Consider the following 115343-nt stretch of genomic DNA (forward strand, 5'->3'; position numbering starts at 1 on the left):
GGCTTGCCGTTTCCCTAAACATTAGGGGAGAAGAATTTTTGGATTTCGAAGAAGAAATTGTTTCTTGGAAAAGCGTATTTGTGCGATCGGCAGCAGCATTGCCTCCTTTCTGTAATTTTTCGACTGTAAAGCGGAAAGCTGCGAAAGCAGAAATCCCAAAGCTAAAAATCCCTGCGGCGATTGCAGCGATGATCGCGATTCCTTGCTGCCATTTTTCAAGTTTGTAGAAATCCTTTGAAATTTTGCGGAATTCTTGGCTTAAAGGATTGGAATAGTTTAAAAAACAATAAATCGTCTGCATGCTTAATGATTCTTAAATTAGAAAGAAACTATGATGAATGATTAATATTAAAAAAATATAAAGACCAAAAAAAGAGGCGTACCGAATTTTTTTAACAGGCGGGTGTGGGAAATGATTGCCGCGAAGAAGCTCGCTTGTTCATGATAAGGAAGTCCGAACTCTTCAGCTGTTTTTTTGACAATTGGCGAGAGTTTGAAGTAGTGGATATGGGAGATATTCGGCATGAGATGATGTTCGATCTGAAAATTCAATCCTCCAAAAAGATGGGTAACAAGGAGGCTCTTCGCGGCGAAATTAGAGGTTGTGCGCATTTCATGCGCTCCCCAGTTTTCCTGGAGCACTCCGTTCTCATCAGGCAGAGGAAATTCCACGTTTTCCACTACATGCGCTAATTGAAAGATGATCGATACGGTTAGGCCGCCGGCGCATTGCATGCAGAGATAGCCAATCAACACCTGTTGCCACGTCATTTGACTGAAAAAGAGTGGAAAAAGGATGACTAGTGAGAAGTTGACTGCTTTGAAAAAGAAAAAGAAGATCAGCTCTTTAAGAGAGGTTTTTTTGCGCATCTCCCATACAAACAGGTAATCGGAAATCAAGACCCAATTCAAACCGACCAGAGAGTAAAGCAGCCAGATATACCAATGTTGGAAACGGTGTGCGCTGTAGAGAGGGTCATGCGGGGAGAGGCGCAGCAGGCCAGGTTTATTAATATCCGGGTCATGCCCCGCAATGTTTGTATAGATATGGTGTCCTTGGTTGTGGGTGAATTTCCAGACAAGGGAGCTTAAGCCCACCAAGTCGTAGGAAAAATAACCTAGCCAGCGATTGATCCTTTGCGAGGAAGAGTAGGATCCATGCAGTGCGTCATGACCGACATTCATTGCAAGAAGACCTTGATTGATTCCAAAAACCATCCATAAAAACGGGCGGGGAATGGAAGGGAGCCAGCCCGCCATTAGGGAAGACCAAAAGAATGCGGCGCTGCAAAAAAGAAGCAGTCCTTTAAGGTGTAAAACCAGATTGGCATGTCCGGATTGGCCAGTCTTGGAAAAAGACTCTTCGACTCGCCGGCGCACTTCCGCCAAAAAATTATCCTTTGATTTCCCCTTGAACTGCACTTTTTTCATAAGTGTTGTCATCTTTGCGATTTATCACTGTTCTTTTTCCAAGAATGTTGTAAAATATTTCTCAATAAAATTGATAGAGTATTTTTCAAAGGATTTTCTATATGTTGAAAATGCATAAGCAGGAAAGAGGTGTGGCAGCTTCTCCGAATTTTTCCCTTGGAGGCAATAAAATTTCCTTTATTAGCCTTGGATGTCCCCGTAATTTGGTTGATAGCGAGGTGATGCTGGGCATTTTGCTGAAGGCAGGGTACGAACCTTCGCAAACGCTTGAAGAAGCTGATCATATTGTGATCAATACATGCGGGTTTTTAAAAGCGTCGCGCGACGAATCGCTTCAAACGATCAATGATGCTCTGAAACAGCGCAAAGAGGGAGCTAAAGTGATTGTTACAGGGTGCATGGTTCAAAGCCATAAAGAGATGATTACTAGCCCCGTTGATTATTTTTTGGGTTCTGGTGATGTCGAGGGGATTTTAGATGCTGTGCGGTCCGGAGAAAAAGGGGAACAGGTGACAAGTGCAAAAAGCTATCTGGAGGCAGGAGAAGTTCCACGAACTATTTCCACGCCGAATCATTATGCCTACTTGAAGATCGCTGAAGGGTGCCGCAAACAGTGCGCCTACTGCATTATCCCGACGATCAAAGGGCGTTTGAAGAGCAAGCCCGCCGCACAAGTTCTCAAGGAGTTCCGCGTTCTTTTGAACCAGGGAGCCAAAGAGGTGATCTTGATTGCGCAGGATTTAGGCGACTGGGGAAAGGATATCGGATTCAAGCGCACGGACGGGCTGATCCATTTATTAAAGGAATTGTTGAAAGTGGAAGGAGATTACTGGCTGCGTTTGATGTATCTTTATCCCGACGAGATTACAGGTGAGTTGATCCAATTGATGAAAGAAGAGCCCCGTATCTGCCCCTATGTCGATATGCCTATCCAGCATGTGAATGACAACATGTTGAAAAGCATGCACCGCGCAACTCATCGAGCGCAGATTATCGGGACAATTGAAACCATGCGAAAGCAGATTCCGGACATCTCTATCCGCACCAGCTTGATTGTCGGATTTCCTGGAGAAACTGAAGAGCAGTTTCTGGAATTGGCTCAGTTTTTAGAAGAGCAGCGTTTGGATAACGTGGGAGTGTTTCAATTCTCCCGAGAGCCCGGCAGCCATGCCTACGGTCTTCCAGAACAGATTGCTGAGGAAGTGAAGCAGGATCGATACGATCGGTTAATGCAGATCCAGCAACATGTCGTTGAACAAGAGATGAGGAAGTGGGTCGGGCGTGTCCTAGATGTAGTCATTGAAGGCTACCATCCCGAGACACGTGTTTTGATGGTAGGCCGCCACCGCGGGCAGTGTCCAGAAATTGATGGACAGGTGCTGATCAATGATTCCAGAGGCGTCGATGCTTTTGGAAAGCGGTATCGAGTGGAAATCACAGACATTTCCGGCTACGATCTTGTTGGCAGGGTAATTTAAATTTTACTTCAATAAGATTTTCATTCATGTTACACTCTTAACGGTTGTGGCCAAGAGAGTCAGAGCGTGTAGGCAATTTAAATGTGAACATTTTGCATCTCATTAAAATCGCCTACACGCTCTCATGTATACCCGCCTCTCTTTTTGTTTTTTATACTGAAATGAACTCAAAATTTGGCCTCAGTATAACGGGAAAGTATTGTGAATGCGGCATCATTTTAGAGAAAATCAGGCGTTTTGGGGAGATGTGGTCAGGTTTTGCATTGCGGGGGCTTTGTCTGTCTCAATGCAGTATTTCGTTCTGGTCACTCTCGTAGAAGTGTTCCACTTAAACCCTACTTTTTCCTCTGCAACTGGGTTTATTTCCGGCTGCGTGGTCAATTATCTTCTTCTGTATTTTTGGGCATTTATGTCTAGTGCACGCCACCATGTTGCTCTGATTCGTTATCTAATGGTCATGAGCGGCTCGATGACGATTAATGTCGTGATTTTCTGGGCTCTGACGGAAAGAATTGGGATGTGGTATCCGATATCACAGTTCTTTGCCACTTGTTCATCTTCTTGCTTCAGTTTCCTGGCCAACCGTCATTTCACATTTGCAGATAGATCAGGCCGTTAATCGCCTACACGCTCTTAGGAACTCTCACAGACAATGTACCGCTTGATTTTAGGGAAAGCTGCGGCTGTTTTTTCAACCTCTTCATGCCACCATTTTGGAGGTTCAATGATGCAGTGGGCGTTTTCGCCTGATTGCAATGTTTTTCTTGCAGGAAAACAGGAGATAGCAAGATACACCAATCTGTTCGCCTTGGAAAAAATTTCTTGCAAAATCCATTCTAGGTCTTCTCGGGGAACATGCTCGAGAACATCAATGCAAATGACTGCGTCAAAGGTTCCTTTGGGCATTTTTTCAAAAGGCGGATATGCGGGGTCATAACAGGCGATGGATTTCAATCTCCAGTAGTCTTTAAGAGTAGATAATTCATCAGGTTTTTCAGAAGAGCGGAAAATTTTTTGGTATTGCTGTCCTTTGCCGCAGCCGTAGTTAAGCAGCGTCAGACAGGGAGTTTCTATCAGGCAGCGGCGGATTTTTTCAGCAGCCTTAAACGTCGACATGCCGGCAAAAATGCTCTTTTTTGGGATTGGAGGTGTTTCACTTCCTTTGAGATGAAGAGAGCGGTATTCCTTGATAAGACGAAGGTATTCAGGGCTGGGGCTTTCTCTGCTATAAGGCATTGTTGCTTCCAATCACAACCATTCCATAAGCAGGCAGCGTGAAGATCACTGATTGCCCCTTTATGATGGCATCAAGCGTTTCAATGGTAACAGCTTCACTTTTTTCATTGTTGTCGAATGGCGATTGAAATTGAAGGCTGTTGGTGATTGTTGGAATGGTTTTGCCGTCTTGAGGGAAATCGACTTTGATCGTCCGCGGCTGATCGGATTCGGAAACGGCGGCCAGGCTCCAGGAATTGGAACCGCGGAATGCAGCTATGGTGATCCCTTGAGAAAAATTTGAATGATTTTCAACCGGCTCGAGCCGGTACATGCTTCCTTGAATCACCTGATTGAGCAGCTTAACAGCCAGCCCAGTCGGACGAAATCTAATAGGAGGGCCAAAATCCCTGACAATGCCCCATAGATAGACAAAGTCTTCAACTTCCCATGTTGTTGTGTCGTATTGGGCCAGGTTATAGACCATGATTGGACGAGCTCCCGTAAATAAGAAATGGATCAGGTGTTTGCCTAAAGCTGATCCTGCAGCAGCTCCGGAAATGAGCCGGTTTCTTTCATACCCGCGTGCATCGCCTAGGACTGTATTAAAATTCGCTTCGTAAAGCGCCAACTCTTTGTCTACAGCATAAACTTCTCGAGCGATTTCATGTAGTTGAGAAAAATTTTGACGGTATAGCAGCTGTAAAGCCTGTTTATCAGGAATGGCGCGATCAAGCGAGGGAAGAAGAGAAGGGGTGACCGCCAATCCGTCTGCAGTCTGTGCCATGTTGAGGAATTGTATCGATTCTCCAGGAACGGAGTACTGGCCATTGACCAGCTTGATCAGATTCACTTTTTTTCCCGCCGCTTTGGAAATGAGGCCGAAGAGATGGTTGGCAAGGATTCCGTGTTCGCGGTAATAAGGGATGGCTGTTGGGCGGAACAGCCAGTTCCAGTTTTCGTGTCCGAATTCCAGAATTACCTCTGAAAAATCCGAAGCGTATTCTTGTAAAAAATACCCCATCTGCTGGCACTCGTAATTGGATAGAGTGGGAGGAACGATGATCCATGGATTTGCTTTCACTTCTTTGCAAAGAAAGATCAATTCTGGAAGCGAGTAGCTATAGATCGCTTCGTTTCTTCCTCCGGCTAAACGTTTCAGCCAGGTTTTCCTCTTTTGGGGAGAAGCCACGCGGTTTTCCCATGAATCTCCCAAAGAGGGAAATTCTCGAATAAACGATGGGGACAGCTCGTTGATCGCATTGACAATCTCTTTTCGAAAAGGAACGTCTTCTTGGTCGAGTTTTCCTAAATAGAGATCGTCGAGCCATACAGTGTTGAAGGGTTGATAGGCTGTGAGTGTCAGCGTTAATGGTTTGGGTGGGCCGGAGTCGTGTCCGGTGAAATCAATCACATATTCCTGCCACTCCGTGGTCAACTCAAGAGTCGATTTAAAGAAAGGAGAGGCACTATTTTGCCTTGTGAAAACAACTGTCAGTTCTCCATTGGGCTTTTCCCCTTTTGCCCAAACCCTGAATCTCCACTTTCCTTCGATTTGCAGCCCTTTTCCGGCTCTTTCTGCGATTGCATCTGCGACGTAGGTGATTTCAGCTCTCAAAGTCGATGTTGGAACAAGTTTCAGGGATTGAGAGCCGGCAGATTGAGGACGCGATATCGCAGGATCGATTTCAGCGGTCTTTGAAAAATGGGTTTCCCAGAGATCCAAAGGATCGGGCCTTTTTACTCGAGTCAGCACAATGAGATCATTGGGTTCAATATACGGAAGGGGAGAGTAGGAAAAATATTGGGGAAATCCATTGTCTCCCGAATTCACTGATCGTTTGATGCGGCCTCTTTTTCCGGCTGATTGTCCCGTACGGATCTGGAATTCCGCCTCGTTCCACTCTCCATTTGGATACCCCCATCCAGCCTCATCGGAGAAACTGTCTTGATTCGCCTGCGAGACAATCACAAGAATGCGGTCGATTTGCCCTTCAAGCCCGGGATTTTGCAAAAGATTATTGAGAAATTGAGAAGTCCCGTAAGAGGTTGTTTGGCCAAGATTGATGCCGATCCGTTCTGTTTTGAGGATTGTGGGGGTATTGTTAATGGTATAGGTGATGTCTGGTTTTGGGGGTTGAGCGCTTTTGCGCTTTTCTGTTCCAAGGAGGTGGATGATCATTGTCACCGATAAAGTCAATGAGAAAGCAAGGATGAGTTTTCTCATTGAGCGATTATCTGTTTGTTGGTGATCCTGCTGATGCCATAGATGCTTAGCAGGCCTAATGAAAATCCCGGGATTGTCGCCGGTAGCTGATACGCAAATAGATAAGGGTTGATGAACGGCCAGAGAGAGCCGAAAAGAGCGCCGACGATGATGCCGCAAACGGCGCCGTACTTGTTCGCTTTAGAATCATAGAGAGACATCAGAACCAGAGGACCGAATGCACTTCCAAGCCCGGCCCAGGCATAAAATACAGCTTCAATGATTGTTTTTTGACGGTCGTAAGCAATGATGAGAGCAAAAAGCGCTATGATGATGACGCCGCATCTAGAGGCGCGCACTAAAGCTTGCGGCGAGAGCTCTTTTTTTGCAATCCGTTTAAAGAGATCTTCCCCTATGACAGAGGCGCATACGAGAATTTGGGAATCCATTGTTGAAAGGTTGGCCGCCAGCACTCCGCAAAGAACGAACCCGGCAAAGAAAGGATGGAAGAGCAATTTAACCATTTCTACATAGACCAATTCCGGGTTGGAAAGAGTCCCTTGATAATGAGCAAATCCGATAACTCCAACGGCGATCGAAGCTGTTAGGGCAAGGAACTGCCAGGTCATCCCAACGTTTCTTGATTTCTTCATTTCGTCTGCGTTTTTAATTCCCAGAAATTTTGTGATCACGTGCGGCATTCCGAAATAACCAAGCCCCCATGCCAATGCGGCAAAAGCAGAGGAGATGACGGAGCCGATCGACATGTCGCCCATCAAGCTCAAATAATTGGGTTCCAGTAGATCCAGTTGCTTGATTGTTGTCCAAATGTCGGGAAATTTCAGCAGCATGAGGATAGGGACTATGGAAATCATGAATAGCAAAAATAGACCTTGGAAAAAGTCTGTCCAGGCGATGGTGATGAAGCCTCCGCCGAAGGTATAGGCAACGACGACGCATAGGGCAAATGTCAGTCCCCACCAATAGTCGATGTTGAAAAGAGATTCGATAAGGAGGCCCATGGCGGTTAATCCTGCACCGATATAGAAAGTCAGAAAGAAAAGCAGGATGATTGCCGTCAATATGCGCAAGGTGCCGGACGTGTCTTCAAACCGCTTTTCAAAGAACGTTGACAGTGTGTAGCTGTTGTATTTTTCGGTGGACACGCGCAGTTTTTTAGCAATCAGTTGCCAAGTAAGGAACATGCCGATGAGCAGCCCGATTCCTATCCAGCTTCCGGATAGTCCTTGAAAGTAGATGGCCATGGGAAGTCCCATGAATAGCCAGGCGCTCATGTCGCTAGCGTGGGCGGATAATGCGGTGACCCAAAAATTAAGGGAGCGGTTTCCGACGATGAATTCTGCGTTGGATGTTTGTTTTCGGTGTGAAATGTAGCCAATGCCTAAAAGGATGGTGAAGTAGGTAATAAAAGAGAGAAGATATTGCGTTTTCATTGGGCAAATTTATAACCAACATTTGGAGCACTTGTCAAGCAGGCTCTGCAGTAATTGCATGAAAGTTGATTCGGTATAAAAGAGGGAGGGTCTATTCATGACGACACGCTCTAAGAAAAAATGTAGCTGGAAAATCACAAAGATGGTTATACCGATCATTATTGGAAAATGTATTTGATGTTTAACCGGAGTCATAGATGTCTTCTTCCAAAATCCATCCGACTGCAATTGTGGAAGAAAAAGTTCAAATTGGGGATGAAACAGTCATTTGGGATCATGTGCATGTACGCAAGCACGCGCGGATTGGACATCATTCAATCATCGGTGAAAAAAGTTATCTTGGCTATTATGTTGACATAGGGAACTACGTAAAAGTCAATGCAATGGTTTATATCCCCTATGGCGTGATCATTGAAGACCAGTGCATGATCTCGTCAGGAGTTGTTTTTTCGAACGAAACCTATCCACGGTCGATGAATATCGAACTGACTGAACTTCAACCTTCCGGCCCAACAGCCGAAACGATGATGACTCGCGTGTGTCAAGGAGCAACGATCGGAGCTAACGCATCGATCGGGCCGGGGATCACGATTTCTCCCTATTCTTTGATCGGCATGGGATCAGTTGTTACACGCAATGTTCCCCGTCAAGGGTTGATGGTGGGCAATCCTGCTCGGCTAATCGGTTATGTCTGTATCTGCGGAATCAAGATTGTGGATTTTGATTCACCTCCCGAAGATCACATGAACTGCCCTAGATGTTCCCGAAGTTATACCTGGGATGAAGATCAACTCGTTTGTTTCTCGTAAAATCGCCTACACGCTCTAAGACGCAGATTGCTAATGAATTGAAGAATCCTTTCCTATTTTTTGCTTCTCTCTGATTTTTTTCAAATTTTCCTGCAAGGTAGGGTTTTCCGGATAGTCAATAATTAACTGTTCGGTAAGTGCGCGTGCACGCTCCCAGTTCTGTTCTTGAAATGCTTTGCGTGCAAGGTATGATCTGGCTTCCGGCGATTTTTTTTCGATAGATTTGTAAATTCTGTTAGCCAGGTACTGGTCGCCTTCCAAGTGAGCAATTCGCGCAAGCGTTTCTTGCCCTAAAACGTCGTTGACGAGCCTTGGCTGCGAACCGATAATCGTGCGCGCTTTTTCGTACTCCTGCTTTTCAATGTCAATCAGGCTTGCTAACCAAGCGGCGCGGTATCCAGTATCGCTATCCTCTTTCGCAAGCGGAAGCAGTTCTTTCAATGCTGCTTCTTTGTCTCCGCCCGCGATTGTGATTTCTGCCAGCAAGAGCTGCAGTTTCGGCGTTTTTTTCTGTAGAGCGGCAAACTCTCTTGCTTCAAGACCTGAGCGGTTATGGTAAAGCGCTTGCGTAATCGCGAAAGCCAGCCAATCAGGGTAATCGTTTGGAATTATAGGGAGAACATGCAGCGCAAGTCCTGCCTCTAGCCAGCCTGCAGCAAGAAAGACTGCTGTATAAGCTTCTTTGCCCATCAGAAGATGATGCAAAGGCTGAGGAACTTCTTTTCCGGATTCTGCCAGCTGTTCAAGCTCTTCAAAAAATTTAGGGTAGGCAGTTTCTGGAAACCTTTGAGGAAGTTCGTTATGAGGCATTTGCGAGGCCTCTAATTTCAAGGTCTTATTTTTTCGATAGTTCGCAACTCTTTTCAAGGCCACCTCCAGATGAGGATGCCAAGAGGTTATCGTGAATGGATTGTAGCGTAAGAGTTTATAGGCTTCTACTTCGTTTTTGTCCCTAAGTTCCTGAAGCACACGCAGCCAAAAGGTTTCCTGGCAGGTTTTTAAAAAATCATTGCCGTTTGCAACGCGCGTATACACTTTCTGATCCCAGAATTGATCTTGATCAAGACTGATGAGATAGCGGATTAAAGTGTTCATGTTTCCATCTGGTATTGGAGCGTCTGTCCAGTCAAAGTCCAGTGGGGTAGTGATTTTACTCCAGAAAAGAGTTTTTACCCATAGGCTGTCAAGGGATGGCGGTGCAAGGTTTGCCTGCATGAGCTCGAGAGCCATTGCGTATTGCTGATGCCTAAGATAAAAATCCGCTAGCTGATCTTTTAAGAAAAGATTAGATGGGCTGATTTGAGAGGCGGCTTGATACTCTTTTTGAGCCAATGAATGTTTTCCGACAGATTCCAATAGTTTGGCACGGTAGGATCTTACGTCGGGATTAAAGGGGTCTTTTCCATAGGCTTCAGCTAGATAAAACCACGCTTTTTTCGGGTCTTCGCCGCCTTCGAGAAGAGCGAGACGTACGAGACGGCCGACGTCTGCTTTGTTGTTAAATGTCCTGGACTTTAACTTTCCGATCGCTTCCGGTCTTTTCCCTTCCAAAAGAGTAAGGTCTACATCCAGAAGAAACCAAGACGCAGCCTTAGTTTCCCTGTCGGTCCAGAGAGAGCGGATTTTTTTGTAATTTTTCGTATTGTTAGTGTTAAGATAAGCATCAGCGACAAGTAAGGAAGCGTCTTCGTGCTCTTTGAAAATTTCGGGAAAAAATTCATAAAGGATGACAAGCTGCTTAACATCTTTGATATCGACAGATCCCTGGATAAAAAGTTCGATCCATTTTAAGCCTTGGGGAGACAGCGATTCCATTTCCGTTTTGTACCTGTGAATGATTTCAAGAGCTTCTTCAGGTTCTTGATTCTCCAGAAATTCTTGAGCTGTTTTGTAATCTTTTGCTTGTTTTCCGCTATCGATATGGGGATTTTGCTGGATCTTTTCCGGCTTAGGAGTTGTCTTTATGCTCGAAGTCATTGCGATCACCGCAATTGAGATTCCAATAATCAATGTGAGTTGGCGCATATATCCTCCCGTAACGGATCAGGCTGTCGATTCAGGCATCACAAGAAAGTGCCTTTTTACAAAGAAAAATACCGTTTTAACCCATAAGTGATTTTTTTGAAAAGTTCTCATGTTGTAAAAGATAATTTTTAGATTTTGTAAACATGCTCTTATGACAACCAAAAACATATTTGATTTTTTACTGTTTTTTTTGATAGAATAACTAAATAATAAAAAGGTTAGAGTTTACTTATCAAATTGTGCTTCAGATTATACCGAATCAATCTAAAGAATCTGTTTTTGAAGTTGGTTCGGTATGCCTGAAGGAAAAGAGGGATAAATGAAATTAGATTTTTCAAATTTTTTTACGCACTTAATTTTTCATCCTTTTGACGCCGATACAAAAAATGAGCGAAAATTTGCGCTGGTTTCATCGATTGCATTGGGAATCTTTTCTCTCTTTACCGTCCACTTAGGTTGTTTGATTTACGGCTTTTTTGCCCGTAAAGTCGATCATCCTTCTCCATCTGATGAATCCGTTAGCAAGGTTGCAAAAGAGCATGGGATTGGAACTCAGAAGCCTCAAGCTCAAAAATTTGAACCGGTGCTTTTAGCTGAAAAAACGTTTGGCTCGGCTCGATTGCAAATTTATCAAGGGGATCTGCTTGAGCAAAAGGTGGATGCTATTGTGAATCCTGCTAACACAAAATTAAGAGGTGGTGGCGGAGTTGACGGGATCATAGGAAGAGCGGCAGGGAAGTCGATCTATGATGAATGTGTTGAGCAGTTGAAAGCAAAAAAGTTAGATTCTTGCAATATCGGTGATGCTTACATTACCGGTTCGGGTAAATTAAATGAAAAAGGGATCAAACATGTCATTCATGCGGTTGGTCCTACAGGATCGACTCCTGGTGGAGACCAGCTTCTTAAAGCCGCTTACATGAACAGCTTGTTGAAAGCGGATGAGAAGGGTTTAGAAAGTATCGCTTTTCCAGCGATCAGCATCGGAATTTTCAATTTTAATCCCAAACATGCCGCCGAGCTCGCTTTTGAAGCAGTCAGAGATTTTTTCAGCGAGCATCCCGACACTTCCATCAAAGAAGTTCGCTTGTGTTATTGGACTAGCAGTAAGGATGTTGCTTCTAAGAACAGAATGCTTGAGTTGCTTTCTTGATTGGGAGATTAAAAAATCTATTGAAAAAATCCAAAAAACTGTTAAAATTCTGGCGCTTAACTACATAATATTAGGATAAATCTGCATGCACCAGTCGGACAAAATACGGAATATTGCAATCATCGCACATATCGACCATGGGAAAACAACTTTGATGGACGGTCTGCTGAAGCAGTCGTGCAATTTCAGAGAAAATCAGGATGTTCCTGAGCGGGTCATGGATTCCTATGACCAGGAACAGGAAAGAGGAATCACGATTTTTGCCAAACATACCTCTATTCCCTATGAAGACTACAAAATCAATCTGATCGATACTCCGGGGCACGCTGATTTCTCGGGAGAAGTTGAGCGGATTCTCGGAATGGTGAACTCGGTGCTGTTGATTGTCGATGCGCAGGAAGGACCGATGCCGCAGACCCGTTTCGTCTTGTCAAAGTCTTTGAAAATGGGGCTTAAGCCGATTGTTTTTCTAAATAAGATCGACCGTCCGCATGCTGATCCGGAGCGTGTTCTTAACGAGACATTTGATCTGTTTGTGGAGTTGGGGGCAAATGATGAGCAATTGGATTTTGCTTATTGCTACGGTTCCGGCATTCAGGGATATGCCGTGCAGGAATTAGGCGATGAAAAAAAAGATTTTATCCCATTGATGGATCTCATCGTCAGGCGCACGCCTGTTCCTAGTGGAGAGATCGAGGAACCTTTCCTATTGCAGGCAGTGACGATCGGTTATGACGATTATGTCGGCCGTCAGGCGTGCGGGAGAATTTTGCGCGGGAAGATTAAAAAAGGGGATCAGGTTGTCCATATTAATCGCGAAGGCGCTCAATCAAGGCATCAAATCACGAAGATTGAAGGGCACAGCGGGCTTGAAAAAGTGGAGATGCCCGAAGCCGGAGTTGGGGACATTGTTTTGCTTTCCGGGGTGCCTGAGGTCACAATAGGTGAAACTTTATGCTCTCCGGAAAAGGTGGAGCCGTTGCCGCTTATTGCGATTGAGGAGCCGACTGTATCGATCGATATTCTGGTCAATAACGGCCCCTTTGTCGGCAAAAGCGGAAAGCATGTCACAATGAATAAGATCAGAGACCGCTTGCAGCGGGAGAAAAGGTCTAACATTTCCTACCAGATCACAGAACCTGCTGATGATCAAAAGAGAGTGACTGTTTCTGGAAGAGGGGAATTGCACCTGGCTGTTCTTCTTGAAGCGATGCGGCGAGAAGGGTATGAGTTTTGTGTTTCGAAGCCGCGAGTGATCATTAAAGAGGTAGATGGCGCTCGGCATGAGCCGATCGACAATGTTCACATTGAAGTGCCGGAGGAGTATTCCGGAGCGGTGATCGAACAGCTTTCTAAGAGAAAGGGAGAGATGCAGCATCTGCACACAAACGAGCACGGGATCACGCATATGGACTTCCTCATTCCGACTAGAGGTTTGATGGGATACCGCAACGATTTCTTGACGACGACGCGCGGCCTTGGCATTTTGACTGCGATTTATGATCGGTACGCACCTTGGAAAGGTGAAATGGAGAGTAGGAAAAACGGTTCCCTTGTTTCCATGCTCCCGGGAAAAGCCAATGCTTACGCTTGTTTCAATCTTGAAAGCAGAGGGATTCTCTTTGTCGCTCCTGGCGATGAGGTTTACGAAGGGATGATCGTTGGGGAGAATGCCCGTGAAAACGATCTGGTTGTGAATATGATCAAAGGGAAGCAATTGACAAACGTGCGTGCTTCCGGGTCGGATGAAAACATCATTTTGACTCCTCCGAGGAAGATGACTTTGGAAAACGCTATCGGCTACATTAATAGCGATGAGCTTATCGAAGTCACCCCCGATACGATACGGTTGCGCAAGGTTTATTTGACCGAAAACGAAAGAAAGCGGAACAAGTTATAGTTCGTATAGATCCATGTAGCTTGGAATGGTCACCCTCCAGCCGAAAGTGTCGATAATTTTATCCTTCAAAGCGCCCAAGGCTGCAGGTTCTCCATGGTTGAGAAATACCTGACGCGGAGGTTTGACAAATCCTTTCAGCCAGCTAAGAGTTTCCTGATAATCTGCGTGGCTTGACAGCGTTTCCAGAAGTTCGATCTTGGCGCGAACGGGAACCATGTTCCCATGAATTTTAATTTCTCTTGCCCCTTGAAGGATTCGGTCGCCTCGCGTCATCGGAGCCTGGAAGCCGACAAACACAATGGAATTGTGATGGTCCGGGGCGTATTTTTTCAAATGGTGCAACACTCTTCCCCCTTCAGCCATTCCGCTGGCAGAGATAATGATCATGGGATAATGTTTGCCATGCAGCTGCTTTGAATCTTGCGCGCTTTGCACATATTGGGCAGTTGAGCAGACCTTTCGGCAGAGATCGGGGCTCAACGTATGCTCATTGCTGTAGTTTAGCATGATGTCGGTTGCGTCCTGAGCCATTGGACTGTCCAAAAAAATAGGAATATCAGGGATCTGTTTTTTTGCTTTAAGTTGATGAATGAGATAGAGGACAATTTGTGTTCTCCCCACGGCGAATGCGGGAATCAAGACAACGCCGCCTCTTTTTGCTGTCTTTCGGATGATTTCTCCCAATTTTTGTTCGTCGTCTTCATCGGGATGCAGACGGTTGCCATAGGTTGATTCTAAAATGAGGTCGTCTGCAACCTGAATTTGTGCTGGAGGAGGCATGATTGCGCTTTTAGAACGGCCTAAATCTCCGCTGAAGACAAGCGTTTCTTCGTTGGTGCGGAATGTCAGCATTGCCGAACCGAGGATATGGCCTGCCCGGCTGGCGTGGACGATTAGGGAGCGGCTTAAGGGAGTGTCGATTCCAAGGTCAAGGGACTTGAATTGCCTGAGACAACGGATTGCGTCTTCTTCAGTGTAGAGAGGCAAGGCAGGTTTATGTTTGGAGTATCCATATTTATTAGCGCGGCGTGCGTCCTCTTCATGAATTCTGGCACTGTCCCTGAGCAGGATTTCGCATAAATCGCGCGTGGCAGGAGTCGCGTAGATGTCTCCTTTGAAGCCGTCTCGGACAAGAATGGGCAGATAGCCGCTGTGGTCGATATGGGCATGAGTAAGAATGACGGAATGGATCTTTTCTATCGAAACTGGAAATCCGCTCCAGTTTTTTCCTCTGAGTTCTTTGTATCCCTGAAAAAGTCCGCAGTCGACAAGGATCGCGCAGTCGTTAGTTTCGATAAGTGTTTTTGATCCTGTGACAGTACCTGCTGCTCCTAAAAAACGTAGCTTCACAATTGAGTCTTTTGTATGATGTTTTTTCCAATTTTATCTTGAGACTGAAATGAACTCAAAATTTATTTTCCTGCAAACGATTCCAAGGAAGTTTTATGAATCAGACACACATTGCCAAGATTTCATCCGAGCTTAATCTTTCCATCGGCCGCGTCGGCGCTGCCTTGAAATTACTGGAAGAGGGGAATACGATTCCGTTCATTGCGCGTTATCGAAAAGAGATGACGGACAGCTTGGATGAGGTTCAAGTGCGCGAAATTAAAGAGCGTTCGGAATATTTAAAGGGGCTTGATGATCGGCGTTTGGCGATATTGGAATCGATCGAGTCTCAAGGAAAATTAACAGAAGAGCTTAGATCAAAAATTGAGGCGTGCGAGACAAAAAGCGCGCTTGAAGACCTCTATCTCCCTTACAAGCCTAAGAGAAGGACAAAAGCAACGATTGCCAGGGAAAAGGGGTTGGAGCCACTGGCAGCGCTTATCATTGCGCAAGGCGTGGATGGAAACCCTGAAGAAGATGCTGCTGCCTTCATCAATGCAGAAAAGGGCGTAGAAAGCGCTGAACAGGCGCTCGAAGGCGCTCGCCACATTGTAGCTGAATGGATTTCAGAAGATGCTGAAAACCGTGCATTCTTGCGGGAAGCGTATCAGCAGGATGCGCTGCTTGTTTCTCAGGCAAAAGAAGAGTGGAAGGAGAAAGACTCAAAGTTTAAACAGTATTACGACTTTTCCGAATTGGTTAGAAAAATTCCTTCTCATCGCTATCTTGCCATTCGCAGAGGGGAGCAAGAGATGGTGCTTTCCGTACGCCTGGAAGTTGAGGAGGAGCCGATTTTACGCGAACTGGAAAAAAGGGCTAGAGTTAGCAGCAGCTCTCCTTATTCGAAGCAATTGAAAATGGCTGTCGAAGATAGTTATCGACGGCTGTTGTCAACAAGTATCGAGTCTGATGTACGGGTTGATCTTAAGATGAGTTCGGACCGCGATGCGGTTGAAATATTTGAGCAGAATTTGCGTCATTTGTTGCTGTCGCCTCCGATGGGCAACCGTTCGGTGATCGGCATCGATCCCGGATTGCGTACAGGATGCAAATGTGCTGCCGTTTCTACCACGGGAAAATATCTCGATTCTACCACATTTTATTTGACAAAAGGGGAAAAAGGGCTTGATCAGGCACGCAATGATTTTTATCGCTTTGTAAAAAAACACACCCCTTTTGCCATTGCGATCGGAAATGGGACGGGGAACCGTGAAACGGAGACATTTGTCAAAAATCTCCTTAGTCAGTCAGAGATGAAAGAGATCATTGTTGTTCAAGTGAGCGAGTGCGGGGCAAGCGTTTACAGCGCCTCTGATGTGGCTAGAGAAGAGTTCCCCGATCTTGACTTGACCATCAGAGGGGCGGTTTCGATTGCGCGTCGTTTGCAGGATCCATTGGCTGAGCTTGTCAAAGTGGAGCCCAAATCCCTAGGAGTGGGGCAGTATCAGCACGATGTGTATCAAGCTTTATTGGAAAAAAAGTTGCATGATGTTGTCGAGAGTTGTGTGAACCAGGTGGGAGTGAATTTGAATACCGCCAGCCCCTCTCTTTTGTCCTATGTTGTGGGAATCGGTCCATCGCTTTCAAAAAAAATTGTGCAGTTTCGTGAGGAGAGAGGCGAGTTTAAATCGCGTCAGCAGTTAATGGAGGTCTCAGGTTTAGGTGCGCGTGCATTTGAACAGTCGGCTGGCTTTCTCCGTATACAAGGAGGTGAAAATCCTTTGGACAGCTCTGCCGTTCATCCCGAAAGGTATGAACTCGTGAAGCAGATGGCAAAGGACTTGGGAGTTACCGTTGAAGAGCTTGTTGGCGATCCAAAAAGAGCGGAAGCGATCGACCTTGGCCGCTATCAATCGGGCGAAGTGGGTTTCGAAACCCTGAAAGATATTTTAGACGAGCTGAAGAAGCCTGGTCGCGACCCCAGAAAATCGTTTGAACCGCCAAAATTTCGAGATGATGTTACTAAAATCGAGGATTTGAAAGCAGGCATGGAACTGGAAGGGGTTGTAACGAATGTAACCGCATTTGGTGCGTTTGTCGATATTGGAGTGCATCAGGATGGTTTAGTGCATATCTCTGAGTTGTCAGATCAATTTATTAAAGAGCCCAGCGATGTGGTTAAAGCGGGAGACAGGCTTAAAGTCAGAGTGCTCGATGTCGATCAGAAGTTAAAGCGGATCTCTTTGAGTGCGAAATCAAAAAGCAAGGGAACGGCTCCAATAGCGAAGAAAAAAAGGGAGCAGGCTCCAAATCAGAAAAAGGGGGCGTTTTCGCATCATCCTTTTAGTTCTTTATAGAAGCATTTTTCTCTTGCCAATAGGTGAGGATTTATGAAATAAGAGAGAATAGGAGCAGGACTGCTTTTGGAGGGGGTTCATGAATCCTATATCCTTGAATTTCAATTTAAAGCAAACGCAAAATGTGAAGCAGCTTCAGCGGTTGATGGTGTCGCCGCAGATGCAGCAGGCTCTCAATTTTATGCAGATGCCCATTCAGGAGATGATCGAAGCGATCGAGCAGGAAATGGAGTTAAATCCTGTAATCGAACTGATGGAAGAGGAGCCGGCAGAGCAAGAAACTGTAAAAGAAGAGGATGTTTCGGCCGAAAAAGAGCTCGATTTCAATGGCGACGACTTTGAGATCATGAAGCGGCTTGATGAGGATTTTAGAGATCATTTCGCCCAAAGCGAAAACTATTCGCTTTATCGAACACAGGAAGAGGAAAAACTCAAAACATTTTTAGAGCAATCGATACCGGTTAAAGAGACACTGTATGAGCATTTAGTCAAGCAAGCGCGTGAGAGTCTGGACTCTTTGGAAGAGATTGCGATTGCGGAGTTGTTGATCGGGTATTTTGATGAGGACGGATTTTTCACGAATTCCATCGAGGAAGCCTCTCAATTAAGCGGTTATTCTGTCGAAGCTTTGAAAAAGGTGCTGACTGAGATCCAGACGTTTGAGCCGTTCGGCGTGGGAGCAACTTCTCTTCAGCACTCCTTACTCATTCAATTGGAGAGAAAAAATTTAAAGAATTCTCTCTCCTATCGCATTGTTCAGGAACACTACAGCGATCTGCTTCACAACCGCATTCCGGAAATTAAAAAACAGCTGGGACGCTCTCTTCAGGAGGTCAATGAGGCTGTGCAGAAAACAATTGTCCGTCTTGATTTCCACCCTGGGAGAAGATATGTTGAAAATGTTGTGCAGCATATTGTTCCGGATGTTTCTTTGAAAGAAGAGGGGGAAGAACTGGTTGTTGCCGTCAACGATGATTATGTTCCCACACTGCGCTTGAACAGGCGTTATTTGCGCATGATGGAGGATCCTTCAGTTTCCAGAGAGACGAAAGAATTTATCAAAGGAAAGCTGCTTTCGGCCAAATGGCTGCTTAAAAATATCGATCAAAGGAATGAGACGATATTCCGCATTGTAACCTACTTGGCTAAAGTGCAAAAAGGGTATTTTATCAACCCTGAAGGATCTCTTACTCCGTTGACGATGAAGCAGGTTGCCGATGAATTGGGCGTTCATGAATCCACTGTCGCTCGAGCCGTATCGCAAAAATATTTAGATTCTCCTCGCGGAATTGTCTCCTTGAAATCTTTGTTTACAAATGCTTATCGGACTGATATGGGGGAAGATATCTCTTCTCGAACCGTTAAGGAAGCGTTGGCTAAGCTGATCGATGAGGAAAATAAACAATGTCCTTTTTCCGATGAAAAGCTATCAAAGCTCTTGGAGAGGAGGGGCATCCACTGCGCAAGGCGCACAGTGGCCAAATACCGCTCTCAGCTGCAAATCGGCAATGCTTTTCAGCGGCGAGAATATCTGTCCTAAAAAAATATTCCTTGCAAGACAAGCAAATTTTTTTTTATAAAGTTTGCATTTTCAAAATCGGACTAGATGAAAATGCGCAAACTCTCTTTTTTACTCCTCCTCTTCCTTTCCACCCTCTATGCATCCGACAACGAGATCCCCGGGCGTCTGTCAGCCGACCAGCAGCCGCAGGCAGTCGTTGCCGGCTGCGTCAACACCGTCTCCGGCAGCTTTTTCTTTTCCGAAACCGACCTTCCGGCAGCAGGCCTTGGCACCCTTCAGCTCGTGCGCAGCTATGACAGCGGCAATAGCGGCAAAGGCTTTTTCGGCAAAGGAATGTCCCACACCTTTCCCACCAACCTCTGGATCAGAGAAAAAAAAGATCAAATCAAAGCCGCCCTTTCGACAAGCGAATCCTCAGAGATCCCCTATGAAGGGAAAGCTGGCGGCACCTTCTCTATCCCTTTCGATTTTAGGGAAGAATCCGGCTACACCGGCTCGATCAATCCCTTAAACCGCTTAGAGCCGCACCTAGGGCACATCCACATCAGCGGAGGCCAAGGCAAATGGAGAGCCCGGCTCTCCAACGGAGCCTTAAGACACTTTATACATAAAAAAGATCGCGACAACCGCCTCACACTAGAAGAGCTCCCTAACGGACAAACCTTTCACTATCTCTATCCCTCTGATTCCATGTCCGTTTTTCAAAAAGATGCCGACGGCAGCCGCTTGTCCTCTTTATTCATCCTAAACGGAGACACGAAATACGCCAGCCTCGATAAACAAAAATACTGCACCTACCACTTCGATTCCAGAAAACGCCTAAAGGCAGTCGAAGCCGGCCACCTTCCCGCCCAAGGCTACGAATACAACAGAGCCGGCAAACTCTGCAAACTCTGGAAAGGAGGATCCGAGCAGCTCAAAATCGAGTACTTCAAAACAGACAAGCACCACAAAGGGAAAGTCAAAAACATCCAGCGTCCCAAAAAGTACGGCGGCCATGAAAAACTCTACACCTTTTCCTATAAAAAAGATCAAACCATCGTCACCTGTCCCCTTGGAAATGCGCAGATTTTCAACTACCACAACCGCAGAATCACCCAATTTGAAGACTGCGCAGCCAACAGATGCTGGAAATACCGCTACACCCCCCTTGCCGACATCCGAAGCCTTGCACTATTTGAAACCTCCACAAACACCTGCCTCCACTACATCAGCTACACCTACGATAAAAACGGAAACCCCTTAAGCAAAAAAACATACGGACAGATCACAGGCAATCAGGACAGCGCCGTCGCATTTCCCAACCAGGATCAGCCCCATCAAGAAACCGCATTCGAGTACTCGGAAGAGAACCGCTTAACCAAAGAGATCAAGCCAAACGGCACAGAAATCCACTACACCTACCATCCCGGCACCTCGCTTGTCCAATCCAAACAAATCATCAGCCAAGGCGTCTGCCAGCTCAGAGAGTTTTACACCTATAACAGCGCAGGATTTACAACAGAGATCATCGAAGACGACGGCAGCGGATCAGAGGCTGACGACCTTACGAACGCCACCTATCGCCTCAAAACCGTCAACACCTACGAAAAACTCCTGCCCCTCTCCACCTCTAAGCTTTACCAGGACCCCCAAACAAAAGAGTGGATCCTTCTTTCCCGCAAAGAAAACCACTACGACCACCTCAACCGGCCCATCGAACAAAGAACCTACGACGCCGGGGGAAGCCATGCCTACTCCACCCATACAGAATACGACGCCCACAACAACATCACCTCCCAGATCAACCCCTTAGGCGAACTCACCCTCTATACCTACGACCACCTCGACAGAAAAACCTCCGAAGAGCACTTCGGCACAGGAAAAATCACCCGTTTCCACTACAACAGATACAACCAGCTCATCAAAGAAACAGAAGAACATGCAGATGGCGAAACCCTTATCACCACCCACACCTATGATTTAGCCGGCAACCGCAAAAGAACAACCGACCCTTACGGCAACAAAACCATCTTTATCTATGACCAAAGCAGTCGCCTGATCTCCACCATCGACCCCTCAGGCAATCAAGAGACAACCACCTACGACATCTTCAATCATCCCATCATCGCCACAGATAAAAACGGCCATCAGACCCATAGAAGCTATAACATCTTCGGCCAGGTGCTCACCACCGCCCACCCCGACGGCACCTTTACCTGCAACCAGTACCGCCTCGATAGCACCCTCCATATCAAAACAGAAGCAGACGGATCCTATACCGAATACACCTACGACTATTTAGACCGCGTCATCAAAGAAGAGATCTTCAGCCCCGAGGGGAAAAGCCTTGCCGTTTCCACCAAGCATTATAAAGGAAAAAACCTCATTTTCGAAATCGATGCCCGAGGCATCAAAACCACATACACCCATGACCCCGCCGGCCGAAAAACCTCCATGCAAAGAGGCAGCCGCCTCGAAGAATACAGCTACGATTCCTTAGGCAGACTCTATTGCACCAAAACCCAAGACCGCATCGAGATCAAAGAGTTTGACAATTTAGACCGCGTCATCGAAGAAAGAGTCGAAGACCGTCAAAAGCTCCTGCGCAAGAAAACCCTTGCCTATGACCGCTTTGGCAACATCTGCCTGGAGCGTCAATACACCTCTTTAACAGAGTATTCAGAAATCCGCACCCTTTATAACTCCCATAACCTCATCGCATCCACTATCGATCCCCAAGGAAACGAAACCACCTATCACTACCTCTTTGATGACCAATTCACAAAAATACGGATAGACCCCTTAGGGCAAGAGCAGTGGGAGACATTCGACTGGAGCGGCAACTGCATCCGCAAAGAGATCCGCTTCTTTGGCAACGTATACGCCGGCCAGCGCAACCACTACGACCCCGTCGGCAACCTCATCAAGCAGATCCACGACATTTACATCGATACCGAGAAAACCGGCGAATACGTCATCGAGTGGCAATACAATGAAGTCGGACAGGTCGTCAAAGAAACCGAGCAGAACCTAAAAACCACCGAGACCTTTTATGCGCTAGGGAAAAAAACATGCGAAATCAAACCCGGAGGCGCCTCTCTTTGCTACGCCTACGATCATTTTGGCAGAGTGTCCGAGCTCTTTTCCTCCGACAGCACCATCCATTATCAATACCGCTACGACCCCGTCGGCAACCTCATTTCCTCAGAAGACCTCGTCAACCAAACCCTGCTTGAAAGAGAGTATGACGAGAACAACAACATCACCAAAGAGCGCCTGCCCAACGGGTATGAAAGCCGCTTTGACTACGACAGCCAAAACAGGCTCACTAAAATCATCCTTCCCGATCTCTCCGAAGTGCACTACATCTGGAATGCAGCCGATTTAATCGCCGTTAAGCGAGGAGATCAAGAGCATCGCTATACACTCGACTTAGCCGGCAACATCATCCAAGAAACCGGTTTTCACGGAGAGGTCGTTGACTACACCTACGATCCTAACCAGCGGATCGCCTCCATTGTCTCAAAAAACTTTAAGCAGCACCTCGCCTTTGACGCCGTCGGCAATCTTGTCGAAGACAACGAGGAAGCGTACACCTACGATTTCCTCTATCAGCTCACCTCCGATCAAAACACCCATTACAAGTACGATTCGCTGAACAACCGCCTAGAGAAAGACAGCCTCTCCTATTCGCACACCCCCCTGCAGCAGGTGGCCTTCGACGGGGAGTCTGAGTATGCCTACGATGGCGACGGCAACCGCATCGTCAAGGGAAGCACTTGCTATCAGTATGACGCTTTAAACCGTCTGATTGAAGCAGACGGCATCCGCTACAGCTACGACTCCTTCGGCCGTTTAATGAGCCGTAACAACGAGTGCTTTTTTTACTACAAGAACTACGACCTCGGAAATCCCGATGCCTTAAGGTTGATCGGCAGGTCGACAATCGGGATCGAGACCTCTCAAGGACTTTTTTCCGCCCTTTGCGATTATCGGGGAAGTGTGTGCGTCATTTTGGATGAGGCGTTGAACAAAAGTGCAGAGTATCGCTACTCAGCTTTTGGCGAAACCGAAGCAACAGGAGATTTTCACTCTCCCTGGCAGTTTTATTCGCAGCGTGCAGATGCCGAGACAGGGTTTTTGCATTTTTACAAAAGAGTTTACGACCCTGCCATCGGTCAATGGCTGACTCCCGATCCTCTAGGCTTTGCAGACGGCCCCAATCTCTATGCCTATGTGCACAGCAACCCCTTAAGGTTTTGCGATCCATACGGTTTATCGATGAAGGAATTTTTCAAGGGATTTGCAGCATCGGCAGCTCAAGTAGGGGCGGCGTGTGTGGCCAAGTGGGCAATTGTCGGGGCTGTAACATTTGCTTGTCCTCCGGCAGGAGCTGCCGTGTCGTCTGCAATGACGGCGTACTCAGTGGGGATGACAGCATACAGCGTAGGGAAATGTGCGTATGACAACTACGATACGTTGCAGGAGATAGGAGACGCTGCACTCGCGGGCGACTTGGGACAGATTGCAGCATGGGGGATCGATGCGGTTTGCAGCATGTCTTACGAGCAGCTGGGAAGCTTGGCTTTCGATGCGGTGTCGATCGCAGCTCCTATGGCTCGGGTGAAAGGTGCGAAGGCTGTGGCAGATGCCAAGGCTGCATCTGTAGCGGAGAAAGTTGAGAAGGCAGCTAAGAGTACGCCGGTTGTTAATAAATTTAATAAAGTGGATGCTGTTATTCATGAAACCATGAGCAACAAGGGGAATATTGCCAGTAGGTTTAGGCTGTCTGTTGATGAAGCTTTGGATGCGGGGCAAAAATTTTTAGGTTCTGGATATAGAGAGATGGGGCAATCTGGTAGTGGTGTGTTTAGAAGTGCGGATGGATTGAGGCAATTTCGCATGGATACAAGCTCATTGTTAGGAAAGCATTCTCCAGGCTACCCTCATGTTTACTTAGAACTTTTTAAATATGGCACAAGAGAACCGTATATTAACAACCATATTATTTTTTATGAATAGAGAGATTAAACTAGATCAAACGGGTAAAATCCTTTCAGGAAAGTCAAAAGGTTGGTTTCTTCGAGTAGAAGAAACTGATAAAAACTCTGGAAATTTTTTAATATTAGTTTCTAAGGATAGCAAATTTTCAAGATATGCTGAAGGATATGATTACTGGGCAGAAAACTTTGACGAGCTCCAAGAAATTTTCAAAGAGACGAGTTGGATTGTATCATGGAAAATTTGAAAGAGGATTGAGACGAGCTGGAAGGGTTTTGGATAAACACGGGAATAGGTCTGGAAGTGTTTTTCCTAGAGTTTTTGGTAATTATGAAGACTTGATTGCTGATATTAGGATATGACAATCAATTAGCAGCTCTTCCTAACTCAAGAAGAAGGTTATGATAACATGAAACTCGTCATTTATCCTCCAGTTAATAGCGAAATCTGGGAGTTTTCTCTCAAAGAATTTAAGCAGGTTATCCATACTATTTAGAGCGTGTAGGCAATTTAAATGAGAACATCTTGCGCCATCTTTTTTCCATAGAGAATGCTTTCAGACTCAGCAACTGATACCAGTTTACTTCGTCTTCCAAGCAATTCTCCTAGAGAAAAATCTACCGCAATCTGCATCTCATTTAAATTGCCTACACGCTCTTAAGCAAAGGTTGTGAGAATTAAGGAAATTACCTGAAGAATGAATTGGAATGTCATGATTAAATTGAGCACTCCCCCTGGCAGTTTTATTCGCAGCGCGCAGACAGCAAGACAGGATTTTTGCGCTTTTACAAAAGGGTTTATGACCCTGCAATTGGTCAATGGCTGACTCCCGATCCTCTAGGCTTTGCAGACGGCCCCAATCTCTATGCCTATGTGCACAGCAACCCCTTAAGGTTTTGCGATCCGTACGGTTTGTCGATGAAGGAATTTTTCAAGGGGTTTGCAGCATCGGCAGCTCAAGTAGGGGCGGCGTGTGTGGCCAAGTGGGCAGTTGTCGGGGCAGTGTCATTTTTTTGTCCTCCGTTAGGGGCTGCCGTGTCGTCTGCAATGACAGCGTACTCGGTGGGGATGACGGCATACAGCGTAGGGAAATGTGCGTATGACAACTACGATACGTTGCAGGAGATAGGAGACGCTGCACTCGCAGGCGATCTAGGACAGATTGCAGCATGGGGGATCGATGCGGTTTGCAGCATGTCTTACGAGCAGCTGGGAAGCTTGGCTTTTGATGCCGTGTCGATAGCAGCTCCTATGGCTCGGGTGAAAGGTGCGAAGGCTGTGGCAGATGCCAAGGCTGCATCTGTAGCAGCGAGTGCTGAGAAGGCAGCTAAGAAAAAATGTGGAGCTACTCAATACAATGCTTTAAGCTCAAAAGCCGGAGCCAATTTACAAAGACATCTGAGGTATTGTGAAGAATACGGTATGTCAAACGTAAAATATCTTGAAAATGGTCGAATAAGATATTATGGCGATTTGAAACTAGCAAGGACTCCAGGGGAAATGATTGGTCAAAGATATGTTCATGAATTTAATCCTGATATGGGAAGTTCTCGAGGTTGGTTTGAGACCTTGGATGTTAATTTAAATATACGTCAGGTTAGGCCTCAATTGTATTCAAATATAAAAATTCATTATATGTTTGATGAATGTGGGAATTTAGAGAATATTTGGTGATATGAAGCTTAATGAATATTTGCTAAAAGAGAAATTTTTAGAAATACTTAATGAAAGTATTACCTTTGAAGAAGGGGCTTTTTGGGCATCTGAAATGATGGCAAAAAATGAAATTGGGGAATTGGAATATGATTCTAGCGATGATATATCAAAATTATTTTCGGCATTAACTTTTTTAGCAGGGCTTAGTACTGAAATTTCTCCAAGAACTTACCTTTATACAATAGAAGATGTAAAAATTGAATATGATCAATTATTTAGTCGCTCCTGAAAAAGTCCTGCCTATGACCGCTTTGGCAACATATACGCCAGCCAGCACAACTACTATGACCCCGTCGGCAACTGCATCAAGCAGATCCACGACATTTACATCGATTCCGAGAAAACCGGCGAATACGTCATCGAGTGGCAATACAATGAAGTCGGACAGGTCGTCAAAGAAACCGAGCAGAACCTAAAAACCACCGAGACCTACTACTTCCTTGGGAAAAAAACATGTGAAATCAAGCCCGGAGGCGTCTCTCTTTGCTACAGCTACGATCATTTCGGCAGAGTGTCCGAGCTCTTTTCCTCCGACAGCACCGTCCATTATCAATACCGCTACGACCCCGTCGGCAACCTCATTTCCTCAGAAGACCTCGTCAACCAAACCCTGCTTGAAAGAGAGTATGACGAGAACAACAACATCACCAAAGAGCGTCTGCCCAACGGGTATGAAAGTCACTTTGACTACGACAGCCAAAACAGGCGGACTAACTATTAATGAAATAATGTTTGGGTCTAATCCTATAATGGATCCTTGCGGGATACCTGGAGCGCTACGATGGGATACGCCTGGTTCATTTAGAAATAAAATAGGAACGTGGGAGCTTGTATTGCATCCGGAAGAAAAAATTATTTATCATTATAATTTTGTGAGTGATTAATATGGAGTTTGAGATTTTATATAAAAAAACAAATAAAAAATTCGATTTAATATATCGTTTAGATGAGTATTCATTTGATGTTGAACCTAATCAAGAACCAGGAACGTATTCTTTGATGATAAACGATTTGTTTCTTGAATTAGATGAGGAAAAAAAAATAATGTATGTCTGGGGCTTATGTCCTTTAGAAAAGGTAAAAATTATTCGATTATGTCCTAAGAAAATTCAAAATTATTGTTTACGAGTGATGAATTGCGAAAATCTTAACGCGGGTATTCCTTACAAAATTAATAATGCTGGCAGATGGGACGTAAGTCTGAATTCGGAGAAAGGTTGGGTATGTATTGGCAATCCTGGCGATAATGTATCGTTCATTCAATTCGCTCCGGGATCAGTTTTAGCATTAGAGAAGGAGAAAATAGTAGCTTTATGGTTATTGCCGAGGCTCTATTAAGTTGAATGGCAAGGAAATACTTCCGATGGCAACAGTAGGTGTCGAATAAGGAGCAAAACAGGGTTTTTGCATTTTTACAAAAGGGTTTACGACCCTGCCATCGGTCAATGGCTGACTCCCGATCCTCTAGGCTTTGCAGACGGCCCCAATCTCTATGTCTATGTAGCACAGTAACCCCTTAAGGTTTTGCGATCCGTACGGTTTGTCGATGAAGGAATTTTTCAAGGGGTTTACAGCATCGGCAGCTCAAGTAGGGGCAGCGTGTGTGGCCAAGTAGGCGGTTGTCGGGGCAGTGTCATTTTTTTGTCCTCCGTTAGGGGCTGCCGTGTCGTCTGCAATGACGGCGTACTCGGTGGGGATGACGGCATACAGCGTAGAGAACTGTGCGTATGACAACTACGATACGTTGAAGGAGATAGGAGACGTTGCATTCGCGGGCGATCTAGGGCAGATTGCAGCATGTCTTACGAGCAGCTGGGAAGCTTGGCTTTCGATGCCGTGTCGATCGCAGCTCCTGTAGCCAGGGCAAAAGGTGCGAAGGCTGTGGCAGATGCCAAGGCTGCATCTGTAGCGGAGAAAGTTGAAAAGGCAGCTAAGAGTACGCCGGTTGTTAATAAATTTAATAAAGTGGATGCTGTTATTCACGAAACCATGAGCAACAAGGGGAATATTGCCAGTAGGTTTAGGCTGTCTGTTGATGAAGCTTTGGATGCGGGGCAAAAATTTTTAGGTTCTGGATATAGAGAGATGGGGCAATCTGGTAGTGGTGTGTTTAGAAGTGCGAATGGATTGAGGCAATTTCGCATGGATAAAAGCTCATTGTTAGGAAGTCATAATCCATACCTACCCCACGTGCATTTTGAAACTTTCAAATTTTCTACCGATAAAAGATTTTATACAAATAACCATGTACCTTTTTATGATTAAATGAGAATTTTTAGTGAATATTAAAATAAATAGAATAGGACTAATTAAAGAAGGGTTGGATAAAGGGTGGTATGTGCGCATATTAGATGATTTTGAAAACTCCGGAGGATATTTGATAGTCATATTCAATTCTCTTGATTCTAGAAATAAAAAGTTTCAGACGTTTGATAGTTGGGTAGAAAATTTTGAAGATTTATGTGAATATTTTAAAGAGTCATCCTGGGATATCCAATGGTATAATGATAGTTCATCTTGAATGCCGGAAGGATTTCCAAAAACTATGTTTAAACCGGATTTAACGCGAATACAGCCAAAATATTCGACACCACTGGATCATAAGTATTCATAACTATCGGGTTTGTGGTCTTTTTCAAGGAGATGATTATTTTACTTGGGGAAAAGATGGTAGCAGTCCTTCCTTTGATATTTGTCTTTGCTGTGGTGCTGAGTTTGGTTTCGATGATTGTTTTCGAGAAGCTATTAAAGAATTTAGAGAGGAGTGGTTAAAAAATGGAGGACGTTGGTGTTTTCCTAAATTTAAACCTGATAATTGGTCTTTAGAAGATCAACTTAAAAATATCCCTGATGAGTTCAAGTAATCGCATATACTGCTCCCCGTTAAGACATAAAAGGAGCTAAGAGAGTAAAATAACTATCTAAACTATAGGGTTTTACTCATGAAACGAAGAAAATGGACTCCTGAATTAAAAACAAAAATTATATTGGAAGGATTAAGGGGTCGTCCCCTTGCCGAAATTTGCACTGAATACGAAATAAGTCAGGCTCAGTTCTACCAATGGAAGGACTGTTTTCTAAACAATGCGAGCCGAGCGTTTGAAAAAGGAAAATCAGACCAAAAGGAAGCACGTCTTCAGAAGCAAAACAATCGTTTGAAACAAGTGGTTGCAGATCTTACTCTCGAGTTAAAAAAAAACGACGAGGAGTGGTATCTGTGAAGAGAAAACGTCCTGAGATAAGAAGAAAAATCGATGATGTCCTCGCCGAAAGAATTGCTCAGATAAAAATGGAGCACCCCTTTTGGGGTTACAGGCGAGTATGGGCAAGTTTGCGTTATAGAGATGGAATACCGTGCAATTTGAAACGCATTTATCGAATTATGAAAGAGCGAAATCTTCTTTGCGCCAAAAAAATGAGGCCTAAAACTGCTGATAGACATCATCGACCGAAGCCCAAGGCGGAAAAACCTAATCAGATATGGGGAACAGACATGACAAAAGTTTTTGTCGAAGGCGATGGCTGGACTTACATAACAGTTGTACTTGACTGGTACACGAAAAAAATTGTGGGGTTGAAGTCTGGAAGGCGCTCTAAGTCAATAGACTGGCTAGAAGCATTAGACCGGGCGCTTAACACGCAATTTCCAGAAGGGGCCCGTGGCAAAGGACTAAAACTTGTCTCAGATAACGGATGTCAGCCCACTTCAGAGGCTTATATGCGTTACTGCTCAAAAGTAGATGTAGAGCAAATTTACACAAGCTACAACAATCCAAAGGGAAATGCAGAGACCGAGCGATTCATGCGCACCATGAAAGAGGAGCTTTTATGGCTAAAAGAATGGAGGTCTTCAGAAGAACTCTCAAAAGAATTGCAAAGTTGGGTTCTGAAATACAATTCCGATTACCTGCACTCTACTTTGAAATACCGATCTCCAAATGAAATGGAAAAACATTATTATAAATGTGAGGCTGCTTAATGCGAGCGCCCCTGATAGGAAGCATTGAAGGAGAAATCAGATTGCGGTCAATGCCGAGCGTTAGCGAGCTGAAAGGCAGCATTTACTGCAATATGAGAGCTTCGAAAATTCCTGTATCAGGGGGGCGAAAACTCTCTTAGTTTTTGCTTGATTAACGGGTAGCACTACAATCAATTGGGAGGGACATTAAAGGATATCAGCTTTAATACATATGCTCCATTGGCTGGAGGGTTTTCTGAATCTCAAGTTTTTATCACTTGGGAACTCTTTGATACGCTAAACCAAAATGTTATTTTCGAATTTTCAACTTATGGTTATGCAAAATGCGATGGTGTGGGGGGTCAAGCAATCTTTAATGCATTCAAACATGCTCTCCGAGAATTAATGGCAAATGATGAATTTGTCAAATTAACAACTGATAAGAGTTCTGAAAAATCGGATGAATTTCAATACAAACATTCTCAATTAATCAATATTGAAGCTGAACATCAGTCCTTTAAGCTTCCGGAAGAACTTGAAAAAGTTTTGGATGCGGTTGTGTTGATAAAAGCAGGACAGACACATGGTACAGGCTTTGCTATATCCAAAGACGGGTATCTTTTAACTGCAGCACACGTTGTCTCTGGTCTGGATAAAGTACACATTGTAAATAAATTGGGGCAAACCTGCGAGGCCGAAGTACTGAAGCTGGACAAAATCAATGATGTGGCTTTGATTAAAACTCAAGATTGTATTTTTAATCCTTTAGAGCTTGAACTAGAAAATCGCACCTCTATAGGTGCTGAGATATTCGCGATAGGAACACCCCTTAACGAAAATTTGTCTTGGTCAACAACTAAGGGAGTTTTAAGCGGGTATCGGAATATAGACGGCAAAAGATGTATTCAAACTGATACCAGCTTGAATCCGGGGAGTAGTGGAGGGCCTTTGCTCAATAAAGAAGGGAAGGTTGTTGGAGTTGTCAGTTGGAAAATCTCAGGAACAGAAGTGGAAGGCATTTCCTTTGGAATAGATATTGAAGCTGTCCCTTATGTTTTGGGGCTTTCTTTCAATTGAGATGCTTCATTCCTGCTTTCGGTATAGTCAAGATTGAATCGGTTTGTTGTCACTGCTTTTGAGTTTTGCTTGCATTTCGAGATGAACTGCTTGACGCTCCGGTTTCGACTGGCTTAAATTCAAGGCTACTCTTTGCCAACATTCCGATTCTTGAAGTTGGTTCGGTATAAAATAATTAGCAATAAATTGTCGTTTTTTTATAAAATTTTCCTTTTTTTAGAAAAAAAAGAGGAAAAAATGAAGAATAAAGTTTTTTTATTAATATTAACAACAGTGATGATGCTTTTAACTGGCTGTGCAACGATGATGCACGGGACCACGCAAAAGATTGGTATCTCAAGCAATCCGAGCTGTGCAGGAGTTTGGATCGACAATCATTTTGTCGGTGATACGCCGCTGTGTGTGGATTTAAAACGCCGGTGCGATCATGTGATTCGTATCGAACTTGAAGGGTATTATCCCTATGAAATTCAATGTTCGAGAACGCTTAGCGGCTGGGTCTTTGGAAATTTAGCTTTTGGCGGTGTATTAGGGTTCTGTGTAGATATAGTCAGCGGCGGGATCTACTGTTTGACTCCGGATCAAGTGAACGCCTGCTTAAAGGAAGATAACATGATGTATTCCAGAAATGAGAATAGCTCCTACATTGGAATTGTCATGCAACCCGATCCTTCCTGGAATAAGGTGGGGCAATTGAAGAAAATGATTCAAAATTAAAGAGTCGGCCGCAGGTTGAAAAATTGACATTCTCTTCTTCCTTCAGGGAGGGGAGGATGTCAATAGATATCGCTGAAATACCTTTTTACAAGGACGCGCCAGCGCAATGCGCTTGCCTCCATTTCCTTGATGTAGCTGATTAAAGACTGCTTATCCATCGATCCGAAAGAAATAATCTCCTGATCCGTCAATCGATAAAGAACCTGTTTGACAGTACACGGATTAGAGATAAGTCTAGAAAGAGTGTTCGAACACTTTTTAAACTGCCAATGCCGAACCACTAGCCGCACAACTCCGATGAATGCCAGAACTAAAGGGATGGTCTTCAGCCACATCCAGTTTTGATAGCTGCCATAGTCTCCATGCCAAAAAAGGAACAAATCGAACAAAAAGATCACAAAAAGGAGAAAAACGAACAGCATGCTCTCCCATGTTGATTGTACAAGAGGCCCCAGATATCTCCTCCATACAGCCGAAGAGGATTGGTAAGCTAAAAACTCCTCGAATTTCGGCTCTTCAAAACACATCCGCCCGACATGCGCCAATTCATGAGCCACCACCTCCTCCTTTCGCAGCACCTTTAGATACTGATCCGAAAAAAAGAAAGATTTCCTGAGTTGCAGGAATGCAGCTGTCGGGCTTGATTCGTCCATCTGAAAAATCCAGGCGCATCCTCCATGCCAAGGAGTAAGCCGGGTATTGCTGAAGAAAACAGGGACCCAGTCAGGCCTGATCCCATACTGCTTGTCAACTCTCTCCATGTCCTGTTCAGAAAGATCAAGAGGAGCTTCTTTGGAGTCGAAAGGGATCTTGCCTTCCAATGTACTTTTTAAAAAGTCTTTGAGGCTTAAGCAATAAGCTGCCCGCTTCGCAAACGCCTCTTCCGATTCGCCAGGCCCGGGGATTAAGCCTCTTTTGTCCAATTCAATAAATTTTTTAATCTCCATCCCGCTGATTATATTGGATGAATTGAAATTTTATAAACATAAATATTTTTTTTATGTTGAAGAGAGACCTTCTTTTGTGGCACTCTGGTTTCCATTGCAAATGTGTGGAATACAAAATTTAGGTTGATCATGCTACTTGAGGATTACGAAGATTTTACAGAAAGCCAGAGAAAGGTTTTGGAAAAGTACGTCACCAATACCAGCAGCCACGTTTTTGCGCTTCGCAATTTGCCGGAGGTGATTAAGGGGGCTTTGTTTTCCCGCTACTCCCGCTCCAGCCTTGGTTTGCGGTCTCTCTTGCTAAAAGAATTCGTCTCAAATACCGATGAGAGCGGTTTCAATACAATTGTTTCCGGAGCCGGTTCCTCCGAAGATAGCGATGCCCAGGTGCTTGCAATTAAACGTGCGCAAAATTTTTACGATAGAATTTTGGATGGATATGGTGATGATTCGATTGGAGAGCTGGGAGGTGCCCATCTTGCCATTGAAAATATCTCCATGTTGGCGGCAAAAGTTCTGGAGGATAGCCGAATCGGCGGATCGCCCCTTGAAAAATCCACCCGTTACATCTATTTTGATCAGAAAGTGAAAGGCGAGTATCTTTTCTATCGCGAACCGATCATCATGACCTCTGCTTATCGCGATGTTTACATCAATACGTGCAATTTGCTCTTCGAAACCTACAGTAAAATGATCCCTCCTTTGACGGCCCGTCTGGAAGAACAAACGCCGCATGATCCAAACACTTCGAAGGTTGCCTACGCAGCCTCTCTGAGAGCTAAAGTGCTCGATTGTCTCAGAGGCCTGCTTCCGGCCGGAACGTTGACGAATATGGGACTGTTTGGAAACGGTCGTTTTTATGAGCAGCTGATCCATAAGCTGCATTGCAGCAATCTGGCAGAGCTCCAGGAAATTGGACGCAGCTCCTTTGATGAGTTGAACAAAGTGATCCCTTCGTTTATCAGGCGCTCTGATCTTAGCCATCATACGCATCAAAACTATGCGCAATATTACGAAGCGATGCAAATGGAAGTTGCCATGGTTACGGCAAAAAATATGATCTTCTCTGAGAGATCGATGGATCGTGGAGTGCGGTTGATTGCCCATGACAAGGATTCCGTGATTAAGGTGGCGGCTGCGATGCTCTATGCAAATAGCGATCGCGGATTGGAAGACTTGTATCTTTATTGCCAACAACTTCCGATGGAAGATCTTGAGCGGATCCTGGATGCAGGCTGCAGCTCTAGGGAAAACCGCCGGCATAAATCTCCAAGAGCGCTCGAGCACGCTGTGTTCACTTTTGAAATCTTGGCCGATTTTGGCGTCTATCGCGATCTTCAGCGGCATCGAATATTGACCCAGGAACGACAGCTTCTCTCCTGCGATTATGGCTACTTCACTCCACCGGAAATTTCCGGAATGGAATTCGAATCCGATTATCATGCTGCTATGCAGAAGGCAAAAGAAACATTTGATACAATCGCAACCGAACTGCCGGAAGAGGCTCAGTATGTTGTTCCCATGGCGTACAATATCCGTTGGTATTACACCATGAATTTGCGTGCGTTGCAGTGGCTTTGCGAACTGCGCTCCCAGCCTGCCGGTCATCCAAATTACCGTTATGTTGCTCAAGAGATGGCAAAAGAGGTGATCCGCGCTTTTCCGGCGTTTGAAAGGTTCTTAAAATTTGTGGATTATGACGGCCATGATCTTGGACGCCTGAGTCAGGAACAGAAAAAAATTGACAAACAAATATTCAGCTCGCTCTAAAAGAACGGCTTGATTATAATGGATGCTTATGGATAAGCATCCTTGTTGTCACATTCATTTTTTCTTTCGATTTTGGTGGCTTGCGGGCCATTAATTCTATTTTAATTCAGCTATTTATTAACTAAATTTTAGAGAGAGAAAAAAATGAATTCTGTGCAATCCAATTACCGTGTATTCGGGGCGACTTTATTAGTCGCTGGTTGCTGCATTGGCGCAGGGATGCTTGGCCTTCCTGTCCTTACAGCGCTCGGCGGATTCCTTCCGACTTGCCTCCTATTTTTCTTCTGTTGGTTGTTCATGGCTGCCACAGGTCTGCTGCTGCTGGAAGTCAATTTGTGGTTTAAGGAAGAGGTGAACGTCGTTACGATGGCCTCCCGTACGCTTGGTCCAATCGGAGCTTTTATGGCGTGGTTTTTGTTTGCGTTTCTTTTTTATTCGTTGATGGTCGCTTATATTTCAGCCAGTGGGCAGCTCATCGCCGATCGTTTGCAAACATTGACAGGAGTCATTGTTGCGGAGTGGGCAGGCAGCTTGTTTTTAACCCTTCTTTTTTCTGTGTTTCTTTATCTGGGCACAACGATGGTGGATCGCGTCAATCGGCTTTTAATGTTGGGTCTGGCCGCTTCTTATTTGATTCTTGTCTGCGTAGGAAGCCGCCACGTGAGGATCGACCTGCTTTCCCATGTCGACTGGAGCGCATCTGCTTATGCGATACCGGCGATGATCGTCTCTTTCGGCTTTCATAATTTGGTGCCGAGCTTGGCAACCTATCTGGACCGCGACGTTAAAAAATTGCGTTTTTCCATAGTAGCCGGAAGCGCTATTCCATTGGTCATCTATCTCATGTGGGAGTGGTTGATCCTCGGGTTAATTCCCCTGGATGGCGAAAATGGATTTCGGCAGGCACTGGGTCAAGGCGATATGGCGACTCGAGCGCTGCGCAATATTGTGGGAAGTGCGTGGGTCGTTGATTTGGCGGAGGCGTTTGCCTTCTTTGCAATCATCACGTCGTTTTTAAGCGTGTCGTTGAGCTTTGTCGATTTTTTAGCTGATGGATTGCATATCAGAAAAACCGGTTCAGGCAAAGTTAAGCTGTGTGTGCTATCGCTTACTCCTCCGTTTCTTTTTGCTCTTTTCTATCCTGGAATTTTTCTGAAGGCGTTGAGTTATGCCGGCGCATTTGGAGCAGTTATTCTGTTTGGAGTTATGCCGGCAGCCATGGCTTATCAAGGCCGTTACAGAAAAAATCTTCAGGGGCCGCTTTTAATTCCGGGAGGAAAAGGGGTGTTGGCTCTGATCTTTATTGTATCAATTGCAATTGTTTGCTTGGAAATGGTAACGACGAGATGATCATAAAAAATAAAGTTTTAGGGGGAATCCTCCTCGTATCGGGAACAACGATTGGAGCAGGGATGCTTGCCTTGCCGGTTGTGACAGGCCTTGCCGGATTTGGACCTACCTTGTTCCTGTTTCTTTTGTATTGGATCTACATGACCTATACAGCTTTCCTTTTGCTGGAAGTGAATCTTTGGCTGGGTGAAAACATCAATATGATCACTATGGCTAAGAGAACAGTCGGAAGAGTTGGGGAGCTTGTCAGCTGGGCAGCTTATCTATTTCTGCTTTATTTGTTGACGACGGCTTATCTGGCTGGAGGAGCCCCTGTGATTGTCAACTGCGTGAAAATGGCCGTAGGAGTGAGAATTCCCGACTGGGTGGGGGCGCTTCCACTGCTTTTGATTTTTGGGTTTTTCGTCTATGAAGGGACAAAATATGTTGATGTCATCAACCGCATTCTGATGTTCGGCTTAGTGATTGCCTATTCGGTCATGACCCTTTTCATGGTGCCGCATGTCGATTACCGCCTTCTTTCCTATGCCGACTGGGGGAATTTCTGGCTCGCTGTTTCTGTTGCAGCGACGTCATTCGGGTTTCATATCATCATTCCTACGCTGACAACCTATTTACACCACAATCCTGTGCAGCTGAAAAAAGTGATTTTGGTCGGCAGCGTCATTCCCTTGGTCGTCTATATTCTTTGGGAGATGATCACGCTTGGAGTTGTTCCGATCGAAGGGGTGTCCGGTATTCGGGAAGGGCTTCGCGAAGGGGTAAATGGAGCAGCCCTTCTCTCCGAACAGCTGGGAAGTTCATTTGTTTCTGCGGTTGCCCAGATGTTCTCTTTTTTTGCCATCGTGACCTCTTTCCTCGGAGTGACATTAAGCCTCTCTGACTTTTTAGCCGATGGTTTGCACATCAAAAAAACGCATGCGGGTCGATTTTTTCTTGTGGCTTTAACATTTGTTCCCCCATTATTTTTCATCTTACTGTCGCCGCGGGCGTTCTTGAGCGCTTTGGAGTACGCAGGTGCTTTTGGCGTTGTGATTCTTTTAGGTTTGATGCCGCCGTTGATGGTTTGGGCAGGGCGCTACCGAAAGGGATTGAAAGGAAGCTTTACCGTTCCCGGAGGGAAACCGGCGCTGGCAGCCGTCATTGTGGTTTCGCTTATCGTTATCATTGGAGAGGCAGCCAATAAACTTGGAGTGTTTGGAGGATAAAATGGCAGAAAAAAAACGGATATTGACCGGAGACAGGCCGACGGGAAAATTGCATTTGGGCCACTATGTCGGTTCGTTAAAGAACCGTGTAGCTCTGCAGGATAAGTACGATTGCTATTTCATCATCGCCGATTTGCATACACTGACAACAAAACCTGAGAAAGAGCACATCATGGAGATGCGCGGCAATATTCGGGAAATGGTCCTGGATTACCTTGCTTGCGGCATCGATCCGTCTAAGTCGACGATCTATCTTCAATCGGCAACCTCGGCAGTCTATCAGATGAATCTCTACTTTGAGATGATGATTTCTTTCAATAGATTGACAGGGCTTCCCAGCCTTAAGGAGATGGCTCGGAACGCTCATATCGATGCGGAAAGCATCCCTTTTGGGTTGATCGGCTACCCTGTGCTGCAGACGGCCGATATCCTTATGCCGCGTGCGCATTTGGTTCCGGTCGGCAAAGATAACGAGGCGCATATTGAGCTGTCCCGCGGAATTGCCCGCAAGTTCAATCAATACTATGGCGAGGTGTTTCCTCTTCCTGAGGTGCTTTTAAGCGATGTCCCTACCTTGATCGGGACAGATGGGAAGGGGAAAATGAGCAAATCAGCCGGCAACGCTATTTTTCTTTCCGATGATCCGAAGAGCGTGGAAAAAAAAGTGAAGGGAATGTTTACCGATCCCAATCGTATCAGTGCAGATGTTCCCGGGACTGTTGAAGGCAATCCTGTTTTTATTTATCACGAGATCTTTAATCCCGATAAAGAGGAAGTAGAGGCGTTAAAAACGCGTTACCGGGCAGGAACTGTCGGCGATGTGGAAGTCAAGCAAAAGCTTGCTGCTGCGTTGAACGTTTTCCTGGACCCAATCAGAGAAAAGCGGGAACAATTTGCTCAGGACAAAGGGTTCGTTGAACAGGTGATTTACGAAGGGACTCAGAAGATGATCGAGGTTTCCAATCAGACGGTCAAAGAGATGACGAGTGCGATGGGAATGAGCGGCGCCTGGAAAAAGATTTCAAAAATGGCAAAAGAGCGCAAGTGAGGTTTAAGCTACATACAGACTACCAGCCGAGAGGAGACCAGCCGCAAGCCATCGAGAAGCTTGCTGCAGGAATCGAAGAAGGCAGGAAATCGCAAGTTTTATTGGGGATCACAGGTTCCGGTAAAACGTTTACGATGGCCAACGTGATTCAAAAAGTGCAGCGCCCTACATTGGTGATGGCGCACAACAAAACGCTTGCAGCTCAGCTCTATCAGGAGTTCAAAGCTTTTTTCCCGGAAAATGCCGTTGAATATTTTGTCTCCTATTATGACTACTACCAGCCGGAAGCCTATATTCCGCGCACCGATACTTTCATTGAAAAAGATATGTCGATCAATGATCGGATCGACAAGATGCGCTTGAGCGCTACCCGATCGCTTCTCGAAAGGGAAGATGTCTTGATTGTCGCATCTGTTTCCTGCATTTACGGATTAGGCTCTCCTGAGTACTACCGCGGGATGAATCTGCACATCAAAACAGGAGTTGAATACCGGCGCGATGATCTTCTTTTGCACTTGGTTGAGATGCAGTATAAGCGCAACGATTATGACTTTTTCCGTGCGACTTTCCGTGTGCGCGGAGAGATCATTGATATCTTTCCTGCCTATGAGGAGGATTTGGCGCTGCGTCTGGAATTTTTTGGAGATGAATTGGAGAGGTTGACCGAGATTGATCCTTTAACCGGAAAGATGATCCGCTTAATCGATGAGGCGACTATTTATCCAAGCTCCCACCACGTCACTCCTGAAGAGATCCGCTTGCAGGCGATCGAAACGATTAAGGCAGAGCTTGAAGAGCGAATGGCCTATTTTGACAGGGAAAAGAAACTGATCGAGCTGCAGCGTATTCAGGAACGCACCCGTTATGACTTAGAGATGATCAAAGAGGTGGGGTTTTGCAAAGGGATTGAGAATTATTCGCGCCATTTTGGTAGAAGAGAAGAGGGACAGGCGCCTTCGTGTCTTCTCGACTATTTTCCTAGCAACTATTTGTTGATTGTTGATGAGTCGCATCAAACGATTCCTCAGTTGCATGCGATGTTTAACGGGGATAGAGCGCGTAAGCAGTCGCTGGTCGATTTTGGATTCCGGCTCCCTTCCGCCTATGACAACCGCCCTTTAAGATTTGAGGAAACCTACAGCCGTATTAATCAGGTGGTCTATGTTTCCGCGACACCGGGAGAGTGGGAAATTAAGGAGGCTGCAGGCCTTTTAGTGGAACAGGTGATTCGACCGACAGGATTGCTCGATCCGATTATTGAGACACGGCCAGCTGTTGGACAGGTGGATGATGCGCTGGACGAGATCCGTCGAGAAACCCTGAAAGGGAACCGAGTATTGGTCACCACCCTGACGAAGCGGTTAGCCGAGGAGTTGACCAATTATCTTGTCGATTTGAATATCAAGGCCAAGTACTTGCACTCAGATATTGATACGATTGAACGCGTGCAGATCATTCAGGATTTGCGGTTAGGTCTATTTGACGTTCTGGTAGGGATCAATCTCCTTCGAGAGGGGCTGGATATCCCGGAAGTATCCTTGGTGACCATTCTTGATGCTGACAAGGAGGGATTTTTGCGCAGCGAAACTTCTCTCATTCAAACGTGCGGCCGCGCTGCCCGAAACGAAAATGGAAGAGTGATCATGTATTGCGACAAATTGACAAAATCGATTTGCCGCACCATTGAAATTACGGAAAAACGGCGCGCCAATCAGGAAGCTTTCAACCGCGAGCATGGGATTACGCCTCATACAGTCAAAAGAGAGATCTCTTCTTTGGCTGTGCCTGGAGCTGAAGCAAATGTCTCTTATCCGATGCCGCAAAAGGAATTGATGGCAGCTGAAGAGCCCCACCCTTATTTGACTTTGGAGGAGGTAAGAAAGAAGGTTGCGGAATATGAAGGGAAAATGAAGAAAGCTGCTAAAGAGATGCAGTTTGAAGATGCTGCGCGTTATCGAGATCAGCTGTTTAAGTACCAGAAGTTGGAAATGTCACTTTCTTAATTGAAAGATCTTTATAATTGCTTAATTATTTTGTATTAATCTTAAAAAATGAGGTTTTATTATGAATGAGAATAATATTCGTTTAGGAAGAGAGTATCTTTATCAACAATATAACAACGGCCAATACGAAAGTCATGTAAAGCCTGCAATTGATAGATATAGAAACTTAAGTGATCTTTTTAGCCAAAATATGGATTTATGCAGGAATGGGGCGGGGCGCTTTTATGATTCTAAGAGTCATAAATTTTTTCAAGGATTCGGGAATTATTCTGTTCAGAATGAATCTGTGTGGGGAAGAGATCACATTCTATATAGGATTCGTGAGTTTTCTGCTGCTCTTTTCGGATCGGATGCAGAGAAGCAAGAATGTGTAAAAGCTTATCTCTATCATAAATTGGGAGTGCAATCGGAGCAAGATTACGTCGATCTTGGGAAAGTCAATGATGATAAAATATGGAAATTATTTGGTAAGCTCGAAAAAAAACAGTTCTTGACATGCGAGGAAAAAGAGAGGAAGCAAGCGTATTTAGCTTCCGATGAGTATAAAATTGAAATGTTGACGGAAGAGCTTGAGGAAATTCAGAAGGGAATCCAAAAAAAGGAGGAATATTTTTTCCAAACTCTCATAAATGAGGAGATGCTGAATGGAATCATTGAGCGGATCGAAGAAAGGTTGAAAAAAAATATTTCTCCAAATGGTCGAGAATCTTTGCAAAATGTTCTTCAAGCGATAAAAGAGATTAGAAAAGGAAGAGAGAATAACACTTCGTTGTCGGAGATTAAATTTCAAATGCTATTTAAAAATGGAAATAGTTATCGCAATTGCTTGGGTCAGTCTGGTGATATTGATAGAATCTATGAATGTCTTGAAGAATTGGATGAAAAATTTTTAATAAGAAGAGATCAAATCATTCGTCAATTAAATGATCTTCAAGAGAAACCTGTTGTGATTGATGATCTTCAACCTATTCCAAATGAGGCCCAAAAGGTTGAAAAAAACGAGCAAACGTCATGGTTGAGTGGAGTGATCAATGCAATTTTAGGATTTTTCCGATCCGCTTGGAACTGGTTTCTGAATTTATTTTTTCGAAACGGATAGCGATCAGATAAGTTTCTTGCATTCCTCATAGCCACTGTCGAAATCGTCTTTTGGTAGAAGATAGACTGAAGTGACTTCGTTGATGATTGCACCTGCTTCTTTGAATGTGTATTCCAACAGCTCTTTACAGGTTTTTCCATCGTTTGTTTGGATGGATAAATCTCCTCCGTTTTTAAGCAGTGCTTCAATCATCGGGGCGTCGCGGCGAATGCAGGCTAGATGAAGAGCTGTGTATCCATTTTTATTTCGCAGATTTGGATCAGCGCCTTTATCGACCAATTTCTGGACGAGTTGAAGATTGGAAATCGTTAGGGGTTTTCCATCTCTCGTGCGGTTTTTATATCCCTTGGCGATCGCCAGATGCAGTGCGGAGTTTCCCAAGCCTTTAAGGTCTAGATTTTGAGGGTAGTTAAGGATTTCTGAAGCCATACTGTTATTTCCATTTGCGATTGCCCAGATAAGCGCAGTATTGTCCCATCTGTCCTGAATATTAAAATCGATTCCGTTATCGGCAAAAATAGCGACGAATTCGCTCGGCTCCCCAAATTTTGCTAAATCGTGCAAAATCGTTCCTTTGAACCATAAATCAGCTCTTGTATTGATGTTGGGCCCTATTTTCACAATTGCGCTAAGTTCATCGTTCATTTCAGGTCTATAGTGGTGCCTGCCTTTGCGGATCAAAAGAGAAATTCCATGTCTCCACTTTGCCTCGTCGAAAGAGTCTTGCGCTTCCGGAAATTTTTCAATTCCAGCAGCAGTTGAAATCAGTGCACTGAGTTCGTTTTTTGTGCTTTCAATGATGAATTGGCGCAGCTCAGGCTCTTCCATACATTCGGTGATCAGTTGAGAGGAATTATCAAAAATTTGTTGGCATAATTTTTTGAAATCATCCAGTCGATTACAATCTGTAACCTGATCTTCAAGGGTTCTTAATGTTGCTTCCAATTCGCGTTGAATGATTTTGATATCTCTTTGATCTGCCGATGAGATGCGGCGATGTAAAGGAGGAGAATGGTTAGGTTCTTTGTTCTCATTCTGCACATGGGTAGGGTCTTTAATACGCCGGGATGCCCAGTTGTAAATGATCATGCCAAGATGGATAAGTCCTGCTGTCAGTAATCCTAGACAAAGTGATGCAATAAAGCAGATTTTGCGGTCTGTTGCACTGATTTTCTCAGAAAAAGGATCCAGCATAAAGTCTGTAAAAAAATTTCTAGGTGTGACTTGCATAATTTTCCATAAATATATTGTTGAATTACTTATCTTATGCTTTTTCTGTTAATTTAACATTAAGTTTTTATAAATATTTTATTTGTTAAATTTTTATAAATAGGAATGTTTTTCCATTAATTAGGAGGGTTTTTCGAAAAATATTTTTTGAAAAAATATTTTATATAAAATAAGCATGACCGAGAATTTTTTAAATAGAGTTTATGGATATGACTATAAAAGTAAAAGAACGTATTGCATTTTATGAATCTTTAAAAGGTGCTTCGGAGAAGAAGGCTGGGAAAAGCATTCATCATCTTCAATCAAGTGGTAAGAGCAAGAAAGTAAATTTAGAAACGATAGATAAAGTTGATGAATATGCTAAAGAGGTGATTGGAGAATATCGTGTGTATCATAGAGAAGATTCAAATAAAACATATCTTATACATTCAAGAGTGGTAGAGAGAGATCCGTTAGTATCGGAAGTCATACGAAAAGCGAAGAGGGTTTCCCAAAAGCAAAAGATAGAGCCTGATGAGAGGAAGAGAAAGATTGATGAGATGCTCAGGGAGATTACAAAGAGGCTCGTCATTAAAGATGGGAGGTTGATGCGTCCCTATTTCGAGTCAGGGGCAACAAAATATTATGATACAGGGATGACGCCAAAGAGTTTGTCAGTTCTACTTGAACAGGTTTGCAGGGTTGAAGATGTGGAGACGAGGGTTTTCCATCTTATAGGCGAAGAAAGTGAAGTGAAAGGAAAATTTTTATCAATTTCTAGAAATGAGAGCTCTAAAGATCGATGCATTGTCCACATAGGGGTGCAAATTGGCCGAGGAGGTGCGGGCAAGATACACAAAGTGTGGAACTTGAACAATAATCGAGTATTAGTGCTTAAAAAGTCTTTTGGTCAAGATCTTCAGAAGATCTTAGAAAGGAAAACTTCTCTCGATATAGAGGCGAGTCATTTGAAAAAAATCAATCCGAAAGGTAGATGTAATGGGCTCCAAAGAGCTCCGTATTTAGTTTTTCGAATGAGTTCGCGGTCAAGCTCTTTTGTGGGGCTTTTGAGCGCCCGGTATGATTCTGATTTGTCGGCGGCTTTAAGTCCTGTCGATATGGAGGGAAATGAAAATAAAAATAAAAGAGAGTTGAATTTGGAGCAGATGATTGACGGTGCCCACCAGATTTTTTCAGGCATCATTCACTTGAATAGGTCTAAAATTCTCAATGCAGATATTAAGTCTTCCAATATTTTCATTAGGCAGCGTTCTAATGGAAAGCTCAAGTTTCACATTTCTGATTTTGATCAAGCGGTTTTCTTAAATGACGATTTATATCGATCGGAGCATTTTGCAAGAGACCCTGTCGGAGGGTTTTCAGTTGATTCTCTTAAAATTAATCACCAAAGATGGGCTGAAAAAACTGCCAAGGCGATTGTTTTAAGACTGGAAGCCCTTCAAATGTCTTCTAAGCAGAGAGCAAAGGTTAGAAAGAAGTTAAAAAAGAATAAAGTTAAGAGCAAACTGGAAAAAGAGAAGATTGAAGTTTATAAAGCTAAGACAAAAGTTCTTGAGGAGGAGCTTATTGAATTAAAAAGGTCATTTAGCGAGATTGCCTTTGACATCCACACGGTTTCCGGAGGACATATTCTTTTTCAAATGCTTTCATCGGAGCTGAGCTATGATATTGATGATATCGATTTTGCTAAATTGGAGCGCAAAGTGAACTTTTCCGACAAGGAGCGAGATCTGTATAGGCAATTAGTGGATTTGTGCGTTCGATGTTTACCAGAGATAGAAGAAGCTCCGGAAGTTGTCAATTTAGAACATTTTTATCATCCCATTGGGATTTCAGTTGATGAATGCCTGAACACGCTAGAGGAGATTAGCGGTTTAAGATAAGGTTTGAAAGCTGCTTTCCGGCTGATTTGAAATAAAACCAGGCGATTTCTGCCTGTTTTTCTTCTATTGACAGGTCGCCCGGAGAAGCTAAAAGTTTTCTTTTTTCAGTGACGGCATGGTGAAGGGTGATTGCGGCGGCGACAGAGAGGTTGAAGCTTTCGCAAAATCCGTACATAGGGATGGTAAAATGGCTGGTGCAGATGTTCAAGGCGGCATCTGTCAGCCCATTTTTTTCATTCCCAAACAAAAAACAGCAGGGACGATCCAGAGAAAGCGCGTGCAGAGGGGTATTGCCATGAGGTGTTGCTCCATAAATCACGAATCCTTTCATTGATTTTTGAAATGTGTCGAGTGATGAATGCGAGTGAAGGTTCATCCAGCGGTCGGAGCCACGCATTGTTTGCCTTCCTCTTCCTTTTCTTGGTTTTCCAATGAGATGCGCATCAGTGAGACCTAAAGCTTCGGCGGTGCGAACCATAGCAAGCGCGTTATGGATATCGGAGGGAGCTTCGGCAGCGGTTTGGATTGACTGGATCCTGTATTTGACGACAGGATCGATTTTCCGCTTTCTCTCGTCTGTCAGATAGGGGGAGAGTTTTTCGATGATTGTTTTTGCTCCTAAAGAGTGTAGGTGTCGAATGAAATCTGGACTTTTTGACATGAAAATAGCATATTACGGGAAGGTATATGATGTCTATTTGGAAGAGCCCAATCACAATTGAGTCGATCTCCGCGATCAGAGAGAAAACGATGACCGAGCATGTCGGTATTGAATTTACTGAGGTTGGAGAAAATTTTCTTAAAGGGAAAATGCCGGTCGATGATCGCACAAAGCAGCCGTTTGGCATTATGCATGGGGGAGCTTCATGTGTTTTGGCGGAGACTCTGGGCAGTGTCGCTGCTTGCCATTGCGTGGAGATAGACAAACAGGTTTGTGTAGGGCTTTCGCTTAATATTAATCACATCAGAATGGCGAGAAGCGGCTGGGTTTACGGGATTGCGAGACCTGTGCATATCGGTGGCAAAACCCAAGTTTGGGACATTGCAATTGAAAATGAAGAAGGGGATCTTGTCTCTTCGACCCGGTTGACGCTTGCTGTTTTAGATCGTCGGTAATTAAAGATTTCAGGAATCTCCATACTGATTTTTCTTGTTGTACGAACCGCACTGGGGACAAGAGGTCACCTCTTTGCCAATCTGATCGAGATAAGCAAAATGGCAGTACTCGCAAACCAGCAATTCCTGTTCCACGATGATCACTTTCTGCTTCCGCGATTTTAAGTGATAACGCGCCCAAATTCCCAGAAGAGTCGCCAAAGTGATGCAAAGGTAAAGCATCAAAGCTGTGATGGGAGTCAGTTCAATCATTTGATACTCCCAGTAGTTCGATCTGTCCTTCTGTAACAAATCCGTTTGCCAAAGGCTCAAATCGGATGCTCTTCAAAATGGCTTCTGCTTCATCGGTGAACCCGTTTTCCGACTGCGCTGAATACCAAAAAATGGTTCCTGTTCGATCGTCGATCTTAACTGAATAGGTCAACCGTTTAAGAGAGCTTTTTTTGAGGGGGAAAGTTGAAACAGGTAAAGTGTTGAGGATCGGCAACCGATTGGACAGTGCGCCTAAAAGACGGATTTGAGGCGCTTTTATTTTAGATGAAGGCGCCGGATCGAAAGCGATCCATTCGTCGATCAGTGCGTCTGGCTCCTCAAAGATGATTGGAGTCATCGGAAAAGGTTTTTCGGAAGGCAGTACCTCTGCACGGCTTGGAGAATTGAGGGAAAGGCGGGGAATGAAAGGCTTGGGAAGCACAGGTTCCGGAAGTGTGCGGCGGCGGGAGCTTTCCACTTCTACATTTGCATAGATGGCGCTGTTAGGAGGCGTCATCTCGATGTTGACTTGAACCGGAGGAAACTGGGTGCTTGTCTGAGCGATTCGAAAGGGTTGCACGTGGAAGAGGACAAACCCTGTGAGGTGGAAGCAACAGGCAAGGCTTAAAGCGCGCAAAAAGGTCGGGGTGAACATCCTAGTGTGTTCCCGTAGCGTGACATAAGCGGAGTCAGTTGGCGATGGTTTCTCAAGATGCAGCATCAGAAATATTCTGCTTGTTGCGATTCGGCAGGTTTATACACAAGACGCAGGCGCGAGGTGCATTCCTGGCAAATGGAAAACAGATGAAGAAACGATCCATAGTCTACATGTTGATCAATGCTCAAAACAACAGTGGGTTCCATGCCAAAATTTTGCTTCTTCAGTTTTTTCAGCTCTTCTTGTAAGTGTTCTTTCAGAGAAACGAGATCGACAATCGATTTTCGCGATCCAACGTAAATCACGTTCTGAGCATCCATGACAATAATCAGCTGCGTCGTGAGAGGAGCGGAATCTTTTTCCAGCGTGGGGTTTTCAATATTTAGCGATTTTAATGGCAAGATATCTGAGGTGATGATGAAAAAAATCAGCATCAAAAAGACAACGTCGACTAAAGGAGTTAAATCGATAAGAGAGCTGGAAGGCTTTAGCGAAGACTTGAATCGCATTAATATTCCTTTTGATAAACAAGAAGGTCCACAATTTCCGAAGAAGAGGTTTGGATCTCTAAAATAAATCCTTCGATCCGGCTGACGACGTAGTTGTATGCCAGGACTGAAGGGATCGCCACAACAAGCCCTGCGGCAGTTGTCACAAGGGCATATTCCATCGCTTCTCCGATTCGATTAGCGGAAATATCGACGAGGCCGCTCATCCGCATTTCGGCAAATGCCTGAATGAAACCGAGTACAGTGCCCAAAAGCCCTACTAGTGGTGCAATATGAGCGATGATGGACAGGATTTTTGCGTTTTTTTCCAATTGAGCAATCTCGATCATGCCAGCGATTTCCATAGAATTTTCGATCTCTTCTTTGCTGCGATTGTGTTTCGCAAGTCCCGCTTTGACAATGTTTGAGATGGTCCCTTTTGTTTTCTCGCATGTGTGGATGGCCTCGATCACATCGCCGTCGTTGATATGCTTCCTTAGCTGTAGGATAAAACTATTTGTGTCGATTTCAGACCTTTTCAGATGCATGAGCCGCTCGATAAAGATCGTAAAGCTGACAATAGAGCAAAATCCGATCAGGATGAGGATAATGTTCCAATTTGAATTGTAGTGGAAGATTGTCGCTAGATACTCATTGATAGCCATAGTATTTGTCCAATTTTTCTTTTGCTTTCAAGGACCAGGGACCCCCTTTGGATGCTATCGCTTGCAGCTGACGGCGTGCCAGGTCTTTCCGTCCCTGAGATTCATAAATATTTGCGCGTAGGTACATTGCGCGCAACCGTTCCGCAGACACTGCGTCGTAGTTAATCACCTTGGATAGGATCAGCATCGCTTCATCCGTTTTTCCCTGCTCCTGAAAACTGATGCTCTGCTGAATCCAGAGATCTAAGAGTTCATCAGTGCTGAGAATTTTTCCTTTTGCTGCATCCTCGGCGCGTTGAAAACATTGCTCGGCAAAAAGAGGGTTCTCTTGCTTCATCGCAAGAACTCCTCGCTGGTACCATGCGCGAGATAGATAATAGCCGCGCGTGGTTTTAGTGAGGTGATATTTTTCTAGAATTTCGGCAAGAATGGAACTGGCGGCGTTATTGTTTGCTTGATCCAAATAGCCCTGAACAAGGAGGAGAGCGGCTTCCTCTTCAATTTTTGAGTGTTCGCAGCTTCGGCATTCCTCATAAATATTTTTTAAGAGCTCAATGGATGCCTCGTCTTTTCCTTGAGATTTGAGAGCAAACGATTGCTCAATCAGAGAGCGGAAGCGGACCATGGAAAAATAAGCGGTGTTTTGCTCCGGGATCGGCAGTTCGCTGAAGAGGCTGGCAGATGCGTTGAAAAGTTCAACCGCAAGGTGGGGATCGGAGGGCTTTTTGATTTTGCCGTTTGGAGTTTTTCTTTCACTGATTGCCTCAAGGCCTAACAGATACTTGGCAATCATGAGATAAGGAGAATGGGGAAAACGGATCTCTAGTTCGTTGAGATGTTGCACAGCGTTTGGGTTTCCGTTGAGATAGTCGCTATAGGAATAATAACGGAAATAGGCCGCATCTGCGAGGGGGGAAAGAGGAATTTGCTCATAGGCGCGTTTTCTTCGTTGCTGGACAACCTGTTTCTCTTGACCGGATTTTTCAGCAGTTTCTGCTGCCCAGTACCACGCTTCTCCGTTAAGGTTGGTGGGAGGGGTAAGGTGTGCAAGCTTTAAAAAGGCTCGCTCAGCTTGCGCGTAGTTTCCTTCCTGAAGATGCAGCGTTCCGAGAAGATGGAGCGCCCGAGGTAAATAAGGCCCTTTGGGGTAGCTTTCAATGCAATGGTTGAGGGAATTTTCAGCGATGCTGAAGAATGTGCGCTTCTCCTCGCAATCCAATAATTGCGAGGCAACAAGCCCTTGAAGAAAATAGATTTCATCGGGGTTGCTTAATAAGGGGAAGAGATTTTCACGGTATTGGTTGAGCAGCTGACTGATTATGGAAAGAGATCTGAGTAAACCTTCTTTGGTTTGTAAATAGTAGTGCGCGTAAATTTGCTGTTTCAGAGCGTTCACCGCAATTTTGGGATGCTCCGAATACAGTGAGTCGAAGCTTTTGCCCAATGAGACGATTGCGTGTTCGAATAACTTGCCTGCTTCTTTTTTTGTTTGAGGATTCTGATTCAGTTTTTCCCCTTCTTCAAGTTCGCTAAGCCCTTTGACATACCACGATTTGCTGTAAAGAGGAGAATCGGAAAAAGAATCGTGGACGAGCTGGCGGTGCAGCTTTTTCCTCTCTGTAAAGTCGGATGCGGATTCGGCAAGAATGAACAGCGCTTCGTGTTTGTGATCTCTTTTTTTCCATTGGACTTCAGGCCCCAGCAGTCGGTTCAGTTTCTCAACGATCTTGTCGTTAGGAGCAATGAGATGGCTTGCAAGCAGTGCTTGGCTTAAGGATAATCGAGTCCTTTCCGAGGGCTGCATGGATTCAAGTTCGTCGAATCTTGCCGCTGCTTGCTCCAAATAACGGAGATTTCCGGATGATTTTCCCATGTTGAGATAGCACCAGCCCAAATAATAAAGGGCATCTGCGTGCCATTGAAACGGCTCGAAATCTTGAGGGGGAATTGCGTTTTCAAAGGCCGAGGAGGCGTGCTCCCACTCGTTTTTACGGTAGTGGAGCTCTCCTCTAATATATTCTGCGGCAAAAGGTGAAAACTCCACTTGCAACCCTTCGAGCTGCCGCATGTGCTGCTCCGCTGCGGAGCTGTCTTCTTCAAAAACAGCAATGCGCGCAAGGTAAAGCTGTCCAAGAGCGTAAAGTTTCGGTTGGTTTCCTTTGAGGGGGATTTTATTAAATGCGGCTTTCGCTTTCATCATCTGTTTTTGTTGAAAAAATGCAAGGCCAAGCTCGAATTTGGCGTCGTCGGCATAGACCTCTTGTGCACGTTTTTTCATTTTAAGGAAATGTTCGAGTGGAGAGATGGCGCGCTCGTATTGCTGCAGCTTGTTCAAACTTTTTCCTAAAAGAAAGAGGCATTCTAAAGAAGAATCACTATCATCTTCCATAAAGGATTCGCTGCCGGCGTCGGAAAAAAGAGCGACGATCTCCTGATACCGTTTTTTGATGTAGTAGCTTTTGGCTAGTTGTCTTTTGATGTACGCTTCATGAGGGCTTGGACGAGGCTCTAGATGCAATGCTTCAAGATAAAGCGCTTCGGCTTGATCGAATAGGGTTGCTTCAAAGTAACGATCAGCTTTTTCCAAACAGCCTTTATCCATTCCATATAGTGGCATGGAGAGGGTGAACAGCGATGCGATAAGAAGTTGTTTCTTCATGCAAGATAGAATATCACGATCGTTGTTCAAATTCCAATTTTGAAAATTGACCGGTTAAATTTATCAATTTTTTTCGCAAATATCAAGAAATATGTTGCATAATAATACCTAAAAAAATATTCAGATAATTGTCATGAAAAACTCTATGAATCAAATAAGGAGGGGCATTTACATGGCGCTCAGTAAAACTATCAACGAAATGAGGAGCCTTTTTACAGGTCTAATCGATGACCTTCAAAAGGCTGAAGCAGGTAACAAAGCTGCCTCTCAGCGTGTAAGAACAGGGACGATCCGTTTAGAAAAAGTGGCTAAATTGTATCGCAAAGAATCTATCAAAGCTGAGAAATCTTCTAAAGGCAAAAAGAAAGCGGTAAAGAAAACTGCTAAGAAAGCCGTTGCCAAGAAGCCTGCAAAAAAAGCTGCGGCCAAGAAAAAGCCTGCAGCAAAGAAGGCGGTAGCTAAAAAAACGACGGCTGCTAAAAAGCCTGCAGCTAAACAAGCTGTTAAAAAACCAGCAAAGAAAAAAGCTGCAAAGAAAACGACAGCTAGAGCTAGAGCTTTAACAGTTAAAAGAAAGCAAACAGCTAAACTTCCTAGAAAAAGAGCTAGATAGTCTTTCTCTCACGATTTCAATTGATGAAAGGGAGGCATTCGTCTCCCTTTTTTCTTATAAATTCTCATCGTCATTATTTGGGTTCATCGACTATACTGGAATTCTTAAATTATTCAATTTTTTATGTCTATACGTAATAAGCAGTGTCAAGTCGAAGTTGATATTGTCAACTTCTCCAAAAAAGGCAATGGCATTGGCTATTTCCTCAGGCAAGATGAACAAACTTGGCCTGTGGAAGTTTCCTTTGCCGTTCCCGGCGATCGAGTAAAAACGACTCTTTCAAGAAAACGGTCAGGAATTTATCGCAGCCGCCTTGATGAAATCATGGCGCCGTCTCCAGATAGAATTGCTCCAAAATGCTCGCATTTTGGAGTGTGCGGCGGGTGCAGATGGCAGCAGATGCCTTATTCCAAACAACTGAAAGAAAAAGAATTGTTGATTCAGCATCAATTTGGACATTTGCTGACCGATTCTGTTGATCTCTATCAGATTGTGCCGTGCGATACGCCCTGGAATTACCGAAATAAAATGGAGTTTTCCTTTTCAACCGATCTTGAAGGCAATAAATATCTCGGGTTGATGATGGATCAGGGAAGAGGAAAAGTGATGGATTTGCAGGAGTGCCATTTGACCAACCCGTGGTTTATCGAAACAGTTTCGGCAGTAAGGGATTGGTGGGAAGAATCGGAATTAGAGGCCTACCATTCATACAAGGATTTAGGATCGTTACGCACATTGACTGTGCGCGAGGGAATCCGCACCGGAGATCGGATGGTCAACTTGACCGTGTCGGGAAATCCCGACTTTGCCCTCAAAAAGCACCACTTGGAGGGATTTGTTGCTTTTGTAAGGGATGCCATCGAACCTGTCGACCCCGACAAAAGACTGAGTATTTTTTTGACCATCCAACAAATTAAAAAAGGGTATCCTACCCAGTTTTATGAGATGCATTTGTATGGTGCTGATACAATCCGCGAGGAGCTGCATATTCAAATGCTGACAGAAGGGGGCTTGGAGCCCTTGCTATTCCACATCAGCCCTGCAGCGTTTTTTCAGCCAAATACGCTGCAAGCAGAAAAGCTTTATTCTCTCGCGTTGGAACTTGCTCAAATTTCAAAAGAACAGGTCGTTTACGATCTTTATTGCGGGACGGGAACTCTTGGGATTTGTGCTGCGAAAAGAGCAAAACAGGTTGTCGGGGTGGAGCTCTCTCCTGAGTCGGCGCATGATGCCCGCCATAACGCCAAAGAGAATCGGATTGAAAATCTCACAATTTTAACAGGAGCTGTGCGAAGGGTGCTAGAGGAGATCAAAGAGAAAGAGTTATTTCCCGATCCCGATGTGGTGATGGTCGATCCGCCGCGGGCAGGGTTGGATCCGCATGCAATCAAGCATCTGTTGGAGCTTGGGCCGCCAAAGATTGTTTATGTTTCTTGCAATCCTGCAACCCAAGTCGAAAATGTTAAAGAGTTCCTGAAAGACGGTTATGTATTGAAAGCAGTTCAGCCGGTCGATCAATTTCCTCAGACAGTTCACATTGAAAATATTGTTTTACTTGCTAAAAAATCATGAAATTTCATCTTATCAAATCCGATTTGGAGAGTAAAGCTCGTCTGGGAGAGTTGGAAACAGCTCATGGGAAAATTCCGACTCCTATTTTCATGCCGGTAGGTACCAGAGGAGCTGTCAAAACGATCACAAACCAGCATCTGCTTGAGATGGATGCAAAGATTATCCTTGGAAACACCTATCATCTGATGCTGCGGCCGGGAATGGAGATCATGAAAAAAGCGGGTGGCTTGCATCGATTGATGAATTGGGACAGGCCGATTCTCACAGATTCCGGCGGATTTCAAGTCTTTTCACTGTCCAGCTTGAATAAAGTAACCGAGGAGGGTGTGTATTTCCAATCCCATATTGATGGTTCTCGCCACTTTCTAGGGCCTGAAGAGAGCATGGAAATTCAAAAGGCGATCGGATCGGATATTGTCATGGCGTTTGACGAATGCTCTCCTTATCCCGCCAGTCGCGACAGGATTGAAAAAGCGATGGAGCGCACTCTGAGATGGGAAAAAAGGAGCCGCGACTATGAGTTGGGAGAGCATCAAGCTCTTTTTGCAATCACGCAGGGGGGAATGTTTAGCGACTTGCGCGAGCAGTCGACGAAAGAATTGGCGAAGATAGATTTTGATGGCTATGCAATCGGAGGTTTATCTGTTGGAGAGCCGGCGGAGATGATGTATGAGATGCTTGATGTTTCCGAACCTTACCTTCCGAAAGACAAACCTCGTTATCTTATGGGCGTTGGCACTCCGCGCAACATTATCGAAGCAGTTATGCGGGGAGTTGATCTGTTCGACTGTGTGCTTCCGACTCGCAACGCGCGCAATGGAACAGCCTTCACTTGGTCGGGCAAAGTTTCGATCAAGGCTGGTAAATATGCAGAAGACTTTACTCCTCTCGACCCCAATTTAGATTGTTATACCTCTCAATTTAGCAAGGCGTATATCCGTCATTTGCTGAATGTCAATGAAATCACAGGATTGTCCTTAGTGACGATGCAGAATCTCTCTTTTTACCTTGATTTCATGGAGAAAATTCGGCAAGCTATTCAAAATGAAACTTTATCCGAATTTTATGCTAATATTTGCGAAATTTACCCGTGATCGCATCACTGAAAGACGATGCGATCTCATGACATTAATGGTTTATTTATGAAGACATTGACTTTGACTGCATTTCTCACTGTATTAACAAGCTCGGCTCTATTTGCTCAGGATGGCGGCACCCGCCCTGAACCCGGGATGTTGCAGCCGATCATGATGATCGCTATTGCAATGGCATTTTTCTACTTTATTTTGTGGCGTCCGGAGCAAAAGCGCAGGAAGGCGTTGGAGGAGCAGCGTTCCAGTTTGAAGAAAGGAGACAAGGTGACTGTAATGGGAATTATCGGTCATATTGATCGCGATCAAGGAGATACTGTCATTCTTAAAATGATTGATGGAAATAAGATCGAAGTTTTAAAGGGAGCCATCACTGATGTTGTTTCCGCTTCGGAGTCGGAAAATCAAAAAGAGTGATTTTTTGATTCAAAGGCAAAAGATGGTGAAGCGGCAGCTTCTGCCGCGTGCTATTCATGATTCCGCCACTTTGGACAGTATGTCTAAAGTGCCCCGCCATCTCTTTGTCCCTTCTGAAAGCGTTTCTTATGCTTATGAAGACTCGCCTCTTCAAATTGGCTGCGGCCAGACGATCAGCCAACCCTATATTGTTGCTTTGATGGCTCAGTCTGCCCTTTTGAATTCTAACGCAGTTGTTTTGGAGATCGGGACAGGCAGCGGATACGGAGCTGCTGTTTTATCTCATTTGTGCAGCTCTGTGTACACGATCGAAAGGGTCCCTGAATTAGCTAAGGAGAGCCGTTTAAGGCTTCAAACCTTAGGTTATGAAAATGTCTATGTGAAACTCGATGATGGAACATTGGGGTGGCCTGAGCATGCGCCTTATGACGCCATCTTGGTGACCGCTTCCTCTCCGACGTTCCCTCAAGCATTGATCGAACAGTTAAAAGAAGGCGGGAGGTTGATCGTTCCGGTTGGCAGTAGAAACGCACAGAATTTGATCCGGTTGACGAAAACTGGGCAGGAGGCTTTCCGCAAAGAGAATTTGGGGTCTGTCCGTTTCGTCCCTTTGATTGGAGAACAGGGCTGGCCGTTGGATGAAAAGGGATCATAATCATTCGATATCTTTAACCCCTGATTGCGACCTAATCCCCGGATAAACATCTGATAGCTGAACGTCATCTTTTTCATTTTTCTCCTCAGGAATGTAGGAACATTCCCTTTGTCACAAACTAAAAAATCTGCCGTCCATCTACAGCGTTTATCCGGGGATTAGGTCGCAATCAGGGGTTTTAAAAAAAATATCGATTTTGGTATTTCCATACTTATGAGCACTGATAAACTTCTCGACACACATCAAAAAGCATTATCGATCAACTTGGATGATTCGATCTACGGCTCTTTAGTGGAAATCGGAGCTGGGCAGGATGCTGCAGCTCATTTCTTCCGCTCAGGAGGAGCTTCGGGGACGATTGCGAAAACGATGTCTGCATATGACATGAAGGTCAGCGATGAAATTTACGGAAAAGCTTCCCGATACGTTTCTCGGGAGAGACTGACGACGATTGTGGACCGTGAGTATTCTTTGCTTGAAGAGAGGTTGAAAGAACTTAGAGGGGAAAAAAGTCGTTTTTTCTCATTTGCCAACACCGTCTCAGCTCGCAATTATCAAGGAACCAACATCTGCCATGGATGGATGGGAATCAGATTCCAAACAGCCCCCAAGTCTACGACTAACCAGGTCATTATTCATGTCAATATGAGGGATGAGACCAATCTGCTTCAGCAGCAGGCGCTTGGAATTTTGGGAATCAACCTGATTTATGCTTCTTATCACTATTTAGATAATCTTGAGCATTTTCTTGATAGCTTGCTTGACTCTTTGCGGATTGAGAGGATGGAGGTAGATTTCATTCACCTTGAAGGTCCTGCGTTCGAAGAAGTGGACAATATCTCTATGAACCTAAATCTGGTCAAACAGGGGCTTTGCCATGCGGTGATGTTTACACCTAACAAGAGGGAAGCTGCGCCTCCGTTGGATCTTTTATACAAGTGTCCGATTGTGGTTGAAAGGGGATTGTTTCGCTTCGATCATCCTGTGTATCTGAAGATCTTGGAAAAATCGCTTGATTTCTTAAGGTCTGAGGGTCAATTAAACAAAGAGCCTGTTTCTTTTTTTGAGATGACGATCAAAAATGTTGATGAACATCAAAATCATGTATCCAAAGATTGCACATTGAAATTGATGAAATTAGGGTATCCCGTGATGGTTTCTTCATTTGCGGAAACATATAAGCTGACAGGCTATTTAGGCCGTTATACAAGCGAAAGCCTCCGTTTTTCTCAAGGGATCGGCAATCTCATCCAGGTCATGCAAGAGAGGTTCTATGAAAATCTTGATAGCGGGATTTTGTCTGCAATGAGCCAGTTGTTTGCAAAAGATGTCAAACTTTACGTTTTTGGAATGGAAGTGGAAGCTTTGAAGGAGCAAATGGAAACGGATAGATTTGATCTGTCTTATTGGGATATTCCTAAAGAAGGGATTGCCAATTTGCACAACATCTCTCCCCGTGGGCATATGCGTCATCTTTATGCCTATCTTTTAGAAAAGGGAGCGCTTTTAGATATCCCCTTTTCTTAGAACGTGTAGGCGATTTAAAGGGGATTTGCAAGATAATTTTCCAACGATCTTAAATTTGGATAGACGATATTGGACTGCTCGAACAACGGCTTTTCCCTTATTTTTTCCCGATAAGCTTCAATGCAGGCAGCGCATCCTCTAGAGGAGAGCTTGTTTCCTTCAATCATCCAGTCAATAAATTGCGTGGTGGGGTTTTCATTTGGTTTGGATTTGATGAGCAATAAAATGCCTCGCAGCAAAGTTTCATCTTCCAATGAAAGTTTCCCAAGGTGCCATTTTTTCCTCATATAAGTCTTGAGGAGTAATTCTAAGCTGTAGAGGCTGAAAGCTTTTTGCTCTCTGGATTTTTCAATGATCAGATGAAGGATCTCGCAGAATAAAAGATGGTTGAAGCTTTTCAACTGTGTGATCTGTTCGATAATTTGGTCGGACGTTTCTTTTCTCACCCATTTCAATGCCTCTAAAATAACAACACGGCTTAAAGGGTTGTTGAAGTCTGCTTGGTTTGCCTCTGCAATTTCATGAATCAGCTCGCACAAGCTGCGATAGGAGTCGATATCTCTAAAGAGGATTGTCTTGTGAAACGGTGTACAGGCTGACGGATCTTTTCTGAATGCCTGGATTGCTGTGCTCTTCCCTATTGTCGATTGTCTTTTTATGGGAGTTGGCAATCTTATTCCTGGATTTGGGGCTGCTGGAGATTGATCTACAGTTGAAGGGGAGAAGGTTAGGTTGTCAAGGTGTTTGATCAATCCTTTTGCGTAGCCCGAAGATGTTAGAAAACCGCGGTTTCCAAGAAAATTTTTAATCCGTTGGACAATTTGCAGGATGAAGCGGATGAAAACGTTTTGTTCAGCCTCCTTTTCCATTTTTCGTTTTGTCATAGCTTTGAGTTCATCCGAAATTTTTCTCGCGCGGATCGGATTGGTTTCCAGCTCTTTTTTAAACGAATCCACTAGATAGATCACTTCATCAAAAGTGAGAAAATGGAGCGTTTCTTTATTCAAATGAACGACTTGGCAGCCGTTCTTATCTTTGACGAGCATGCCCCGTTGCCCGTTTGTCTCTTGTCCGATCTGGTCGAAGATGCTGCTTAGATGCAATGAAGTGTTAATAGACATACTCTTTAAAAATGAACGTTGATTTGTTGTGTTTGGAGAGGCCTCACATCGATATCGACAGGTTCGGGATCTTCATGCCCTTTAACCGGTTGGAAGGTGATGCGGTATCGCCCTTCAGGAAGATACAGAGTGGCTTTTCCTTCTCGAATTTCTTTTTTATAAGGATGAAGCCCTTTTTCTATCGGTGTGATTTGCGCTTTCGCTTCGTTAACGTTTGTCGATATGTCGATTTTTCCTAAGGGAGTGTAGGAGATTTCCTTGAGCATCAAACCTTCTTTGCGGATCTCTATTTTTTCAGTGGAAGGGGGGATGAAAAAAGGGTCGCGGCTCTGAAAACGCAGTTCGTACACACCCGTGGGAATCTCGTTGAAACTTGCTTTCTCTCCTTTTTCTTGATAAGACTTTCCCGACTCTAAAGCCAGCAGTTCAAATTCTGCCGAAGGTGTATTGGCAATGAGTATTAGCGATGGAGAGGCTTGCTCTGCAATTTCTGTCTTTGCATCTGTTGGGGCAATGGTTAAGACTTGATGTACAGATCTTGTTCTGTCTGCTTGCACTGCGAACGATTTTTTTGCGAGCGCTTCCTGCGATCCTTCAACGAAAAATTCCAGAGTATAGTTCCCTGCAGGAAGTTTGGGAATCATCACCATTTTTCCGGTTTCAAGGCCTATCACGGTATCTTCCGGTATGGGATGGGCTGTCGTTTCCCCGAAAGGAGAAGTGAGACGGAAATGGATATCGCTTATACGTTTGGGAGTGTCAGGCAGATCGAATGAAACGATCAGTTTTCCGTAGAAAACATCGGCCTCTTTTTGCCGTTCGGTTTCATCGGGAAGATTTTGAGCGATATCCGGCGAATGCTCTGGGGTGGAAGCAGGGTTTTTCTGATTAAATTTGATCTTCTGGTCGATTTTTGTCGTTTCCCCACTGGCGATGTTGGCTTTTCTTTGAGGGACAGGAGAAAAACGGTCATCCAAATTAGGGACAACGAAATCGATGGAATAGTCCCCGGGAGGAAGATCTTCAATCACCACCATACGTGTCTGTGTATTTGCATCATCGACGTAAGTTGCTCCTTGAGGATATAAAGTTTGTTTGTGCGATCCGTTTTTTATGTGAGAAATGCAGGTTAGCCAAAAGCGGACCCGATTGAGGCGGTCACCTTTGTTATCGGTTTGATAGGTAACAACCAGCGTACCGGTTTCCGGCATATCGGTTCCTGGCAACAGGACTGGAAATAGTAAAATTATCATTAGCAAGCGTTTCATTTCTGAATTCTCTCCATGGACACGTGTTCATTTCAGTATAACAATATCAATGACGGAAAAAAAGAAGAATGGAGAACCTCTTGCTGCAGCTGATCGAAAACTTTTCCGTCCGCGTTGATTGCTTGATATTTTCGATAGTTTCCATCGATTGTGGCAAGAATGAAATGTCTCACCTGAGCTGTTTGTGCTAAATACCAGGTATGGAAAGGGCTTTTTGGAGGGCGCACACGCTCCACGCCGTAAGCGCCGTCTCCTATGTACGTGACTCCGCACTGATCGATATGCCCTTTCAAAATGGGGTGGGTTCTTTTATAGGCGTGGTCGTGGTGTTCGAACGCAGCAGCCAGCCCGTATTGCTCAAAGAGCGGCACCCAGTTTTGTCTCACTTGTATGCTGATGTCGTTCATGAAGTTTCTAACAGACGGGTAGGCAGGAACATGATAGGCTGCGAATTTGTGCGGAATATGCTTTCTTGCGCTGAGAACTTTTTCAAGCCATTGGGACTGTTTGCCATCGATGGGATTAGTGTGCCCTGAATCGAGAATAATTAACGAAAAATGAGCGCCGATATCGAGTACGCGAAATCCTTTTTCATCAGGAAAAGGGAAAAAAGCATAGAATGGCGCAGCTTCCTTTGGAGGCTGGCTATAATATCCGTTCACATCATGGTTTCCAATGGCGGCGATGATGGGGATGGATAAGCCATCAGGCGTGATCATCTCTTCTGACCAAGCCTGAAAGAAGGTGATCCATCTGCTGTTCTTTGATGTGCCGCTGTTGATGCGCTTAGTGGAAGAGTAGGCGATGTCTCCGCCCAAGACGGCGAATTGAGGAGCTTGTTTGGCGGCAGCCCTGTGTGTTTTAAGAAGATGTTCTACCTTATCGTGGTACATGTCTCCACCGACAACGAAGCGGATTGTTTCATTCGGCGTATTAGGCAAGGTGTAGAACTGCCGCGTTTCCGCCTCCCATTTTCCAGGTTTGAAAAGGTAGCGTGTGTTAGGAGTTAGTTGGAAAATCTCTACCCGATGAAGGACGTAGGGAAGCTCTCTCGGTAGTGCGATCTGCTCGGCGAGAGCGATGATCCAATGCTTTTCACCTTCTTTTTTATAGTAAAGGTTATGGGTTTCTTCTCCTTTTTTCGTCAGCCATTGCACCGTCATGGTTGTCGATGGATCCCGCTGCCAGGTGAGGTAGGAGGCTACAGGGTTGCTTTCTCCCCAAGTCCAAAGGGGGCAGAAAGCCAGAAATAGCAGAGCGGGAATTTTTGTCACAAAATTTCTTTCAAAAAAGAGGTCAGTTTTTCCGATGAAGATTCCTCATCGCAAATCACTGAGACATCCTGCAAAGAGTTGTCTTGCAGGTCGGACTGGAACTGCACTCTTGCAATGATTTTTATATGAGGATTGATATCTCTTGCTGCTTGAATGATTTTTCGGACTGCTTGAAAATTCGGTATTGTAACGACCAAAAGTTGAGCATTTTCTGTTTGAGCTTTTTCAAGAATATGAAACTGGGTAGCATCTCCAAAAATATTTTCCACTTCTGCATCTCTAAGCAAAGTGATGGAATCAATATTTTGATCAACGATCGTTACATGGTAGTCTCGGCTTAACATTTCTTGTGCGATTTTTTGGCCGATAGGTCCAAAGCCTATCACAATTACTCTGGGAAGGAATGAAGGTTTTCCATGCTTGGCAGTTTTGATTTGCTCCAGGGAAAACTCTTCAGACAGCTCTCCTTTATAATTTTTTTTATTACTCTTGATGAACCCGATTAACTTAAATAAAAAGGGGTTCAAAGCAATGGTGGAAAATGCTGCTGCAATCAAAACGTCGTAGATGTTGTCGGGAAGAATTCCCAATCCGCTTCCCTCTTCAGCCACGATAAATGAATATTCTCCGATCTGGGCGATGGCGCATGCGACTGTCAATGCAGTCATAGAGGGTTTTTTTGCAATTTTGACGATGAGGAACGCAATCAAGGGGCGCAGCAGAAGCAGTATGCCCATCAAACCAAAGAAAAATGGCAGGTTGTCCAAAATGGCTGCAGGGCTGAAAAGCATCCCTACGGAAAGGAAAAAGATCACTGAAAATGCATCGCGCATCGGTAAAGCGTTGGCTGCGGCCTGATAGCTCATATCTGTCCTGCCGACGATTGTTCCTGCGATGAATGCTCCTAAAGCTACGGAAACGCCAAAGAGTTGGGAGCTTCCAACTGCGATTAAAAATGTTGTGGATAAAATCGCTAACGTAAAGAGTTCATGAGATCTTGTCCTGGCAATGACTTTTAAAATTGCTTCAACGAATTTTCCTCCAAAAGAATAAATAATGACTCCAAAGAGTGTGATTTTGGCTAAGAGAAGAAGAATTTCAAAAGCGGCGTCCGAAGCCGAACTTCCAGAAAAAGTGTAGATCGAAACAAAAACAGGAAGTAAAAGAAGGCCTGATACCGAGATGAGATCCTCGACGATCGTCCAGCCTACAGCAAGGTGGCCTTGCTTGGTGTGAAGGAGGTTGACATCCGATAAAACGCGCACGATGACAACTGTACTCGATACGCAGATCGCAATACCGACAACGAATCCTGTAAGCAGCTGCTCCCCCATATAGCTGCTGTAGAAAGCTCCTGTCAGAAAAGATATTGTCGCAAGCGCTAAAGCTCCAGGAACAGCCACTTTTTTTACGGCGATCAGATCTTTCCAGCTGAAGCTTAAACCGACAGCAAACATGAGCAACGTTACGCCGATATTGGCTAGTTGATCGGAAATATACGCGTCTGCAACAAATCCGGGGGAATTCGGCCCTATGAGATACCCTGCGACCAGGTATCCTATCGTTGGGGTTTGCTTGAGTTTTTGAGCAATGTAGCCGAAGAGGCAAGCTAAACCCAATCCAATGGCCAACAGCCAAATAATTCTGAATTCATCGCCCATTAAATAATCTCCTAGTAAGGAGATGATTGTATCAATCCAGTTTAGGAAAGCAAGAGAAATGTTCCCAACCCTGAAAGATAACTAATGAGAGCGATCAGGCTCACTTTCTTCGTATACCATAAAAAGTCCACTTTTTCCATCCCCATGAAGGCTACTCCTGCCGCAGAGCCGATAATCAAGATGCTGCCTCCGACTCCGCTGCAATAGGCGATCATTTGCCAAAAGGCGCAATCTGTCGGATAGATGCTCATTTTATACATATTCATACATCCGGCAACAATTGGGACGTTATCGATGACAGAAGAGGCGATGCCGATAGTACCCGCAATCAATGGTTCGCTTGTAATATAATGCTGCAACGTTTCCGTTAGCGCTTCCAAAATTCCCGAAGCTTCCAAGGAGCCAATTGAGAGCAGGATGCCGATGAAAAAAAGAGCGCTTGAAAGATCGATTTTATTCATGATCGCTGTGATTTTTAAATGACCTCTCTTTTTTTTAGGAAGGTGGAGCAGATCGGTAAATACCCAAAGAATTCCTAAGGAAAACAGCATTCCCATATAAGGAGGGATGTGGGCAACGGCTTTTAAGACGGGAACAAGCACCAATAAAGAAATGCCTAAGATGAAAATAAATGTTCCATAAGGATTAACTGGCATCTCCTCAGCGGCGATCTCTTCGCTTTTATTTTTGCGATAAGTGACTTTAAATAACAAAGTAGCAACTGCTAATGCAATAAAGCTTGGAATAAACAAGTGCTTCATCACTGCAACAGTTGTGATTTGTCCGTTCATCCAAAGCATCGTTGTCGTCACGTCTCCAATTGGAGTCCAGGCTCCCCCTGCGTTGGCGGCGATCACGACAAGAGAGCCGATGATCCATCTCTCTTCTCGGTCGCTAACCACTTTGCGCAAAACCGAGATCATGGCAATAGTCGTTGTTAGATTGTCTAAAATGCTCGACATAAAAAAACTTGCCAGCCCGAAGAACCAAAGATGCATCTCCGGCCTGCATTTTTGAATTTTTTGAGTCAGTAGATTAAAGCCGCTATGAGCATCGATCACTTCGACAATTGTCATGGCTCCAATCAAAAAAAAGACAATTTGACTTGTTTCCGATAAATGTCCGTCCAACAGATGGATCGAGTCCATCACTGGCAGGCCGCTGCCTAAAAAGAAGACCATCCAGCACAAACCGGCAATAAGCAAGGATGAAGCTGTCTTATGAATATTTAGCAGATGCTCGAAAATGATGGCAGTATAGCCTAAAATAAACACGCCTACTTGAAGATTTTGATAAATAAACATGGGATCACCACAATTTTTACGTCAATGATAATACCAAAACTCATTAAATACAAACATTAAATATTCATAAATTATTGACTTGTATTTTGTTTGTAAATATAATTATCTTCTGTATTTTAAATTATTAACAATAATGTGGTGTTATGAATCATAATAAAGATGTAAAAGAATTTTCCTTTTGGAGAGGAGTTTTTTTTCCGGTCCATCTGCACGAATTGAAGTTTTTTGCTCCGATGGCATTGATGATGTTGTTCATCCTGTGCAATTACACGGTGCTGAGGAATATCAAAGATACCTTGGTTGTTAACGCGAAAGGGTCGGATGCAGAGATCATCTCTTTTCTCAAACTTTGGGGAACGATGCCGGCAGCTTTCTTGTTTATGCTTTTCTACAGTAAAATCACCGATCTCTTATCCAGAGAGCGGATCTTTTACTTGTGTTTAGCGCCTTTTCTTATCTTTTTCGGCTCTTTTGCTTTTCTTATTTACCCGAATATTGACATTTTGCATCCCGATCCCGAATGGGTTGCAGGTCTGAAAGCAAATTACCCCAATTTTAAGTGGTTTATCGCGATTTGGGCAAACTGGTCTTACTCTCTATTTTATATTTTGGCAGAGCTTTGGGGGTCGGTGATTTTATCCCTCCTCTTTTGGCAATTTGCCAACGACACGGTAAAAAAAGAGCAAACGAAACGATTTTATCCTCTTTTTGGAATGGTTGCCAATATTGGCCTTGTTGCAGCCGGATCGATGGTGAAATATTTTTCAAAAGTGGAAACGGCAGCCTCTGATCCTTGGCAAGTGACGCTTAACGGCCTGATGCCGATTGTTGTGATCAGCGGGATGATCATTGCCGGTCTTTTTTATCGCATCAACCGCCGATTGGAAAACCGGCAGGCAGAAGAGGTGGTTGTCAAAAGCGAAAAGAAGGCTAAGCCGAAGGTCAGCTTAGCCGAGAGCTTTAAAATTCTCTTCACTTCTCCCCACCTGCTCTGCATTGCTATTGTTGTTTTAAGTTATGGAGTCAGCATTAACTATGTTGACGTCATCTGGAAAGGACAGGCAAAAGCTTATTTTGCCGGCGATAAAAATGCATTTGCCAATTACATGGGGAATTTCGCCATCACAACGGGCTGCCTGGCAATACCGATTATGCTGATTGGCGGCAATATTTTGAGATACTTGAGTTGGAAGAGTGCCGCTCTGATCACTCCGGTTATCCTTCTTGTTACCGGGTTCGGCTTTTTCTCTTTGATTCTCACTGGGTATTGGCACGGAGATCCGAATGCCGCCTTATTTACATTCATGGGAGTGCCGGTCACTTTCTTGGGTCTGGGTGTTCAGTTTGGCTTATTTCAAAACGCAGTAACGAAAGCGACAAAATATTCCCTTTTCGATCCGACCAAGGAGATGGCGTATATTCCTTTAAGCAAAGATTTCAAAACCAAAGGGAAGGCAGCTGTTGATGTCGTCGGTTCCAGGCTTGGAAAATCGGGTGGTGCGTTGACATTTTTCATTATCCAGACGATTCTGCCGAATGTGTCGCTTGTTCAGCTGATCCCTTTGCTGGCGGTCATGACAGTTCTGATTCTGTGTGCATGGATCGCTGCTGTCTTCAAGCTTTCGAGCAGCATCAAAGAGCTTGAAGAGCAGAGCAGCGCTGTTGCAAAAAAAGGAGAACTCGAGGCGTTGGGGCAAGCCGCTTAATTTTTTTGCACCTCCAGCAGTTTTGCCATGATTGCAGTGCTGCGGTGGATAAATTGATTCAATGCCTTAGGGGCGAGCTCTCTTTGTGAAAGCAAAGAGAGCTCAAAAACTTCTTGAGCCATCTCTTTTGCCAAGTCGGGGTCTTTCAGTTCCAGATCTTTGATCCTGTTGATCAGCGGGCTGTTAGTATTGATGACGAAGGTGCGTAAAGCCATTTGATGCACATCATCCATCTCTTGGTCTTGATTGAGAGCCATCATGTAGTCGCGCATGCGCCGTTGCTCTTCTGAAATCATCACAAAGCCCGGTGTTTCGTCGTGAGCCAAGCTTTTCGCTTCCACTTCTACCTTTTGATCTGCAAGCTTGCTGCGAAAAAAATCAGCGAGTCGCGCAGCTTCTGTTTTACCCTCTGCGTCCAACACCGATTTTTCCCTTCCCTTATCAAGGAGATGGTCATCGACAGCTGCATCGATCCGTCGAAATTTGACCGGCGCCAGTTTCTGTTCCAATTGCTGGAAGACATAGGAGTCGATGGGATCGGGAGCCAGCAAGATTTCGACATTTTTCTTATTGTACATCTCGACAAAATGGGGCATTTGCCCTTCATCTTTCGTATAGATGACTGTGTCTTTCGTCTGCTCTTGATTTCTTTCGAGATACTCTTGGACAGTTGTCCAGGCACCTCCTGCAATTTTCCAGATCAACAAGTTTTTGATGCGGTCATAGAATTTATCATCTTCGAGCACTCCAAGCTTGACAATCGGTGCAATATCCTTCCAGCAGCGGGTATATTTTTCCCGGTCGGATTTCCAAAGGGAAGAGAGGCTGTCGGACACTTTTTTAGAGATGTGGCTCGACAGTTGCCGGACAGTTCGATCCATTTGTAAATAGCTTCTGGAAACATTAAGAGGGATGTCTGGGCTGTCGATGACTCCTTGAAGTACCATTAGGTAGTTAGGGATGATATCTTTGCAGTTGTCATTGACAAAGACTCTATTGCAGTAAAGGTGGACAGTGTTTTTGTTTAGGTCAAGTTCCCGCCTAAGTTTAGGGAAATAAAGGATTCCTTTGAGGTTGAACGGATAGTCGACATTGAGATGGACCCAGAAAAGAGGGTCTTCTTGCATCGGATAGAGGTATCGGTAGAACTCAAGATAGTCTTTTTCAGTGCATTCAGAAGGACTCTTGATCCATAACGGCTCGTGTGTATTGATGTGGTTCTCACCCAAATAGACAGGGTAGGGGAGGAATGCGCAGTAGTGCTGCAAGATTTGTTTCAGGCGGCTCTCTTCTAGAAATTCATCACTGTTTTTGTCGACGTGGAGGATCACTTCCGTGCCCCTCGTCGTTCTCGTTCCCTTTTCGACAGTGTAGTCGGCTTTCCCGTCGCTTGACCAGAAAACAGGCTCTGCCCCTTCCTTGTAGGAAAGCGTATTGATCTCTACTTGATCAGCAACCATGTAGGCTGAATAAAATCCCAGGCCGAAATGTCCGATAAACTGATCGCCTTCGTCTTTGCTTTGGTATTTTTCCAGGAATTCTTCGGCGCTGGAAAATGCGATCTGTGCAATATATTTTTCCACCTCTTCTGCGTCCATGCCGATTCCGGTATCGATAAAAGATAGCGTGCGCTTCTCTTTATCGATTTTAATCTCAATCCGGAACTCATCGTCCAGAGCTTTCGCTTCGCCTTGATCGCGCAAAATTTTTACTTTGTGAATCGCATCGCATGCATTGGAAACAAGTTCTCGGGCAAAGATATCTTTATCTGAATATAGCCATTTTTTGATGATAGGCAGAATGTTTTCACTGTGGATTGTCAAAGTTTTCTTTGTCATTTTTGCATACCTCAATATTTTAAAGAGTTAATGATTAACATTTTATCCGTTTATGTCAAATATATACCGAATCATGGCGGTATATCAAAAGATTTGACGCAATACGGGGGCTGAAGATAAGATAAAATTGAATTGTAAAGAGGTGCAAGTCGTGACGTTATTTGGAATAGATCTTCTGCTATGTTTGTATGCGATGATCGCGTTTGTGGCGATCGGTGTGGCGCTTGCAGGGATGATTTTGTTTACAAAGGCAAAATTCGTCAGCACGGATTTGTGTAAAATTTACATTAACAACGATGATGGTTTGACAAAAAGCGTGCCTGGAGGAGGAACGTTGCTGCAGTCTTTGATGTCTCAAGGAATCACTATTCCCTCTCCTTGTGGAGGAAAGGCTACTTGCAAGCAATGCCGTGTTCAGATTGTAGAAGGAGTCGATCCTCCTCTTGAAACAGATAAATCTACATTTTCTAGAAAGGAGCTTAAAGAGGGATGGCGCCTCTCTTGCCAATCTAAGTTAAAGCACGATATTAGCGTCCATGTTGAAGAGTCTTGTTTAGATGTCAAAGAGATTGATGCAAAGGTGGTCAGCAACGAAAATGTAGCGACGTTTATCAAAGAGTTAGTTGTTGAGGTTCCGGAAGAGATTCCTTATCGCTCAGGGGAGTATTTTCAATTTCACGTCCCGCCTTTCAAAACCAACACCTCCGACTGGAAAGAGACCATGGAGAAAAAGTACTTTGAAGATTGGGAAAAATTTAAGATGTTCGATACGGAGATCGATTTCAGTACTCTTGGAGAGGGTGAAGTCATTAGAGCTTATTCCATGGCCTCTTATCCTGCTGAAGGGAAGAAGGTGATGTTCAACATCAGAATCGCCACACCTCCTTTCGAAGGCAAGGAGCTGTCGAAAACGATTCCTTGGGGAATTTGTTCTTCTTATACTTTTGGCCTTAAGCCGGGCGACACCGTCCGTTTATCGGGTCCTTTTGGCGAGTCCTACATGATTGATGATAATCGCGAGCTTGTTTTTCTCATTGGCGGTGCCGGTTCATCGTTTGGCCGCAGCCATATCATGCATCTGTTCAAGACAGAAAATACCAAGCGCAAAGTGACGCTTTGGTATGGCGCCCGCTCTCTGAAAGAGAATATTTACGAAGACGAATACCGGCAGCTTGATAAGGATCATGAGAATTTTACCTATCATTTGGTGCTTTCAGATCCGCAGCCGGACGATATCAAATCTGGCTGGCCAAAAGACGATCCCATTAAGACTGCGTTTTTGTTCAAGGCTTTCGAAGAGGGTCAGCTCAAGAAAATGGATTATCCTGAAGAGTGCTTATATTATGTTTGCGGGCCGCCATTGCACAACTCTTCTGTTATGAGATTGTTGGATGATTATGGCGTTCCCAGAGAAAGCATTATCTTAGATGACTTCGGGAGTTAGATAGCTGATGCGCGTACTCATTGCGCAAATTAATCCGACTGTCGGCGATCTGGAGGGAAACTGTCAATTAATCTTGGATGGGATTGCTAAAGCGAAATCGCTAAAAGCTCATCTTGTCCTTTTTCCTGAGTTGGCATTATCTGGTTATCCTCCAGACGACTTTTTGTTATTGTCTGATTTTACGGAAGCCATTGACAGGTATTTAGAAAAGATTGTCGAGGCTTCAAAGGGGATTGCTGTCATTGTCGGCACCCCTAAGATGAATCCGCAGGGAAGGCATTTGAAGCTTTGCAACAGTGCAGCGATCATCCATGATCAGACGTTGATCGGCCTTCAGGACAAATCACTTCTACCCACTTATGACGTGTTTGATGAGCTGCGTTATTTTGAGCCTGCCGCTAAGACATTTGTCTGGCAGTTGTGTGGAAAGAAGATAGGAGTGACAATTTGCGAAGACATTTGGCAGCATACTCCTGCAGCAAGAGAAACCTCCTACCATCGCGATCCTGTGGAAGACTTAGCGGCACAATCTCCAGACCTTTTGATCAATTTATCAGCCTCTCCATTCAGACGAGGGAGATCTTTGGAAAGAATTGAAACATGCCAAGCGATTGCAAAAACGTTGAAGTGTCCTGTACTTTTATGTAATCAGGTGGGGGGAAACGACAGTCTAATCTTCGATGGACGTAGTGTTGCCGTGAACGGAGATGCGGAGTTGATTGATTTAGCAAAAGGGTTTGAAGAAGACTTTCTCCTTGTGGATCTTTCCTATCCTTCCGAAGAGATTTCCCACGATGTCGATCACACCGAGGAGTTGCGTAAGGCGTTAGTTTTGGGCCTTAGAGATTATTTCCGAAAGCAAGGATTTTCAAAAGCGTGTTTGGGAATTTCTGGAGGCATCGATTCTGCCGTTGTCGCTGCGCTTGCTGTTGAGGCATTGGGAAAAGAGAATGTTTTGGGTGTCTTAATGCCTTCCAGGTTTACTTCGAAGAGAAGCATTGAAGATGCCAGGCAGCTTGTAAAAAATCTTGGCATTGATCATCGCGAGATTTCGATTGAAGAACCTTTTCAGTGTTATCTGGATCTGCTTCAGCCCCATTTTGAAGGAAAGCAGCCGGACGTAACAGAAGAGAATTTGCAGGCCAGGGTTCGCGGGATGATTCTGATGGCGTTGTCGAATAAGCATGGCTACATTGTTTTGAGTACAGGAAATAAGAGCGAGCTGGCGATGGGGTATGCGACTCTCTATGGTGATACAGTTGGTGGGATGGCAGTCATTAGCGATGTGGCCAAAATGGATGTGTATGCCCTCGCCGAGTCTTACAATGCAGAAGAGGAAGTGATTCCGCAAACCATCATTGACAGGGCTCCTTCGGCGGAGCTTAGAGAGGGGCAGTTGGATTCAGACTCGCTGCCTGATTACGAGGTGATCGATACTGTTGTAAAAGCTTATGTAGAAGAGCATATGTGTCCGCAGGCAATTGCTGACAAATTTGATTATCCCATTGATCTTGTGAAGGATTTAATCGGAAGAGTCCATTGCAACGAGTATAAGAGACGGCAAATGGCGCCCGGCTTGCGTGTGTCTTCGCGAGCTTTTACCATCGGCCGCCGCTTTCCTATCGTGCAGAAGTGGGTGTAATATCTTTGTCGTCAACCTCTGTCTTTGAGACTTGCTTGCGTCGCTCAATCCTTTCAGGTTGATTTCTAAAAATAATTTTTACTATTTATGCTTTTTCTTTTTTTATATATATTCGCTTCAAATTTCATAAAATTTTCAAAATGGAGAAATAAATGGGCTTTTCAAGCGACGGAAAAGAAGGAGGAAAAGACAATTCTGAGGATACAGGATTTTTACCCGAAGTAGAGTTAGAACTTTCCAATTTGGATAAAAAAGAAATATTTGAATTTTAACCTCATGAAAAAAACTTTTATTCCGAAGGAATTCCGTCCTTCTGTTCCTGGATCGTCTTTGAAATCATTAAATAGGTCTGTTTTTGAGTTTCCAAGAAATAGCGAAAATAGACCCGAAAAATATGTGATTTTATCTAGTCAGGGGGATCTTGTAGCAAAAAAAGTTTGGGAATCTCTCAAGTCCAATAAAACTGCCATTCATTTCTATTTGGACGAATTAGGATATACTTGGGACTTTTCATATTCAAATGAAAGGCTCACGTTATTGACCCCTTCCGGAAAAATTACTCCTTTATCTATTTATCACCGACATCCTGGTGTTGCACAGGACCACCCCTTCTATTCAAAACATATCTCTTTATTTGAGGTAATGGATATTTGGAAAGGAAACAGTATTGGTCAAAAAAGAGATCATTTCCATAATACATCAAAGCCTTATCAACAGGGCAATTTCATGAAAAATACTTGATACACTAAATTCTTTAGTATTAGACTCTTTAGTCAACCCCACCAAGGAGATGGATATGACTGAAGAAGATCTTGATCAAGACACCAGCAACGCTTTTAGAAAATCACTTGAAGAACACTTTGGCTGCCTCGACGATTACAGACGACAAGGTAGCATAAGGTATCGATTAATAGACATTCTGTTTATCACGATTTGCGCAGTGATAAGTGGAGCCAATGATCTCAAGGCTGTGGCGATGTATGCGCAGCGCAAGCGCCGCTGGCTAACGAGCACCCTTGCACTTGAGGATGACGTCCCATCCTACACTACCTTTTGGACTATCTTTGTCCTATTATCCCCTGTTGCCTTGGAACAATGCTTCGTGCAATGGGTACGATCGAAAATCGGCGCAAACACGCCTGATGGCCACAATGTAAGCATTGATGGTAAAGCCCAGAGGGGAACTGCGAAAAAAGGCGAACCTCATTCATTTGTTCACATTGTAAGCGCCTGGGCTGCGACACACAACCTAACCTTGGGGCAGCTAAAAGTAGATGGAAAATCCAATGAAATAACGGCCATCCCGAAGTTGTTGGATATGATCGATGTTGCGGGAGCCACGATTACGATTGATGCGATGGGCTGCCAAACAGCAATCGCGGAAAAAATTGTAGACAAAAGTGGAGATTATGTTTTGGCTCTAAAGGGCAATCAAGGCCATCTTTCAGATGAGGTGGAAAACTACTTCGTCCAAGCGGAGCAAATTGATTTTGAAGGTGTTTTATGTAACGCTGTAGGGTCAAAACACTGTGCACACGGGCGGATAGAAATGCGTGAGATATACATTACAGAAGACATTGACTGGTTGCAGCAAAAAGAAGAGTGGAAAAACCTAAAATCCTTGATCATGGTGAAGAGTGAACGCATAATACCTGGGCGATCGACTTCGACTGAAAGGAGATATTACATATCAAGTTTGTCGGCAGATGCATTAAGGGTCGCCAATATAATACGAGGGCACTGGGGCATAGAGAATTGTGTCCACTGGATTTTAGACGTAGCTTTTAGGGAGGATGAACAGAACGCAAATGCAGGAAATATAGCTGAAAACATGTCGATGATAAGGAGATTATCGCTGAATCTTCTTAAGCAGGAAAAGACTGCTAAATGTGGGATTGAGATTAAACGTCAGATGGCAGGTTGGGATGATGAGTACTTGCTAAAAGTGCTGGGTGTCAAATCTTTTTCATGAAATCGCCCTGGCCTTATCAAATTATTCATTCCGTTTTGCAGGCAGTTAAAAAAATAAATACGGATAAAGTTGGTATTGCAAAAACGTATTTAGTTAAAGGTAATATTAGAGAAATTAAAAGTCGGTTAGACAAACAATATATCGTAAAATCCTGCTCAAGTATGCGCTCGATTGCAGCAACGGAGCAGGATTATAACTCATGGGAGATGCAAGATTTAAAAAATGTCCCTGTAATGTTCCAGGAATACATTGATGGAACCGACTATCGTATTCACTTCATGGATGATTATACATGGACACTTTCTGTTATTTCTAAAGACCGTGCAGACTACCGTTATTCATCAAAGCATTCTCTTGAATATAGATTGGAAACGATTCCTAGCGAATTAGATGATTTTTGCAAAGACCTTTCTAAAATTGAGGATAATCGGTTTATTGGAGTAGATCTGATAAAAACAGGGGATCGGTATGTTTGCTTAGAAAGCAACCCAGGGCCTGATTGGAGCACATTTTATCACCCAAGCAGAGATCAATTCAATCACTTTTTTATTCAAACACTAGCACAAGAAGAAAAAGGCTATCATGTATAAATTTCTTTTTTTTACTGCATTATTTTTAAACATTTTTCAACTAAATTTACAAGGAAATCATTTCATGCAAACGCCATATCAATATAGCCAAGTATTTGAAAATGAAGAGTTAGACAGTATTTCTGTGGATGGCAGTGTTTTCATCAATCGTACAACTGTTTCAAATTCTGTTCTTGTCAACGGATCTTTATTAGCCAAAGAATCAAATTTAGGAAGTCTGCATGTAAATGGTGCCGCTAAAGTTGAAAATTCTCTAATCAACAACGAGACCATTATTAATGGGGCTATTTATGCAAAAAGTACCTCTTTTGAAGGTTTTTTTTCCGTTGCATCTGAAAAAACGACTTTAAAAGATTGTGAAGCGCATCTTCTGGAAGTCAGAAAAATAAACAACAACAAAACTCAACAAATACTTGAACTTTTAGGAAACACAACAATCCATGGAGACATTAAATTTGAATCTCAAGAAGGTTTGATCTATGTTACTAAGGGTGTAAAAATTTTGGGAGAAGTAATAGGAGGAACAGTTCAGTTTAGATGAGAATCATTTTACTTTATAGCCACACCAATGATCCCGTCACACGTTCCATTTTAAATATACCGTTTATTATTCGAAAATAAATTTGACATCCCCTAAAACTGCATCTTAGGGGGTGGCGGGAGCCCCCATTGCTCGGAATCTATCTCCAACTCGAGATCTAAAACAACTCCCTAAAGTGCTCCCAGGATCTAGACCCGATAAAGTACGGAAAAACCCAAAAATTGCTTGACGGAACTCATAGAAATCCGAGTAGTACGTATTATAAACCACTGTTTCTTTCATCCACTTCCACAGTCGTTCGATTGGGTTCAAGTTTGGGCTATAGGGAGGGAGAAAGTGGAGTTGAATTTTAGAATTTTTTAGATATTTTGTAACCTCCCGGTTCCGATAATATGGGGCATTATCACAGAAAACGTGTATCCGGGTTTTCCCTGAATAATGTTGTTCAAGAGACTGAAAAAAGCGGATAGTCGCATCAGCATTTAACGTTTTGTCCTCTTGAAGAAATACTTTGTAAGATAGGATATCAATGGAACCGGTCAAATTAAGTCTGGATCTACCTGTATTTGCAGGTATCAGTTTGTCTACACCTTTTTTAATCCATCCATATCCAAGTTGAACGTTGTGAGTAGGGTGAACACCGTCCGTGAAGCAAATCGTTTCATCACCAGGAAGATTTGCCTTGAATTTTGCATATGCGTCGATCCATTTCTGCTGTTCATCTTTGTCGGCTTTTCCTGGCACAAGCTTGGGTTTTTTGTAAGAAAATCCATGTCTTTTAAGCCAAGATGTCATTCCTGGTATCGAATAATGATGGCCAAATCTCACGTTCACATATGCAACAATGCTGGTAACGTGGAGATAGGTGTATTCAAGCAAGTGCTTCTCGAGTTCACTGGATTCTGAATCAGAAAGCTTTTCCATGCTGCCGCCACCTTCAGGCCGTAATTTTTTATGGCTCTGATATTCTTTGATATGATTACGAATAGCACCCTCAGAGAGTAGCAGAGCTTCGGCAATCTCCGGAAAGGTCCACCCTTTATCGTAAAGCAGTATTGCCTTAATACGATCGCAAATACGTTGATCTCTTTCGAATCGATGTTGTGCCTGAAGTTGTTCTCTTTCTTGTTTTGTGAGAAATTGCATGCTAACAGCATGCTGGGAAGTCGATTTAGCAACAAGTAAAATTTTCATTCATGAACGGTATATCAGGTAGCCGAAGACATTACACTGCGACCGAAGAAACTGATATTATAGTTTACATCTTTGGAAGTTTCTTTCTGATTTAGTATTCCGTCGCGTGCATCTTGCAATTTTATAAACCGCTCTACCTGTTCTTGTTTTCTTTTTTCGAAATCAGCTTTGCTTTCATCCGATTTCCGATATATTTTATCGGGGTGGTGTTTAAGGCTGTGCCGGCGATATTCGTGATTGACCTTTTTCTCTAAAGTTTCAGAATCCAATCCTTTTAAATCTTGAGCTTTTAATCCTAAAACTGAGTAATTTTCAGAAGAATCATCAGCTGATTCACAGCCATAGCAAGACTTGTGAAACTGACTTTCTTGAACATGATATTGGCCATATCTGTCACTGAATATCGTTGCTAACCAACCGAAAGCTTCTTGTAGATCTCTAACCAGATAGAATGATTCCTTTTTGAAACGTTCAAAAACAACAGAAAGAAATAGGGAAGTGAGCAATGAAGGGGCCACTTTTTGGTTGTTAAGTTCGATTTTTATGGCCCCAACGCGTATTGCCCCAGCTAGAGTCCCGTATACGATTCCTTGAAGAATTATTGTTGCGAAATGATTGATCGTTTTGACAACTCCTAGACAGAAAAAAACGGGTAACGCTATTACCTTTCTTCCAAGCCAGCCTTCAACAGATGCATATGTATCGTTAAATTCTCGAAAGCCTACATTTCCATAGTTGAATTGTAGATTATTTTTAGCATAATCAAAAATTTTTTCTTCGCTATTTAAATAATCTTCTTTTTTAATCGATTCAAGATAAGCATTTTTTTTGAATTCAATATTCATGTTATTAATACCTAATGTTTTCTATGGAAAATTATCGTAACTGTTTTTTGTTAAGATTTTTTAAATTTAGCGGAGATGAATTTAAACGGGTGAATTCAAGTTTCTAGCCGAACACTTGTGAACAGAAAATATCTTGGTTAGAGCGTATTCAATAGCTCTTCGTAATTGGGTTCTTGCGTAATCTCTGGAACGATTTGTGTGTAACGAAGAATGCCTTGAGGATCGACAACAAAAAGTGCCCTTGCTAAAAGTCCCTTTAAGACTCCCTCTGAAATCCCGATTCCCCAATCCTTTCCAAATGAGCTTCTAAAAGCCGATAGGAACTCGCTTGTATGAAATTTCGCTTCATCACAAAATCTTTGTTGGGCAAAAGGCAGATCGCAAGAAATATGTAAGAGGTGCAGATCTTTTTGACTCTTAAGTTTTTCATAGAGCTGCTTTGCTGTTATCGCACATGTTGGGGTATCAAAGCTTGGAGCTGTTGAGAGAATGAGAGTTTTTCCCGAAAACTGTTCAAGAGAGACTTCATGCAAGTCGTTTTTAGTTAGAATCGCAGAAGGAATTTTTTTTCCTATCTGAGGAAGCATTCCCTCGAGACGAACCGGATGAGCTTTCAGATTCACGTGATGAACATCTCGTATCATAATGCCACCTTGTTAGAGCGTTTAGTTGATCCCTCCTGATACAAAAAATGGAGTTTTTTGTCAAAAAAATAGATTTTGGCAATCAGCTCTAGATGATTAGCCGCAGACACCGGACACAATCGCAGATTTAAGAACGTTCGGGTAAGGGAATAACGTCTGCAATGTCGTCCATTTGATGGCGAAGCATCATTAAGCGGTCAAAACCTACGGAAACTCCGCAACAATCGGGAAGCCCTCTTTCCAACGCTTTGATAAAAGAATCATCGATCGGCAATGTGTCTTTACTCAACCGCTCCCGCGTGCTGTTTGTGATAAGCAAACGCTCATACTGCTCTTCGGAGTCGGTGAGTTCATGATAACCATTTGCAAGCTCCATCCCTTTGTGGAAAACCTCGAAACGCTCGGAGACTTCCTCTTCGCCTCGCTTTTTTGTCTTTGCCAAAGCCGCTTGTGTCGCAGGGAAATATTGGAGGACACAAATATCGTTCTTGCCAAGCTGAGGTTCGATCACAACCCCTAAAATGATGTTAAGAAGAGCGTCTTTTCCCTCTTCCTCGATATTCTGGTAGGGATCAATTCCGCGCGTCTCAAGATACTGAAGAAGGTCGTCTTCAGAAGACTTGAGATAATCAAGCCCTGCGTATTTTTTAAACGCTTCGCGATAAGAAATTTTTGTCACAGGAAGTTTGCCTATGAACTCTTGGATAAATTCAACCGTTTCCTCAATGATTGCGGAAAAGGGCACCTTGACCCGATACCATTCAGCCATGGTGAATTCAGGATTGTGGCGCATGCTGTACTCATTGTCTCGAAACACATGGCCCAGTTGATAAATGTCGCCGATTCCTTCAGCAAGCAGCTTTTTCATTCCATATTCAGGGGAGGAATGAAGGTAGAATGTTTTTTGCGAAGCTCCGTAGCAACGGTACAGATCAATGTGCACATCAATAGATGCCGATTTGCTCATTGCTGGACAATCCACCTCCAGAACATTTCTTCTTAAAAAAAATTCCCTGGCTTTGGCCAGCATTTCTGATCTGTCCTTAAGGATATGGATCTTTTCCAGTTCCATTTTTTTAATTCACCCTGGAAACGTATTCACCGGTTCTTGTATCGATCTTGACCACTTCCCCTTCCTCAATAAAAATCGGAATCTGAACCTTTGCGCCGCTCTCTGTTTCAGCAGGTTTGAGAACTTTTCCTGAAGCTGTATCGCCCCGCTCGCCGGGGTCTGTTTGAGTGATTTTCAGCTCCATAAACGTCGGCGGTTCGACAGAAACAGGCTCGCCATTGTAAATCAAAACCTCATAGAGGATATCTTCCATCATCCACGGGTCGGAATCTCCGATTCGGTCTAAAGGAATCGTGATCTGCTCGAATGTTTTGTCATCCATGAAAACAATCCCGTCAGCATCGCGGTAAAGCATCCGCATTTCTGTTTCCAAGACATCGGCAAGATCGACTTTGTCTCCCGATTTGAACGTGCGTTCAATCGTTCTGGCCGTTAAGAGATGCTTGAGCTTGACTCGGTTGAACGCTTGCCCCTTTCCCGGTTTGACAAACTCGTTGTTGACGATGACGTAGGGCTGGCCTTCGACTTCGATCTTCATTCCTGATTTGAATTCACTTGTGCTCACTTGAGGCATGAGAATGTTTCCTTTCGATTACTGGAGCAAAAATTTATCATATCGATCTGTTAACTTGCAAGGATTTAAAAAATTTGCAAGAATCTAAAACGTGTAGCCAATCGTCGAGGACATGCTTAAGATGTGGCCAAAGTCATATAAAGATTATCCTAAAGATCAACCTCTTAAAAAAGAGAGGGTTACAGCTGGAAAAGGGATTGTCGGATGCGAAATGCATGAGATCAATGGCTGGGGAAGCACTCATCATCATCCACGCCCGAGAAAGAAAGGGTTCTTTCACCATCTTCTTGAAAAACTCTTTCAAGGCAGGAAATGACAATGGGGCAGAAAGGAACCCACACTTGGGATATGATTCTCGACTACCATTGCTGTCCTGAATGCAGCTATATCTTTGAAAGCCGCCAGCCTTTTGAAGAGGTCTTTGGAAAACTGCAAAAAAAAGAGGTGTGTCCTCGTTGTTCGAAACATTTTTTGGTTGCCAAAGAGAAAAAAGTGTCTTTTGGGCCTTTAATCGGAGAGCCGCAGCCAATAGAAACAGAATGGGGAAGTTAATGTACCTGTTCGGTTTCGGTATAAAAATAGCAATAGGCGGATAGGTGCATTGATGGCTCAGATTGGAGAACATGTCTTCGACCCGCGCGAAGAAAAGATTGCGATCGACTGTCTGGAGAGATATTCCGGCTCCATTGTCTCATCTTATCAGTCTTTTTTGCTTCTCACGAATTTTCCCCGCTATGTAGACGAGTTTGCTAAAAGCCGGCAAATTCCCGTTCATGAGGGATCGATGTTTAAATCGGCTCACTCGGAAAAAGAGGGCATTTCCATTCTTGATTTCAAAATCGGTTCTCCAGCAGCGGCGCTGGTGATCGATATCTGTGCCCATTTGCCGATTAAAGCAGCTCTTCTCTTAGGAATGTGCGGTGGTTTGCGCAGGCAGTATAAGGTGGGGGATTATTTTGTTCCGGTTGCTGCAATTCGTGGGGAAGGGACCTCTGATTTTTATTTTCCTTCAGAAGTGCCTGCCATGGCAAATTTCATGGTGCAAAAAGTTGCAACCGATCAGTTAACGGCTGAAAACGCTTCCTACCACATCGGGATCACGCATTCGACCAATAAAAGGTTTTGGGAATTCAATGAGAAATTCCGCCAGCGCCTGATCGAGACCCGTCCTCAGGCGATTGAAATGGAGTGCGCGACCCTTTTTATGGCCAGCTATTATAATAAGCTGCCTCTTGGAGCGCTGCTTCTGATTTCAGATCTTCCTCTTGAACCGGATGGCGTAAAAACTAAACGGCATGCGGAAAAGGTGTACTTAGACTATACGGCGGACCATGTAGAAAAAGGGGTCAGGATCTTACAATCTCTGCGCGAGAGTATTAAATTTGAGTCAAAAGGGGTTTACAGGGGCGCGCGCAAACGGTTTGAGGATGCTGATTGATAGATCACATTGAACAGGCGGCGGTATTTCCCTTCGGGACAGCGTAAAGGGCGCACGCCGTGCCAAGCTTCTAATGTGTTTTTAAACAAAAAACTGCGATTATTGATGATCGGAATCTCTTTTTGATCTGCAAAATCCTCATATTCGGGATTGCCTGAAGCGGTCATCATCCCTCCGAGAGCGACAATCTGCCCGCCCCACTCCTCTTTCCAATCTTCCTCGGTGTTGAAATAAAAGATGTGGGTGCCCAGTTTATCGGCATTGTCGAGGTGAGGGGAAACTTCGCTTCCTTTCTGCCCCACATGCCAGGCAAAACGCACCTCCCACTCATCAACGCCAAGAGCGCGTTTGATCAATTGTTGGTAGTCGGCGTCTTTTTGCAGTTCGTGGATGAAGGAAACCCAGCTTTCCGGCAGGTCTTTGTCTGTTGCTTCCCGATCGTAACTGTCGCCTCGTTTAAAATGGGTCTCTTCATAAGCAAGATAATAGCGATTATGCGGACGTTGTCCATACGCTTTTTTGACATCTTGGTGGTAGGCAAACAGGTCTAAAGAAGGAAACTCCTGTATTAACGCTGCAAATCCCTCTTCTGTCAATATTCCTTTAATTCCGGCATAAGGGAAGGGCCATTGGCGGCGGAAATCCTCGTGGGAAAAGGCGGCGATTGTTTTTTTATTTAAGAACCTCATGTCTGCCTTTCTAAGGCATTGATCACTTTTTCCTCAAGCTCTTTTGGAGAAGAAATTTTTCCGATCAACTGCTTTTTGGCCACAATCTTTTTTCCTTTTTGCGTTTCGGAATAGAGGGAAAGTTTTTCCAGTTTGAGCCTCGCTACCCGATGGCGGGAACACCAAGCTTTGATCCTGCTGATGCGGTAGAGCCACTCTACTGGTTCCGGAGATTTTCCGAACCGGTCTTGAAGCTCGCTCCAGATGTCATCAACCTCCCCCTCGTTAGCGGCATCGCCCAACCGTTGGTAAAATTCCATTCTGAGCGTTGTTTCGTTGATATACGTTTCCGGCAGGCGGGCATCGAAAGGAAATTCGATTTTCGTATCGATGAAAATGCTGGGCGCTTTGCCCTCCAAAGCTTTGATCGTTCTTTTAAGAAGTTTGCAATAGAGATGGAACCCGACAGCAGAGACGTGGCCCGACTGCTCGGTGCCGAGGATATCGCCTGCACCGCGGATTTCAAGGTCGCGCATTGCAAGCTTCATCCCTCCTCCATAACCGGAAGATTCAGCTAAAGCTCCCAGTCTTTTTCTCGAAATTTCAGGCAGCGAGTGGAATTTAGGGATGAGAAAGTACGCAAAAGCCCTTCGGTTCCACCTTCCTACCCTTCCTCTCAGCTGATAAAGATCTGCCAGTCCGAATCGATCTGCCCTGTCGATCAAAATGGTGTTTGCATTGGGAATGTCGATGCCGCTTTCTACAATCGTTGTTGCGATTAGAATATCGATTTCGCCATTCTTAAAGTGGTGGAAAACCGTATCGATTTCAGCGGGTTTCATCTGCCCGTGCACAATATCGATGCGCGCTTGCGGAAGAAGTTTTTTTACTCTCCGATACATATTTGGAAGCGTTTCAACCCTGTTATGGATGAGATAGGCTTGTCCATCGCGTGCAAACTCTCTGAGCAGAGCGTTTTTAAGGAGCTCATCGCTTGGTTCGGAGATGACAGTTTTAATGGGCTGCCGATCCTGCGGAGGAGTGTTGATCACCGACATGTCGCGTGCTCCGATCAGAGACATGTAAAGCGTGCGGGGGATTGGCGTTGCGGAAAGTGTCAGGCAGTCGACACCTGTTTTTGCCTTCTTCAGATGTTCTTTTGCTCTGACTCCAAACCTTTGCTCTTCATCGATAATGATCAATCCCAGGTTGTGAAAGGAGACATCTTCGCTGATAAGGCGGTGGGTGCCGATCACGATATCAACGGTTCCGTTAGCAACTCCTTCGAGAGTCTGCCTCGTCTGTTTTGTCGATCGGAAACGTGAGAGGACCGAGATATTGATGGGGAAATTGCGCATCCGTTCGATAAAATTTTCGTAGTGCTGCATCGCTAAGACGGTCGTTGGAACCAGCATTGCAACTTGCTTGCCGCCGTCCATAACCGCTTTGAAAGCTGCGCGCATGGCCACTTCTGTCTTGCCATACCCCACGTCGCCGCACACGAGCCGATCCATAGCGCTTGGAGAAGTCATGTCCTTTTTGATACAGGCGACAGCATTGAGCTGGTCTTCTGTTTCACTAAAGGGAAATTCCTCTTCGAATGCCTGGATATCTGGAGAGTCTTCGGGAAAAGCAAAGCCTCCTTTCAGTTCCCTGTTAGCATAAGTTTTTAGCAGATCGGATGCATAGCCTAAAATGGCTCGCTCAGTTGTTTCCCGTGTCTTTTTCCAGCGCGAGCTGCCAAGTGTGTGCAGTTTGGGAATTTCTTCATGAGCCCCGATGTACTTGCTGATTAAGTGAGCCTGGTTGACCGGTACGTAGAGTTTGGCGTCATCGGCATATTCGATCAAAAAGAACTCGCTGTCGATCCCTAAATGGTTCGGCCGTTTTTCAAGTCCGATAAACTTGCCAAGACCGTTGTTGAGGTGGACGACCACCTCTCCCGGTGTCAAATCGTGTACATCGGTTGGAGTTGTGTGGTAGGTGCTGCGAAGTTTTTGCCGCCTGATGCGGTAGCGGTGAGTGAGCTCTGTTGTTGGGAAGATTAAATCTTTCGTATCTTGAAGAAAAAAACCGCTGGATAGGTAGCCAATTTGTTGATGGTCGCCCTGAGGTAGATTGATATCGAGATCGATGAGTGTTTTCTGTATTTTTGCCTTTTCCGTTTCCGTAGAGAAAAAGAGGTAGAGAGACTCCTCTTTCAGAGTTCCCAGTGCAGATAAGATCTCGTCTGAAGAGAGAGTGTCGGGTTTGTCCATATCTGGAAACAAATAAGACATTACCGAGAAGAATGGATTCCGCCATCTTTTTGCTTGATATGCATGGTTGAAGATCTCAAATGTAACGGGAAGCATGGGGGCTGTATCGGAATAATATCCCTTTCCTGAGGTAATTGGGGATAGCTCTTCAATCGGCTGCTGTGTCCAGAAGAGCTTTTGCAGGGGTTCGATGTTGTCTAAGAATGTTTCAAGGGCAGAAAAGTGTCTGGTTGGCTTGCCCAGGATTGTTTTCAGTTCTGCCCAACGATCTTCCAGAGTCAGCAGGTCGTCCAAGATGACAAGGGTGTTTTCTCCCAAATAGTCCAAAATTGTGCTTAGGTTTTCAGCATGTTCAATGAGCTCAATTTCCCGGGCGGGTGTGATGGAGGCTTTTTCGATTTTCTGAATCGATTTTTGTCCGATCGGGTCAAATAAGCGGATCGATTCCACTTCATCCCCCCAAAATTCAATCCTGATCGGCTCCGGAGAAGAGACGCAGAACAGGTCGATAATGCCGCCGCGCACAGCAAATTCTCCTTTATCGGCAGCGACAGGACAACGGAGATACCCCATGTTTTCAAGGTGCTTGATAAAGGGTTCGAAAGGGAGCCTTTGCCCTGTTGCCGCATTGACGTATAATTGATTGAATGTGTCGGGTGGAATCAACTTTTGCAAACAGGCATGCAGGTTTGAAAGAATGATTTGGGGCTCAGGGGAGTGGAGCAGGTTCTTAAGCACTTCATAGCGCTCTCCAACGATATCGGGACTAGGAGGGACCTTTTCATTGGGCAGCGTCTCCCATGCCGGATACTCGACGACGGATCGATTGGTGAACATCGGAAAGTCGTGAAATAGCTTAGCTTCTTCTTGTGATGTTCCTGTTAGGATGAGAAGATGTTTTCCTGTGGCTTTTTGCGCGAGAGCCGCCACCAGCGCTTTTGGCGCATTCCAGAGCTCTTCAATCAGAACGGAGCCGCTGTGCTGCAATTCGTGGTGCAACTCAAGCAGCTTCGGGCTTTTAAGTAAGTTGTTCAACATCAGGAAGAGAGCAGCGTTCTTACAGTTGAAAGGGCTTGACTGATCTTTTCCGGGGTTTTTCCGCCTGCTTGTGCAAAATGTGCTTTCCCTCCGCCGCCGCCTCCAATGATCGGCGCGAGCGTTTTGATGAGGTCGCTGGCTTTTATCCCTTTATCGATCATATCGTCGCTGACGCGCGCCATCAATTGACAGCGTCCGTCCAGGCTAGCAGCCAGCACAACCACACCCGATTCCAACGCATTAACGGCATCGTCTGCTAGTTGTCTCATTTCGTCGGATGAGAGCGCGACTTCCTGCGCAATAAATCTAATCCCTTGCACCTCTTCTGCTTTGTTGATGAGATCGGCGACGATATTTTTTAAATGTGCAGATTTCAAGGTTTTCAGCTCTTGAGCAAGTTCTTTATTTTCTTCCAAAAGTGAGTTGATGCGCTGGATAAGCTTTTGAGGTTGTGTTTTAAGAGAGTCAGCAATGCTGAGTAAAAGATTTTCTTCTTCACGAGAGCGCTGCTCTGCCCAACTTCCGGTTACTGCCTCGATCCTTCTGACGCCGGCAGCGATGCTGCCCTCTTTCGCAATCCGGAACAGGCCGATGCTTCCCAGCTGCTTCACGTGGGTGCCGCCGCATAGCTCTTTGGAGTAATCAATATCGATTACGCGGACGATGTTGTCATACTTGTCACCAAAAAATTGCTTGATCTCTTCACGCTGAATCGCTTCTTCATAGGAAAGCTCATACGATTTAACTGCGATGTTTTCTCTGATTTTTGCATTGACAAGATCTTCGATATCTCTTATCTCTTTTTGCGTCAGTCCTTTGTGATGGGAAAAATCAAATCTTAAACGGTCGGGAGCAACGACGGAACCTGCTTGCTTTACATGGTCTCCAAGTACTTTGCAAAGCGCCCAATGCAGAAGATGTGTTGCTGTGTGATGATTAGCAATGCTCTGCCTCCTTTCGAGGTCGACGCGTGCCATTAAGGGATCTTTCAAGCGGATTGCTCCTCTCTCCAATTTTCCTAGATGGGCAATGATCCCTTTGTATGGCGACTGGCAGTCACTGACATGGAACAGGGAATTTTCCCCGGTCAATAAGCCCTTGTCGCCGACCTGCCCCCCTTTTTCTGCGTAGAATGGGGTGCGGTCAAGGACGATCATCCCCTCTTGCCCTGCTTCAAGTTGATCGACAAATGCATTGTCAACAATAATGGCAGCCACTTTGCCCTCTGCTTCGGTTTCTTCATAGCCTAGAAATTCGCAAGAGGCAAATCCCTCAAATAGATTTTCAGAGGCGAGCTGTTGAGTGGATTTGCGAGTCTTGCGCGAACGCTCTTTCGCCTCTTCCTCTAGCTCGATAAACCGTTTTGTGTCGACTTCCAACTCGTCATCCAAGGCGATCAGCAAAATTTCTTCGAGAGGAAATCCATAGGTGTCTTTGAGCTTGAACGCCTCTTCTCCGGTGATCTGCCGATGCTCTTTCTTCGCTTCGTCGATGATTTGATTGAGGATGTTTCCTCCGCGGCGCAAAGTGCGGATAAAATTTTCCTCTTCGGTAGTGAGAATTTCGCCAATGCGGTTTTCGCTCTGCTTGAGTTCAGGGTAATCAGATCCCATCAGCTCGATCAATAGGGGAACCAGATCGGCTAAGAAGGGGCGGTCCAGCCCCAGCATCCTGCCATACCGCACCGCGCGCCTTAAAACCTTGCGTAAGACGTATCCTCTGTCGACGTTGCTAGGCTGCACACCGTCGGCAATCGCAAAGGCCAGGCAGCGGATATGGTCGGCAATCACTCGGAAGGCCGGCGCTTTTTCCTTGTCTGCACCGTCGTAGCCGATCCCGCTGATCTCTTCCACTCTGGTGATCAAAGCACGCAGTACATCAGTATCGTAGACGCTTTCTACATCCATCTTGATGCTAACGACCCGTTCCAGTCCGGATCCTGTATCAATGGAGGGTTTTGGAAGCGGGTGCATCACCCCTTCTTCATCCCTGTTGTATTGCATAAAGACCAGATTCCAGAACTCCATGTAGCGCTCTTCTTTTTCGTCTTCAAGGGGAGTTTTCGCATTCCCGTATTTTGGACCCCGATCGTAGAGAAGCTCTGAGCAAGGGCCGCAAGGACCTGTGTCTCCCATGGACCAGAAGTTTTGTTTTTCATCAAAGCGGGTAATCTTTTCTTCTGGAACATACTCTTTCCAGATTTCATAGGCTTCATCGTCTTCCCGGAAGACGGTTGGCCAGATCCGTTCCGGATCGAGTTCGAACACTGTAGTGGAAACTTCCCAAGCGAATCTAATGGCTTCTTTTTTGAAGTAGTCTCCGAAAGAGAAGTTGCCTAGCATTTCAAAAAAGGTGAGATGGCGCAGTGTGTGTCCGACGTTTTCGAGGTCATTGTGCTTGCCGCCGACACGGATGCACTTTTGCGAAGTGACAGCGCGTTTGTAGTCGCGGACGCTTTTGCCGAGGAAAATATCTTTAAATTGATTCATTCCTGCGTTGATAAATAGCAGGGTGGGGTCGTCATGGGGGAGGATGGGCGAGGAAGGGACATGGGTATGTCCATTTTCCCGGAAATAGTTGATAAATTTGCGGCGGATCTCTTGTGTATTCATCGTTTTGATCAGATTTTTTTTAAACTCTTAAATAAATATAAACTCTTAGAGCTCTCTTTGCAAATTGTTTAGGGGAAGCTATCCAACTAAAAAGAATTATACCTGTGATTGCGTCCTAATCTGTGGCCAAGCGCTACAGATGGAGGAGAAATTTATCGAAAGATGACGTTCAGCTATCAGATGTTTATCAAGCGATTTTAGCAATCCACCTGTGAAATTTACCTTCCTTGGTAAGCTCATAGAGCTTGCTCTTCGGAACGTAAATTCACATCTGAATCACTAAAATCACTTGATAAACGAGATTAGGGCACAATCACAGGTTATACCCAAGTTCGATTTTCCCGTTTTTTTACAAAACCGGTTAAAGGGTTTTGACTGGAAAAACTCTTTTTCTTTTCCTGTATCTTAATGTTGGGCCTTTTCAGCCAGCTGTCAGGAGGATATTGTTTTAACTCGCGTCTCTTAGGCTCTTCCCAAGGAGGCATTGAAGGGGGAAGGAGAGTGCTTGGAACCAGATGGCGCAAGCCCACTTCACGCAGGAATTCATAAGTCCATTTTTTTCCGCAAGCGGAGATGAACTCTCCAATATGATCGTTAATAGAAGATGTCGTCCGGCGGATCGATGAGGTCTTTTCAAGAGCTTCTTCCACTGTGTCGATCAATGCATCGGAAGTTAATTGCGACCCAAGCCCCTTTAACACTTTTTCGATAATTTTCTGGTTTGATTCGAGCCTTTCCAACAAAAAATCCTTATTATCAACCAACTTTGATAAACATGTTGCCGTATTGACAAACATCAGATTGATGCTTTCCTCTCTGATTTCTGGTTTTAATGTGAAGGCTTCAACTGCATCGGACATCCGTAAGCTCAATAAAATAAAGTGTTTGCCTACTCGAAAAATGGCAATGGCAATCAGGCGCACTCTGCACCAAGTGGTTTTTGTGGTTGTTTTGATCCAAATGATAGAAGAAAGCGAGAGAAAATTGTGTGTTTGATCCCAGCTGCAGCGGACTGGTTCGGGGTAATGATGCTGGAAAGCATCCTTCATCTTCAACCAGGCGTCTTGCAGCTTTTCATATTCGCTGACCGCCTGGAGAATTCGTGTGGAAATGAGAACGGAGATCGCAGAGATCCTGACTAGAGTTGAATCGCCGATGATGTAGTTGATGCCGTGGCCTGCAGCAAGTTGGGCAAAATTGTTCGGGTTGCTGTAAATATTTCCCAAGCGCACCCATCTCCACAGGCGATGTACCTTGTGAAATGCAAGGAAAGTCACTCGGCATATTTGCGGAAGAGGAGTCGGTGTCGACGCAAATTTAGCGGTCGATCTCAAAATAATTTTATCTACTGACATGATTTAAAATATTTTTTTTCATGTTGATTTTTTAACAAACTCAGATTTTAAACCCATTTGGCCAATTCCGGGAATTTTGCAATCAATGTCATGGTCGCCGTCGACAAGCCGAATGTTTTTGACTTTAGTTCCGACTTTGATGATTGAAGAAGACCCTTTGACTTTTAAATCTTTGATTACCGTAACGGTATCTCCGTCTTTCAGCTCATTTCCGTTAGCATCCCGGATAACTTTAACGCCATCGCCCTCTTCAGATGCCTCTTGCGTCCATTCATAGGAACATTCAGGGCAGGTCAATAATCCGCTGTTCTCGTACACGTAAATAGATTGACATTTTGGACAGGGGGGAAACGCTTCCATATTACATCTCTTTGTTTAAAATTTTTTCTGATTCCTTTAGTGCCGTTGCATAGTTCTCACAATACACGACATGCATTTCTCTGTCTTTAACGCCTGCATTTCTAAGGATCTGCATAGGTTGGGGCTGGAGGCCGCTTAAGATGATTTGCGCACCTTGGTCGCTGCACTGCTTGATCACCGATTCCAAAGCCCTTTCCCCTGTTGCGTCGAGATAAGGAACTAGGCGCATTCTTAATATAAGAACTTTAGGTGTTTGTCCCATGGATTTAAGCGCATCGATCAAATGGCTTGCCACTCCAAAGAAAAACGGTCCGGTAATCTGAAACACTTCGACACCTTCAGGCAAATCGCCCCTTTGGGTCTCGTATTCGTCATTTTCATCATAAATCTCAAGCTTTCTCCATTCGGATTTGATTTGCACGGTCTCGACCATATGTTTCATGAATAAAAGGCTGGCTAGTGTGACGCCTACAGCAATTGCCACCGGTAAATCAACGAGAATGGTCAATAAAAAAGTCAGCATCATGACAGTGCGGTCTGCCCAAGATAAACGGAAGATGTGGATAAAGTGGTCAATTTCACTCATTCCCCAAGAAACAACAAACAAAACGGCAGCCAGAGCCGCCATAGGGATAAAAGAGATGACATCCATGGCAAACAGCATAAAAAGCAGTAAAAAAATGGCGTGAAAGATTCCTGCCATCGGCGTTTTCCCACCAGCTTTAATATTGGTTGCTGTTCGAGCAATGGCTCCTGTTGCCGGTAACCCGCCAAAAAGGGATGAAGCGATATTTGCAATTCCTTGTCCAATCAGCTCTTGATTGGATCTGTGTTTGTAGCCGGTCATTCCGTCAGCTACGACAGCAGATAGCAGGGATTCAATTCCTGCTAAAAAGGCGATGGTAAAAGCAGAGGGAACCACGTTTTGGATTTTAGCGAAATCCCATACGGGAAGCTTAGGCATCGGCAATCCGTTGGGGATATCTGGAAAGCGCGATCCAATTGTTTCAATGGGAATTTGAAAAATGGCAGCGATGATTGCCGAGATGCTGATAGCGATTAAATAAGCTGGCAATCTTGGTGCAAAGCGGCGTAGAAAGATCATGACCAACAATGTGGCAAGTCCGATGGTGATGGTGATTGGATTGAATGTTTCCAGAGCCTTGAAATAAGCGATCCATTTAGGGATAAAATCACTTGGAACGTGCGCCATTTTCAGCCCAAGAAAATCCTTGACCTGCGAAGATGCGATAATGACTGCAATGCCTGCTGTAAAGCCGGTGACTACCGGATGAGGGATAAACTTGATCACCCTTCCCAGCTTTGCATAACCTCCTAAGATTAAAATTGTTCCCGCCATGAATGTTGCCAGAATCAATCCCTCATAGCCATGCTTGGCGATAATATCGAAAACGACAACGACAAACGCTCCTGTCGGACCTCCAATTTGCACGCGGGATCCGCCTAGAAAAGAGATCAAAAATCCAGCAATCACAGCTGTAATAAGCCCTTTATCAGGAGATGTTCCCGAGGCAATCGCCAGTGCCATTGCCAGCGGCAAGGCAATAATTGCGACTGTCAAGCCTGCAATCGCATCGCTTTTCAGATCAGATCTGGAATATCCGCTTTTAAGGAGGGTAAAAAGTTTTGGGGTCAATGCCTGCATCGTGGGAATTCTTATATACTTTTTTAAGTTTCTAACAATTAATGAAGTAAATTGTGGAGGAGTGCTCCGATTTCTGAAAGTTGTTTGAGTATAAACCTTCTAACAGGATAACATAAAAAGAGAAATGATTTTAAGTAAAGGAACCCTTATAGCTTATGGATAATGAAAACCACGAATCACTTGCAGAGATCGATGAGGGCATTCAGCCTCTTGACCCCGACTTAAAACAGATTCTGAAAAAAACGGCAAATGCGATACGCACTCTTTCCATGGATGCTGTGCAGAAGGCAAATTCCGGTCATCCCGGAATGCCCATGGGATGCGCCGAGATCGGCGCTTACCTTTATGGTGTTGCTATGCGCCATAATCCTAAAAGTCCGAAGTGGAAAAATCGAGACAGGCTGATTCTTTCCGGAGGCCACGGCTCCATGTGGCTCTACTCCTGCCTGCACTTGTCAGGTTTTGATCTCTCTTTGGATGAGATCAAGCATTTTCGGCAGCTCCATTCACAGACTCCCGGACATCCCGAAGAGACGACTCCTGGTGTGGAAACAACAACAGGTCCTTTGGGGCAAGGAATTGCAAATAGTGTCGGGCAGGCGCTGGGTTTGAAGCTCTTGGGCGCCCGCTTCAACACCGATCGGCACCAAATTTTCGATAGCAAGGTCTTTGTCCTCATGACGGACGGCGATATGATGGAAGGGGTTTCATCGGAAGCATCGGCTTTGGCAGGCCACTGGAAACTTGACAACCTCATCGTCCTTTACGACTCCAACCATATCTCTTTGGATGGTCCGCTGTCTGAATCCAGCTCGGAAAAAACAAAGATGCGGTACGAAGCTTATGGATGGGAAGTGCGGGAAGTGGATGGACACGATCTCGACGCGCTTCATCAGGTCATTTCGGAAACAAGGCAAAGCCAGGAAAGGCCGACACTGATCATTTGCACAACGATTATCGGAAAGGGAGCTCCAAATAAAGCGGGAACGCATAAAGTCCATGGCGCTCCTCTTGGAGAAGAAGAGGTGAAGGCGGCCAAAGAGTCTTTAGGACTTCCTCAAGAGCCTTTTTATGTTCCCCAAACCGTCTATGATTATTTTGAAGAGAAACTGAAAAAGGATCAGGAAAGGGAAGAGGAGTGGCAGCGCATGTTCAATGCCTGGGCGGATGCAAATCCCGGCCTCTACCGCGACTTTTGTGCGATGGAGAAACGGGAGCTTCCCGAGGATTTTGAAAAGAAATTGTGGGAAATTGAAATCAAGGATCCGATAGCAGGCAGAAAAGCTTCCCATACTCTGCTCCAAAGTCTGGCGGACTGGCTTCCTTATCTATACGGAGGATCTGCGGATTTATCCTGTTCAGATATGACTATGCTTGAAAAGTATCCGGTTGTTTCCGCAGGGGCGTTTAACGGTAGGAACATTAAGTTTGGTGTCAGGGAGTTCTCCATGGCTTGCATCGCTTCCGGGCTCGAGCACACGGGAATGATCGTGCCTTTTGTCGGCACCTTTCTGACCTTTTCGGACTATATGCGGAATGCGATTAGACTGGCCTCGTTGATGCGTGCGCATGTCATCTATCATTTTACCCACGATTCGATTTTCTTAGGAGAAGATGGTCCAACACATCAGCCGGTCGAACACATGGCAGCTCTTCGTGCAATGCCGAATCTCCAATTCATCCGTCCTGCCGATGCCAATGAGGTGAAAATGGCGTGGCTGGCTGCGTTGAAATACCATGGGCCGACCGCCTTTTCTTTGACCAGGCAAAACCTTCCCGAGCTTGAAGAAACCAGCGTGCCTTATGAAGAGGGAATGGGAAGAGGCGCGTATATTTTGAAGAAAGGAAGCGGCAAGCCTGATTATCTTCTTGTGGCGACCGGGTCTGAAGTTTCATTGGCCCTTGATGTGGCGCGCGAACTTGAGAAACGGGACAAATCCGTCCGTGTTGTTTCAATGCCTTGTTGGGAAATTTTCGAGAATCAAAGCGATGAGTACAAAGAATCGGTTTTTGGCGGCGATCTGGGGCGTCGTGTCAGCATTGAGGCTGGCGTTGATCTTGGATGGCATAAATACATCGGACGCGACGGAATTGCGATCTGCATGGAGAGCTTCGGTGCATCGGCTCCGCAAGACGCTTTAGCTGAAGAATTTGGTTTTACAGTTGAATCGATCTTAGAGCGGATTTTGTAGATGAATACTCTGCTTTTAGAGGCGCTCGCTTGCGAGAATCAATCCCGGCCGCCGGTTTGGATGATGAGGCAGGCAGGGCGTTATATGCCCTCGTATAGAAAAATCCGGGAACAATACGCATTTGTTGAAATGTGCCGCAATCCTGAAATCGCAGCGGAAGTGACGATGCTCCCCATTCACGAGTTCGGAATGGATGCCGCAATCCTTTTTTCAGATATTTTGATGATCCCCGATGCTCTTGGCGTCGGCCTTCGATTTGAAGAGGGAAAAGGGCCGATCATCGAAAAACCTGTAAAAAGCTGCGAAGATGTTGCTGCTTTGAAAAAGCCTGTCGTCGAAGAGGCTCTTGGATTTGTTGCTGATGCGATCCGGCTGCTTTGCAATGAGTTATCGGTTCCGTTGATCGGATTTTGCGGCGCCCCGTTTACAGTGGCCAGCTACATGATTGAAGGGGGAACAAGCCGTGATTTCAAACAGACGAAGCAGTGGATGTACCGCGATCCCGAATCCTTTCACGCGCTTCTGGCTCTGATTGCAGAGGCGACGATCGATTATGTCGATATGCAGGTGGCAGCGGGCGCTCAGGCGATTCAAATTTTTGATTCTTGGGCGCATGTGCTTGGCTTTCGGCAGTTCAAAGAGTTTTCCCTTTTCTACATGAATGCGATTTTGGAGGGGATTTGCAAGCCAAATCCTCCTGTCATCATCTATTGCCGGGGAGCCTCTGTCTTTGCTCAAGAATTAGCAAACATCTATCCTCAGGCGATCAGCCTCGATTGGAATGCCCATTTACCTTCCCTAAGGAATCTTATTCCCAGCAGGATTGCTTTGCAGGGAAATTTTGATCCCGATCTTCTCTACGCTCCCTTTTCGACGATTGAAGAGGAGGTTAAGAGGATGCTTTGCGAAATGGACGGTGATCCCGGGTATATTGTCAACTTGGGGCATGGCATTAAACCCGATATGTCTCCGGAAGCTGTGAAAGCTTTTGTCGACACTGTCAAAGCGTATTCTCCGATTACTCAAGCTGTGGAGTGAATCATTGAAACATTTCGTGATTTTAGGCGCCGGGATCAGCGGTTTGTCTTTGGGCTGGTTTCTTAAAAGGCGCTATGGAAGCAAAATCCAGCTGACGATTCTCGAACAATCCGATCGTCCTGGCGGCCTCATCCGCACTGATTTTGTGGAAGGAAGTTTATTTGAACAGGGACCCCGAAGTTTGAGGACCAGAGGAAACGGATTGGAAACATTGAAGTTGATCGAGAAACTTCAGTTGCAATCGCAAGTGATTGCTGCCAATCCCAAAGCGAAAAAACGGTATCTTTGGACAGGCGGCAAATTAAGGAAGCTTCCAACAGGCCCTCTCTCCTTTTTGACCTCTCCTTTAACTCGGACTCTCCCTTGGGTAATGCTGCGGGAGATGTTTAGAAAAAAGAGCGTTTTGCCTGATGAATCCATTGCTTCATTTATCACCAGACGGTTTGGCAGCCGAGTTTCAGAAAAACTTTTCGACCCGTTGACAACAGGAATTTTTGCGGGCGACATCAATAAACTTTCCATCCGTTCTTGCTTTCCCGATTTCTACCAATGGGAAAAGCAGTACGGTTCGGTATGCAAAGGAATGGTTCGGAGAAGGCGGTGCGCAAAGAGGGCGGGAACTCCATTTTTGGAACACTACTCGCGCGTTCCCCTTTTTTCCTTCAAAGAGGGAATGGAAACGCTCCCTTGCGCTTTAGCAGAAGTATTGGCGCCTCACTTGCGTTGCAATACTGCTGTCGTTTCACTACGTTCTTGTGCCGATCGTTTAGAAATTGGATTGGCAGATGGAAATACGTTGACAGCAGATCATGTGTTTTCCACGCTGCCGGCAGCTAAGCTTGCTCCACTTTTTGAGAATCGGCATCGTGAACTTTCTACGCTTTTAATGAGTATTTCCGGCTCCTCTGTTGCAGTCGTGCAGTTGGCCTACTTCCGCAAAGTGCTGCGCAAAGAGGGATTCGGATATCTTGTGCCGTCATCGGAACGCGAGTCGATTTTAGGCTGTGTCTTTGACTCTTCCGTTTTTCCGCAGCAAAATCAGATTCCTGAGGAAACCCGTTTAACAGTGATGATTGGAGGCATGCGCGCCCCCGATCTCGTTAATCAGTCGGAAAAACATCTTAAATCACTTGCTGTGAAATCTTTAGAAAGTCATCTTGGAATCGGTACGGAACCGGACACCGCATCGGTAAAAATTGTCCGGTCGGCGATTCCTCAATATTTTGTCGGGCACATGGAAAAAGTCGAGAGAATTGGCACAATACTTGCGCGTATTTATCCGCGCATGACTTTAGCCGGCAATCATTTCTCTGGTGTATCGGTGAATGATTGCATTGCTAACAGCAAACGCATTGTAGAGAGAATGGCAAAATTTTTCTCTGTGTAGGGAATTTTGCGTATTTGCAAATAATCGGAATCGAATTTAAACTGAGGCTAGCTCGACTTCTCAGAGATTTGCACAGTCGAGTTGGCAATCCAGAACGAGGTATAAGGCAGATGTTTGATAAATTCACTAACCGTGCAAAGCAGGTGATCAAGCTTGCGAAGAAAGAAGCGCAGAGGCTAAATCACAATTACTTAGGTACAGAGCACGTTCTGTTAGGATTGCTAAAGTTGGGACAGGGTGTCGCTGTCAATGTCCTCCGCAATTTGAACATCGATTTTGAAACTGTGCGCAGTGAAGTGGAGAAGTTGGTTGGTTTCGGCCCCGAGATCCAGGTGTATGGCGATCCGGCTTTAACCGGCAAGGTGAAAAAGGTATTTGAGTATGCCAACGACGAAGCTGCTAATCTGAATCACAACTACGTGGGGACAGAGCATCTGCTTTTAGGCTTGTTGAAACAGACTGATGGCGTTGCCGCGCAAGTTCTGGAAAATCTCAATGTCAACTTGAACGAGGTACGCAAAGAAGTGTTGAAAGAGCTTGAAACGTTCAATTTGCAGTTGCCGCCGATTGGTCAGCAGCCTCCTCCTCCCGGCCAGCAAGGTCAAGGACCTGCCGGAATTGGGCCTGGAGGACGTCCATTCGAAAAAGGGGTAAGTTCTTCAGACAAGATGCCTGCGTTGAGGGCTTATGGATATGATTTGACGGAGATGACTCGGGAAGGGGAGATGGATCCTGTGATCGGAAGGATCGAAGAAGTTGAACGCTTGATTTTAATTCTCTGCCGCCGAAGAAAAAATAATCCTGTATTGATTGGAGAGGCTGGAGTCGGAAAAACAGCGATTGTGGAAGGATTGGCCCAGGCGATTGTGAGAGGGGATGTACCGGATAACCTGAGGAACAAACGCTTGATCACCCTTGATTTGGCATTGATGATTGCCGGAACGAAATACCGCGGCCAGTTCGAAGAGCGGATCAAGGCTGTGATGGAAGAGATCCGAAAAAATGGAAATGTTCTGCTCTTTATCGACGAACTTCACACAATCGTGGGAGCAGGTGCTGCGGAGGGGGCGATCGATGCTTCCAACATCTTAAAGCCGGCGCTTTCCCGAGGGGAAATCCAGTGTATTGGTGCGACAACGATAGACGAATACCGAAAACATATTGAAAAAGATGCTGCGCTGGAGAGGCGATTTCAAAAAGTGATGGTAGCTCCAGCTTCTGTCGATGAGACTTATGAGATTCTCAAAGGGTTAAAGGGGAAGTATGAAGAGCATCACAAGTGTGTGTATACGCCGGAATCTTTGAAGGCTGCTGCAGTGTTGTCCGATCGGTATCTTCATGGGCGCTTTCTTCCCGACAAAGCGATCGATCTTTTGGACGAGGCGGGGGCTAAGATGCGCATTTCCATGATGAATCAGCCGCAAGAGATCAATAGGATCGAATCGGATATCGAAGAAGTGAGAATTGCCAAAGAGGAGGCGATCGGCAAGCAGGAGTACGAAAAAGCTGCCGGCCTGCGCGATCAGGAAAAGATGCTGAGAGAGCAGCTGCAGAAGATTCGTGCAGAGTGGGAAGTGAATAAGGAAGAGCATCAGGTTGTCGTCGAAGACGATGATATAGCGGCTGTCGTTGCTCGGCAAACAGGAGTGCCTCTCAATAGGTTGACGGAAGGGGAAACAGAAAAAGTGCTCCATATGGAGGAGTTGCTCACCCAAGGTTTAGTCGGACAGGATGATGCCGTCAAAACAATTTGCAGAGCGATCAGAAGGAGCCGTGCCCAGATTAAAGATCCCAACCGGCCAATCGGAGCATTTATGTTTCTCGGCCCTACCGGGGTAGGAAAAACGCTTCTTGCCCGGTTGATTGCTACGCATCTCTTTGGAGGCGAGGATGCTTTGATCCAGGTGGACATGTCTGAATACATGGAGAAGTTCGCTGTTAGTCGAATGACCGGATCGCCTCCGGGATATGTTGGTCATGAGGAAGGGGGGCAATTAACCGAGCAGGTGCGCCAGCGTCCTTATTCTGTCGTTTTGTTTGATGAGATTGAAAAAGCGCATCCTGATGTGATGGACCTGCTTCTACAAATTTTAGAGGATGGGCGGCTGACAGATTCTTTCGGAAGAAAAGTAGATTTTCGCAATACAGTGATCATCATGACCTCGAATCTCGGTGCGGATTTAATCAAAAAGAGCACCGAAGTGGGGTTTGCAGCGACAAACGGAGCAATGGATTACGATCATATCAAAGAGAAGATCGAAGGTGCTGTCCAAAAGCATTTCAAGCCTGAATTCATCAATCGTTTGAATGACATGGTCATTTTCCATCCACTGGATCGAGAACACCTGATTGAGGTGATCGATCTTGAAATTGCCAAGCTTCAAAAAAGGTTGGAAGAGAGGGAAGTCTTTATTCATCTTGATGAGAGTGCAAAGGATTTTCTTGTGGACAAAGGGTTTCAGCCGGAAATGGGCGCGCGTCCTTTGCGCAGGACAATTGAGCAGTATTTGGAAGATCCATTGGCAGAGATCCTGTTGGCTCATCCTCACGACGGCCGGCGTTGCCTGGTCACCGTTGAGGACAAAGCGCTTAAGTTTGTCGATGAAGAGATCTTTCCTTATTCCAAATCTAAAAAGCACAAGAAAGATCAAAAAGACAAGGGCAACGAAGCGGGATCCGAAGAGGGGAGAAAGCAGGTAGAAGAGTCAGAAGCCGGAAAATCTTAGTTCCTGATTTTAACCCCTGATTGCGTTCTGATCCTCGGACAGATGCTGTAGATGGACGCAATCAGGGATTTAACGCGAAGATCGTGAAAAAAATACTACTTATTTTGACCTCGTTGGCAATCGCTTTCTTGAAGTTTTCTCCTTAAATCGCCTACATGCTCTTGTATACAGATCATGTTTCAAAATTAAATTTCATGCATTGTCGGCTAGCCACTGAATTTTGAATTCATTTCAGTATATACCGAATTAACTTCAAGATTCGGTTTTTGACGTCATCGTTAGCCTTTGATTTTGAGACCCGCTTGCATCACTCAACCTATTCAGGTTGAGTTGTTTCAACGCCGGCTTCGCCTGACTCAAATTCAAGGCACCTCCTCATCTGAAAATTTAATTTTGAAGCATGACCAGTATACCCTATCGCTAAATATTTTTTTAATTTATAAAAAATATTTGTCATTCAATTAATTTGTTTATATAATAAATTCAGAGTAATGATAGATAATGGAGAGGGAAAATGAGCAGCTTTCAATCAGATTTTCGCGCATGTTCTCACAAGTATGAAAATCATTTATCCGTAGGTTCTGAAAATAAACAGTGGGATTTTGCAATTGGTGTAAAAAAAGGGGTGGTTTTATCTTCTGATCGCTCGGAGGGGCGGAGTATCATCCAGCAAGTATCAGAAGATGCTCTGTTTCATTTGTCAGGAGCAAGGAAGAGAAATGCGCAAATTTTGATTACCTCAATTGAGGAAAAAGAGGTCGTTCCCGGCTACGAGCCAATAGCTGAGCCGGAAGATGGTTCGGTTGAGAAGGACGAGGAGATATTGAAGAAGCGCATTAAAGTTAGAGTGATTCATTATCAACTTTGTGTGGATGGGAAAGTTGAAAAGCATCGTACAGACGAACCAAGGATTACAAATTCAGTTGTTAAGGAATCGAATAACCATCGCGTTCTTTTGGAAAGATTTTCCCGCTATGACAAAAATGAAGAGGGAGCTTTTGCACGCATTAAGCGCGCCCTAATTCAATTTTTTGCTCAATTATTTGAACCTTTTGAGTCTTTGTCTCAACTATGGGAGGAACTTTGCGGGAGAAGTGAAAAAGAGATGGTCTGCGATATCAATCTGTTGGCTGAAGTCACAGGCCGTCCGATGACAGCAGAGCCTTTAACCCTTTCTCAGTCGTTAAAGTACATGATCAAACTTCTCAGTCGCGAGAAAGAGGTGACAGCGGATGAAAAACTGCACAATCGCTTGAAAAACGCTCTGGCAATATCCAGGAAAACAAAACAGCTGCGAAAAAAATTCAAGAGAAAAGACTTTGGAAAGCTGGTGAAAAGAGTACAAGCAGATATTCGTGCGCTGCCAAGTGATGGGAGTGATAAATTACTGATTCCTGTTGGGTACAAACAGGATGGAAAATTGATTGAGATGTTGCTGGAGGTGGGGAAAACAGGTGAGAAAACATGCTCTGTTGCCTTGATTAGCCAGTCCAAAGAAACGCTTGGCCTGTTTGATCGTGAAGAGGGGGTGGAAACACTTTCGCGTTCATTGAAAAGAGAGATCCATGATGTCAACATTTCAGAGCTGCAAGCACGCATACCGATTTTTATGGAAATGCAAACGACTCCTGAACTTCTGAAATTTGAAGAGGCTGGAAATGTCTTTTTACAGCAGATCCATTTTCCAAACTCTACTGTGGCTGTGAGTAAGGCAACAGAGAAAACCATCGACAGATCTTCTTCAGGTCATGTATCGGAGATTATGTCGTATGTCAAAAGCGAGCTGTTGTCAGATGGAGATGTTGCAGATGCTAAGCGGTTTGAAACAGCTGCTCGCTTGCGGTTTTTTCTGGATTTTTGCCAAAGAGATAAATTGTGGTTAAGAGATCCGGCTTCTCGGGAGCTTGTGCGTACAACGGCTTATCAACTGATCGATATTGTTGAAACGAATCGACGAGAGTTGATTGGCGATGAGCTTTTGGAGCAAGGATTGGAAATGACAAAGATTTCTCATGAGTTGGAGAGGGTGTTGGCTTTATTTGATGAAACACTTCCAAGAACACCGGACTTGTCCAAAAAAGTCGCTTTGCAAACGGGATTGGGAAAGATAGACGTTGAAGCAGCTGTTGAGACGCCTGAGCTGGAAGATATCCCGATGATTGCAGATCCGTTTAAGGAAGTGGATCCTCCATTTACGGGATTTGATCCTGGTAAACCTGTAGATTCAATCAACGCATTTGCCAAGCGTTGTGAACAGTTAATGGAAATCGGAGAGATAAAAAGAGCGTCGTATGAAGCGCAAACCATGGTGAAGGCCCTGCCTCCTCCAGGAGATGCTTTATGGAATGAAATTGATCCAAAGGCTGAGGAGATCCTGCAAGCTTTTCAAACAATGGGCGTTGCCATTACTAAGCAGTCTTTGCAAGAGTCTCACTCTTCTTTTAATGAAGCTTTAACGCTATCGATGCTGAACCTTTATGCGTATGGAATCATTTCTCGGAAATATCCGGGTAAAAAAGAGGGACTTTCTGTTTTGGCATTTAAAGCGCGCAAGAACTTAACCGAGCTGTCAAACAGCCGCATTTCTTTACAGGATAAAGCCCGTATCACTCAGTTTGATGAGATCATGAAAGATGCAGAAATTCAGGAAGGGCATATTTACAAATTAAAAGGAGATTACGAGGCGATACTAGAAGGGATTTCGCAGCCGCTTCTGAACCTCTGTGAATATTCAGCGATTGCTGCAGGTGATTTGCTCTATAAAACTATCCAGGGTAAAAATGTATGGAATGATTCAATAAATTATGAGGAAATAGACTTTGAAACTTCTCAACGAGTCAGGTCTCAACTCAGAGGGAAGGAGCCTCTTGATTTCAGTCTGGATTTTAATTGGAACGGTTTACCATATACTCGATGTGAAGGGGTGTCTGAGTGGAAAAGAGATGTGAGTAAATTTGATTCTAAAATCTCATACACAGCTCCAAGTTATGCGAAAAATGTTGCCGAAGAGTTGGCGAATCGTTACACCACGGAATTGTGCCCTCTTGGATGCTCCAAAGATAATTGTGAAAATTATGGGGATACTTCTGGTGATCCTAAGGAAGCGCGGAAGGGGCACCAGTATTTTCCCTTGTATATGCTTTATCATTTCACAGGAGAGTATTGTGAGAATCTTCTTGCCGAAAGAAAGTTAACTCCTGATCAGGTGCGCGATCTGCTTCTCCTACAGCAAACTAATCGAAGAGCTGATAATTTGTGTTCTAGCCATCATAAAGAACGAGGCTCCCGAGTTGGAAACCACTTTCATTATACAGATGGGTTTACCGAGGATGACCGCCGCGCACAGGTGATCTCCTCATTAAACATCTATTTGAAACATCCCAATTTTTTTAAAATTCCTTCTCTTCGTTGGTTTTTTGAGACGAAGCTTTTCAATCATCATGCCTTCGAACTTCTTTTGAGCAAGGAAAACTATGAAGAACATAAACCTTTCTTAATTTCGACGATCAAATTATTGAATAGAGAAGTCAGTCTGGCTCAAATCAATCAAGAGATGGAAACAGCAGCTTATCTTGTTTATCTTCTTGGTAATATTAAAGATATTATTGTTGAAGCGTCTTCATTGAATCCAGATGAAAAAAAGCTGTTGTCGAACCTGATTACGGTAAATCCTGAAAAGACCATCATCCAGTGGATGATCGATTCCATCGGTCAAACCTCTAAAAGAGAGGAGAAGAAACAAAAAAGCCTTCTCCCTTACGTCGTTAATCACTATCTGGAACTGTATAATAAAAATTCAGATCATACAGATCAAGATTTTAATTTGATGGCATACGCAATGGAGCGTTTTCAATTTTTGTATGAACCAGGCGATTCCGTTGATCCGAAGTTGAAAGAGTCTTTTGAACTGCTTAAATGCGTGATGATGCCAAAACTAAGAGCGCGTGCAGAAAAAGATGATGGAAGTAAGTTCATCAACGGGTTAATTCTCAGATTTAACCCTGAAATTGCTGGAAAAAAATTAGATTGGAAAGAGAGCCAATTCCCCATTTACGAAGCTTCAGATGCAGAAAGCAGGACTTATCAATTCAATCTTGAAACAGGAATGATCTATGCAGGAGGGGAAAGAATTGAGCGGCTGCCTTCATTTCTTAAAGAAGAGCCTGAAATTGTCGAGCTGTATGGTTCGAAGTTAAATGATGCCTGGCAGATCAAAGGATCTCCTAATCTTGAGGATGAACAGTTTCGCGTGACAGCATATTCACACGAAAAATTCCCAGGGCAGCGCATTGTTCTCAGGCAAAAGGTCGATAAAGAAGGGATTCCTTTAGATGGAAAACCCGAAGTTGTGATTGAAAGAATGATAGAAGAAAATAGTGTTTCGAAGTGGGTGTCCCATCATCGTTTTGAAAGTCAAGATAAAATTGCCAAAGGGGAGTTGTTAACTGGTTCTGATCTTCCTCCTAAGGTGGCCGCAATCATTGGAGAGAGAAGCTGCTGGGTGGACAGAGAGTTGGATCGGATCTATGTGTTTGATCAAGAGGATTCGAATCCATATGCAACCATATTTCTTGGGAGGGATGAAGGAGGCGGCCCGCTTCAAATCAAAGAGTTTCGTTTTGCAGATTCTAATCAGCTTCTTGCTATTTCCGGAAGAAATCTTATTCAGTATTCCTCCATTGAAGATAAGGATTTCATTTTGACGGCAGGCTCTTCCGGAGTTGTCAAGCGCCTTGAATATCCCCGCTTAGAGCTTGCCAGCAGCGGAGCAAGACTATCCTACAAGATCACTGAAAATGGTGCTGTCTCTTCCTCTTTTCCTGGCTGGACTCTGGCTCCCTTGGGGCTTCGGCCCGGTATCAGGCGCCCAATCGACCGTGTTGTCCCTTTACCGGAGACTTTCGATCATTTCCAACTCCTCCAAAAGGATGGAGCTCAAAAAGTTCTGATCCCTTCCAGGCAATTTAAGCAGCTGCGCAACCGTATTGGCGAATCGATTCCAAAGTATCAATCTGTTTGTCCTGAAGGATTTGAACCAAGCGCTGTTTACGAGTTCACAGTGAACACTGAAACAAACCGCCTGCAGGCGCAAAGTGCCGATGCATACGCCTATTTAGCTTATGCCTGCTTCACTCACAAAGATTATGAAAGTGCAAAATATTATCTTGAAAAAGCAGAAACAAGCACAGGATATTCGCCTAAGTATAACGAGCTGTTCGATTGGATTGGAAAGTGGCCGGACAACAGTCCGAATGGAAAGGCAATTAAGCTTCACGCAGCCATTTTTCAAGATAAAATTTTTGAAGATCATCGATTGGAGAACATCAGAAGAGGAGGAAAGAAAGAGGAATTTGAAGAACCTGTTCAGAGGATGGAAAGGCTTGTGGAACTTTACCACAGCTACCGCACATCGTTGAAAGATCGCGAAATTGGATTATCCGGCTCCGATCCCGGCTTAGATTTAACTCCCGATTCAGAATTGAGAGCGCTGAAACTTACTAGGGAATTTATCAGGGCAAATGCCGAGACTTTCGTCCTACAACCCAAAGTTGAAGAGACTAAATTTGTGCGCGCTTTACAAAATGTTGAAGAAATTGATTTAAGAGAACCTTCAGAAGAGGAGTTTTTTGACTATGATCTCGATGCCCTTTACCTATGGGCTTGCATTGGATCGAGTGAAAATATTCCCGAGGTGACATTTGGACGTCCTGAATGGGTGCTTGATCATTTTGGTTATGTCTTTGATCAGCTGATGACCCTTGATCCGGAATCGGTGGAATTTAAACAGCTTGTGGAAAAGGTCCGTTTTATCTCTTTAAATCCTCCTTCTGAGAAACTTTCACCTTTTGCTGGAGATGCAATTAAAATAGGGCAATCTTATCTTTTGCGTGTAGCTGAGCTTGCTAAGGAAGGGAAACTCGAGAAATTAAAGAATGTTGTCAACGGAAAATTTCCGAAGATCAAAGGATCTGCCAGCACAAGGGAGAAACGTTTCGATAATGCGAATAATCTTGCGGCTTTGTTGTTTGATATAGATGAATCAACCTCTGCCAAGGCTAAAAAGTCTTTGGAGGAGAGGATCGGAAATGTTGAGGATCGAATGTCTGAAGTAATGGAAGCAATTGTTAAAGATGGCGAGCATTCTTTTGCTGAGAAAATGGTAGTTAGCAAAATCGCAAGAACTGAATTTGAATCGCAATTAAAAATGCTTCGTCGAATGGTGAAATGTTGTGAAGACTATGATCGAAGAGTTGAAAAAATTAAACAAAAAAATGAGAGTTTACTACTTCCTTCGTTCGAAGAGGAGTATCAACGAGTTGCTAATGAACAGCTGTATGGTTCGGGCAGTCATCAAACGATCCAGCGAATTGGCAGCATTCTTCAGGTCTTGAAAGAGGTAGAGATCTCTTCTGGTGAGGTAGAGATCTCTTCAGGTGAGGAAAAAATGCAAAAAAGAGAGGTGTCCGATGTTGAGGAGTTGCCTCAAAAAACTGTAGGAGATGTGTATGGGGAGCTTTTTGAGAATCCTCCCGATGACTTGAAAGATGCCGTAGAGTCTCTTTTAAAGGGGGAAATAGAGCTTTATACGCAAAAAGCTGCGCAAAAAAAAGAGATTGAAAAATTAGAGAAGTTGATCGGAGAGACTCCAGAACCTGAAAAAATAAAAAAAGTTGTCACACCTGAAGAGGGGAAGCATGCCATTTTGGGAGATGCGCGCCTCCATGATTATCAACGCTACTATACGGTTTCTTCTATCGATCCTTCGGAAATCAGCGAGGAGGTGTTTGATCGGCTGGCAAAAAGCGGTGAGAAGGCTGTCAAAAGGCTTGCTGATGTTTATCGGAAGGATATGAGGGCCTATAAAGCGGATCTAAGGGCAATTAAGATCACTCGAGGGCAGGCAAAAAAATTGCGGGCGCATTTGGTTGATCAAAAGGAGGAACTGGAATCTCGTAAAAGCCGCCTGAGAAAGGATTTATTGCAGCAGGTGGAACGTTTTAACACGCCTGCCGGTACCTTAATGATGAGAAGGCTGACAGGGAAGGCTGCCAAGCCGAATCTGGATTACCTTATCAATTTGTGGAGAAGAGGGGAGTTAACAAAACAGCCTTGGGATGAAAATCCATTGAAGCAGCTGGGAATCGGTAGAATGGAAGAAGCGGAACTTGTTAAGCTTGATGTGTTGATCACGTCCTATTTGGATGTTTCGACAACATTGCAGCATATGGATAACGTGGTCCACTCAGTCGATGCCTACATTGCCACTTGCGGCTCCAGAAGTTCCAATGAGGGGGATCAGCAGATTGCTCAAGCTCTTGTTCAGTCATTAGAAGCAAAACGGAATTACACGCTGTTTGTACCGAAAAGGGCAATAACGATTACAGATCTCGCAATGGTTTTGCACGTCTCTGATATCAAAAAGCATTTGGAAACGCAGCTTGATGGAAAAGAGTCTCGTTTGGCAGGTCAATTGCGAAAGTTGGATCCAGTTAAGAATAAAGAAGACATCATAGATCTTTTCGCCAACCCGGATCATCACAAGGTTTTAAGAGAGATCTTAGAAGAGGATAAGGGGCTGACAAACCTTGTTTTATCTAAAGGCAGCGATCCCGATTTTCGAAATTTATTGTTTATGGAGCACACAGACCGCATTATCCTAAGATCGGAGCAGATTTCTACCATAAGAGAGATGATCGATGATCCCAATGCGGCTAGGCAGCTCATTATGGGGGCAGGAAAATCAAAAGTTCTTTCTCCACTTCTGGCTTACGGAAAAGCAACAGGAACTAACCTTGTGATGCTTATGCTTCCCGAGGCGCTTTATGAGACGAATTGCCGTGATTTGGACGCAACCAATCGCGAGTTGTTTGGTCAAAAGATTTTCCGTTTTGAATTTAACCGGCACAGCGACCGCAGTGTCGAGGCACTGCAAGAGACTTACATCCAATTATTAGAAACTGTGAGAAATAAAGGGTTTGTTCCGACAACTAAAAGCAGCATGCTAAGTTTTCGAAATGCCTACTTTGAGCTGTTAAATCAGTTATCGCAGATTCCTCTTGAACAAAGGTATATTCAAGAAGAGAAAATCTCGGAAATCATGGGGCAGTTAAGAATCATGAGCAAGATCATGAAGTTGTTCCATGATCGAACCGATGTCTTAGCTGATGAGATTGATGCATGCCTGGATGTGAGAAAAGAGGTGAATTTCGCCCTTGGGGAACCTCAGAAGATCAATCCAACGATCTATCAGACAGGCAGTGAGCTGATGGAGATTTTGCTCAACGCGGACGAGGGAACACCGCTTGGGGAGTTGAAAACGGCTCTGCTCAATAATACCAATGCTTCCATTCCTCCCGAACGTCTTCATGAATTAATGAAGGCGTTAGGAGGAGCTTATTACGATGAGAACGGGGAAGCATTAGGGAAAATAGGGAGAAATGAATTTATCCAATATCTTTTTGATGATGATTCACTTAAAGGAGAAATCCCCCAATTTATCCGGAGTCTGGAAGCGCAAAATCCTGAAATGTATCAAAAGGTGGCTGCAGCAAAGGCCTTTTTGCATCGGGGGTATGGAAATACATTGTCTCGAATAGGAAATGTCAATTACGGAAGAGATCCAGGAAGTATATGGACGATTCCCTATAAAGCCAGCATGGCGCCAAGTGTTGGATCTGAATTTGACGATACTGTGGAAAGAATCAGCTTCACGCTGCAGGATTATGTGCTATATGGCGTTTCCTATGAACAGGTGTATAAGGCAGTGGCTGCTTTACACAATATGGCAATACAGCAGCTGCGGGCAGCGAATATCGATCAAACGATCAATATAGATGAAACTGATGCGGGAAAAGAGTTTAAAGAATTGATGAAAAAATTGGATCTTGAGGGGGTTTTTGGAAAAGATCCAAGTCTTGCAGCATTTGCCGCGGAAGAAAAGGTGGAAGCGCTTAAAAATGTGATCAATCAATCGCCTTTAGGAAGATTGTCCTTTGCCAGCAGGTATGTCCTTTCAGAGATGACGCAGGCTCCCAATCGCGTAAACTCTGTGTCTAATGATGCGCCGGCAATGGTGAGAAGTTTTTCCGGATTTACAGGCACTCCATGGAATCTGCACACGTTTCATGATAAAATCCAGGCGGAACGGAGTCCCGGAACAGATGGGCGCACCTGGGCTCTTTTATTGGAAAGAAACGTCAAAGTGAAGACGTTTGTTTATGATCCCAAGAAGCCGATGGAATCTCTGATTGATGGAGCCGGAATTGTCTCAGAGCATTATCAAGCAACGATTGATACTGGCGCCTATCTTAGAGGGCAGACCAATGTGGATTATGTCACGGCTTGCTTGAAAAAGGCTGAGGCTGAAGGGTTGGAAGGGCAATCCGGGGTCTATTTTGATGAATCTGGAAAGATTGTGAAAAAAATGGGATCCGAAGGCAAGCCGCTGCCGATTGAGGTTGCCGAGCAAGGAGATTTGATGCAGTGCCACACTTTGTATGACCAAGCTCATACTGTAGGTGCTGATATCAAACAAGGACGCAAAGCAAAGGCTATCGTCACAGTGGGTGAAACAACATTTGTGAGAGATCTGTTTCAAGCGGTCTGGAGATTGAGGCAGCTTCATGAAGAGCAGGATATCGATATTGTTGTTTCAGAAGATGTGAAAAAGCTGATTCTGGGAGATGAAGATAATCGAGATTTAACGATCGAGGATATTTTAGCGTTTTGTTTGACAAACGAAGCAAGGCGGGAGTCTGAGGATAATTTCCGTGCTGAGAAAGGTAAAATTCAAGGAAGGCCTTCTCAAGAAATCTTGAAAAGCTGTGCAGAGATCATTGTTGATGAGAAAAATTCGGATGATGACATTCACCGGATAGCCTCTGTCTTAGGCAGAGCATTAACCAAGCGGCGTCCTCAGGATGAAATTTTTGATGAATATGCTCAGGTGCGCATTCAAGAAGATCCATCTAAGATTTTGGAAAAAACCAGGGAAAATACCGCGCAGAAAGCACAAGAAATGGCGGAGGCTCTTGGAAAGAAAGCCTCATCAAAACTAGCTGGCCAATTAAAAAAAATCTCTAAAGAAATTAGGGATAGGAAAGATCCTCCATCAGATTGGATGCCGGATCAGATCGATAGCGCTGCAGTGGAGGGTGGGCAGCAGGTGGAAGTAGAAGCGGTTGCTGAAGTGGAAATGGAACAAATGGTGCAACTTGATGCAGAAGTTAAGGGAGAAGTCGCTATACAGGCAGAAAAAGTGATTCAAGCTGGAAAACCTGTCTCTGAAGGTTCAGGTGGAACGGTTAGCCCTGTCACAAAGGATAATCTCATAGATCTCTCTTTGAGAGGATTTGTTTCAGGTAATCTTCGCCAGATGTCGGCGACAATCGGAGCTTTTGATCCTGAAATTTATGTTTCTTCCGGAGTAGAGAGGCAAATGGTGAAATCTGATCATGCCGAAAAATATCAAGTGGAAAACAGTTTAGATTTTGATCGGGTCGCTAATACAATTTTTTACACTTATCGAAAAACTGTGAATGATGTGGTGATCGTCAAAGGACAGAAAGGGTGGAGAATGATTATTCCGACGATTCATGAAGCTCAATCAGGCTGTCGAACATTTATTAGAGAAGCTAATAAGAAGGGGTGGCAGGCTGTGCAGGTGAATATCGGAACAGCTAAGCCGAATATTGTGTTCAAAACAGGAGACGACCGCTCTGATGTCTTGCCTTTTACAGAGGAAGAGGATCTGCAAAAGTTCTATAGGCTGTACGTACAGGCAAAATTTTTCAATGGCGAGATCAATTACGGATCGGAAGAGGAAAAAGAAGCATTGAGAGGGTGGCTGCGGGATAAAGGGCCGGAAGATTGCCAACGTTTGTTTGAAACGAAAATCCTTCCGGCAAAACCTCAAAGATATACAAAAAATTATACAGAAAGTGATCTCTATAAAATTTTTGAGGAACTAACAGGTTAAGCATCCAATACCTTTTGGATGCTTCCCTCCCATTCTTTGATGAATAAGAGCAGCTTTTCTTTCGAAGGGCAGGTTTTCAGGAATTCCCGCGTCTCCTCTTGGATACTGAGGTGAGCGATTTTAGCCAGCAGATGAAGGTGGTTTTTATCGTCAGAAGCAAAAAGGAAAAAGAGTGTATGAACGGGTTCCCCATCTAAAGCGCCGTAGTCAAGCGGTTGATGAGGAAAAACGATAAAGACAGCATCTTTTCCTGCGCGGATGATCGACTCTCTTGAATGGGGGAGGGCGATGCCGTGGTTAAGTGCTGTTGATTGCAGCTTTTCCCTCTGCAGGAGGAGTTCGGATGCAATTTCCGGATCGAGGTTTAAATTTTTGGCAATCCGTTGCATGGTGCCTCGGATGACCTCTTCTTTTGTTGTTCCTGCAATATCCGTTAAAATTTCCCCTTGATGGGCTGCCCGGTACAAGCTAAACTGCTTTCTTCCACCTTTTGTTTGTGTTTCTGAGCTGCTTTCTTTCTTTTCGTGCAGTGTATTGGAATGAGGAGGATGGTTCACCCGCTGACCCATCACCCAGTTTTCGATTTCCAAACGGTTGAACCGATATTGGTGGTTGATCTTATAAGCGGGAATTTTTCCATCGGTCAACCATCTTCGAATGGTGGTTTCCGAGACATTGAGCAGGTCGGCGACATCTTTAATTTTAAGATCCATCTTAATACCCCCTAAAAATCCTTAAAAAGTTTTATCATACTCGTTGGGGATTTCAGAGTTAACATTTTTTTTCTTCTTTCTTCGTCCTTAATCGCAACAGTGATCCCAGACAGGATTTGCAAGTATTCGGTTTGCTTGTCGTCCGGTCCCCCAATCATGAAAATTAAGCGGACAGGAGCTCCATCCAGCGCGTCCCAGTCCACACCGTTTTTCAAAACGCCAATAGCAATAAAAAAATCGTCGTAAGAAGGCAGCTTTGCATGAGGGATAGCAACTCCCATTCCGATTCCGGTGGAGACAATTGTTTCACGGTCAACGAGAGCCTGAAAAAATTGGTCTTTATGATCAATCTTACCTGAAGCAGCCAATACCTCAACCATCGCAAGCAAAGCTTCATCGCGCGTTTCCACCCCCAAAAATGTGATGAACTGTTTATCCAAGTAATCAGAGATTTTAACCATGAACCTATCCGTAAATTGCTAATGGGTTCATCAATTCAGTGAGTGCCTGTATGCCCAAATCCTCCAGATCCTCGAGCAGTTGCTGCTAATTCTCCAGCAAAGACAAACTGCGCCTGAACAACTTGAGCTAAGACGAACTGTGCGATACGCATTCCTGGAGAAACAGTAAAATTCTGATGTCCGTGGTTGATGAGGATGATTCCTATTTCGCCTCTGTAGTCGGCATCAATGGTTCCCGGTGTGTTCAATACTGTGATTTGGTGTTTCAATGCTAATCCGCTGCGAGGACGCACCTGGATTTCATAACCGGGGGGGATTGCCATTTTCAAGCCTGTTGGAATCAGTGCCGATTGCCCAGGTGTGATCACCATCTCTTCTTGAAGATGTGCGCGAACATCGGCGCCGGAAGCAAGCTCCGAACTGTAAGAGGGAAGCTGTATATCGTCGTTAGCTGTTATTGGAATTTCAATGGGTTCTTGATGCATCGGTCTGTCTCTCAGTTGTCGGCAGGTATAAGGTAGAAAAGGCACTCTGCCAGCTTGTTTTTCAGGTCATGTCGATTAACAATACAATCAATCATTCCATGTTTCAAGAGAAATTCTGATTTTTGTGCACCTTCGGGAAGTTGTTGGCCGATTGTTTGCTCGATCACGCGGGGGCCGGCGAAGCAGATCAACGCCTTTGGTTCGGCGATAATGATATCTCCAAGAGATGCAAACGATGCAGTGACCCCTCCAGTTGTCGGGTTGGTCAAGATCGAGATATAGGGAAGTCCTTCTTCGCTTAGACGTGCCAAAGCTGACGAGGTTTTGGCCATTTGCATTAGGGAAAGAGTGGATTCTTGCATGCGAGCTCCTCCGGAGGAAGCAACGATCACGACGGGAAGCCTATGGCAGATTGCGTGTTCAATCATCCTTGTGAGCCTTTCGCCGACGACAGAGCCCATCGATCCTCCCATAAAATGGAAATCCATGACGCCTAACGCAGCCTCGATCCCTTCAATCTTGCAAGTGCCGACAATAACGGCTTCATCTATATCGGTCTTTCTCCGAGCAAATTCAATGCGCTCCGGGTATTTTTCGGAGTCGATAAATTGAAGGGGATCTGCGGTTTTGATCTCCTGAAACATCTCTTGAAAAGAGTCGCTGTCAGCCAGAGCTTCGATCCTTTGTTTTGCTGTCAAGCGATAGTGATAGCTGCATTTGGGGCAGCAGTTGAGATTTTTTTCCAGCTCGTTGGTGTGGATCAATTCAGTGCAATGCGTGCATTTCAGCCATCCGCTAAAACCGTCTTTTTTAGAAGACTGCACCTTGATTTTAGGTTTATCTCTTGAAAAAAAACGCATGACAATACCTTAAACAATTAATTAATCAGCTATTATAACAAAAACTATTAATTATATACAAATGAACGCGAAGACCGCGAAGATATACTGAACATCATTGGAAAAAATGATGTTCAGTATAGTTGTGTAAACTTATAGCGCTGCTTCGTAACGTTCCGAAACATTCTTCCAGTTGACGATTTCCCAGATCGCTTTCACGTAATCGGGACGTACGTTTTTGTACTGCAGGTAATAAGCATGTTCCCAAACATCGATTCCCAGAAGAGGAACAAGGCCTTTAGCCGCTAGAGGATCTTGATTCTGGCAAATCGCAATCTCAAGGCGGTCTTCGCTTTTGTTATAGCCCAGCCAGCCCCAGCCTGAACCCTGCACGGCGACTGTTTTTGCTGTCATTGTTTCTTTAAGTTTGTCGAGCGAACCAAAATCTTTCATAATGGCATCTGCTAATGGACCGGAAGGCGCTTCGCCGCCGCCCTTGCCTTTAGGAGCCAGATTCGTCCAGAAAATCGAGTGGTTGATATAACCTCCTCCGTTGAAGTTAATGCCTGACTGTAGGGAAATTTCTTTAGAAATATCTTTTTTGCTTTGGGCTTCTTCAAGTTGTTCGAGGAGGTTGTTTAAATTATTAATATAGGTTTTGTGGTGCTTGTTGTAGTGGAGATCCATGATTTCTGCATTAATCACAGGCTCTAAATCGCCGAGATCATAGGGAAGATCGGGAAGTGTGTATGTATTTGCCATTTGTTTCTCCAAGGTTAATGTTTACAATTATCTTAACAAGGAAAAGCGAGGATCACAACCCCAAAATCATTCGGTTTTGACGACTCGCTCTAAGTATTGTTCTGTAACAGGTCCAATAGCAGTTAATTTGACATCAGGAGGAAATTCATCAAAAAAGAGGAGGAAAGCATCTACAGTTGAAGGACTTGTGAAAACAAGTTCATGAAATTCTTCCGGAAGAGGGGTGGGTTCTCTGGGAATCGTGGTGTAGATGACCCATTCCGTAAAAGGGATCTGCTTATTCGTCAAATAATCAGTGATTACGGGGCGGGAGAGGGCGGAGTGAGGCCAAAAAATTTGCGCGTCCTGCAAATTAAGTGTTTCCAGTAAAGCGATCAGCCCTTCAGAAGATTCAACCTCAGGCATGTAGTCAACGTCTACACCGCAATCGATCAGCCCTTGAGCGGTCTGTGTGCCGACAGCAATAACAGTTTTGTCCATTAATCCCTTAGGATCGAAGTAACAGCAAAAAATTTTGACCGCGCTTTTGCTGGTAAAAACGATATGGGTGAACGGAGGAAGGGGACGGGTAGATCTGATTTTTGGGACAATCTCAATGATCGGACAGTGATGGAATTTTTTGATGGCGGTATCTTTCGGAGGCTTTAATCCTAAATAAACGGTTATTGGCCTTTGATCCATGGCGCTGAAAAAAACAGCGGCCTCTTCATCGTCTTCGCGAGCAACAACGGCGAGTTTTCCTTGCCCCGGCGCTGTTTCTCCAGGTAGATGGATGCGATTTAAGTGATAGAGATTAAGTCTGATGAGCGCTGATTCGGCAACGATTACTCCGTCAACCTCCCGGTCGTTGAGTTTTTGCAGCCTTTGGCCGATATTGCCCCGGATATCGACCACTTCAAGGTCGGAACGCAATGAGTGGACTGCCTTTTCCCTTCTGATGGAAGACGTGGCAATTTTTGCTCCTTTAGGAAGAGAGGACAGGGTGTCCCCGGGGCGCATCACAAGAGAGTCTGAAGGATCAAGTCCTTGATTGACAGCGATGATGTTTAATCCATTCGGGATGGGATCCGGTAAATCTTTCGCGGAGTGCACGGCAATTCGGCAATAGCCGTTGAGCAGAAGTTGATCGATATCCCGGGTGAAAAAATCGGTCTTCTCAAGTGTGCGAAGCGATGACTCTTGATCCCGATCTCCTAGAGTTGTCACTAGGGTGACTTCAAATTCAAGAGTTGGTTGGATCAGCTGCGCTTCATATAAAATTTCATCAACCTGCGCTTCCGAAAGAGGCGAACTGCGAGCGGCAACAGTGATGCGGTTAGTTGAAAGTGTGGGAAATGGCTTGCTCGACAACTTCAGCTCCTTGGATGTTGATCTGTTCGGATAATTCGGGGGGAAGACCCTTAATGTTTCTTTCGGGGATGATGCACCGTTTAAATCCCATGTGCACGGCCTCTTTGATTCTCCCTTCGACACGTGGAATGGCACGGATCTCTCCGCCTAAACCCACCTCGCCCATGACCGTGGTGAAGGGATCGACTTTATGGTTGCGCATAGAGGATGCAACTGCTAGCAAAAGCCCTAAATCAATGCCGGGTTCGGCGATTTTCATTCCGCCGGCAACAGAAACGAACACATCGCTTTTGTGCATCAGATACCCCATTTTTTTTTCCAGGACGGCCAGCAAAAGGGCGAGTCGATTGGAGTCAATGCCCGTGGTTCTTCTGGAAGGGGTTGAAAAGACCGTTTCGGTCACCAACGCTTGCACTTCGATCATGATTGGCCGGGAGCCTTCCAGGGTAGGGATGATCACGGAACCGGACATCTCTTTGGCGCGCTCTTCCAAAAAAAGGTGGGAGGGATTGGAAACTTGCGCCAGGCCATCCTGCCTCATTTGGAAGACGGCGATCTCATCTGTGGGACCAAAACGGTTTTTGACCACTCGAATCATTCGGTAATTGTTTTGCTTGTCTCCTTCAAAATAGAGGACAGTGTCAACGAGGTGTTCGAGGATGCGGGGACCGGCGATCTCTCCCGATTTCGTCACATGGCCGATGAGGAATGTTGCGATTCCGTATCCTTTGGCAATGTGCATGAACTCGTTGGTGTTTTCTCTCACTTGAGAGACAGAGCCTGGTGCGGAACTGATCTCAGGTTTATAAACGATCTGTATTGAATCGACGATCATGACATCCGGCTGTACTTGGTCGACCTGCGCCTTAATGTGGGAGTAGTTGGTCTCGCTCAAAAGAAGAAGGTTGTCGCTTAGAATTCCGAGTCTTTGCGCTCTGAGGGATGTTTGCTCAACCGATTCTTCTCCTGTGACATAAAGCACTTTCAACCCTTTTTCCGCAAATGCCTGGGAAAGCTGGAGCATTAGCGTAGATTTTCCAATTCCAGGCTCCCCTCCGATCAAAGTCAGCGACCCAGGCACCACGCCTCCGCCGATCAGGCGGTCGAATTCGTTGATCTTTGTCAAAATTCGGGGTGTTTCCGAAGGTTTGACCTCTCTCAATCTGACCGGTTTATTGCTTTTAGCCGGCTGTGCAGAGAAGCGGGGAGGCGCTTTGAGCTCAATTTCCTCTTCCAGGGTATTCCAAGCCTGGCAAATCGGGCACTGCCCCACCCATTTATGCTGCTTTGCACCGCAATCAGAACAGTGCCAGACCGTTTTTGTTGTTGTCTTAGCCATGGTTTGCGGTTAAGCCGTTCTGTTTTTCGATTCTGCTAAAGGCGTCTTTCGCCGCTGCTTGCTGCGCTTCCTTTTTCGAAGGCCCTTCGCCATGCCCAACTTCTTGATTATTAATAAGGACGGAGATAGTGAATATTTTTTGATGGTCGGGACCACTTTCACTGACCACTTTATACAAGGGAGGATGGCGGTACTTCTTTTGGCAATAGTCTTGAAGCTGCGCCTTCCAGTTGCAGATAGGGGTTTTTAAGATCTCTTCGATCTCCTTGGAGAAATTTTTAAACAGAAAAAGGCGCGCTGCATCCATTCCTCCATCGAGGTAGATAGCGCCGATCAAGGACTCAAACAGGTCTGCCAGGATCGAATCACGTCCTCTGCCGTCATTCATCTGCTCTCCTTTTCCGAGAAGAAGATATTGCTCCAGGTCAAGCTTCTGCACATAGATGACGCAAGAGCTTGCTTCCACCAGGCGGGAGCGCAGGTAAGAGAGCTCGCCTTCCGGAGTGTTAGGAAGATATTTATAAAGATACTCTGCAATCAAAAAACCCAGGATCGAGTCGCCCAGGTACTCCAGCCTTTCATTGTGTTCATGGGCATCGTTGTTTTCATTGATGTAGGAACGGTGAGTAAACGCTAAGGAAAGGAGCTGTTTATCCTTGAACGTGTGGCCGATTTTGGCTTCGATTTCAGAGGAGAGGCTAAGGAGTTCTTTGAGGTCATTCATAACAATTGAAGATTTGCAATTTATCATTATGTGCGAGATGATATGACATCTGAGCTCGACTTTGCAACATTTTTGGGCAAAGATGCAAGAGAGGCAGATTTACCTAGAGATGACTCCTATTTTAAAGGAAATGGAAATCATGAAAATTTCAGTTGATCTAAAGCAAAGAGAAGTCTACCTCGAGGAAGGGGCTTTGCTTCTGGAGGAGATACTGACTTCGGATCAGCAGGAAAAAATTTTCAAGGAAATTGAGATGGTTCAATCGACTTCGGGGCGTGATCTATGGCGGAAAAATCACAGGCTGCGCCAGCTGCCTGTGCTTAGGCCTGTCGTCAATGTTGCTTCGCAGCTTTTGGGAGAGAATCTGATCCGTTTGGGATATGATCAATATCTTCCCCATTTGAATGGTATTTGGATGGATTGGGTCCATGGAAAAGCTTCTTTACGCGATCTGGGGTCTTACAGGGGGGAGGTCTGCTCTGTTTTGCTTCCCTTGACAGGCCGCGGCGATGCGCTGTATGTGCGCCCCGAGTGGAAGTTGGATTTAGCAGAATGGGTCGATACTGCCAAACCTCACTATTTGGTCTTGTATTCCACGTTGAAAGCGCAGTATACGTTGAATAAAAAGGATCCGGCAGCAGCAGAAATGGTTCGCCTCGGGTATAACAACGGCGATCGTCTGAGAGAGGAGATCAATCCCGTTGTCCATAGATAGAGTGCTATTGATTTGTTTGATCCTGGCAGCTCAGTCTCTTTTTGCCTCAACAAAGACAGCATCTCTCCGCTATTTACCCAATACTCCTGTTCATCTAGCCAGCGATTTGAAATTGGATATTTCCCAGTCCCTTCCCGGACTTAGCCTTTCTACGAAAGGTGTGCAGCGGTTGGAAGCCGATTTGACACTGCGCAATGAGCAACCGGAGCCTTCCTCTTCAGTGCTCCCCTTGAATTTAACCTTTGTGCTCAAAAAGTTGAGTATCGATTTGCAGGCTAATGATGAGACGCTGACTTTTCGATCCGATGAGGCGGGAACTTCGCTTTATCTCACGCAGCTTTCCAAGTTGATTGATCGACCGATTCAATTGAAGCTGGATCGTCATTTTCAGCTTTCTCGCGATAATGAAGAGTTGAGGCGGGCCGTTTCCGAATTGCCGGTGTTGGCTGAAATGAATCCAGATCATTTGTTGGTTGAGCTTTTCTCATCGGTTTTTGTCCCGGGCAATCAGGAGTTGAGTGTTGGGCAGGTGATCCGAAAAGATTTGTCGGATTGGGAGATCCCCTCTCTTCCTAAAGAGGTTGTCTACACGATCACTAAGATTGACGATTACAGTGTTTATGCGGAGATTTGCGGAGAAATTGAAAAAAAGAAGTTTCAGCTTTCCGGAGAGGTTGTGATTGGCGGCAAGGGGGAGTCTGTTGCTGCCGCATTGTCGGGTCTTATGGAAGGGAAGGTAAAATGGAACCGCGACAACGCGATGCTTTATGAGTTGGAGCTCAATTACTCCTATTCCACCCGTTTGCAGTTGGCTAGCTGGGATTGGCTGATGAACGTCTCTCTCAATCTCCATAATAAGACGATTCCATAGACGCAGATTCATAATTTTAATTTTTTCTTAAAATAATCTTAAAGTTTTTCTGTTAATTTTTCTATCAATAACTAAAAGGGTATTCACAAGATAAAATGAAAAAAATTATCGTTTGTTCACTATTTATTATTTTGTCCATCTTTCCTTTATTCACTGGTTGTTGGCAAATGGAGTTTTCTTCCCGGCAGTTCAAATCTAAGGTTGGTAAAGAGATCTATACGGGGCTATCAACACCTGCGCATGTCAAAATCGAGGGAATGCGTACATTGACGCAGTCTGAAATTGAGAAATTGCAGTCGTTTCTCCTTGAAGATAAGGGATATATTTTTAACCGTACGAAAAAATGCTTGTTTATTCCGGAGATCACAGTGACGTTTGAGGGGAAAGAACAGGTCGTTGCCATGATTAGCTTCGTTTGTAAGCAGATTAAATTGATCCATGATGATCAGACTGTTATTTTGGATATCGATCCCATGGCAGAAGTATTTAGCAATTATATTCAAAAGGAGCTGATCAAATGAAAATCGTCAAATTTGCGTTTATTCTGATTTTTTGCGCTGCAGCAACAATTAGACTAGAAGCGGCGACTTTGCACACGATTTTAGTGGGTGATACAATGGATGAAAGTATTGGCGATTCGACTGTGATGGATCTATTCAAAATGCGTCGTCAGATGGAGAAAGTGGCTAAGTATTCGGGAATGGAGCATCATCAGGTCAAGATCAGCGGCTATGAAGTGCTCGCTGACAATATATTGGGTGCGCTTGATCTACTTCAATGTGGAGAAGACGATGTGGTGGTTTTTTATTACTCGGGGCATGGATATCGGACAGAAAGCAAGGAAGGAAATCCTTGGCCCAATCTCTATTTTTCAATTGAGAGTAAAGGGATCGATCTTTCACATATCCGCGATCTGCTAGAGGCAAAAAATCCACGTTTTTTGATTGTAATCGCAGATGTATGCAACAGCTTTGTTCCTGATGAATTCGCACCTCCATTGATGCAAAAATTTTGGAGCTGCAGCGCTATTGAGGAGATTGCCGCAGCCAACTACCGCTCTCTCTTTTTAGAAACCTCGGGGACGTTGATGATCAGCA

Annotated in this window: 93 protein-coding genes (2 of these 93 running past the window's edge); 53 read left to right on the forward strand and 40 right to left on the reverse strand. The window is 44.6% G+C overall.

All coding sequences use genetic code 11. The annotated features are described in order from the left end of the window. A protein-coding gene (locus WCW_RS00765) for a hypothetical protein (RefSeq protein ID WP_013181263.1) crosses the window boundary here: on the reverse strand, window positions 1-301 show its beginning. It extends 1727 nt beyond the left edge of the window; only the first 301 of its 2028 coding nucleotides appear in the window; the start codon lies at window positions 299-301; its stop codon lies beyond the left edge, outside the window. 47 nt (window positions 302-348) lie between these two features. After that, complete coding sequence (locus tag WCW_RS00770; protein ID WP_041941659.1) at window positions 349-1431, reverse strand: fatty acid desaturase family protein; 1083 nt, start codon at window positions 1429-1431, stop codon at window positions 349-351. Window positions 1432-1541: 110 nt separating this feature from the next. Here WCW_RS00770 and rimO point away from each other — a divergent pair, with 110 nt between their 5' ends. After that, window positions 1542-2909 (forward strand): 30S ribosomal protein S12 methylthiotransferase RimO, encoded by a 1368-nt coding sequence (rimO, locus tag WCW_RS00775; protein ID WP_049767143.1) that lies wholly within the window; start codon window positions 1542-1544, stop codon window positions 2907-2909. Window positions 2910-3114: 205 nt separating this feature from the next. Continuing rightward, window positions 3115-3528 carry a GtrA family protein gene (locus tag WCW_RS00780; protein ID WP_013181266.1) on the forward strand — a complete coding sequence of 138 codons (414 nt, stop codon included), beginning with the start codon at window positions 3115-3117 and terminating at the stop codon, window positions 3526-3528. 14 nt (window positions 3529-3542) lie between these two features. Here the strand turns inward: WCW_RS00780 and WCW_RS00785 are convergent, their stop codons facing one another. The 3 genes from WCW_RS00785 to WCW_RS00795 are packed head-to-tail and all read right to left on the reverse strand — an operon-like array spanning window position 3543 to window position 7784. Beyond that, a complete protein-coding gene (locus tag WCW_RS00785; RefSeq protein WP_013181267.1) occupies window positions 3543-4145 on the reverse strand; it encodes a class I SAM-dependent methyltransferase in 603 nt (200 codons plus the stop codon). Beyond that, entirely contained in the window at window positions 4135-6351 is a 2217-nt protein-coding gene (locus WCW_RS00790) for a hypothetical protein (RefSeq protein WP_013181268.1), read from the reverse strand. Before WCW_RS00790 ends, WCW_RS00785 begins: the two co-directional genes overlap by 11 nt. Further along, window positions 6348-7784 (reverse strand): sodium/proline symporter, encoded by a 1437-nt coding sequence (locus WCW_RS00795; protein WP_013181269.1) that lies wholly within the window; start codon window positions 7782-7784, stop codon window positions 6348-6350. The genes WCW_RS00790 and WCW_RS00795 overlap by 4 nt, the downstream gene beginning before the upstream one ends. Window positions 7785-7981: 197 nt before the next feature. On the opposite strand from WCW_RS00795, the gene WCW_RS00800 reads away from it, so the two are divergent. Then, a complete protein-coding gene (locus tag WCW_RS00800; protein WP_013181270.1) occupies window positions 7982-8593 on the forward strand; it encodes an acyltransferase in 612 nt (203 codons plus the stop codon). A 30-nt stretch (window positions 8594-8623) separates the two neighbouring features. On the opposite strand, the gene WCW_RS00805 is transcribed toward WCW_RS00800, so the two are convergent. After that, window positions 8624-10618, reverse strand: coding sequence for a tetratricopeptide repeat protein (locus WCW_RS00805; protein ID WP_013181271.1), 1995 nt, complete (start codon window positions 10616-10618; stop codon window positions 8624-8626). A gap of 319 nt (window positions 10619-10937) precedes the next feature. Here WCW_RS00805 and WCW_RS09620 point away from each other — a divergent pair, with 319 nt between their 5' ends. Together WCW_RS09620 and typA are read left to right on the forward strand one after the other, a co-directional pair. Beyond that, window positions 10938-11771, forward strand: coding sequence for a macro domain-containing protein (locus WCW_RS09620; RefSeq protein ID WP_013181272.1), 834 nt, complete (start codon window positions 10938-10940; stop codon window positions 11769-11771). An 85-nt stretch (window positions 11772-11856) separates the two neighbouring features. Continuing rightward, a complete protein-coding gene (gene typA / locus WCW_RS00815; RefSeq protein WP_013181273.1) occupies window positions 11857-13671 on the forward strand; it encodes a translational GTPase TypA in 1815 nt (604 codons plus the stop codon). Here the strand turns inward: typA and WCW_RS00820 are convergent. Further along, a complete protein-coding gene (locus WCW_RS00820) occupies window positions 13666-15021 on the reverse strand; it encodes an MBL fold metallo-hydrolase RNA specificity domain-containing protein (RefSeq protein WP_013181274.1) in 1356 nt (451 codons plus the stop codon). The two genes, typA and WCW_RS00820, sit on opposite strands and share 6 nt — an antisense overlap. 95 nt (window positions 15022-15116) lie before the next feature. On the opposite strand from WCW_RS00820, the gene WCW_RS00825 reads away from it, so the two are divergent. From WCW_RS00825 to WCW_RS00890, 15 genes are all read left to right on the forward strand, one after another. Further along, window positions 15117-17357, forward strand: coding sequence for a Tex family protein (locus WCW_RS00825; RefSeq protein WP_013181275.1), 2241 nt, complete (start codon window positions 15117-15119; stop codon window positions 17355-17357). A gap of 79 nt (window positions 17358-17436) precedes the next feature. After that, a complete protein-coding gene (gene rpoN, locus WCW_RS00830; RefSeq protein ID WP_013181276.1) occupies window positions 17437-18897 on the forward strand; it encodes an RNA polymerase factor sigma-54 in 1461 nt (486 codons plus the stop codon). Window positions 18898-18963: 66 nt separating this feature from the next. Beyond that, the gene (locus WCW_RS00835) at window positions 18964-23883 is read left to right on the forward strand and encodes an RHS repeat-associated core domain-containing protein (RefSeq protein ID WP_013181277.1); all 4920 of its coding nucleotides are present in this window, start codon (window positions 18964-18966) and stop codon (window positions 23881-23883) included. After that, a complete protein-coding gene (locus WCW_RS00840) occupies window positions 23876-24109 on the forward strand; it encodes a hypothetical protein (RefSeq protein WP_049767092.1) in 234 nt (77 codons plus the stop codon). The genes WCW_RS00835 and WCW_RS00840 overlap by 8 nt, the downstream gene beginning before the upstream one ends. 473 nt (window positions 24110-24582) lie before the next feature. Beyond that, entirely contained in the window at window positions 24583-25536 is a 954-nt protein-coding gene (locus tag WCW_RS10345; protein ID WP_227738838.1) for an RHS repeat-associated core domain-containing protein, read from the forward strand. Window position 25537: 1 nt separating this feature from the next. Then, window positions 25538-25807 carry a hypothetical protein gene (locus tag WCW_RS00850; protein WP_013181280.1) on the forward strand — a complete coding sequence of 90 codons (270 nt, stop codon included), beginning with the start codon at window positions 25538-25540 and terminating at the stop codon, window positions 25805-25807. A gap of 282 nt (window positions 25808-26089) precedes the next feature. Continuing rightward, on the forward strand, window positions 26090-26299 hold the full coding sequence (locus WCW_RS10080) for an RHS repeat domain-containing protein (RefSeq protein ID WP_013181281.1): 210 nt from the start codon (window positions 26090-26092) through the stop codon (window positions 26297-26299). A 164-nt stretch (window positions 26300-26463) separates the two neighbouring features. Next, window positions 26464-26916 (forward strand): hypothetical protein, encoded by a 453-nt coding sequence (locus WCW_RS00860; RefSeq protein ID WP_041941439.1) that lies wholly within the window; start codon window positions 26464-26466, stop codon window positions 26914-26916. Between the two features lie 45 nt (window positions 26917-26961). Continuing rightward, window positions 26962-27090 carry an RHS repeat-associated core domain-containing protein gene (locus tag WCW_RS10350; protein ID WP_079891143.1) on the forward strand — a complete coding sequence of 43 codons (129 nt, stop codon included), beginning with the start codon at window positions 26962-26964 and terminating at the stop codon, window positions 27088-27090. 118 nt (window positions 27091-27208) lie between these two features. Continuing rightward, window positions 27209-27436, forward strand: a complete 228-nt coding sequence (locus WCW_RS10355) for a hypothetical protein (protein WP_013181283.1) — start codon at window positions 27209-27211, stop codon at window positions 27434-27436. Next, a complete protein-coding gene (locus tag WCW_RS10360; RefSeq protein ID WP_049767093.1) occupies window positions 27376-27843 on the forward strand; it encodes a hypothetical protein in 468 nt (155 codons plus the stop codon). The genes WCW_RS10355 and WCW_RS10360 overlap by 61 nt, the downstream gene beginning before the upstream one ends. A gap of 677 nt (window positions 27844-28520) precedes the next feature. Next, window positions 28521-28799: a transposase gene (locus WCW_RS00875; protein ID WP_013181285.1), complete on the forward strand. Its 279-nt coding sequence runs from the start codon at window positions 28521-28523 to the stop codon at window positions 28797-28799. Then, window positions 28796-29557: an IS3 family transposase gene (locus tag WCW_RS00880; protein WP_013181286.1), complete on the forward strand. Its 762-nt coding sequence runs from the start codon at window positions 28796-28798 to the stop codon at window positions 29555-29557. The genes WCW_RS00875 and WCW_RS00880 overlap by 4 nt, the downstream gene beginning before the upstream one ends. 174 nt (window positions 29558-29731) lie before the next feature. Further along, the gene (locus WCW_RS09630) at window positions 29732-30613 is read left to right on the forward strand and encodes a S1C family serine protease (protein ID WP_013181287.1); all 882 of its coding nucleotides are present in this window, start codon (window positions 29732-29734) and stop codon (window positions 30611-30613) included. A gap of 237 nt (window positions 30614-30850) precedes the next feature. Continuing rightward, window positions 30851-31330, forward strand: coding sequence for a PEGA domain-containing protein (locus WCW_RS00890; RefSeq protein WP_013181289.1), 480 nt, complete (start codon window positions 30851-30853; stop codon window positions 31328-31330). 59 nt (window positions 31331-31389) lie between these two features. On the opposite strand, the gene WCW_RS00895 is transcribed toward WCW_RS00890, so the two are convergent. Further along, window positions 31390-32277: a hypothetical protein gene (locus tag WCW_RS00895; protein ID WP_013181290.1), complete on the reverse strand. Its 888-nt coding sequence runs from the start codon at window positions 32275-32277 to the stop codon at window positions 31390-31392. A gap of 129 nt (window positions 32278-32406) precedes the next feature. Here WCW_RS00895 and WCW_RS00900 point away from each other — a divergent pair, with 129 nt between their 5' ends. From WCW_RS00900 to WCW_RS00925, 6 genes are all read left to right on the forward strand, one after another. Further along, window positions 32407-34047, forward strand: a complete 1641-nt coding sequence (locus WCW_RS00900) for an FAD-dependent thymidylate synthase (RefSeq protein ID WP_013181291.1) — start codon at window positions 32407-32409, stop codon at window positions 34045-34047. A gap of 144 nt (window positions 34048-34191) precedes the next feature. After that, complete coding sequence (locus WCW_RS00905; RefSeq protein WP_013181292.1) at window positions 34192-35397, forward strand: amino acid permease; 1206 nt, start codon at window positions 34192-34194, stop codon at window positions 35395-35397. Continuing rightward, on the forward strand, window positions 35394-36605 hold the full coding sequence (locus tag WCW_RS00910) for an amino acid permease (RefSeq protein ID WP_013181293.1): 1212 nt from the start codon (window positions 35394-35396) through the stop codon (window positions 36603-36605). The genes WCW_RS00905 and WCW_RS00910 overlap by 4 nt, the downstream gene beginning before the upstream one ends. A 1-nt stretch (window position 36606) precedes the next feature. Then, window positions 36607-37653, forward strand: a complete 1047-nt coding sequence (trpS, locus tag WCW_RS00915; protein ID WP_013181294.1) for a tryptophan--tRNA ligase — start codon at window positions 36607-36609, stop codon at window positions 37651-37653. After that, window positions 37650-39656, forward strand: a complete 2007-nt coding sequence (uvrB, locus tag WCW_RS00920; protein WP_013181295.1) for an excinuclease ABC subunit UvrB — start codon at window positions 37650-37652, stop codon at window positions 39654-39656. The genes trpS and uvrB overlap by 4 nt, the downstream gene beginning before the upstream one ends. 61 nt (window positions 39657-39717) lie before the next feature. After that, entirely contained in the window at window positions 39718-40755 is a 1038-nt protein-coding gene (locus WCW_RS00925; RefSeq protein WP_013181296.1) for a hypothetical protein, read from the forward strand. 3 nt (window positions 40756-40758) lie between these two features. On the opposite strand, the gene WCW_RS00930 is transcribed toward WCW_RS00925, so the two are convergent. Further along, entirely contained in the window at window positions 40759-41985 is a 1227-nt protein-coding gene (locus WCW_RS00930; RefSeq protein WP_013181297.1) for an ankyrin repeat domain-containing protein, read from the reverse strand. Window positions 41986-42194: 209 nt separating this feature from the next. Between WCW_RS00930 and WCW_RS00935 the strand changes: the two genes are divergently transcribed. After that, on the forward strand, window positions 42195-43868 hold the full coding sequence (locus tag WCW_RS00935; protein WP_041941443.1) for a protein kinase: 1674 nt from the start codon (window positions 42195-42197) through the stop codon (window positions 43866-43868). Here WCW_RS00935 and WCW_RS09635 read toward each other — a convergent pair. Then, window positions 43852-44529 (reverse strand): TrmH family RNA methyltransferase, encoded by a 678-nt coding sequence (locus WCW_RS09635; protein ID WP_013181299.1) that lies wholly within the window; start codon window positions 44527-44529, stop codon window positions 43852-43854. The two genes, WCW_RS00935 and WCW_RS09635, sit on opposite strands and share 17 nt — an antisense overlap. A gap of 29 nt (window positions 44530-44558) precedes the next feature. Between WCW_RS09635 and WCW_RS00945 the strand changes: the two genes are divergently transcribed. After that, window positions 44559-44984 carry a hotdog fold thioesterase gene (locus tag WCW_RS00945; RefSeq protein WP_041941444.1) on the forward strand — a complete coding sequence of 142 codons (426 nt, stop codon included), beginning with the start codon at window positions 44559-44561 and terminating at the stop codon, window positions 44982-44984. Between the two features lie 9 nt (window positions 44985-44993). On the opposite strand, the gene WCW_RS00950 is transcribed toward WCW_RS00945, so the two are convergent. The 5 genes from WCW_RS00950 to WCW_RS00970 form a co-directional block, all read right to left on the reverse strand. Beyond that, complete coding sequence (locus WCW_RS00950; RefSeq protein WP_013181301.1) at window positions 44994-45236, reverse strand: hypothetical protein; 243 nt, start codon at window positions 45234-45236, stop codon at window positions 44994-44996. Continuing rightward, entirely contained in the window at window positions 45229-45891 is a 663-nt protein-coding gene (locus tag WCW_RS00955; RefSeq protein WP_013181302.1) for a hypothetical protein, read from the reverse strand. The genes WCW_RS00950 and WCW_RS00955 overlap by 8 nt, the downstream gene beginning before the upstream one ends. A 65-nt stretch (window positions 45892-45956) precedes the next feature. Further along, on the reverse strand, window positions 45957-46403 hold the full coding sequence (locus WCW_RS00960) for an ExbD/TolR family protein (protein ID WP_013181303.1): 447 nt from the start codon (window positions 46401-46403) through the stop codon (window positions 45957-45959). Continuing rightward, entirely contained in the window at window positions 46403-47047 is a 645-nt protein-coding gene (locus WCW_RS00965) for a MotA/TolQ/ExbB proton channel family protein (RefSeq protein WP_013181304.1), read from the reverse strand. The genes WCW_RS00960 and WCW_RS00965 overlap by 1 nt, the downstream gene beginning before the upstream one ends. After that, window positions 47034-49706 carry a tetratricopeptide repeat protein gene (locus WCW_RS00970; protein WP_013181305.1) on the reverse strand — a complete coding sequence of 891 codons (2673 nt, stop codon included), beginning with the start codon at window positions 49704-49706 and terminating at the stop codon, window positions 47034-47036. The genes WCW_RS00965 and WCW_RS00970 overlap by 14 nt, the downstream gene beginning before the upstream one ends. Before the next feature lie 172 nt (window positions 49707-49878). On the opposite strand from WCW_RS00970, the gene hctA reads away from it, so the two are divergent. From hctA to WCW_RS01000, 6 genes are all read left to right on the forward strand, one after another. Next, on the forward strand, window positions 49879-50319 hold the full coding sequence (gene hctA, locus WCW_RS00975; RefSeq protein ID WP_013181306.1) for a histone H1-like protein HctA: 441 nt from the start codon (window positions 49879-49881) through the stop codon (window positions 50317-50319). 123 nt (window positions 50320-50442) lie between these two features. Then, the gene (gene rlmD, locus WCW_RS00980) at window positions 50443-51891 is read left to right on the forward strand and encodes a 23S rRNA (uracil(1939)-C(5))-methyltransferase RlmD (protein WP_013181307.1); all 1449 of its coding nucleotides are present in this window, start codon (window positions 50443-50445) and stop codon (window positions 51889-51891) included. Further along, complete coding sequence (gene tgt / locus WCW_RS00985; RefSeq protein ID WP_013181308.1) at window positions 51888-52985, forward strand: tRNA guanosine(34) transglycosylase Tgt; 1098 nt, start codon at window positions 51888-51890, stop codon at window positions 52983-52985. Before rlmD ends, tgt begins: the two co-directional genes overlap by 4 nt. Before the next feature lie 48 nt (window positions 52986-53033). Further along, the gene (yajC, locus tag WCW_RS00990) at window positions 53034-53399 is read left to right on the forward strand and encodes a preprotein translocase subunit YajC (protein WP_041941446.1); all 366 of its coding nucleotides are present in this window, start codon (window positions 53034-53036) and stop codon (window positions 53397-53399) included. After that, window positions 53359-54054 (forward strand): protein-L-isoaspartate(D-aspartate) O-methyltransferase, encoded by a 696-nt coding sequence (locus tag WCW_RS00995; RefSeq protein WP_013181310.1) that lies wholly within the window; start codon window positions 53359-53361, stop codon window positions 54052-54054. The genes yajC and WCW_RS00995 overlap by 41 nt, the downstream gene beginning before the upstream one ends. A 213-nt stretch (window positions 54055-54267) precedes the next feature. Then, entirely contained in the window at window positions 54268-55581 is a 1314-nt protein-coding gene (locus WCW_RS01000; protein ID WP_013181311.1) for a hypothetical protein, read from the forward strand. Window positions 55582-55595: 14 nt separating this feature from the next. On the opposite strand, the gene WCW_RS01005 is transcribed toward WCW_RS01000, so the two are convergent. Genes WCW_RS01005 through nhaD form a run of 5 tightly spaced genes read right to left on the reverse strand, consistent with a single transcriptional unit; the run spans window position 55596 to window position 62209 of the window. Continuing rightward, window positions 55596-56702 carry a hypothetical protein gene (locus WCW_RS01005; RefSeq protein WP_013181312.1) on the reverse strand — a complete coding sequence of 369 codons (1107 nt, stop codon included), beginning with the start codon at window positions 56700-56702 and terminating at the stop codon, window positions 55596-55598. Between the two features lie 5 nt (window positions 56703-56707). Then, complete coding sequence (locus WCW_RS01010) at window positions 56708-57970, reverse strand: hypothetical protein (RefSeq protein WP_013181313.1); 1263 nt, start codon at window positions 57968-57970, stop codon at window positions 56708-56710. 32 nt (window positions 57971-58002) lie between these two features. Continuing rightward, window positions 58003-59244 (reverse strand): purple acid phosphatase family protein, encoded by a 1242-nt coding sequence (locus WCW_RS01015; protein ID WP_013181314.1) that lies wholly within the window; start codon window positions 59242-59244, stop codon window positions 58003-58005. Then, the gene (locus WCW_RS01020) at window positions 59241-60905 is read right to left on the reverse strand and encodes a cation:proton antiporter (RefSeq protein WP_013181315.1); all 1665 of its coding nucleotides are present in this window, start codon (window positions 60903-60905) and stop codon (window positions 59241-59243) included. The genes WCW_RS01015 and WCW_RS01020 overlap by 4 nt, the downstream gene beginning before the upstream one ends. Before the next feature lie 41 nt (window positions 60906-60946). Then, a complete protein-coding gene (gene nhaD / locus WCW_RS01025) occupies window positions 60947-62209 on the reverse strand; it encodes a sodium:proton antiporter NhaD (RefSeq protein ID WP_013181316.1) in 1263 nt (420 codons plus the stop codon). A gap of 143 nt (window positions 62210-62352) precedes the next feature. Here nhaD and WCW_RS01030 point away from each other — a divergent pair, with 143 nt between their 5' ends. Beyond that, complete coding sequence (locus tag WCW_RS01030) at window positions 62353-63915, forward strand: Npt1/Npt2 family nucleotide transporter (RefSeq protein WP_013181317.1); 1563 nt, start codon at window positions 62353-62355, stop codon at window positions 63913-63915. Here the strand turns inward: WCW_RS01030 and htpG are convergent. Further along, the gene (gene htpG / locus WCW_RS01035) at window positions 63912-65753 is read right to left on the reverse strand and encodes a molecular chaperone HtpG (RefSeq protein WP_013181318.1); all 1842 of its coding nucleotides are present in this window, start codon (window positions 65751-65753) and stop codon (window positions 63912-63914) included. The two genes, WCW_RS01030 and htpG, sit on opposite strands and share 4 nt — an antisense overlap. A gap of 193 nt (window positions 65754-65946) precedes the next feature. Between htpG and nqrF the strand changes: the two genes are divergently transcribed. The 6 genes from nqrF to WCW_RS01065 all read left to right on the forward strand — a co-directional run bounded on the left by nqrF (window position 65947) and on the right by WCW_RS01065 (window position 71942). Continuing rightward, window positions 65947-67197, forward strand: a complete 1251-nt coding sequence (gene nqrF / locus WCW_RS01040; protein ID WP_049767144.1) for an NADH:ubiquinone reductase (Na(+)-transporting) subunit F — start codon at window positions 65947-65949, stop codon at window positions 67195-67197. Window positions 67198-67204: 7 nt separating this feature from the next. Continuing rightward, on the forward strand, window positions 67205-68839 hold the full coding sequence (locus tag WCW_RS01045) for an NAD+ synthase (RefSeq protein ID WP_013181320.1): 1635 nt from the start codon (window positions 67205-67207) through the stop codon (window positions 68837-68839). 276 nt (window positions 68840-69115) lie between these two features. Further along, complete coding sequence (locus WCW_RS01050; protein WP_041941447.1) at window positions 69116-69580, forward strand: hypothetical protein; 465 nt, start codon at window positions 69116-69118, stop codon at window positions 69578-69580. A gap of 55 nt (window positions 69581-69635) precedes the next feature. Continuing rightward, window positions 69636-70811, forward strand: coding sequence for an ISAs1 family transposase (locus WCW_RS01055; protein ID WP_013181323.1), 1176 nt, complete (start codon window positions 69636-69638; stop codon window positions 70809-70811). Next, the gene (locus WCW_RS01060; RefSeq protein WP_013181324.1) at window positions 70808-71401 is read left to right on the forward strand and encodes an ATP-grasp domain-containing protein; all 594 of its coding nucleotides are present in this window, start codon (window positions 70808-70810) and stop codon (window positions 71399-71401) included. The genes WCW_RS01055 and WCW_RS01060 overlap by 4 nt, the downstream gene beginning before the upstream one ends. A gap of 64 nt (window positions 71402-71465) precedes the next feature. After that, a complete protein-coding gene (locus WCW_RS01065; protein WP_013181325.1) occupies window positions 71466-71942 on the forward strand; it encodes a hypothetical protein in 477 nt (158 codons plus the stop codon). A gap of 105 nt (window positions 71943-72047) precedes the next feature. Here WCW_RS01065 and WCW_RS01070 read toward each other — a convergent pair whose 3' ends face one another. From WCW_RS01070 to efp, 5 genes are all read right to left on the reverse strand, one after another. After that, window positions 72048-73136 (reverse strand): IS630 family transposase, encoded by a 1089-nt coding sequence (locus WCW_RS01070; protein ID WP_013181326.1) that lies wholly within the window; start codon window positions 73134-73136, stop codon window positions 72048-72050. A 14-nt stretch (window positions 73137-73150) separates the two neighbouring features. Further along, window positions 73151-73981: a J domain-containing protein gene (locus tag WCW_RS01075; RefSeq protein WP_013181327.1), complete on the reverse strand. Its 831-nt coding sequence runs from the start codon at window positions 73979-73981 to the stop codon at window positions 73151-73153. A 137-nt stretch (window positions 73982-74118) separates the two neighbouring features. Further along, window positions 74119-74625: a thiol peroxidase gene (gene tpx / locus WCW_RS01080; protein WP_013181328.1), complete on the reverse strand. Its 507-nt coding sequence runs from the start codon at window positions 74623-74625 to the stop codon at window positions 74119-74121. Window positions 74626-74752: 127 nt separating this feature from the next. Continuing rightward, window positions 74753-75697, reverse strand: a complete 945-nt coding sequence (gene epmA, locus WCW_RS01085; protein ID WP_013181330.1) for an EF-P lysine aminoacylase EpmA — start codon at window positions 75695-75697, stop codon at window positions 74753-74755. Between the two features lie 4 nt (window positions 75698-75701). Beyond that, complete coding sequence (gene efp, locus WCW_RS01090) at window positions 75702-76271, reverse strand: elongation factor P (RefSeq protein WP_013181331.1); 570 nt, start codon at window positions 76269-76271, stop codon at window positions 75702-75704. 121 nt (window positions 76272-76392) lie between these two features. Here efp and WCW_RS01095 point away from each other — a divergent pair, with 121 nt between their 5' ends. The 3 genes from WCW_RS01095 to WCW_RS01105 are packed head-to-tail and all read left to right on the forward strand — an operon-like array spanning window position 76393 to window position 77709. After that, window positions 76393-76587 (forward strand): hypothetical protein, encoded by a 195-nt coding sequence (locus WCW_RS01095; RefSeq protein ID WP_041941449.1) that lies wholly within the window; start codon window positions 76393-76395, stop codon window positions 76585-76587. After that, window positions 76584-76823, forward strand: coding sequence for a hypothetical protein (locus WCW_RS01100; protein ID WP_143876333.1), 240 nt, complete (start codon window positions 76584-76586; stop codon window positions 76821-76823). Before WCW_RS01095 ends, WCW_RS01100 begins: the two co-directional genes overlap by 4 nt. Window positions 76824-76875: 52 nt before the next feature. Next, complete coding sequence (locus WCW_RS01105) at window positions 76876-77709, forward strand: AMP nucleosidase (protein WP_013181334.1); 834 nt, start codon at window positions 76876-76878, stop codon at window positions 77707-77709. Here the strand turns inward: WCW_RS01105 and WCW_RS01110 are convergent. The 6 genes from WCW_RS01110 to WCW_RS01135 all read right to left on the reverse strand — a co-directional run bounded on the left by WCW_RS01110 (window position 77670) and on the right by WCW_RS01135 (window position 87666). After that, window positions 77670-78398, reverse strand: coding sequence for a 2OG-Fe(II) oxygenase (locus WCW_RS01110; protein WP_013181335.1), 729 nt, complete (start codon window positions 78396-78398; stop codon window positions 77670-77672). The two genes, WCW_RS01105 and WCW_RS01110, sit on opposite strands and share 40 nt — an antisense overlap. Further along, window positions 78395-81673: a transcription-repair coupling factor gene (gene mfd, locus WCW_RS01115; protein WP_013181336.1), complete on the reverse strand. Its 3279-nt coding sequence runs from the start codon at window positions 81671-81673 to the stop codon at window positions 78395-78397. Before mfd ends, WCW_RS01110 begins: the two co-directional genes overlap by 4 nt. Further along, window positions 81673-84285, reverse strand: coding sequence for an alanine--tRNA ligase (gene alaS / locus WCW_RS01120; protein WP_013181337.1), 2613 nt, complete (start codon window positions 84283-84285; stop codon window positions 81673-81675). Before alaS ends, mfd begins: the two co-directional genes overlap by 1 nt. Window positions 84286-84605: 320 nt before the next feature. Beyond that, entirely contained in the window at window positions 84606-85640 is a 1035-nt protein-coding gene (locus tag WCW_RS01125; protein ID WP_013181339.1) for a hypothetical protein, read from the reverse strand. An 18-nt stretch (window positions 85641-85658) separates the two neighbouring features. Continuing rightward, window positions 85659-86000, reverse strand: coding sequence for a zinc ribbon domain-containing protein YjdM (locus tag WCW_RS01130; protein WP_013181340.1), 342 nt, complete (start codon window positions 85998-86000; stop codon window positions 85659-85661). Window position 86001: 1 nt separating this feature from the next. Further along, the gene (locus tag WCW_RS01135; protein WP_013181341.1) at window positions 86002-87666 is read right to left on the reverse strand and encodes a SulP family inorganic anion transporter; all 1665 of its coding nucleotides are present in this window, start codon (window positions 87664-87666) and stop codon (window positions 86002-86004) included. 155 nt (window positions 87667-87821) lie between these two features. Here WCW_RS01135 and tkt point away from each other — a divergent pair, with 155 nt between their 5' ends. The 5 genes from tkt (at window position 87822) to WCW_RS01160 (ending at window position 105987) form a co-directional block, all read left to right on the forward strand. Next, the gene (tkt, locus tag WCW_RS01140; protein ID WP_013181342.1) at window positions 87822-89858 is read left to right on the forward strand and encodes a transketolase; all 2037 of its coding nucleotides are present in this window, start codon (window positions 87822-87824) and stop codon (window positions 89856-89858) included. After that, on the forward strand, window positions 89859-90896 hold the full coding sequence (gene hemE, locus WCW_RS01145; RefSeq protein ID WP_013181343.1) for a uroporphyrinogen decarboxylase: 1038 nt from the start codon (window positions 89859-89861) through the stop codon (window positions 90894-90896). A gap of 4 nt (window positions 90897-90900) precedes the next feature. Further along, window positions 90901-92283, forward strand: coding sequence for a protoporphyrinogen oxidase (gene hemG, locus WCW_RS01150; protein ID WP_049767096.1), 1383 nt, complete (start codon window positions 90901-90903; stop codon window positions 92281-92283). 110 nt (window positions 92284-92393) lie between these two features. Then, on the forward strand, window positions 92394-95009 hold the full coding sequence (locus WCW_RS01155) for an ATP-dependent Clp protease ATP-binding subunit (RefSeq protein ID WP_013181345.1): 2616 nt from the start codon (window positions 92394-92396) through the stop codon (window positions 95007-95009). A gap of 514 nt (window positions 95010-95523) precedes the next feature. Then, window positions 95524-105987 carry a DUF3638 domain-containing protein gene (locus WCW_RS01160; RefSeq protein ID WP_013181347.1) on the forward strand — a complete coding sequence of 3488 codons (10464 nt, stop codon included), beginning with the start codon at window positions 95524-95526 and terminating at the stop codon, window positions 105985-105987. Here the strand turns inward: WCW_RS01160 and WCW_RS01165 are convergent. From WCW_RS01165 to rnc, 8 genes are all read right to left on the reverse strand, one after another. Next, entirely contained in the window at window positions 105984-106700 is a 717-nt protein-coding gene (locus tag WCW_RS01165) for a PTS sugar transporter subunit IIA (protein ID WP_013181348.1), read from the reverse strand. The genes WCW_RS01160 and WCW_RS01165 overlap by 4 nt on opposite strands. Before the next feature lie 11 nt (window positions 106701-106711). Next, window positions 106712-107161, reverse strand: a complete 450-nt coding sequence (locus WCW_RS01170; protein WP_013181349.1) for a PTS sugar transporter subunit IIA — start codon at window positions 107159-107161, stop codon at window positions 106712-106714. Window positions 107162-107196: 35 nt separating this feature from the next. Next, window positions 107197-107646, reverse strand: coding sequence for a dUTP diphosphatase (gene dut / locus WCW_RS01175; RefSeq protein WP_013181350.1), 450 nt, complete (start codon window positions 107644-107646; stop codon window positions 107197-107199). 11 nt (window positions 107647-107657) lie between these two features. Further along, a complete protein-coding gene (gene accD / locus WCW_RS01180) occupies window positions 107658-108506 on the reverse strand; it encodes an acetyl-CoA carboxylase, carboxyltransferase subunit beta (protein ID WP_013181351.1) in 849 nt (282 codons plus the stop codon). 132 nt (window positions 108507-108638) lie between these two features. Continuing rightward, window positions 108639-109247 carry a Fe-Mn family superoxide dismutase gene (locus WCW_RS01185; RefSeq protein ID WP_013181352.1) on the reverse strand — a complete coding sequence of 203 codons (609 nt, stop codon included), beginning with the start codon at window positions 109245-109247 and terminating at the stop codon, window positions 108639-108641. A gap of 66 nt (window positions 109248-109313) precedes the next feature. After that, entirely contained in the window at window positions 109314-110597 is a 1284-nt protein-coding gene (gene hemC, locus WCW_RS10365) for a hydroxymethylbilane synthase (protein WP_079891145.1), read from the reverse strand. Then, window positions 110563-111936, reverse strand: coding sequence for a DNA repair protein RadA (radA, locus tag WCW_RS01195; protein ID WP_013181354.1), 1374 nt, complete (start codon window positions 111934-111936; stop codon window positions 110563-110565). Before radA ends, hemC begins: the two co-directional genes overlap by 35 nt. Next, window positions 111929-112660 (reverse strand): ribonuclease III, encoded by a 732-nt coding sequence (gene rnc / locus WCW_RS01200; protein ID WP_041941451.1) that lies wholly within the window; start codon window positions 112658-112660, stop codon window positions 111929-111931. The genes radA and rnc overlap by 8 nt, the downstream gene beginning before the upstream one ends. Window positions 112661-112799: 139 nt before the next feature. Here rnc and WCW_RS01205 point away from each other — a divergent pair, with 139 nt between their 5' ends. The 4 genes from WCW_RS01205 to WCW_RS01220 form a co-directional block, all read left to right on the forward strand. Beyond that, window positions 112800-113375, forward strand: a complete 576-nt coding sequence (locus tag WCW_RS01205; RefSeq protein ID WP_041941452.1) for a hypothetical protein — start codon at window positions 112800-112802, stop codon at window positions 113373-113375. Then, window positions 113362-114246, forward strand: coding sequence for a hypothetical protein (locus WCW_RS01210; RefSeq protein WP_013181357.1), 885 nt, complete (start codon window positions 113362-113364; stop codon window positions 114244-114246). Before WCW_RS01205 ends, WCW_RS01210 begins: the two co-directional genes overlap by 14 nt. Window positions 114247-114413: 167 nt before the next feature. Further along, on the forward strand, window positions 114414-114767 hold the full coding sequence (locus WCW_RS01215) for a hypothetical protein (RefSeq protein ID WP_143876334.1): 354 nt from the start codon (window positions 114414-114416) through the stop codon (window positions 114765-114767). Continuing rightward, on the forward strand, window positions 114764-115343 hold the 5' portion of the coding sequence (locus WCW_RS01220; RefSeq protein WP_013181359.1) for a caspase family protein. Its footprint extends 206 nt past the window's final position; 580 of the gene's 786 nt are visible here — the first part of the coding sequence; its start codon is at window positions 114764-114766; the stop codon falls past the right edge of the window. The genes WCW_RS01215 and WCW_RS01220 overlap by 4 nt, the downstream gene beginning before the upstream one ends.

It is taken from the genome of Waddlia chondrophila WSU 86-1044 (genome assembly GCF_000092785.1).
In the GTDB taxonomy this organism is placed as follows: domain Bacteria; phylum Chlamydiota; class Chlamydiia; order Chlamydiales; family Waddliaceae; genus Waddlia; species Waddlia chondrophila.

What these genes read in the sequence shown, in the direction of transcription:
- WCW_RS00910 (WP_013181293.1), top strand. Translation starts at nt 35,394, where the DNA reads ATGATCATAAAAAATAAAGTTTTAGGGGGAATCCTCCTCGTATCGGGA.
- WCW_RS01100 (WP_143876333.1), top strand. Translation starts at nt 76,584, where the DNA reads ATGACAATGGGGCAGAAAGGAACCCACACTTGGGATATGATTCTCGAC.
- WCW_RS00955 (WP_013181302.1), bottom strand. Translation starts at nt 45,891, where the DNA reads ATGTTCACCCCGACCTTTTTGCGCGCTTTAAGCCTTGCCTGTTGCTTC.
- WCW_RS01020 (WP_013181315.1), bottom strand. Translation starts at nt 60,905, where the DNA reads ATGGGCGATGAATTCAGAATTATTTGGCTGTTGGCCATTGGATTGGGT.
- WCW_RS01000 (WP_013181311.1), top strand. Translation starts at nt 54,268, where the DNA reads ATGAGCACTGATAAACTTCTCGACACACATCAAAAAGCATTATCGATC.
- WCW_RS00860 (WP_041941439.1), top strand. Translation starts at nt 26,464, where the DNA reads ATGGAGTTTGAGATTTTATATAAAAAAACAAATAAAAAATTCGATTTA.
- WCW_RS00925 (WP_013181296.1), top strand. Translation starts at nt 39,718, where the DNA reads ATGAATGAGAATAATATTCGTTTAGGAAGAGAGTATCTTTATCAACAA.
- epmA (WP_013181330.1), bottom strand. Translation starts at nt 75,697, where the DNA reads ATGGAACTGGAAAAGATCCATATCCTTAAGGACAGATCAGAAATGCTG.
- WCW_RS00945 (WP_041941444.1), top strand. Translation starts at nt 44,559, where the DNA reads ATGTCTATTTGGAAGAGCCCAATCACAATTGAGTCGATCTCCGCGATC.
- WCW_RS01215 (WP_143876334.1), top strand. Translation starts at nt 114,414, where the DNA reads ATGGAGTTTTCTTCCCGGCAGTTCAAATCTAAGGTTGGTAAAGAGATC.
- WCW_RS00960 (WP_013181303.1), bottom strand. Translation starts at nt 46,403, where the DNA reads ATGCGATTCAAGTCTTCGCTAAAGCCTTCCAGCTCTCTTATCGATTTA.
- tpx (WP_013181328.1), bottom strand. Translation starts at nt 74,625, where the DNA reads ATGATACGAGATGTTCATCACGTGAATCTGAAAGCTCATCCGGTTCGT.
- htpG (WP_013181318.1), bottom strand. Translation starts at nt 65,753, where the DNA reads ATGACAAAGAAAACTTTGACAATCCACAGTGAAAACATTCTGCCTATC.
- dut (WP_013181350.1), bottom strand. Translation starts at nt 107,646, where the DNA reads ATGCATCAAGAACCCATTGAAATTCCAATAACAGCTAACGACGATATA.
- WCW_RS00965 (WP_013181304.1), bottom strand. Translation starts at nt 47,047, where the DNA reads ATGGCTATCAATGAGTATCTAGCGACAATCTTCCACTACAATTCAAAT.
- WCW_RS01005 (WP_013181312.1), bottom strand. Translation starts at nt 56,702, where the DNA reads ATGTCTATTAACACTTCATTGCATCTAAGCAGCATCTTCGACCAGATC.
- WCW_RS01155 (WP_013181345.1), top strand. Translation starts at nt 92,394, where the DNA reads ATGTTTGATAAATTCACTAACCGTGCAAAGCAGGTGATCAAGCTTGCG.
- WCW_RS01170 (WP_013181349.1), bottom strand. Translation starts at nt 107,161, where the DNA reads ATGGTTAAAATCTCTGATTACTTGGATAAACAGTTCATCACATTTTTG.
- WCW_RS01125 (WP_013181339.1), bottom strand. Translation starts at nt 85,640, where the DNA reads ATGTCAGTAGATAAAATTATTTTGAGATCGACCGCTAAATTTGCGTCG.
- rpoN (WP_013181276.1), top strand. Translation starts at nt 17,437, where the DNA reads ATGAATCCTATATCCTTGAATTTCAATTTAAAGCAAACGCAAAATGTG.
- WCW_RS01070 (WP_013181326.1), bottom strand. Translation starts at nt 73,136, where the DNA reads ATGAAAATTTTACTTGTTGCTAAATCGACTTCCCAGCATGCTGTTAGC.
- hemE (WP_013181343.1), top strand. Translation starts at nt 89,859, where the DNA reads ATGAATACTCTGCTTTTAGAGGCGCTCGCTTGCGAGAATCAATCCCGG.
- WCW_RS09620 (WP_013181272.1), top strand. Translation starts at nt 10,938, where the DNA reads ATGAAATTAGATTTTTCAAATTTTTTTACGCACTTAATTTTTCATCCT.
- WCW_RS00770 (WP_041941659.1), bottom strand. Translation starts at nt 1,431, where the DNA reads ATGAAAAAAGTGCAGTTCAAGGGGAAATCAAAGGATAATTTTTTGGCG.
- tkt (WP_013181342.1), top strand. Translation starts at nt 87,822, where the DNA reads ATGGATAATGAAAACCACGAATCACTTGCAGAGATCGATGAGGGCATT.
- tgt (WP_013181308.1), top strand. Translation starts at nt 51,888, where the DNA reads ATGAAATTTCATCTTATCAAATCCGATTTGGAGAGTAAAGCTCGTCTG.
- WCW_RS01050 (WP_041941447.1), top strand. Translation starts at nt 69,116, where the DNA reads ATGAAAAAAACTTTTATTCCGAAGGAATTCCGTCCTTCTGTTCCTGGA.
- trpS (WP_013181294.1), top strand. Translation starts at nt 36,607, where the DNA reads ATGGCAGAAAAAAAACGGATATTGACCGGAGACAGGCCGACGGGAAAA.
- nhaD (WP_013181316.1), bottom strand. Translation starts at nt 62,209, where the DNA reads ATGTTTATTTATCAAAATCTTCAAGTAGGCGTGTTTATTTTAGGCTAT.
- WCW_RS01105 (WP_013181334.1), top strand. Translation starts at nt 76,876, where the DNA reads ATGGCTCAGATTGGAGAACATGTCTTCGACCCGCGCGAAGAAAAGATT.
- WCW_RS00930 (WP_013181297.1), bottom strand. Translation starts at nt 41,985, where the DNA reads ATGCAAGTCACACCTAGAAATTTTTTTACAGACTTTATGCTGGATCCT.
- WCW_RS00785 (WP_013181267.1), bottom strand. Translation starts at nt 4,145, where the DNA reads ATGCCTTATAGCAGAGAAAGCCCCAGCCCTGAATACCTTCGTCTTATC.
- nqrF (WP_049767144.1), top strand. Translation starts at nt 65,947, where the DNA reads ATGATCGCGTTTGTGGCGATCGGTGTGGCGCTTGCAGGGATGATTTTG.
- yajC (WP_041941446.1), top strand. Translation starts at nt 53,034, where the DNA reads ATGAAGACATTGACTTTGACTGCATTTCTCACTGTATTAACAAGCTCG.
- radA (WP_013181354.1), bottom strand. Translation starts at nt 111,936, where the DNA reads ATGGCTAAGACAACAACAAAAACGGTCTGGCACTGTTCTGATTGCGGT.
- WCW_RS00970 (WP_013181305.1), bottom strand. Translation starts at nt 49,706, where the DNA reads ATGAAGAAACAACTTCTTATCGCATCGCTGTTCACCCTCTCCATGCCA.
- WCW_RS00780 (WP_013181266.1), top strand. Translation starts at nt 3,115, where the DNA reads ATGCGGCATCATTTTAGAGAAAATCAGGCGTTTTGGGGAGATGTGGTC.
- WCW_RS00950 (WP_013181301.1), bottom strand. Translation starts at nt 45,236, where the DNA reads ATGATTGAACTGACTCCCATCACAGCTTTGATGCTTTACCTTTGCATC.
- WCW_RS01165 (WP_013181348.1), bottom strand. Translation starts at nt 106,700, where the DNA reads ATGGATCTTAAAATTAAAGATGTCGCCGACCTGCTCAATGTCTCGGAA.
- WCW_RS01065 (WP_013181325.1), top strand. Translation starts at nt 71,466, where the DNA reads ATGCAAACGCCATATCAATATAGCCAAGTATTTGAAAATGAAGAGTTA.
- WCW_RS00905 (WP_013181292.1), top strand. Translation starts at nt 34,192, where the DNA reads ATGAATTCTGTGCAATCCAATTACCGTGTATTCGGGGCGACTTTATTA.
- WCW_RS01010 (WP_013181313.1), bottom strand. Translation starts at nt 57,970, where the DNA reads ATGAAACGCTTGCTAATGATAATTTTACTATTTCCAGTCCTGTTGCCA.
- mfd (WP_013181336.1), bottom strand. Translation starts at nt 81,673, where the DNA reads ATGTTGAACAACTTACTTAAAAGCCCGAAGCTGCTTGAGTTGCACCAC.
- WCW_RS00890 (WP_013181289.1), top strand. Translation starts at nt 30,851, where the DNA reads ATGAAGAATAAAGTTTTTTTATTAATATTAACAACAGTGATGATGCTT.
- WCW_RS01185 (WP_013181352.1), bottom strand. Translation starts at nt 109,247, where the DNA reads ATGGCAAATACATACACACTTCCCGATCTTCCCTATGATCTCGGCGAT.
- WCW_RS00790 (WP_013181268.1), bottom strand. Translation starts at nt 6,351, where the DNA reads ATGAGAAAACTCATCCTTGCTTTCTCATTGACTTTATCGGTGACAATG.
- alaS (WP_013181337.1), bottom strand. Translation starts at nt 84,285, where the DNA reads ATGAATACACAAGAGATCCGCCGCAAATTTATCAACTATTTCCGGGAA.
- WCW_RS01130 (WP_013181340.1), bottom strand. Translation starts at nt 86,000, where the DNA reads ATGGAAGCGTTTCCCCCCTGTCCAAAATGTCAATCTATTTACGTGTAC.
- WCW_RS00900 (WP_013181291.1), top strand. Translation starts at nt 32,407, where the DNA reads ATGCTACTTGAGGATTACGAAGATTTTACAGAAAGCCAGAGAAAGGTT.
- WCW_RS01030 (WP_013181317.1), top strand. Translation starts at nt 62,353, where the DNA reads ATGAATCATAATAAAGATGTAAAAGAATTTTCCTTTTGGAGAGGAGTT.
- WCW_RS00825 (WP_013181275.1), top strand. Translation starts at nt 15,117, where the DNA reads ATGAATCAGACACACATTGCCAAGATTTCATCCGAGCTTAATCTTTCC.
- WCW_RS00935 (WP_041941443.1), top strand. Translation starts at nt 42,195, where the DNA reads ATGACTATAAAAGTAAAAGAACGTATTGCATTTTATGAATCTTTAAAA.
- hctA (WP_013181306.1), top strand. Translation starts at nt 49,879, where the DNA reads ATGGCGCTCAGTAAAACTATCAACGAAATGAGGAGCCTTTTTACAGGT.
- WCW_RS00995 (WP_013181310.1), top strand. Translation starts at nt 53,359, where the DNA reads ATGTTGTTTCCGCTTCGGAGTCGGAAAATCAAAAAGAGTGATTTTTTG.
- WCW_RS00875 (WP_013181285.1), top strand. Translation starts at nt 28,521, where the DNA reads ATGAAACGAAGAAAATGGACTCCTGAATTAAAAACAAAAATTATATTG.
- WCW_RS00795 (WP_013181269.1), bottom strand. Translation starts at nt 7,784, where the DNA reads ATGAAAACGCAATATCTTCTCTCTTTTATTACCTACTTCACCATCCTT.
- rlmD (WP_013181307.1), top strand. Translation starts at nt 50,443, where the DNA reads ATGTCTATACGTAATAAGCAGTGTCAAGTCGAAGTTGATATTGTCAAC.
- WCW_RS00835 (WP_013181277.1), top strand. Translation starts at nt 18,964, where the DNA reads ATGAAAATGCGCAAACTCTCTTTTTTACTCCTCCTCTTCCTTTCCACC.
- WCW_RS01075 (WP_013181327.1), bottom strand. Translation starts at nt 73,981, where the DNA reads ATGAATATTGAATTCAAAAAAAATGCTTATCTTGAATCGATTAAAAAA.
- WCW_RS01060 (WP_013181324.1), top strand. Translation starts at nt 70,808, where the DNA reads ATGAAATCGCCCTGGCCTTATCAAATTATTCATTCCGTTTTGCAGGCA.
- WCW_RS00805 (WP_013181271.1), bottom strand. Translation starts at nt 10,618, where the DNA reads ATGCGCCAACTCACATTGATTATTGGAATCTCAATTGCGGTGATCGCA.
- WCW_RS01135 (WP_013181341.1), bottom strand. Translation starts at nt 87,666, where the DNA reads ATGCAGGCATTGACCCCAAAACTTTTTACCCTCCTTAAAAGCGGATAT.
- typA (WP_013181273.1), top strand. Translation starts at nt 11,857, where the DNA reads ATGCACCAGTCGGACAAAATACGGAATATTGCAATCATCGCACATATC.
- WCW_RS00840 (WP_049767092.1), top strand. Translation starts at nt 23,876, where the DNA reads ATGAATAGAGAGATTAAACTAGATCAAACGGGTAAAATCCTTTCAGGA.
- WCW_RS01095 (WP_041941449.1), top strand. Translation starts at nt 76,393, where the DNA reads ATGTGGCCAAAGTCATATAAAGATTATCCTAAAGATCAACCTCTTAAA.
- WCW_RS10360 (WP_049767093.1), top strand. Translation starts at nt 27,376, where the DNA reads ATGTCTTACGAGCAGCTGGGAAGCTTGGCTTTCGATGCCGTGTCGATC.
- WCW_RS01205 (WP_041941452.1), top strand. Translation starts at nt 112,800, where the DNA reads ATGAAAATTTCAGTTGATCTAAAGCAAAGAGAAGTCTACCTCGAGGAA.
- rnc (WP_041941451.1), bottom strand. Translation starts at nt 112,660, where the DNA reads ATGAATGACCTCAAAGAACTCCTTAGCCTCTCCTCTGAAATCGAAGCC.
- WCW_RS01055 (WP_013181323.1), top strand. Translation starts at nt 69,636, where the DNA reads ATGACTGAAGAAGATCTTGATCAAGACACCAGCAACGCTTTTAGAAAA.
- WCW_RS09635 (WP_013181299.1), bottom strand. Translation starts at nt 44,529, where the DNA reads ATGTCAAAAAGTCCAGATTTCATTCGACACCTACACTCTTTAGGAGCA.
- efp (WP_013181331.1), bottom strand. Translation starts at nt 76,271, where the DNA reads ATGCCTCAAGTGAGCACAAGTGAATTCAAATCAGGAATGAAGATCGAA.
- WCW_RS00800 (WP_013181270.1), top strand. Translation starts at nt 7,982, where the DNA reads ATGTCTTCTTCCAAAATCCATCCGACTGCAATTGTGGAAGAAAAAGTT.
- rimO (WP_049767143.1), top strand. Translation starts at nt 1,542, where the DNA reads ATGCATAAGCAGGAAAGAGGTGTGGCAGCTTCTCCGAATTTTTCCCTT.
- WCW_RS00850 (WP_013181280.1), top strand. Translation starts at nt 25,538, where the DNA reads ATGAAGCTTAATGAATATTTGCTAAAAGAGAAATTTTTAGAAATACTT.
- accD (WP_013181351.1), bottom strand. Translation starts at nt 108,506, where the DNA reads ATGCGTTTTTTTTCAAGAGATAAACCTAAAATCAAGGTGCAGTCTTCT.
- WCW_RS01045 (WP_013181320.1), top strand. Translation starts at nt 67,205, where the DNA reads ATGCGCGTACTCATTGCGCAAATTAATCCGACTGTCGGCGATCTGGAG.
- WCW_RS00895 (WP_013181290.1), bottom strand. Translation starts at nt 32,277, where the DNA reads ATGGAGATTAAAAAATTTATTGAATTGGACAAAAGAGGCTTAATCCCC.
- WCW_RS01160 (WP_013181347.1), top strand. Translation starts at nt 95,524, where the DNA reads ATGAGCAGCTTTCAATCAGATTTTCGCGCATGTTCTCACAAGTATGAA.
- WCW_RS01110 (WP_013181335.1), bottom strand. Translation starts at nt 78,398, where the DNA reads ATGAGGTTCTTAAATAAAAAAACAATCGCCGCCTTTTCCCACGAGGAT.